103 protein-coding genes, 1 tRNA gene, 1 pseudogene and 1 riboswitch (2 of these 106 only partly in view) are annotated in these 112350 nt (G+C 64.5%); of the genes and pseudogenes, 39 read left to right on the plus strand and 66 right to left on the minus strand.

The genetic code is table 11. The features are described 5' to 3' along the window. The 3 genes in view from ELS24_RS00250 to ELS24_RS00260 are tightly spaced (at most 40 nt apart) and all read left to right on the plus strand, a layout consistent with a single transcriptional unit that may run on beyond the window. Positions 1 to 31 carry the final stretch of an NAD(P)-dependent oxidoreductase gene (locus ELS24_RS00250; protein WP_127183061.1) on the plus strand. 581 nt of this gene lie to the left of the window's left edge, so only the last 31 of its 612 coding nucleotides appear in the window; the start codon falls outside the window, past its left edge; it ends in the stop codon at positions 29 to 31. A 40-nt stretch (positions 32 to 71) separates the two neighbouring features. Continuing rightward, on the plus strand, positions 72 to 641 hold the full coding sequence (locus tag ELS24_RS00255) for a flavin reductase family protein (protein ID WP_127183062.1): 570 nt from the start codon (positions 72 to 74) through the stop codon (positions 639 to 641). A gap of 5 nt (positions 642 to 646) precedes the next feature. Beyond that, a complete protein-coding gene (locus ELS24_RS00260; protein WP_127183063.1) occupies positions 647 to 1156 on the plus strand; it encodes a nucleoside 2-deoxyribosyltransferase in 510 nt (169 codons plus the stop codon). A 48-nt stretch (positions 1157 to 1204) separates the two neighbouring features. Here ELS24_RS00260 and ELS24_RS00265 read toward each other — a convergent pair whose 3' ends face one another. Beyond that, on the minus strand, positions 1205 to 1870 hold the full coding sequence (locus tag ELS24_RS00265; RefSeq protein ID WP_127183064.1) for a TetR/AcrR family transcriptional regulator: 666 nt from the start codon (positions 1868 to 1870) through the stop codon (positions 1205 to 1207). A 150-nt stretch (positions 1871 to 2020) separates the two neighbouring features. On the opposite strand from ELS24_RS00265, the gene ELS24_RS00270 reads away from it, so the two are divergent. After that, positions 2021 to 3226 (plus strand): MFS transporter, encoded by a 1206-nt coding sequence (locus tag ELS24_RS00270; protein WP_127183065.1) that lies wholly within the window; start codon positions 2021 to 2023, stop codon positions 3224 to 3226. Between the two features lie 38 nt (positions 3227 to 3264). Here the strand turns inward: ELS24_RS00270 and ribB are convergent, their stop codons facing one another. Continuing rightward, positions 3265 to 3978: a 3,4-dihydroxy-2-butanone-4-phosphate synthase gene (ribB, locus tag ELS24_RS00275; RefSeq protein ID WP_127183066.1), complete on the minus strand. Its 714-nt coding sequence runs from the start codon at positions 3976 to 3978 to the stop codon at positions 3265 to 3267. A gap of 113 nt (positions 3979 to 4091) precedes the next feature. Beyond that, a riboswitch (FMN riboswitch) is annotated at positions 4092 to 4246 on the minus strand. A gap of 86 nt (positions 4247 to 4332) precedes the next feature. Next, the gene (locus tag ELS24_RS00280; protein ID WP_127183067.1) at positions 4333 to 4974 is read right to left on the minus strand and encodes an SET domain-containing protein; all 642 of its coding nucleotides are present in this window, start codon (positions 4972 to 4974) and stop codon (positions 4333 to 4335) included. Between the two features lie 115 nt (positions 4975 to 5089). Here ELS24_RS00280 and ELS24_RS00285 point away from each other — a divergent pair, with 115 nt between their 5' ends. Further along, complete coding sequence (locus tag ELS24_RS00285) at positions 5090 to 6010, plus strand: bestrophin family protein (protein ID WP_127186213.1); 921 nt, start codon at positions 5090 to 5092, stop codon at positions 6008 to 6010. 7 nt (positions 6011 to 6017) lie between these two features. Here ELS24_RS00285 and ELS24_RS00290 read toward each other — a convergent pair whose 3' ends face one another. Continuing rightward, positions 6018 to 6488, minus strand: coding sequence for an Lrp/AsnC family transcriptional regulator (locus ELS24_RS00290; RefSeq protein ID WP_050447422.1), 471 nt, complete (start codon positions 6486 to 6488; stop codon positions 6018 to 6020). 93 nt (positions 6489 to 6581) lie between these two features. On the opposite strand from ELS24_RS00290, the gene ilvB reads away from it, so the two are divergent. Next, positions 6582 to 8408: a biosynthetic-type acetolactate synthase large subunit gene (gene ilvB, locus ELS24_RS00295; protein ID WP_127183068.1), complete on the plus strand. Its 1827-nt coding sequence runs from the start codon at positions 6582 to 6584 to the stop codon at positions 8406 to 8408. A gap of 232 nt (positions 8409 to 8640) precedes the next feature. Here the strand turns inward: ilvB and ELS24_RS00300 are convergent, their stop codons facing one another. The 5 genes from ELS24_RS00300 to ELS24_RS00320 form a co-directional block, all read right to left on the minus strand. Further along, a complete protein-coding gene (locus ELS24_RS00300; protein ID WP_050447424.1) occupies positions 8641 to 9420 on the minus strand; it encodes an SDR family oxidoreductase in 780 nt (259 codons plus the stop codon). Between the two features lie 25 nt (positions 9421 to 9445). Continuing rightward, on the minus strand, positions 9446 to 10300 hold the full coding sequence (locus ELS24_RS00305; RefSeq protein ID WP_050447469.1) for an ABC transporter permease: 855 nt from the start codon (positions 10298 to 10300) through the stop codon (positions 9446 to 9448). Positions 10301 to 10313: 13 nt separating this feature from the next. After that, positions 10314 to 11084, minus strand: a complete 771-nt coding sequence (locus ELS24_RS00310) for an ABC transporter ATP-binding protein (RefSeq protein WP_050447425.1) — start codon at positions 11082 to 11084, stop codon at positions 10314 to 10316. After that, the gene (locus tag ELS24_RS00315; protein ID WP_127183070.1) at positions 11084 to 12142 is read right to left on the minus strand and encodes an ABC transporter substrate-binding protein; all 1059 of its coding nucleotides are present in this window, start codon (positions 12140 to 12142) and stop codon (positions 11084 to 11086) included. Before ELS24_RS00315 ends, ELS24_RS00310 begins: the two co-directional genes overlap by 1 nt. Before the next feature lie 175 nt (positions 12143 to 12317). After that, the gene (locus ELS24_RS00320) at positions 12318 to 14933 is read right to left on the minus strand and encodes a DNA topoisomerase III (protein ID WP_127183071.1); all 2616 of its coding nucleotides are present in this window, start codon (positions 14931 to 14933) and stop codon (positions 12318 to 12320) included. Between the two features lie 62 nt (positions 14934 to 14995). Here ELS24_RS00320 and ELS24_RS00325 point away from each other — a divergent pair, with 62 nt between their 5' ends. Next, positions 14996 to 17623: a GDYXXLXY domain-containing protein gene (locus tag ELS24_RS00325; RefSeq protein WP_127183072.1), complete on the plus strand. Its 2628-nt coding sequence runs from the start codon at positions 14996 to 14998 to the stop codon at positions 17621 to 17623. 54 nt (positions 17624 to 17677) lie between these two features. Here ELS24_RS00325 and gluQRS read toward each other — a convergent pair whose 3' ends face one another. The 4 genes from gluQRS to ELS24_RS00345 all read right to left on the minus strand — a co-directional run bounded on the left by gluQRS (position 17678) and on the right by ELS24_RS00345 (position 22422). Continuing rightward, a complete protein-coding gene (gluQRS, locus tag ELS24_RS00330) occupies positions 17678 to 18571 on the minus strand; it encodes a tRNA glutamyl-Q(34) synthetase GluQRS (protein ID WP_127183073.1) in 894 nt (297 codons plus the stop codon). 27 nt (positions 18572 to 18598) lie between these two features. Next, on the minus strand, positions 18599 to 19057 hold the full coding sequence (locus ELS24_RS00335) for a DUF494 family protein (RefSeq protein WP_050447430.1): 459 nt from the start codon (positions 19055 to 19057) through the stop codon (positions 18599 to 18601). Positions 19058 to 19317: 260 nt separating this feature from the next. Further along, positions 19318 to 21342 (minus strand): TRAP transporter permease, encoded by a 2025-nt coding sequence (locus tag ELS24_RS00340; protein ID WP_127183074.1) that lies wholly within the window; start codon positions 21340 to 21342, stop codon positions 19318 to 19320. 120 nt (positions 21343 to 21462) lie between these two features. Next, complete coding sequence (locus tag ELS24_RS00345; RefSeq protein WP_127183075.1) at positions 21463 to 22422, minus strand: TAXI family TRAP transporter solute-binding subunit; 960 nt, start codon at positions 22420 to 22422, stop codon at positions 21463 to 21465. 289 nt (positions 22423 to 22711) lie between these two features. Here ELS24_RS00345 and ELS24_RS00350 point away from each other — a divergent pair, with 289 nt between their 5' ends. Beyond that, positions 22712 to 23851 (plus strand): DSD1 family PLP-dependent enzyme, encoded by a 1140-nt coding sequence (locus ELS24_RS00350; RefSeq protein ID WP_127183076.1) that lies wholly within the window; start codon positions 22712 to 22714, stop codon positions 23849 to 23851. Positions 23852 to 23900: 49 nt separating this feature from the next. On the opposite strand, the gene ELS24_RS00355 is transcribed toward ELS24_RS00350, so the two are convergent. The 5 genes from ELS24_RS00355 to ELS24_RS00375 form a co-directional block, all read right to left on the minus strand. Continuing rightward, positions 23901 to 24632: an amino acid ABC transporter ATP-binding protein gene (locus ELS24_RS00355; protein WP_050447434.1), complete on the minus strand. Its 732-nt coding sequence runs from the start codon at positions 24630 to 24632 to the stop codon at positions 23901 to 23903. After that, positions 24613 to 25269, minus strand: a complete 657-nt coding sequence (locus tag ELS24_RS00360; RefSeq protein ID WP_050447435.1) for an amino acid ABC transporter permease — start codon at positions 25267 to 25269, stop codon at positions 24613 to 24615. The genes ELS24_RS00355 and ELS24_RS00360 overlap by 20 nt, the downstream gene beginning before the upstream one ends. Continuing rightward, positions 25266 to 25934, minus strand: a complete 669-nt coding sequence (locus ELS24_RS00365; RefSeq protein WP_127183077.1) for an amino acid ABC transporter permease — start codon at positions 25932 to 25934, stop codon at positions 25266 to 25268. Before ELS24_RS00365 ends, ELS24_RS00360 begins: the two co-directional genes overlap by 4 nt. Positions 25935 to 25952: 18 nt before the next feature. Then, complete coding sequence (locus ELS24_RS00370) at positions 25953 to 26735, minus strand: transporter substrate-binding domain-containing protein (protein WP_127183078.1); 783 nt, start codon at positions 26733 to 26735, stop codon at positions 25953 to 25955. A gap of 255 nt (positions 26736 to 26990) precedes the next feature. Further along, on the minus strand, positions 26991 to 27854 hold the full coding sequence (locus tag ELS24_RS00375; RefSeq protein ID WP_127183079.1) for a LysR family transcriptional regulator: 864 nt from the start codon (positions 27852 to 27854) through the stop codon (positions 26991 to 26993). Positions 27855 to 28007: 153 nt separating this feature from the next. Here ELS24_RS00375 and ELS24_RS00380 point away from each other — a divergent pair, with 153 nt between their 5' ends. Continuing rightward, positions 28008 to 29414: an MFS transporter gene (locus tag ELS24_RS00380; RefSeq protein ID WP_127183080.1), complete on the plus strand. Its 1407-nt coding sequence runs from the start codon at positions 28008 to 28010 to the stop codon at positions 29412 to 29414. An 86-nt stretch (positions 29415 to 29500) separates the two neighbouring features. Here the strand turns inward: ELS24_RS00380 and ELS24_RS00385 are convergent, their stop codons facing one another. After that, positions 29501 to 30466 carry a Bug family tripartite tricarboxylate transporter substrate binding protein gene (locus ELS24_RS00385; RefSeq protein ID WP_127183081.1) on the minus strand — a complete coding sequence of 322 codons (966 nt, stop codon included), beginning with the start codon at positions 30464 to 30466 and terminating at the stop codon, positions 29501 to 29503. 221 nt (positions 30467 to 30687) lie between these two features. Here ELS24_RS00385 and ELS24_RS00390 point away from each other — a divergent pair, with 221 nt between their 5' ends. Continuing rightward, positions 30688 to 31881, plus strand: a complete 1194-nt coding sequence (locus tag ELS24_RS00390; protein WP_050447441.1) for an acetylornithine transaminase — start codon at positions 30688 to 30690, stop codon at positions 31879 to 31881. Positions 31882 to 31964: 83 nt separating this feature from the next. On the opposite strand, the pseudogene ELS24_RS00395 reads toward ELS24_RS00390, so the two are convergent. Continuing rightward, positions 31965 to 32168, minus strand: a pseudogene (locus ELS24_RS00395) (HD domain-containing protein); the annotation flags it as partial. A 101-nt stretch (positions 32169 to 32269) separates the two neighbouring features. Here ELS24_RS00395 and ELS24_RS00400 point away from each other — a divergent pair. Then, positions 32270 to 32965 carry a hypothetical protein gene (locus ELS24_RS00400; RefSeq protein WP_127183082.1) on the plus strand — a complete coding sequence of 232 codons (696 nt, stop codon included), beginning with the start codon at positions 32270 to 32272 and terminating at the stop codon, positions 32963 to 32965. An 8-nt stretch (positions 32966 to 32973) separates the two neighbouring features. Here ELS24_RS00400 and ELS24_RS00405 read toward each other — a convergent pair whose 3' ends face one another. Next, positions 32974 to 33945: an AraC family transcriptional regulator gene (locus ELS24_RS00405; protein WP_127183083.1), complete on the minus strand. Its 972-nt coding sequence runs from the start codon at positions 33943 to 33945 to the stop codon at positions 32974 to 32976. 93 nt (positions 33946 to 34038) lie between these two features. On the opposite strand from ELS24_RS00405, the gene ELS24_RS00410 reads away from it, so the two are divergent. From ELS24_RS00410 to ELS24_RS00420, 3 genes are all read left to right on the plus strand, one after another. Next, on the plus strand, positions 34039 to 34869 hold the full coding sequence (locus ELS24_RS00410) for an oxidoreductase (RefSeq protein WP_127183084.1): 831 nt from the start codon (positions 34039 to 34041) through the stop codon (positions 34867 to 34869). Between the two features lie 93 nt (positions 34870 to 34962). Next, positions 34963 to 35445: a cupin domain-containing protein gene (locus ELS24_RS00415; protein WP_127183085.1), complete on the plus strand. Its 483-nt coding sequence runs from the start codon at positions 34963 to 34965 to the stop codon at positions 35443 to 35445. A gap of 474 nt (positions 35446 to 35919) precedes the next feature. Then, positions 35920 to 36531: a class I SAM-dependent DNA methyltransferase gene (locus ELS24_RS00420; RefSeq protein ID WP_127183086.1), complete on the plus strand. Its 612-nt coding sequence runs from the start codon at positions 35920 to 35922 to the stop codon at positions 36529 to 36531. A 112-nt stretch (positions 36532 to 36643) separates the two neighbouring features. Here the strand turns inward: ELS24_RS00420 and ELS24_RS00425 are convergent, their stop codons facing one another. After that, the gene (locus tag ELS24_RS00425; protein ID WP_127183087.1) at positions 36644 to 37057 is read right to left on the minus strand and encodes an ASCH domain-containing protein; all 414 of its coding nucleotides are present in this window, start codon (positions 37055 to 37057) and stop codon (positions 36644 to 36646) included. A gap of 570 nt (positions 37058 to 37627) precedes the next feature. Between ELS24_RS00425 and ELS24_RS00435 the strand changes: the two genes are divergently transcribed. The 3 genes from ELS24_RS00435 to ELS24_RS00445 are packed head-to-tail and all read left to right on the plus strand — an operon-like array spanning position 37628 to position 40999. Then, entirely contained in the window at positions 37628 to 40066 is a 2439-nt protein-coding gene (locus ELS24_RS00435) for a mechanosensitive ion channel domain-containing protein (protein ID WP_127186215.1), read from the plus strand. Continuing rightward, positions 40044 to 40598 carry a helix-turn-helix domain-containing protein gene (locus ELS24_RS00440; protein WP_050447449.1) on the plus strand — a complete coding sequence of 185 codons (555 nt, stop codon included), beginning with the start codon at positions 40044 to 40046 and terminating at the stop codon, positions 40596 to 40598. The genes ELS24_RS00435 and ELS24_RS00440 overlap by 23 nt, the downstream gene beginning before the upstream one ends. Beyond that, entirely contained in the window at positions 40595 to 40999 is a 405-nt protein-coding gene (locus tag ELS24_RS00445) for a VOC family protein (protein WP_127183089.1), read from the plus strand. The genes ELS24_RS00440 and ELS24_RS00445 overlap by 4 nt, the downstream gene beginning before the upstream one ends. Before the next feature lie 24 nt (positions 41000 to 41023). Here ELS24_RS00445 and ELS24_RS00450 read toward each other — a convergent pair whose 3' ends face one another. Beyond that, the gene (locus tag ELS24_RS00450) at positions 41024 to 41668 is read right to left on the minus strand and encodes a LysE family translocator (protein ID WP_240669412.1); all 645 of its coding nucleotides are present in this window, start codon (positions 41666 to 41668) and stop codon (positions 41024 to 41026) included. Between the two features lie 94 nt (positions 41669 to 41762). Between ELS24_RS00450 and ELS24_RS00455 the strand changes: the two genes are divergently transcribed. Next, positions 41763 to 42239 carry an Lrp/AsnC family transcriptional regulator gene (locus tag ELS24_RS00455; protein WP_050447452.1) on the plus strand — a complete coding sequence of 159 codons (477 nt, stop codon included), beginning with the start codon at positions 41763 to 41765 and terminating at the stop codon, positions 42237 to 42239. Here ELS24_RS00455 and ELS24_RS00460 read toward each other — a convergent pair. Beyond that, entirely contained in the window at positions 42171 to 43502 is a 1332-nt protein-coding gene (locus tag ELS24_RS00460; protein WP_127183090.1) for a sigma-54-dependent transcriptional regulator, read from the minus strand. The genes ELS24_RS00455 and ELS24_RS00460 overlap by 69 nt on opposite strands. Then, a complete protein-coding gene (locus tag ELS24_RS00465) occupies positions 43499 to 44887 on the minus strand; it encodes an ATP-binding protein (protein WP_127183091.1) in 1389 nt (462 codons plus the stop codon). The genes ELS24_RS00460 and ELS24_RS00465 overlap by 4 nt, the downstream gene beginning before the upstream one ends. Positions 44888 to 45254: 367 nt before the next feature. On the opposite strand from ELS24_RS00465, the gene ELS24_RS00470 reads away from it, so the two are divergent. From ELS24_RS00470 to ELS24_RS00485, 4 genes are all read left to right on the plus strand, one after another. Further along, positions 45255 to 45740: a tripartite tricarboxylate transporter TctB family protein gene (locus ELS24_RS00470; protein ID WP_230695777.1), complete on the plus strand. Its 486-nt coding sequence runs from the start codon at positions 45255 to 45257 to the stop codon at positions 45738 to 45740. Between the two features lie 3 nt (positions 45741 to 45743). After that, a complete protein-coding gene (locus ELS24_RS00475; RefSeq protein WP_050447456.1) occupies positions 45744 to 47264 on the plus strand; it encodes a tripartite tricarboxylate transporter permease in 1521 nt (506 codons plus the stop codon). A gap of 70 nt (positions 47265 to 47334) precedes the next feature. Next, positions 47335 to 47808 (plus strand): hypothetical protein, encoded by a 474-nt coding sequence (locus ELS24_RS00480; protein WP_127183092.1) that lies wholly within the window; start codon positions 47335 to 47337, stop codon positions 47806 to 47808. Positions 47809 to 47857: 49 nt separating this feature from the next. Beyond that, entirely contained in the window at positions 47858 to 48472 is a 615-nt protein-coding gene (locus ELS24_RS00485) for an ABC transporter ATP-binding protein (RefSeq protein ID WP_127183093.1), read from the plus strand. 76 nt (positions 48473 to 48548) lie between these two features. Here ELS24_RS00485 and ELS24_RS00490 read toward each other — a convergent pair whose 3' ends face one another. After that, a complete protein-coding gene (locus tag ELS24_RS00490; protein WP_127183094.1) occupies positions 48549 to 49100 on the minus strand; it encodes a type 1 glutamine amidotransferase domain-containing protein in 552 nt (183 codons plus the stop codon). Positions 49101 to 49236: 136 nt separating this feature from the next. Here ELS24_RS00490 and ELS24_RS00495 point away from each other — a divergent pair, with 136 nt between their 5' ends. Next, entirely contained in the window at positions 49237 to 50310 is a 1074-nt protein-coding gene (locus ELS24_RS00495) for a hypothetical protein (protein WP_127183095.1), read from the plus strand. A gap of 24 nt (positions 50311 to 50334) precedes the next feature. Here the strand turns inward: ELS24_RS00495 and ELS24_RS00500 are convergent, their stop codons facing one another. The 9 genes from ELS24_RS00500 to ELS24_RS00540 all read right to left on the minus strand — a co-directional run bounded on the left by ELS24_RS00500 (position 50335) and on the right by ELS24_RS00540 (position 61512). Then, positions 50335 to 50709 (minus strand): glutaredoxin family protein, encoded by a 375-nt coding sequence (locus ELS24_RS00500; RefSeq protein ID WP_127183096.1) that lies wholly within the window; start codon positions 50707 to 50709, stop codon positions 50335 to 50337. Between the two features lie 153 nt (positions 50710 to 50862). Beyond that, on the minus strand, positions 50863 to 52890 hold the full coding sequence (locus tag ELS24_RS00505) for an acetyl-CoA carboxylase biotin carboxylase subunit (RefSeq protein ID WP_127183097.1): 2028 nt from the start codon (positions 52888 to 52890) through the stop codon (positions 50863 to 50865). 57 nt (positions 52891 to 52947) lie between these two features. Beyond that, positions 52948 to 54555, minus strand: a complete 1608-nt coding sequence (locus ELS24_RS00510; RefSeq protein WP_127183098.1) for a carboxyl transferase domain-containing protein — start codon at positions 54553 to 54555, stop codon at positions 52948 to 52950. Between the two features lie 311 nt (positions 54556 to 54866). After that, on the minus strand, positions 54867 to 56048 hold the full coding sequence (locus tag ELS24_RS00515; RefSeq protein WP_127183099.1) for an acetyl-CoA C-acetyltransferase: 1182 nt from the start codon (positions 56046 to 56048) through the stop codon (positions 54867 to 54869). 2 nt (positions 56049 to 56050) lie between these two features. Beyond that, complete coding sequence (gene aceK, locus ELS24_RS00520) at positions 56051 to 57994, minus strand: bifunctional isocitrate dehydrogenase kinase/phosphatase (protein ID WP_127183100.1); 1944 nt, start codon at positions 57992 to 57994, stop codon at positions 56051 to 56053. Positions 57995 to 58016: 22 nt separating this feature from the next. After that, on the minus strand, positions 58017 to 59195 hold the full coding sequence (locus tag ELS24_RS00525) for an isovaleryl-CoA dehydrogenase (protein WP_127183101.1): 1179 nt from the start codon (positions 59193 to 59195) through the stop codon (positions 58017 to 58019). A 199-nt stretch (positions 59196 to 59394) separates the two neighbouring features. Then, positions 59395 to 60486, minus strand: coding sequence for a hypothetical protein (locus ELS24_RS00530; RefSeq protein ID WP_050448854.1), 1092 nt, complete (start codon positions 60484 to 60486; stop codon positions 59395 to 59397). Positions 60487 to 60788: 302 nt separating this feature from the next. Further along, positions 60789 to 61121 carry a YnfA family protein gene (locus ELS24_RS00535; protein ID WP_083447503.1) on the minus strand — a complete coding sequence of 111 codons (333 nt, stop codon included), beginning with the start codon at positions 61119 to 61121 and terminating at the stop codon, positions 60789 to 60791. A gap of 10 nt (positions 61122 to 61131) precedes the next feature. Continuing rightward, positions 61132 to 61512, minus strand: coding sequence for a MerR family transcriptional regulator (locus ELS24_RS00540; RefSeq protein WP_050448855.1), 381 nt, complete (start codon positions 61510 to 61512; stop codon positions 61132 to 61134). A gap of 73 nt (positions 61513 to 61585) precedes the next feature. On the opposite strand from ELS24_RS00540, the gene ELS24_RS00545 reads away from it, so the two are divergent. Continuing rightward, positions 61586 to 62653: an MBL fold metallo-hydrolase gene (locus tag ELS24_RS00545; RefSeq protein WP_127183102.1), complete on the plus strand. Its 1068-nt coding sequence runs from the start codon at positions 61586 to 61588 to the stop codon at positions 62651 to 62653. A gap of 81 nt (positions 62654 to 62734) precedes the next feature. On the opposite strand, the gene ELS24_RS00550 is transcribed toward ELS24_RS00545, so the two are convergent. Then, a complete protein-coding gene (locus ELS24_RS00550; protein ID WP_127183103.1) occupies positions 62735 to 63361 on the minus strand; it encodes a LysE family translocator in 627 nt (208 codons plus the stop codon). 111 nt (positions 63362 to 63472) lie between these two features. Between ELS24_RS00550 and ELS24_RS00555 the strand changes: the two genes are divergently transcribed. Then, a complete protein-coding gene (locus ELS24_RS00555) occupies positions 63473 to 64267 on the plus strand; it encodes a nitroreductase (protein ID WP_127183104.1) in 795 nt (264 codons plus the stop codon). A 130-nt stretch (positions 64268 to 64397) separates the two neighbouring features. After that, positions 64398 to 65591 (plus strand): cystathionine beta-lyase, encoded by a 1194-nt coding sequence (gene metC, locus ELS24_RS00560; RefSeq protein WP_127183105.1) that lies wholly within the window; start codon positions 64398 to 64400, stop codon positions 65589 to 65591. A 114-nt stretch (positions 65592 to 65705) separates the two neighbouring features. On the opposite strand, the gene ELS24_RS00565 is transcribed toward metC, so the two are convergent. The 3 genes from ELS24_RS00565 to argS form a co-directional block, all read right to left on the minus strand. Further along, positions 65706 to 66338 (minus strand): thiol:disulfide interchange protein DsbA/DsbL, encoded by a 633-nt coding sequence (locus tag ELS24_RS00565; protein ID WP_050448860.1) that lies wholly within the window; start codon positions 66336 to 66338, stop codon positions 65706 to 65708. A gap of 81 nt (positions 66339 to 66419) precedes the next feature. Next, positions 66420 to 67136, minus strand: coding sequence for an SPOR domain-containing protein (locus tag ELS24_RS00570; protein WP_127183106.1), 717 nt, complete (start codon positions 67134 to 67136; stop codon positions 66420 to 66422). Between the two features lie 9 nt (positions 67137 to 67145). Beyond that, positions 67146 to 68831: an arginine--tRNA ligase gene (argS, locus tag ELS24_RS00575; protein WP_127183107.1), complete on the minus strand. Its 1686-nt coding sequence runs from the start codon at positions 68829 to 68831 to the stop codon at positions 67146 to 67148. A gap of 304 nt (positions 68832 to 69135) precedes the next feature. On the opposite strand from argS, the gene ELS24_RS00580 reads away from it, so the two are divergent. Next, a complete protein-coding gene (locus tag ELS24_RS00580; RefSeq protein ID WP_050448863.1) occupies positions 69136 to 69477 on the plus strand; it encodes a DUF1840 domain-containing protein in 342 nt (113 codons plus the stop codon). Positions 69478 to 69556: 79 nt separating this feature from the next. Continuing rightward, entirely contained in the window at positions 69557 to 69874 is a 318-nt protein-coding gene (locus ELS24_RS00585; RefSeq protein ID WP_050448864.1) for a hypothetical protein, read from the plus strand. A gap of 93 nt (positions 69875 to 69967) precedes the next feature. On the opposite strand, the gene ELS24_RS00590 is transcribed toward ELS24_RS00585, so the two are convergent. The 6 genes from ELS24_RS00590 to ELS24_RS00615 form a co-directional block, all read right to left on the minus strand. Further along, positions 69968 to 70768 carry a carbohydrate ABC transporter permease gene (locus ELS24_RS00590; RefSeq protein ID WP_050448865.1) on the minus strand — a complete coding sequence of 267 codons (801 nt, stop codon included), beginning with the start codon at positions 70766 to 70768 and terminating at the stop codon, positions 69968 to 69970. After that, positions 70765 to 71640 (minus strand): carbohydrate ABC transporter permease, encoded by an 876-nt coding sequence (locus tag ELS24_RS00595; RefSeq protein ID WP_050448866.1) that lies wholly within the window; start codon positions 71638 to 71640, stop codon positions 70765 to 70767. The genes ELS24_RS00590 and ELS24_RS00595 overlap by 4 nt, the downstream gene beginning before the upstream one ends. Positions 71641 to 71653: 13 nt before the next feature. Then, positions 71654 to 72949: an ABC transporter substrate-binding protein gene (locus tag ELS24_RS00600; RefSeq protein WP_050448867.1), complete on the minus strand. Its 1296-nt coding sequence runs from the start codon at positions 72947 to 72949 to the stop codon at positions 71654 to 71656. Positions 72950 to 72982: 33 nt separating this feature from the next. Next, positions 72983 to 74038 carry an ABC transporter ATP-binding protein gene (locus tag ELS24_RS00605; protein ID WP_050448868.1) on the minus strand — a complete coding sequence of 352 codons (1056 nt, stop codon included), beginning with the start codon at positions 74036 to 74038 and terminating at the stop codon, positions 72983 to 72985. Positions 74039 to 74173: 135 nt separating this feature from the next. Next, entirely contained in the window at positions 74174 to 74971 is a 798-nt protein-coding gene (locus tag ELS24_RS00610) for a phosphodiesterase (RefSeq protein WP_050448869.1), read from the minus strand. Positions 74972 to 75030: 59 nt separating this feature from the next. Further along, positions 75031 to 76044, minus strand: a complete 1014-nt coding sequence (locus tag ELS24_RS00615) for a substrate-binding domain-containing protein (RefSeq protein ID WP_050448870.1) — start codon at positions 76042 to 76044, stop codon at positions 75031 to 75033. Between the two features lie 318 nt (positions 76045 to 76362). On the opposite strand from ELS24_RS00615, the gene ELS24_RS00620 reads away from it, so the two are divergent. Then, positions 76363 to 77691, plus strand: a complete 1329-nt coding sequence (locus tag ELS24_RS00620) for an amidase (RefSeq protein WP_127183108.1) — start codon at positions 76363 to 76365, stop codon at positions 77689 to 77691. 155 nt (positions 77692 to 77846) lie between these two features. On the opposite strand, the gene leuA is transcribed toward ELS24_RS00620, so the two are convergent. Next, positions 77847 to 79559 carry a 2-isopropylmalate synthase gene (leuA, locus tag ELS24_RS00625; protein WP_127183109.1) on the minus strand — a complete coding sequence of 571 codons (1713 nt, stop codon included), beginning with the start codon at positions 79557 to 79559 and terminating at the stop codon, positions 77847 to 77849. A gap of 359 nt (positions 79560 to 79918) precedes the next feature. Beyond that, on the minus strand, positions 79919 to 80551 hold the full coding sequence (locus ELS24_RS00630) for a hypothetical protein (protein WP_050448873.1): 633 nt from the start codon (positions 80549 to 80551) through the stop codon (positions 79919 to 79921). On the opposite strand from ELS24_RS00630, the gene rpoN reads away from it, so the two are divergent. The 3 genes from rpoN (at position 80550) to bfr (ending at position 83351) form a co-directional block, all read left to right on the plus strand. After that, on the plus strand, positions 80550 to 81995 hold the full coding sequence (rpoN, locus tag ELS24_RS00635; protein ID WP_050448874.1) for an RNA polymerase factor sigma-54: 1446 nt from the start codon (positions 80550 to 80552) through the stop codon (positions 81993 to 81995). The two genes, ELS24_RS00630 and rpoN, sit on opposite strands and share 2 nt — an antisense overlap. A gap of 121 nt (positions 81996 to 82116) precedes the next feature. Further along, on the plus strand, positions 82117 to 82398 hold the full coding sequence (locus ELS24_RS00640; RefSeq protein ID WP_050448875.1) for a (2Fe-2S)-binding protein: 282 nt from the start codon (positions 82117 to 82119) through the stop codon (positions 82396 to 82398). 476 nt (positions 82399 to 82874) lie between these two features. Further along, positions 82875 to 83351, plus strand: coding sequence for a bacterioferritin (bfr, locus tag ELS24_RS00645; RefSeq protein WP_050448876.1), 477 nt, complete (start codon positions 82875 to 82877; stop codon positions 83349 to 83351). A 90-nt stretch (positions 83352 to 83441) separates the two neighbouring features. Here bfr and ELS24_RS00650 read toward each other — a convergent pair whose 3' ends face one another. The 4 genes from ELS24_RS00650 to ELS24_RS00665 all read right to left on the minus strand — a co-directional run bounded on the left by ELS24_RS00650 (position 83442) and on the right by ELS24_RS00665 (position 88087). Continuing rightward, positions 83442 to 84128, minus strand: coding sequence for a hypothetical protein (locus ELS24_RS00650; protein ID WP_127183110.1), 687 nt, complete (start codon positions 84126 to 84128; stop codon positions 83442 to 83444). A gap of 24 nt (positions 84129 to 84152) precedes the next feature. Then, positions 84153 to 85760, minus strand: a complete 1608-nt coding sequence (locus ELS24_RS00655) for a peptide chain release factor 3 (RefSeq protein ID WP_050448878.1) — start codon at positions 85758 to 85760, stop codon at positions 84153 to 84155. 113 nt (positions 85761 to 85873) lie between these two features. After that, the gene (locus tag ELS24_RS00660; protein WP_127183111.1) at positions 85874 to 86503 is read right to left on the minus strand and encodes a LysE family translocator; all 630 of its coding nucleotides are present in this window, start codon (positions 86501 to 86503) and stop codon (positions 85874 to 85876) included. A 57-nt stretch (positions 86504 to 86560) separates the two neighbouring features. Continuing rightward, a complete protein-coding gene (locus ELS24_RS00665) occupies positions 86561 to 88087 on the minus strand; it encodes a DEAD/DEAH box helicase (protein WP_050448880.1) in 1527 nt (508 codons plus the stop codon). A 305-nt stretch (positions 88088 to 88392) separates the two neighbouring features. On the opposite strand from ELS24_RS00665, the gene ELS24_RS00670 reads away from it, so the two are divergent. The 3 genes from ELS24_RS00670 to ELS24_RS00680 all read left to right on the plus strand — a co-directional run bounded on the left by ELS24_RS00670 (position 88393) and on the right by ELS24_RS00680 (position 91553). Beyond that, a complete protein-coding gene (locus tag ELS24_RS00670) occupies positions 88393 to 89865 on the plus strand; it encodes a YdgA family protein (protein ID WP_127183112.1) in 1473 nt (490 codons plus the stop codon). 228 nt (positions 89866 to 90093) lie between these two features. Next, positions 90094 to 90414 (plus strand): DUF945 family protein, encoded by a 321-nt coding sequence (locus ELS24_RS31640; protein WP_127183113.1) that lies wholly within the window; start codon positions 90094 to 90096, stop codon positions 90412 to 90414. Further along, entirely contained in the window at positions 90381 to 91553 is a 1173-nt protein-coding gene (locus ELS24_RS00680; protein ID WP_275066584.1) for a DUF945 family protein, read from the plus strand. The genes ELS24_RS31640 and ELS24_RS00680 overlap by 34 nt, the downstream gene beginning before the upstream one ends. A gap of 104 nt (positions 91554 to 91657) precedes the next feature. Here ELS24_RS00680 and ELS24_RS00685 read toward each other — a convergent pair whose 3' ends face one another. From ELS24_RS00685 to ELS24_RS00720, 8 genes are all read right to left on the minus strand, one after another. Then, on the minus strand, positions 91658 to 92866 hold the full coding sequence (locus ELS24_RS00685) for a metal-dependent hydrolase family protein (protein WP_127183115.1): 1209 nt from the start codon (positions 92864 to 92866) through the stop codon (positions 91658 to 91660). Between the two features lie 25 nt (positions 92867 to 92891). Further along, positions 92892 to 94622, minus strand: coding sequence for an ABC transporter ATP-binding protein (locus ELS24_RS00690; RefSeq protein ID WP_050448884.1), 1731 nt, complete (start codon positions 94620 to 94622; stop codon positions 92892 to 92894). 7 nt (positions 94623 to 94629) lie between these two features. Next, positions 94630 to 95556, minus strand: coding sequence for an ABC transporter permease (locus tag ELS24_RS00695; protein WP_050448885.1), 927 nt, complete (start codon positions 95554 to 95556; stop codon positions 94630 to 94632). Positions 95557 to 95566: 10 nt separating this feature from the next. Then, positions 95567 to 96538: an ABC transporter permease gene (locus tag ELS24_RS00700; protein ID WP_050448886.1), complete on the minus strand. Its 972-nt coding sequence runs from the start codon at positions 96536 to 96538 to the stop codon at positions 95567 to 95569. Between the two features lie 135 nt (positions 96539 to 96673). After that, the gene (locus ELS24_RS00705; RefSeq protein ID WP_050448887.1) at positions 96674 to 98281 is read right to left on the minus strand and encodes an ABC transporter substrate-binding protein; all 1608 of its coding nucleotides are present in this window, start codon (positions 98279 to 98281) and stop codon (positions 96674 to 96676) included. 344 nt (positions 98282 to 98625) lie between these two features. After that, complete coding sequence (locus ELS24_RS00710; protein ID WP_127183116.1) at positions 98626 to 100014, minus strand: GTPase/DUF3482 domain-containing protein; 1389 nt, start codon at positions 100012 to 100014, stop codon at positions 98626 to 98628. Then, entirely contained in the window at positions 100007 to 101443 is a 1437-nt protein-coding gene (locus tag ELS24_RS00715; RefSeq protein ID WP_127183117.1) for a DUF2868 domain-containing protein, read from the minus strand. The genes ELS24_RS00710 and ELS24_RS00715 overlap by 8 nt, the downstream gene beginning before the upstream one ends. Before the next feature lie 165 nt (positions 101444 to 101608). Further along, positions 101609 to 102499, minus strand: coding sequence for a helix-turn-helix domain-containing protein (locus ELS24_RS00720; protein WP_127183118.1), 891 nt, complete (start codon positions 102497 to 102499; stop codon positions 101609 to 101611). A 158-nt stretch (positions 102500 to 102657) separates the two neighbouring features. Between ELS24_RS00720 and ELS24_RS00725 the strand changes: the two genes are divergently transcribed. Then, the gene (locus tag ELS24_RS00725) at positions 102658 to 103551 is read left to right on the plus strand and encodes a DMT family transporter (protein ID WP_127183119.1); all 894 of its coding nucleotides are present in this window, start codon (positions 102658 to 102660) and stop codon (positions 103549 to 103551) included. Positions 103552 to 103558: 7 nt separating this feature from the next. Here ELS24_RS00725 and ELS24_RS00730 read toward each other — a convergent pair whose 3' ends face one another. The 5 genes from ELS24_RS00730 to ELS24_RS00750 form a co-directional block, all read right to left on the minus strand. Continuing rightward, positions 103559 to 104767: an aminotransferase class V-fold PLP-dependent enzyme gene (locus ELS24_RS00730; RefSeq protein ID WP_127183120.1), complete on the minus strand. Its 1209-nt coding sequence runs from the start codon at positions 104765 to 104767 to the stop codon at positions 103559 to 103561. Between the two features lie 6 nt (positions 104768 to 104773). After that, a complete protein-coding gene (locus ELS24_RS00735; protein WP_050448893.1) occupies positions 104774 to 105247 on the minus strand; it encodes a RidA family protein in 474 nt (157 codons plus the stop codon). Between the two features lie 144 nt (positions 105248 to 105391). Further along, positions 105392 to 106318: a transcriptional regulator GcvA gene (gene gcvA / locus ELS24_RS00740; RefSeq protein WP_127183121.1), complete on the minus strand. Its 927-nt coding sequence runs from the start codon at positions 106316 to 106318 to the stop codon at positions 105392 to 105394. Positions 106319 to 106534: 216 nt separating this feature from the next. Next, positions 106535 to 106610: transfer RNA gene (locus tag ELS24_RS00745), tRNA-Asn, on the minus strand. A gap of 65 nt (positions 106611 to 106675) precedes the next feature. Beyond that, on the minus strand, positions 106676 to 107476 hold the full coding sequence (locus ELS24_RS00750; RefSeq protein WP_127183122.1) for an IclR family transcriptional regulator: 801 nt from the start codon (positions 107474 to 107476) through the stop codon (positions 106676 to 106678). Positions 107477 to 107690: 214 nt separating this feature from the next. Between ELS24_RS00750 and ELS24_RS00755 the strand changes: the two genes are divergently transcribed. The 3 genes from ELS24_RS00755 (at position 107691) to ELS24_RS00765 (ending at position 111634) form a co-directional block, all read left to right on the plus strand. After that, positions 107691 to 109112 (plus strand): amidase, encoded by a 1422-nt coding sequence (locus ELS24_RS00755; RefSeq protein ID WP_127183123.1) that lies wholly within the window; start codon positions 107691 to 107693, stop codon positions 109110 to 109112. Positions 109113 to 109140: 28 nt separating this feature from the next. After that, positions 109141 to 110106 carry a Bug family tripartite tricarboxylate transporter substrate binding protein gene (locus tag ELS24_RS00760; protein ID WP_127183124.1) on the plus strand — a complete coding sequence of 322 codons (966 nt, stop codon included), beginning with the start codon at positions 109141 to 109143 and terminating at the stop codon, positions 110104 to 110106. A gap of 139 nt (positions 110107 to 110245) precedes the next feature. Then, the gene (locus ELS24_RS00765) at positions 110246 to 111634 is read left to right on the plus strand and encodes a GntP family permease (protein WP_127183125.1); all 1389 of its coding nucleotides are present in this window, start codon (positions 110246 to 110248) and stop codon (positions 111632 to 111634) included. 73 nt (positions 111635 to 111707) lie between these two features. On the opposite strand, the gene ELS24_RS00770 is transcribed toward ELS24_RS00765, so the two are convergent. Then, on the minus strand, positions 111708 to 111914 hold the full coding sequence (locus ELS24_RS00770) for a sulfatase (protein WP_127183126.1): 207 nt from the start codon (positions 111912 to 111914) through the stop codon (positions 111708 to 111710). Between the two features lie 344 nt (positions 111915 to 112258). After that, positions 112259 to 112350, minus strand: a protein-coding gene (locus ELS24_RS00775) for an IS3 family transposase (RefSeq protein ID WP_428839675.1) (it continues 1257 nt past the right edge of the window). Within the gene, positions 112259 to 112350 belong to an annotated coding region that runs on past the window's edge; the region does not span the whole gene.

A 112350-nucleotide genomic window follows, 5' to 3' on the forward strand; every position in this document is an offset into this window, starting at 1 on the left:
CTCCCGACGCCGCTTCACGGTCGGGTATTGAAGTCGGCGCCCTGAAGCCAGCAACCCTACCCCGCGACCCCATGTCCCCTATCGAACCCGTCGAACTGCCTCGCTCTTATCTGCTTCTGAACCATGGGCCCTCGGTGCTTGTCACCAGTGCCCATGGCGCGGCGCGCAACGTCATGGCCGCGGCCTGGGCGATGCCCTTGGACTTCAACCCGGCCAAGATGCTGGTGGTGGTGGACAAGAACACCTACACGCGCGAATTGATCGAGGCGTCCGGCGAGTTCGCGCTGTGTATTCCTTCGCGCGCTCAGGCGGCCGCCACGCTGAAAGTGGGTTCGGAAACGGGCCGGGATGTGGACAAGTTCAAGGCTTGCGGCTTGAACACGTTTGCGGCCAGCAAGATCGGCGCGCCATTGGTCAGCGACTGCCTGGGCTGGTTGGAATGCAAGGTGGTGCCCGAGCCGCACAACCAACAGGCTTATGATTTGTTCATTGGCGAAGTCGTCGCCGCCTGGGCCGCGCCGGATGTGTTCTCTAAAAACCGCTGGCACTTTCCCAAAGACGAGCGGCGTTCGATCCACTACCTGGCGGGCGGTTCGTTTTTTGCCACCGGCGAAGCCTTCAACGTTTCAGAATCGGAGTAGCCCTTATGCGCAGCGTGTATCTCGCGGGGTTCGACGTCTTCCTGCCCGATGCCGTGGCGCATGGCCAGCGCCTGAAGGCGCTATGCGCCACCTACGGGTTCGACGGCCTGTTCCCGTTGGATAATGCGGCACCCAAGGACTTGTCGGGGCCCGCGTTGGCGCAATGGATCTATCGAGAAAACGTCGCGTTGATCCGCCGCGCCGACATGGTGATGGCCAACCTGAATACCTTTCGTGGCGCCGAACCGGATTCAGGCACGGCCTTCGAGGTGGGCTACGCCATTGCCTGCGGCAAGCCGGTCTGGGGCTACACCAGCCAGGCCGGACCCTTGATTGATCAGGTGGCGGTGGGGGCGGCGGCGGACGACGGCGCGTCGCGCATGGTGGATGCCGAGGGCTATACGGTGGAAGACTTCGGCCTGAACTTGAACCTGATGCTGGCGTGCAGCGCGCGCATCGTCGTGGGTAAAGCATCGGACTGCCTGGCCCTGATGGCCGCGGAGGCCAGCCGGTGAATCGCCTGCGCTAAGCAGGGATCCCCGGCGGCAAGCCTTTGCAGGCTGCTATTTCGCGGCCTTCTTGTGTGCCGCCTTCTTGTATGTCGCCTTCTTGGCCGTAGGCGTACCCAGATATCCCATCACCGCGTCCACCACGGCTTGCTCAAGCTGCTCGGTGGAAAAGCCCACGGGCGGCTCCAACGCCGCCGCATGCACCAACGATTCCATGATGCGCAGCACCACATAGGTGGCCAGATCGCGGTCTTGTTGCGCGATCTCGGCCCGATGCAGCTCCAGCAGATGCCGCATTCGGCGGTGGATGTCCTGGTCGGCCAGACTGTGCTCGCGCGGTGTGTCGAACAGCGGAAACTCGCGTTCAAGCACCCGGTGCAAGGCCGGTTCCAGCAGGTGCGCGTGCAGCATGGCCTGCACGATGGCGGCCACGCGTTCTTTCAAGGTGGCGGCGGGGTTGCTGTTCAGCACTTCATCAATGACATCCAGCATGTCGTTGTCGTGCCGCTGATGCAAGGCGGCGATCAGCGCATTCTTGTTCGGAAAATACTGGTACAGCGACCCGACGCTGACCCCAGCCGTTTCGGCGATCAGATTGGTGTTGGTGCCCGCGTAACCGTGCGTGGCCAGAATGTGAGCAGTGGCTTGCAGGATCGTGTCGACGGTGTGCTGGGATCTGAGCTGGCGCGGCGATTTTCGGGGCTGAGGGATAGCGGTCATGGATGCGTGGAAAGGCGAGTATCAAACCTGAGCAATGGCTCATAAAATTCAGGGCAGGCGATCTGATTGTTCACCCGCAAGCGCGGATTATGCCATCGACGAATTCTCCGCGATGGTTTCGGATTGCCACAACCCTATCAAGGATTTCTCATGTCGAACGTATCGACGGCTGGGGCCGCACCCGCAGCCGGTGTACCCGTGCGCGCTGTTTTTGTGCAGTTGTCGCCATTGGTGGCGGTGGTGTTCATTGCATTTTTCATGGTCGGCCTGCCGATGCCGGTCTTGCCGCTTTATGTGACTGGCACGCTGATGATGAGTGCGCTCGTGGTGGGCGTGGTGGCCGGCCTGCAGTTTGCCGCCGCCCTGCTGTCGCGCGCCTATGCTGGCGCGCTAGCCGACCGCCAAGGCGCCAAGCGGGCGGTGGTGATAGGTTGCCTGCTGGGCGCGGCGGCGGGTGTGCTGTATGTGCTGGCCGACGCCTTGTCCGCGCGGCCACAAGCGGCGCTGACGGCGCTGTTGGCGGGCCGTGCGCTGATGGGATGCGCCGAAAGCCTGATCGTCACCGGCGCGTTGAGCTGGGGCGTGGGCCGCGTGGGGCCGCAGAACGCGGGCCGCGTCATGGCTTGGGTGGGCGTCGCCATTTACGCCGCCTATGCCTTGGGCGCACCTGCTGGCATGCGGCTGTACGCCTATTCAGGTTTCGCGGGCCTGGCGTGGGCAACGGTGGTGATTCCGCTGGCGGCCCTGGCGCTGGTGCTGCCGCAACGCGCCGCGCCTGCCGTGGGTGGGGTGCGCACGCCCTTCTATCGGGTGCTGGGCATGGTGCTGCTGCCCGGTCTGGGCCTGGCCCTGACCAGTGTGGGCTTTGGCGTGATCACCGCGTTTGTCAGCCTGCTGTTTGCGCAACGTGGCTGGGATGGAGCGGGATGGATGTTCAGCGCGTTCGGCGTGGGGTTCATTCTTGCCCGCGTCTTCTTCGCGGGTCTGCCTGACAAGCTGGGCGGCGCGCGCGTGGCGCTGGTGTGCGTGCTGATCGAGGCCGTGGGCCAGTGGCTGATCTGGACAAGCGTCACGCCGATGTGGGCGTATGCCGGCGCATGTCTGACTGGTGCGGGCTATTCGCTGGCATTCCCGGCGTTTGGCGTCGAGGCCGTGCGGCGCGTGCCGGCGGCAAGCCGTGGCGCGGCCATGGGGGCGTATGTGGCGTTTCTGGACGTGGCGCTGGGTATCAGCGGCCCGGTGGCGGGCGGGCTGGCCGGCGCGCAAGGCGTTGGCGCCGTGTATGCGATGGGCGGCGCATGCGCGCTGGCCGCGGTGTTCGTAGCCCTGGCGCTGCGGCGTCCGGCGGGGCAATAACCCATCGGGGCCGCAGCCCCGACGGGATGCGGTTCCCCTTAGACGGTGGCGGCCATTTCCAGGACTTCGTCGTCCACGGCTTCGGCGTTGCCGTCTTTCAGCTTCTGCAGGTGATCGGCCAGTTCGGCAATGGTCAACGCAACCAGGCCGTGCTGCGCCGCGTAACGCTCCAGCGATGCGCCGCGCATCATGGTGCCGTCGGCGTTCATCAGTTCGCACAGCACGCCGGCGGGGCGCAGGCCGGCCAGCACGGCCAGATCCACCGAGCCTTCGGTGTGACCACGCCGCGTCAGCACGCCGCCGGGTTGCGCGCGCAGGGGGAACACGTGGCCGGGGCTGACGATGTCGTCGCTTTGGGCCGACGGCGAGATGGCGGCGCGGATGGTGGTGACGCGGTCAACCGCCGACACGCCGGTGCTGACGCCTTCGCGCGCTTCAATCGATACGGTGAAGGCGGTGGCGAAGCGGCTTTGGTTGCGCGTGACCATGGGCGGCAGTGCCAGCCGGTCCAGGGTTTCGCCGGGCAGGCACAGGCAGACGATGCCGCTGCCGTCGCGGATCAGCTGCGCCATGACGGGCACGGTGAGCTTGTCGGCGGCGACGATCAGGTCGGCTTCGTTTTCGCGGTCGAAGTCGTCCATGAGGATGACCGGACGGCCCAGGCGCAGATGATGCAGCGCGCGCTGCAAGCGGGCGGCAAAGGGTTGTGAAGCCAGGCTGGGAAGGGACTGCGGGGTATTGAGGTTGGACATTGAAACGCTCTCGCAAAATGAAGTGGGCGAAAAACGTTTCAGGGCTAATCGACAGCCGAACGCAATACGACGTTCCAGGCGCATGGGCGCCCGGATAACGGGGTGTTGTGCCGGCACATCTTCTCTCATCCGGACTATGACCGTCGGCTCTGGCGTCTCACCAGATCTGCTGACCCCGATGTCCGTGAAGGACGCCGGGCGCTCGCGGGCTCGCCACATTGCATGGCATACCGCCGGTGGGGAATTACACCCCGCCCTGAAGACGTACTGCATGTCGTGTTAACGACATCGGCGATTGTACGCCTGTCCGCGCGGATGGCGGAACAGGCCGGGCGGGATTGTGAACGCGGATTTTCAGGGGACGGATTTGTCGGCTTGGGCGGGCTTGGTCGTCGTCTTCCTGGTCGCCGTCTTCTTGGTGGGCGCCTTCGTCGCCGGCTGCGACACCTTATCGGTCACTGGCTCCGACGCCTTCTCAGCCGCTGCTTTCTTAGCTGCCTCCGGCGCTTTCTTCGCCGCCTTCTTTTTCGGCAGCGCCAGCATCGTGCCCCGGCACGGCGGCGTGCCGCACAGGCAGCGGTAGCCTTCCTTCAGCGCCTTGGTGATGCGGCCATCCAGGACCAGGCCGTAGTCATACGACAGCTCGGTGCCGCGGGCGATGTCCTGCAAGGCGACGATGTACACGCGCTTGCCGTGCTTGCCTTCCTGCGCCTCGCAGTTGGGCTCACAGGAGTGGTTGATCCAGCGGGCGTCATTGCCTTCGTCGCCGCCGTCGATCACGCGGCCAGAGCTGAGCGCGAAGAAGAAGGTGTGGAAGGGGTCGTCGGGGTTGGTCGGGTGGCGCCGGTCGGCTTCCTTGGCGCTGATGCGCGCGCCGCCGTACTCAATGATGCGTGTGCCGGCGGGGATCTTGCGGGCGGCGAAGACGCCGTTGCCATGCAGCTTCGAGCGGCGAACAACATGCCAGGGCTTGATCGGGGTGGCTTCGGTGGTCATGTAGGCGTGGGCGGAGACGGGTGGGCACGTGAGAGGAAACAGAATTATATCGACGCGCCCGTGACAGGATCACAGGCGTATAGTTGGCGCCGCCTTGTCCTTGGTTGATTTCATCATGATCGTCCGTCCGCGTCCCTCCGCGCTGGCTTTGTTCTTTGTGATGCGCGGTTCCATCATCCCGCGCATTGTCGGCAAGATCCTTGTCATCACGTTGTTGTCGTGCGTGGTGGTGTGGATGTACCACCGACTATGGTTTTCGCCCGCGCACCTGACGGCGGTGCCGTTTTCGCTGTTCGGCCTGGCGCTGTCGGTCTTCATGGGGTTTCGCAACAACGTCTGCTATGACCGCTGGTGGGAAGCCCGCAAGCAATGGGGCGACCTGATCGTGCAGGCGCGCAGCCTGGCGCGCGAAAGCGCGGTGCTGTTGGCCGCCAGCACGGGCAATCCGATTCAGGAACGGCTGGTGCGGCGCTGCATCGGCTTCGGCTACGGGCTGGCGGCGCGGCTGCGCGGTCAGGACATGGTGCAGGCCGTGCGCCCCTGGGTGCAACAAGACGAGCTGGACACGCTTGCCGGTTGCCGCAATGTGCCGGATGCGCTGCTCATGGCCATCAACCGCGACCTGGCCGGCTGTCTGCGGCGCGGCGAACTCAGCGACATTCTCTACCAGGCGCTGACCCAGCGGGTGGCGCAGTGCGCCGCCATCCAGGCTGCCTGCGAACGCATCAAGTTCACGCCCTGTCCGTTTGCCTATTCGCTGCTGCTGCATCGCACGGCATGGCTGTTCTGCCTGCTGCTGCCTTTCGGCCTGGTGGGCACGCTGGAATATCTGACGCCCGTGGCGGTCACCATCATCGCCTACACCTTCTTCGGACTGGATGCCTTGGGCGACGAGCTGGAAGACCCGTTCGGCCTGGAAGAGAACGACCTGCCGCTGTCGGCCCTGGCGCGCGTGATCGAGATCGACCTGCTGGAAGGCCTGGGCGTGCGCCCGTTGCCGGACGCCGCGGTGCCTGAAGACTTCATCCTGCGCTGATGGCTGCCTAGCCCACGGGCCCCGTCAGCGGCAGCATGGTTTCTTTCAGGCGGCGCAGCACAAAGCACGACTTGCTGTGGCGTATGCCGGGGATGCGGTAAAGCTGTTCGCGCAGCAGGCGTTCGTAGTCGCGGGTGTCGCGCACGGCGATGCGGATGTAATAGTCGTAGTCGCCCGACACCAGAAACGCTTCCAGCACCTCGGGTATGGCCGCCAGGGCGCGGCCGAACTCGTAGAGCGTTTCTTCGCTGTGGCTTTCCAGCGTGACGTGGACGATGACCGTGTCCATGAAGCCCAGGCTGGCCGGATCGATGTCCACGGTGTAGCCGCGGATGACCCCGGCGCCCTCCATGCGCTTGATGCGGTTCCAGCACGGGGTGGACGACAGCCCCACCGCCGCGCCGATTTCATTCAGGCTGGCGCGCGCGTTGTCCTGCAAGACCTTCAAAATGGCCAGATCAAACTTGTCCAGGTTCATTTTCTTTGATTCCTCAAAATCAAAGATGAATTTACTCTGGATGGCCCTGATTAGTAGAAAAGAAGATAAAAATTCTTCGCCGCTCCGAATAAGATAGATAGCATGAACGATCGCCTGCACCCCACCGCCACCGCCGCGCTTGCCGCCACTGAAACCCCCCCTGCAAACGGGGCCAAGATTCTGCTGGACACCTTGATTGCGAACGGGGTCGACACGGTCTTTGGTTACCCCGGCGGCGCGGTCCTGCCGCTGTACGACGCCCTGTATGCCGAGCCGCGCTTGCGCCACGTGCTGGTGCGCCACGAACAGGCCGCCGTGCATGCCGCCGAAGGCTACGCCCGCACCACGGGCCGCACGGGCGTGGTGTTCGTGACCTCGGGCCCCGGCATGGCCAACACCACGTCGGGCCTGTTGGATGCGATGTGCGATTCGATTCCGGTGCTGTGCGTCAGCGGTCAGGTGGCCACGGCCGCCATCGGCACCGACGCATTTCAAGAGTGCGACGCCATCGGCATTTCGCGTTCCGTCACAAAGTGGAATACCCAGATCCGCGCCGTGGACGACGTGGCCAATGTGGTGGCGCGTGCATTTGAATTGACCCGCCAGGGCCGCCCCGGCCCGGTGTTGGTGGACTTTCCGAAAGACGTGCAACTGGCGGTGCCGCGCGACGCGGATGACGATGTGCCGGGTTTGCCGTCGCAGCAAAAGCTGGCCGCGCTGCGCGCGCGCCGGCAGTCCGGCAAGCTGGCGGCCAAGCTGCCGCAGTCGGCCGTGCGCCGCGCCGCTGCGCTGATCGCCCAGGCCAAGCGGCCCATCTTCTACGGCGGGGGCGGCCTGATCAATGCCGGCCCGGAAGCCTGCGAGGCGTTCACCGACCTGGTCCGCCACACCGGCGCGCCCTGCACCCTGACGCTGATGGGGCTGGGCGCCTTCCCCGCGTCCGACCCGCAGTTTGTGGGCATGCTGGGCATGCACGGCACGGTCGAGGCCAACCTGGCCATGCATAACTCAGATCTGGTGGTATGCATTGGCGCCCGGTTCGATGACCGCATCACCGGCAAGCTGTCCGAGTTCTGCCCGCATGCGCGCAAGATCCATATCGACATCGACCCCGCTTCCATCAACAAGGTGGTGCGCGTGGACGTGGCGCTGGTGGGCGACTGCCTGCCGCTGGTGCGCGCGCTGCGCGCCGAAATGGGCGATGCGCCGTTGGACGCCGCGCGGCTGGCCCCCTGGTTCAAGCGTATTGATACGTGGCGCGCGCAGGACTGCCTGGGCTTCACGCCCGCCGCCGATGCGATCCTTCCGCAGCACCTGATGGCAAGCCTGAACGCCGCGCTGGCCGACCGCGATGCGATCGTCTCCACCGACGTGGGCCAGCATCAGATGTGGGCCGCGCAATACCTGCGTTTCGACAAGCCGAACCGTTGGCTGACGTCGGGTGGCGCGGGCACGATGGGCTACGGCGTGCCGGCCGCGATTGGCGCGCAGGTGGCGCATCCGGACAAGACGGTGGTGTGCGTCAGCGGCGATGCGTCGGTGTTGATGAACATTCAGGAACTGTCCACCGCCATGCAGCACGAAACGCCGGTGAAGGTCGTGTTGTGCAATAACGGCTACATGGGCATGGTGCGCCAGTGGCAAGAGCTGATCCATGGCGGGCGGTATAGCCACAGCTATAACGCGTCATTGCCCGATTTTGTAGCGCTGGCGCGCGCGTTCGGCTGGGGCGCGGCGCGCGTGGATGATCCGGCAAAGCTGGACGCGGCGCTGGCCGAATGTTTGGCGCACGATGGTCCTTACTTTTTGGACGTGGCGGTGACGGCGCAGGAAAATTGCTTTCCGATGATGCCTGCGGGGCACGGGCATCAGAAGATGATGCTGGCCGAAGGGGTTTGGTATCAGGACGAGACGACCTGAGTTTTTGGCGGGGGTGATGGGTTCGCGCGATGGGCGTGACCGTGCGCGGCGAGATGATTTCGCGCTGCACCCATCCTACGGAGGTGGCGCACGGCATTCGCCGTGCGATGACGCGGCGTTGTGAACGACCGTCGTTGTCTCTGTAGGATGGGTGAAGCGCGCACCGGTCTAACTGTTCCACGATGCCCGCGTTCGCGCGCAACCCATCATCGCCACAAAAACGCCCATCACCTCAAAACTGAATCGACAACCCCCCATCCACCACCAACACGTGCCCGTTCACATACGACGCCGCTGGTGACGCCAAAAACACCGCCGCCCCGGCGATTTCCTCGGGCTCACCCCACCGCCCCGTCGGATTGCGCGCCGCAATACGCGGACCGAAATTCGGGTCCGCCACCATGGCCGCGTTCGTCTCGGTGGCGAACGTACCCGGCGCGATCGCGTTGCTGGTGATGTGGTGGCCGCCGAACTCCGCCGCCAATGCCCGCACCATGCCTGTCAGGCCCTGCTTGGCGGCGGGATAGACGGCGTCGCCTGCGCGCGCCAGCTCGCCCACCACTGACGTGATGGCGATCAGGCGGCCGCCGCCCTGGCGCATCATGCGCTCGGCGGCGAACTTCGCCAACAGCATGCCGGCCACCAGATCCGTATCGATCAAGTCGCGGATTTCGGCGGGGCTGGTGTCACGCAGCGTCTTGCGGTTGCGGGCGCCCACGTTGTTCACCAGCACGTCCAGCCGGCCATGTTCGTCGTCAATGCGCCGGAACGCGCGTTCCATGTCGGCATCGTCGCTGACATCGAAGGGCAAGGCATGTGCGTCCAAACCCGCGCTGGTCAGCTCGGCCACGGCGGCGTCCACGGACGCGCCGTTGCGGCCGTTGATCAAGACACGCGCGCCGCAACCCGCCAACGCGCGCGCAATGCAAAAGCCCAGCCCGCGCGCGGACCCGGTCACCAGCGCGACCTGTCCGGTCAAGTCGAAGTTACGCAGATATGGAAGTGTGCTCATCAATGATGCCCCGATTTTTTCATCGTCATTCCCTGAACTCCGGCGCCCAATGCAAGAGCCGCCGTTCCAGCCAGGTCACACAATAAACCAACACAATGCCCACGATGGACAGCAGCGTCACGGCCGCGAACATGTCGGTGGCGTTCAGCGTGGCCAGCGCGGTGATCATCAAATACCCCATGCCCGTGGTGGACCCGACGAACTCGGCCAGCACCACGCCGATCAGCGCGAAGCTGATGGCATTGGGCAAGGCGGCAAACGTCCAGGCCGCTGCGGTCGGGATGCGCACACGCCACAGGATCTGGCGCGGCGAGCCGCCCAGCGTGCGGCAGAAGTCGACCAGTTCGCGTTCCACGCTGCGCCCGCCCTTGTAGGTGTTGAAGAACACCAGGAAGAACACCACGAACCACGACGTCACCACCTTGGACGCCAGCCCTAGGCCGAAGAACATGGTGATGAGCGGCACGAAGGCGATGCGCGGCATGGAATTGAACGCCACGATGAAGGGGTTGAACACGTCGGCCAGAAAGCGGCTGCGGCTGAGTGTCATGCCGACGATGAAGCCGCTGCCCACGCCCACCACCAGCCCCACCATCGTGGCTTGCAAGGTCAGCCAAAGATGCGGCCAGACCGAGCGCGGGCCGGGCTGCATCCATTCCCAAAGCCGCACCGCCACGCGCGACGGTTGGCTGATGAAGAAGGGGTCGAACAGGGTGTTTTGCGTGAACCAGGGAATGCGTGTCAGCGTTTCCCACGAGCCCAGAATGACGGCAAGAATCAGCACTTGCCACAAGGTGATGCGAACGCGGCGCTTGACGCCGGCGCGGCGGTCCAGCCGCAGCTGGTCCTGCAGCGAATCGGAAGTTTCAGTTGAAATCATGGTGCGAATCGGATCAGGCGGCGGCACGGAACTGCTGGCCCAGCACGCTCCAGAGGCTTTGCACGTGAGAGACGAACTGCGGCGTTTCGCGCAAGGTGAAGACGTCGCGTGGATGCGGGATGCGGATGCGCTCGTCCAGCAGCACGCGGCTGGGCGGGCCAGACAGCACCACCACGCGGTCAGACAGCAGGATGGCTTCGTCCAGATCATGCGTGACCATCACGATGGTCTGGCCCAGCTTGCGCCAGATCTCCATCAGTTCGCGATGCAGGTGCGTCTTGGTGTGCGTGTCCAGCGCGCCGAAGGGCTCGTCCAGCAGCAGGATGCGCGGCTCCACCGCCAGGCTCATCAAGAGCGCCACGCGCCGCCGCATGCCGCCCGATAGCTGATGCGGAAAGGCGTCGGCAAAGGCGCTCAGGTGGCCTAGTTCCAGCAGTTCGGCCACGCGGCGTTCGATCTTGTCGGCCGCCACGCCCTGGAACTTCAGCCCCAGCGCCACGTTCTTCTTCACGCTGAACCAAGGCAGCAGCGTGTCTTTCTGAAAGATGTAGCCCAGCGCGGGCGGCACCTGCCCGTCGACTACCCGGCCGTCTACTTGGATCGTGCCCGTAGTGGGGCGCAGAAAGCCCGCGATCATGTTCAAGAGCGTGCTCTTGCCGCATCCCGAGGGGCCGACGATGGAAACGAATTCGCCCGCCTCGATCGTCAGGCTGACCTCGCCCACCGCGTGCGTCGTGCCCTGGCGGGTTTGGTACGCCTTGCCAACCTTGTCCAGCGTAATCATCAAAGGCCCCGCGCTTTGCGCACGAAGCTCATGTTCACGCACTTGGCGTAAGGCACGGTCTTGATCTCGTCGTTCGAGAACTGGCGGCCGTCGCCCATAATGGCCGTCATGCGGTTGTAGGCGTCTTCGGTGATGAGGTTGTCTTTCAAGAACACCGTGTCTTTGTAGACGCCCAGTGTCTTTTCGATGGCGGCGCGCGGAAAGGCGCTGAGGTAGTCGTCATAGATGACATCGGTAACGCCCGCGGCGCTGTTGGCGGTGATGAAGTCTTGCGCCTTGACCATGGCGGTCACAAAGGCCTGCACCACTTCCGGCCGCTTCTGGATGGTGTCTTCAAGCGTCAGCGCGGCAATGCCCGGCACGTCGCCGCCCATGAATTCGTTCCATGAACTTTCGGTGGTGGCGTCGAATATTGGCACGCCCCAGCCTTCCTGGCGGGCCTGTTCCATCATGGACATGGTGGCCATGCTGGCGGAAACCGAACCCGTCTTCAGCGCGCCCAGCATCGTGGCCAGGTCGCCCAGCGGACGGATGTCGACCTTGTCGGCCACGCCGGCCTTTTGCATCAGGTACAGCGCCATCAGCCAGGTGCTGGACTGCGGTTGCGTGGCGCCCACGCGCTTGCCGGCCAGGTCCTTCAGCGACTTGATCTTGCCGCTGTCGAAGTCTTCGCGGCGCACGATGATGTTGGCGTAGGTCAGCTTGCGGTCAAAGCCGAACACCAGCGTGGCGGCCTTGCCGGCGATGGTCAGCGCGGGGGCGGCCGTGGCGGCGGTGGCGCCGAACACGATCTGGCCCGCCGCCAGCAACTGGTTGGTGCGCGGGCCGCTTTGCGAATTCAGGTATTCAACGTCCAGCCCGCCTTCGCCGAAGTAGCCCTTTTTCAAGGCCACGTAGCCCGCCGCGAAGAAGGGGTCGATGCTGCCTTGCCCGTAGGCCACGCGGCCCAGCTTGGGCTGGGCGAAGGCGATGCGGCCATCAAGCAGGCTAACGCCGGCCAAGGCCCCGGCGGCGGTCAGCATGCGGCGGCGGGTGGTGAAGCGGGGGCTATGGGTCATGTCGTCCTCGGTTGAGTTTGGGTGTTGCTGTTTTGGGGTAGACGATAACGCAGGGGGTCGGGGGGCAACAATGGAAAACGCCCGGTGGGGCCGGGCGTTTTTGGGGGTGTGTGTGATGGGTTACGCGCGTTCTGCGGTTGGGTTCTTCTTTCCGGGTTATCGCGCTTCACCCATCCTACGGGGTCTTTTTGGGGGCGGCTTTTTTGGCGGCGATTTTCTTTACGGCGGCTTTTTTTACTGCCGTTTTCTTTACCGCGGCTTTCTTGGCCGGGGCCTTTTTCGCGGCCGTCTTTGTTGCCGTTTTGGCGGCGGTCTTGGACGGGGCGCGGCCGGGCTTTTCAGGGCGCGGTTCGAATTCGAAGCCGATCTTTCCGTCGGGCTGACGCACCAGGAAGGCCTTGAACTTGCGGTTGGTGCGGCTGGACACGAAGCCTTCAAGCAGGTCGGTGCGGCCGTTACCCAGCAGCTTGCCCATCTGTTCGGCCGAGATCTCTTGCTGCAAGATGACCTTGCCCGAGCGGAAGTCGCAGGTCTTTTCGGGGCCGACCGACTTTTCGCACACGTAGCTCATGCCGTGCTCGAACACGCGCGACTGGCACTTGGGGCAGGCCCCCACCGGCGTATGGCCGGAAAAGTCCACCGCTTCGGTATCGTCTTCGTCGTTCTGGCCGAAGTCGAATTCCAGCTTGTATTCGTCGCTGATGCGCAGGATGGCGGCAAACGGACGGCCCATCTTGCTGATGAAGCCTTGCAGCGGACCGATCTCGCGCTTGGCCAGCAGCTCTTCCACTTCCGGCAGTTCGAACGTGCGGCCGCCCGGGTGCTTGCCGATTGAAAAGTCGCAGGCGGTGCAGGCGAAGCGGCGGTAGTTTTCCTTGACCACGGCGCCGCACTTGGGGCACGGCGTTTGCAAGGTGGCGTAGTCGCCCGGCACCGTGTCGCGCTCGTATTCCTTGGCGCGCTTGACGATCACTTGCGTCATCTGCGCGATTTCGCGCATGAAGGCCTCGCGGCCCAGGCCGCCCTGCTCGATCTGCTTGAGCTTGTGTTCCCACTCGCCCGTCAGTTCGGGCGAGGTCAGTTCGGTCACGTCCAGGCCCGACAGCAGCGTCATCAACTGGCGCGCCTTGGCGGTAGGCACCAGGTCGCGGCCTTCGCGGCGCAGGTAGACCTCGTTGAGCAGGCCTTCGATGATGGCGGCGCGCGTGGCCGGCGTACCCAGCCCGCGCTCGGACATGGCTTCGCGCAGTTCTTCGTCGTCCACCAGCTTGCCCGCGCCTTCCATGGCGGACAGCAAGGTGCCTTCGTTGAAGCGGGCGGGCGGCTTGGTCGACAGGCCCACGGCTTCCACGTCTTCCGTACGCACGGTTTCGCCGTCGGCAACCGGCACCAGGTTGGCGTCTTCGCCCTGGGCTTCCTTGCCGTACACGGCCAGCCAGCCCGGGGTGACCAGCACCTTGCCGTCGGTGCGGAAGCGATGCCCCTGCACTTCGGTCAGGCGCGTGGTGACGCGGTATTCGGCGGCGGGGAAGAACACGGCCAGAAAGCGCTTGAGCACCAGGTCGTACAGCTTGGCCTCGGCTTCGCTCAGGTCGTGCGGGATCTGCAGCGTGGGAATGATGGCAAAGTGATCCGACACCTTCTTGTTGTCGAAGATGCGGCGGTTGGGCTTCACCCACTGCTGGCTGACGACGGTGTCCGCGTGGCGTGACAGGCCGCCCACGGCGTTCGAGCCGCCCTTGGCCAGCGCGCGCATCGTTTCCTGCACCGTGGTGATGTAGTCCTCGGGCAGGTAGCGCGAATCGGTACGCGGGTAGGTCAGCGCCTTGTGGCGTTCGTACAGGGTCTGGGCCAGCGCCAGCGTGGTCTTGGCCGAAAAGCCGAAACGGCCGTTGGCCTCGCGCTGCAACGACGTCAGGTCGTACAGGGCCGGCGACATCTGGGTCGACGGCTTGGATTCCTCGGTGACGTTACCCGGTTGGTCGCGGCAGGCGGCCACCACGCTTTGCGCGGCGGCGGCCGACCACAGGCGCGATTCGCGCTTTTCCGGGTCACGGTCGTCTTTCTTGAACTGCGGGTCGATCCAGCGGCCTTCGTACAGGCCGGCGGCGGCGATGAAGGTGGCGCGCACTTCCCAGTAGTCGCGCGGCACGAAGCGGCGGATGCGCTCTTCGCGCTCGGCCACGATGGCCAGCGTGGGCGTCTGCACACGGCCGACCGGCGTCTTGAAGAAGCCGCCGTCCTTGCTGTTGAAGGCGGTCATGGCGCGCGTGCCGTTGATGCCGACCAGCCAGTCGGCTTCAGCGCGCGAGCGGGCGGCCGCTTCCAGCGGTTTCAGCTGGGCGTCGTCGCGCAGGTTGGCGAAGGCTTCGCGGATGGCGGCCTGCGTCATCGATTGCAGCCAGAGGCGCTGAATCGGCTTTTTCACGCCCGCGTACTGAATGATGTAGCGGAAGATCAGTTCGCCTTCGCGTCCCGCGTCACAGGCGTTGATGATGGCGTCCACGTCCTTGCGCTTGGCCAGGCGGACCAGCAGCTTCAGGCGTTCCGCGGATTTCTTGTCGGTGGGGCCCAATTCGAATTCCGGCGGAATCACGGGCAGGTGCGTAAAGCTCCACTTTCCCTTGACCGGATCATTGGGCGCGACCAAGCTCAGCAAGTGGCCGATGCTGGACGCGAGTACGTAACGTTCGCTTTCAAAATAGTCGCCCTCGCGCGCAAAGCCTCCCAAGGCGCGTGATATATCAAGGGCCACCGAGGGCTTCTCGGCAATAATCAGCGTTTTATTCATGTGTATCCAGTGGCGGTAGTCCCGCCTTAGTAGCGCGGATAATAAGATCGGAGATTCGCCAGATGCAAGTCGGCACTGAAAGGCAAGCGGGATCCGAACTGCACGCTTGGCGTCAATTCTTGGCGCGAAGCACCCTGTGGCTAGGCGTTTTGCTGCTGGGCAGCGCTGCAATTTGCTGGGTCGCCGCCAACTGGCAGGACATGACAAAAGTGCAACGCTTTGCCGGCACGCAAGGCTTGCTGGCCATTGCGGCACTGGCCGCGGCCTGGGCCGGTTTGCGCCTACGCGGCAAGCCTGGCGTGCGGCGCAGCGTCCCTGGCGCGCTTCTGGCTTTGGCCGGCATCTTGCTGGGCGCCTTGCTCGCGTTATTGGGTCAAACTTACCAGACTGGCGCCGATACCTGGGAATTGTTCGCCTGGTGGGCGGTTCTGCTGCTGCCCTGGGCGCTGGCCTCAGCCAGCCAGGCGGTGTGGCTGTTGTGGGCGCTGGTGCTGAATATGGCCGTTGCCCTGTGGCTGGGCGAGCGCGTCTTCACCTGGTACGCCATCTACGACGGCACGGGTTTGCCCAACCTGATCATGGCGGCCCTGAACCTGACTTTGCTGCTGGGCTGGGAACTGGCGGCACGCCGCTGGCGCGCCAGCACCTTGATCGGCCCGCGCGTGCTGGCCGCCATCGCCATCAGCGCCCTGGTGCTGTCGCTGATGTTCGGCGACTTCATCCTGCGCGGGGTGGGCTCGCTGCACGGCATCGCCTGGCTGGCTGCCACGGTGGGGCTCGGCCTTTACTATCAGCGCGGCCGGCTGGACCTGGTCATTCTGGCCATGCTGGCGGCGGGCGTCATCTGCGTGTCGCTGCGCGTGGTGGGCGAATGGCTGCTGCGGCTGGAGCCCGGCGTGTGGGCCGCTCTGCCCCTGGCTGCCTTGCTGATGGCCGAAGCGGTGCTGGCGGCGCGCTGGCTGCGCAGGCTGGCGGCTGAACCGCAGGCGCCCGTGGCCGCCGCGGACGCGGAACCGGCCGCGGCCTCGGCGGGCAATGCCGTCGAGCCGGGTGATTCCGGCGCCGCCGTGGTGCAACTGGCGCCCGTTGCCACGCCGCATGCCGAACCCCCGTGGTATGTGCAATGCCTGCTGGGCCTGAGCGCCTGGCTGGCGACCTTGCTGCTGCTGGTGTTCGTGGCGTTCTCGGGCATTGTGACGTCGGACGAGGCGGCGCTGGTGGCCGGGCTGGTGCTGTGCGGCGCGGGCGTGGCGGTGCTGCGCAGCGACGCCGGGCCATTTTGGCGGCAATGCGGCACGGCAATGGCCTTCACCGGCCAGATCCTCATCATCTACGGCTTGTCCAGTTCCACGTCGTTCACCAGCGCCTGCTTCTTCGTGCTGTTGCTGGCGGCGGTGATCTACGCGCTGGGGCCAGACGTGATCCTGCGCTTTCTATCGGGCCTGATGATCGCGGCGGCGGGCGCCGCCTTGATCTGGCGCGGCTTGTCGCCGGAGTTGATGCGTGACGATCTGCTGGACGCCTGGCTTTATTTCGACCCGGGTCGCGCTGGTTTTGTCTGGTTGCCCATTGCCGTGATCGGCGCCTGGGCCACCGCCGTCATCCTGACCTGGAGCCACCGCGTGGGCGGCAAGCGCGGCCACGCGCTCGAGCCATTGGCCTGGGCCTTTTTGCTGTCCGTGCAGGGCATGGTGTGGTTGGCGGGCGGCATTTCGGCCCTGCATCTGCCGGCCATGTGGAAACTGAACCCGCAAGGCGCTTTCCTGGTCGTGGCGGGCGCGTTGCTGCCGGCGGCGGCTGCCCTGGCGGTGCTATGGCCGCGCCGCCATGTGCTGACGGCCGGGGTGACCTGGGGCGTGCCGATCGCCCTGCTGGTGCTGGCGCTGTTCTGGTTGCCCAGCCCGGGCGTGGGCTTCGCGCTGGCCTGGCTGTTGCTGGGTTTTGGGCTGAATCAATTGCGCCTGGTCATTTTCGGGGTTTTGAGCCTGCTGGCTTACCTGGGCGTCTATTACTACCAGCTGGATGTGCCCTTGCTGCAAAAGGCCTTGTGGCTGGGCGGCGGGGCGCTGCTGCTGTTCGTGCTGCGTGGCCTGGTGTGGCTGGTGCCCAGGTTGATGCGCACGCAGGCGCCGCAACGGCGCGTGCCGCTGCCGCCGGTGTCGGCGCTGTTGCGTTGGCGCACGCTGGCCATCCTGGGCGGCCTGGCGCTGGTGCTGGTGGTGGCCAACGGCGGCATCTGGCAGCGCGAAAAGCTGCTGGCCACGGGCAAGGTGGTGATTCTGGAATTGGCGCCGGTCGACCCCCGGTCGTTGATGCAGGGCGACTACATGGCGCTGAACTTCGCGGCCAGCCGGGACATCACGCGTCTGCGGCTCAGCGCCGACCGCCCGGTGGACGATGACTCTGTTCTGGGTTTCGAGCCCGACGGCTATGTGATGTTGCAGGCCGATGCGCGTGGGGTCGCCACGCCGCTGCGCATCCAACCCGACGCGCAGCCGCATGCCGAAGACGAAGTGCCGCTGCGCTATCGCGTCCGCGATCGGGGCGTGCGTATCGTCACCAATGCGTATTTCTTTCCCGAAGGCCAGGCCAAGCGCTATGAGGTCGCGCGTTACGGCGAACTGCGCGTGGCTGAAAACGGTGAAGCGCTGCTGGTGCGGATGCTGGGCGAGGACTTGCAGCCGCTGTAGCGAATCACCGGTTTGGCGCGGCGTGCCGTGCGAGGGCATCAGCCAGGACAGCGGCTAGGGCAGCGACTGGGCCAGCGGAAAGTGCTGCGCCCACTGTGCGGTGGCCGTTCGAAGAAAGTCATCACGATCCGCTGCGGCGATGGGGCCGAACCCCAGGGCGCGCCAGGCGTCGGCCAAGGCGGCCATCGGCGTGCCGGTGTCGATGGCGGCGGCGCCATTCTGCTTGGACAGCTTCAAACCGCTGACGGTGTCCAGAATCAGGGGCACATGCAGATAGCGCAGCGGCGGCAAGCCCAGCAGGCGGCCCAGCACACGCTGGCGCGCCGTGGAACTGAGCAGGTCCGCGCCACGCACCACGTCCGTGACGCCCTGCTCGGCGTCGTCCACCACCACCGCCAGTTGATACGCCCACAAGCCGTCCGCGCGCCGCAGGGCGAAGTCGCCAACGGCTGTTGCCACGTCCTGTTCCTGCGGACCCAGCCAGCGGTCTTCAAAGCGTTCGATGCCGTCGGGCACGCGCAGCCGCCACGCGCGAGCTTGGCGGCCGGGCGGCAAGCCGTGGCGGCAGGTGCCTGGGTAGGGGCGTTCGCCGTCGGCGCCCGGCGCGGTCTGGCCGCGCAAGGCGGAATCAGCGATTTCGCGCCGCGTGCAGCCGCAGCCGTAGATCAGGCCACGTGCGGCAAGCGTGTCAAAAGCGGATTGGTAAGCGGCGTTGCGCTGCGACTGCCACATGACGTCGCCGTCCCAGTGCAGGCCCAGCGCGTTCAACTGCGCCATGATGGCGTCGGCGGCCCCCGGTACGGTGCGGGGCATGTCCACGTCTTCCATGCGCAGCAGCCAGCGACCGCCGTGGGCGCGCGCGTCCAGCCAACTGGCCAGCGCGGCCACAAGCGAGCCCGCGTGCAGCGGGCCGCTGGGGCTGGGGGCGAATCGGCCTACGTAGGTCACAGCAAAAGCAAGGGCCTGCGCGCCGGGTCAGTGCAACAGCCGCACGCCTTCTTCGTCCAGCAGCTCTTCCAGGACCAGGTTGTCGATCTCGGCTTCCTGGCTCCAGAGAACCATGAGGGCGATGATCTTGATCTTGGATAGCGGCACGGGCGTTTCGGGCGAAGCCAGGCCTCGGTCGATGACGATCTCACGCAGGGGCGCCGGCAGCACGCCGGCCGATTCCAGGAAGGCGATGAAGCCAATGGATTCGGTGCCGAGCTGGCTGTATTCGTTGTCGGTGTAGATCCGGGTTCCGGTGTTGGGCGCCTGAGCGAGGTCGACACATCGTTCGGTGGTTTCGGCCAGGCCATACAGCCAACCGAGAGCGTCGTCGATGTCTTCGTGCTCGAAACCGGCAGCGGCAAGCCGCTTAGCGAGCACATCGGCCGCAGGACAGGCTTGCGGCGTGTAGTAATTCTCGAACAGATAAACCAGGATATCGAACATATGGCGCAGTGTGTGCCTGTTTGCACAGTCGGCCCGCATATCGGCAGACCAGCAAACATGAATTTTACTTTACGCTGATTTATTTAGCCGGGCAACCGGCGAAAAGGCGGAATGTTGTATGGCGTCACCTGTCGTTTGACGGCCCCCATTCTGCCCGGTTTTGCTGACAAAATGCGTGATTGGCCGAAAGAAAAACAGGGGCGGACACGTAGGTCCGCCCCTGTTTTATCTTCTGCAAGATTAAGTGCCTGGCGTTCGCGTTACGCCATCTTGGCCCCGTTCTCCAGCTTGAGTCCGGCCAGTTGGCGGATGAACACCGGTATGCAGATGGCTATTCCGATCAAGCCGCTGGTGAGCCCCGGCAAGATGGTCAGCAAGGCGCCCAAGGTGCACAGCCAGCGTTCCCAGCTCTTCATCGTTACCAGCATGTAGCGTGAGAATGCCGCCGACAGCAGCACCAGGCCCACCATGCAGCCGAACAAGGTCACGAAGAACGCGTACCAGGTAAAGCCCTGCACCGAAATCAGCAGCGACGGCGAAAACACGAACACGAACGGCACAATCAGCTTGGTGATGCCCAGCCTGAATGCCGTGTTGCCGGTCTTGAACGGGTCGCTGCCCGCCATGCCCGCCGCCGCGTAGGCCGCCAGGGCCACTGGTGGCGTGATGTCGGCCAGGATGCCGAAATAGAACACGAAGAAGTGCGCCGCAATCGGCTGCACGCCCAACTGCACCAGCGTGGGCGCAGCCACCGCCACCATGATCAGGTAGTTGGCCGTGGTGGGAATGCCGCAGCCCATCAGGATGCAGACGATGCCCGTCATGATCAGCGCGGCCACCAGCGTCAGCGATTGCGTGTTGGCGATGGCTTCCGGGATCACCACCGAGGCGACGCCCGCGATGGACTGCGCCGCCGAGATCACGATGTACGACACCTTGAAGCCCACGCCCGTCAGCGTCACCACGCCGATGACGATGCCCACGGTGCCGGCCGCGGCGCCCACGGCCAGCGCGTACTTGGCGCCGGTCTCGAAGGCTTCGTAGAGGTCGCGCAGGCGCAGCCGCTGGAACGGATTCAGCAAGCCCACCACGATGCAGCCCGTAATGCCCGCGAACGCCGCCAGATAAGGCGTGCGGCCGCTGGCCAGCACGCCGATCAGCAGAAACAGGGGGATCAAGGTGGGCCAGCGCATCTTGAGCGACTGCTTCAGCTTCGGCATTTCTTCGGCCGTCAGCCCGCGCAGCCCTTCACGCTTGGCTTCGAAGTGCACCTGCATGAACAGGCCGAAGAAATACAGGAAGGCCGGGAAAACGCCGGCAATCGCAATCTGCTGGTACGGAATGCCCAGGAACTCGATCATCAGGAACGCGGCCGCGCCCATGATGGGGGGCGTGATCTGCCCGCCCGTGCTGCTGGCGGCTTCGACGCCCGCCGCGAAATGCCGGGGATAGCCGACGCGGATCATGGCGGGAATGGTCAGCGACCCGACCGTGACCGCGTTGGCCACCGACGAACCCGACAGCATGCCGAACATGGCCGATCCGAACACTGACACCTTGGCGGGTCCGCCCGCGTAGCGGCCGGCAATCGTCGAGGCCACGTCCAGGAACAACTGGCCCAGGCCGATACGGGTGGCCAATACGCCGAACAGCACGAAGTGGAACACGTAGGTGGCCACCACGCCGACCGCCACGCCGTACACGCCCTGACTGGTCAGGTACATGTGGTTGACGATCTGGGACCAGGTGTTGCCGGCGTGCTGCAGCAGGCCGGGGAAGTACTGGCCGAACATGGCGTAAGCCATGAACACGATGGCGATGATTGGCAAGGGCCAGCCCATGGCGCGGCGCGTGGCTTCCAGCAGGCCGATCAAGAGGATGGACCCCATGAACACGTCGATGGGCAGCGGGTTGCCCACGCGGAACGCCAGGTCTTCGAAAATGTACGGGATGTACATCACCGACAGCGCCAGCGCCACGGCGATGATCCAGTCATACAGCGGAATGCCGCCCGGCGCGTACCAGGTGGACTTCGGCTCGCGCTTGTAGTGCGACTTTGAAAAGCCGAACACCAGGAAAATCAGGCTCAGCACAAAGGCCAGATGCACGCCGCGATGGGTGGCTTCGCGCAAGAGGCCGAAGCCGGCGGTGTAGTAGTGAAAGATCGAGAGCGTGACCAGCAGGCCGGAAACGATCCAGGTGGCGGTCTTGTCCAGGGGCCGGAAGCGGATTTCGGAATCGTACTTTTCCGCTAGTTGCTGGGTCTTTTCTTGGTCTATTTCCATCGACGTATTTCTCAGGTGAATCCGCAAACAGGGCCGCACTAGGCGGCCCTGCGCAATGCCGGCGCGACGCCGGGGCTACCCAGCGCGCCGGCGTATCGCCGTCGGGAGAACGGCTCGTGCTTACTTCAGCAGGCCGATTTCCTTGTAGAACTTCGCGGCGCCCGGGTGGAACGGGATGCCGGCGCCCTTGATGGCGTTTTCGCGCGTGATGAGCTTGCCCTTGGCGTGGCCGTTGTCCAGCGTCTTGCGCGTGGCGTCGCTGTACAGCGCCTTGGTGACGTCGTACACCACCTGTTCGGACTGCTTGGCCGACGTGACCATTTGCGCGTTGACCGAGATGGTCTTCACTTCAGGCAGGTTCTGGTAGGTGTTGGCCGCAATGACATCGGGCGTGAAGAATTCTTGCTTGGCGCGCAGCGCGTCAATCTCGGGGCCAACCAGCGACACCAGCTCAATGTTGCCGCTGGAGGCCAGCTCGGCGATGGCGCCGGCCGGTGCCCCACCCACGAAGAAGAACGCATCCAGGCCGCCGTCCTTGAGCTTGTCGCCCGCTTGATTGGGCTTCAGGTATTCGGCCTTGATGTCCTTGTCGGTCATGCCGTAGGCGCCCAGGATCAGGCGCACGTCAACCAGCGTGCCCGAGCCCGGCTCGTCCATCGACACGCGCTTGCCCTTCAGGTCGGCCACGCTCTTGATGCCCGCGCCCTTGCGCGTCACCAGGTGGATGCTTTCCGGGTACAGCGTGGAAATCAGGCGCAGGTCTTGCGCCTTGGGCTTGCCTTCGAAGGTGCCCGTGCCGCTGTAGGCCCAGTAGGCCACGTCCGACTGCGTGAAACCGGCTTCAAACGAGCCGCCCAGGATGCCGTTGATGTTGGCCACCGAACCGTTGGACGCCACCGCCGTGGCGACCAGCTTGCCCGGCTGCGACACGGCGTTGGCGATGATGCCGCCAATGGGGTAGTACGTGCCGGCCGTGCCGCCCGTGCCGATGCGGAAGAATTGTTGGGCCTGTGCGGAACCCACGGTGCCGACGGCGGCAACCGCGACGGTCAGGGCGGTGATCCAGTGTTTGAGTTTCATGCGTGCTTCTCCGGGTGTTGTTAGGTAGGGTTCGTGTGACGAAAATCGTCTTGTCATTCCTGCGCTTGGCGGTTCAAAAAAAGCGCCGCCTTGGCGCAAAAATGGGCCTCCCCTTGGGGGCCGTTTTCATGTTGAAATTCTGGCATGAGGGGGGACGTAGCCAATGGTTACGGAGCTATCGTTTACCTGGGGGTCAATGAACCCTTTGGTTATGGATGCTCATGCTTTGGTTATGGCGTCCCGCCCCACGGTTACATTCCACGCGCAGTAGATAACGGAGTTTCCCCCGATGTCCCAGGAAGTCATACGCGGCATAGCGCTGCCCCCAGCCGCGCAGCCCGGCGATCCCTTGGCCCGCGTCGACACCCCCAGCCTGGTGCTGGACCTGGCGCCGTTTGAGGCCAACCTGCGCGCCATGCAGGCCTGGGCCGACCGCCACGATGTGGCCCTGCGCCCGCACGCCAAGGCGCACAAATGCCCAGAGATCGCCCTGCGCCAACTGGCCCTGGGCGCACGCGGCATCTGCTGCCAGAAAGTCAGTGAAGCCCTGCCCTTCGTGGCCGCCGGCATCCATGACATCCACATCAGCAACGAAGTGGTCGGGCCTGCCAAACTGGCCTTGCTGGGCCAATTGGCGCGCACGGCCAAGATGAGCGTCTGCGTGGACAACGCCAAGAATCTGGCGGACATTTCCCAAGCCATGGCGCAAGCCGGGGCCGAGATTGACGTGCTGGTGGAAGTTGACGTCGGGCAAGGCCGCTGCGGCGTGTCGGACGACGCCTTGGTGCTGGCCCTGGCGCAGCAGGCGCGCGACCTGCCCGGCGTGAATTTCGTGGGCTTGCAGGCCTACCACGGCTCGGTGCAGCATGCCCGTACGCGCGAAGAGCGCGCCCAGGTCTGCCGCCAGGCGGCGCGCATCGCCGCGTCCTACGCGCAACTGCTGCGTGAAAGCGGCATCGCCTGCGACGTCATCACGGGTGGCGGCACGGGCAGCGTGGAATTCGACGCGGCAAGCGGCGTCTATACGGAACTGCAGGCCGGGTCCTATGCCTTCATGGACGGCGACTACGGCGCCAATGAATGGGACGGCCCGCTCAGCTTCCAGAACAGCCTGTTCGTGCTGTCCACGGTGATGAGCGTGCCCGCGCCCGAGCGCGTGATCCTGGATGCGGGCCTGAAATCCACCACCGCCGAATGCGGTCCGCCCGCCGTCTTCGGCGTGGACGGCCTGACCTATGTCGCCATCAACGACGAACACGGCGTGGTGAGCGTGGCCCCCGGTACGCAGGCGCCCGCGCTGGGTGATGTGCTGCGGCTGGTGCCCTCGCATGTGGACCCGACGTTCAATTTGCATGACGGCTTGGTGGTGGTGCGCGACGGCGTGGTGCAAGACATCTGGGAAATCGCGGCGCGCGGCTTTTCGCGCTGATCGCCGCCGCACGAAGCTCAACGTTCAACGATCAACGCCGGGCGGCGGTTTACAGGTTCGTCATCCCCAGGAATTGCCGCAGTTCCGGGGTGGCGGGCGCCGTGAACAATTCCTCCGGCGGGCCAATCTCATGCACGCGGCCCTGGTGCATGAAGACGACGCGGTTGCACACTTCACGCGCAAAGCGCATTTCGTGCGTGACCATCAGCAGCGTCATGCCATCGGCCGCCAGTTCGCGCACCACCGCCAGCACTTCGTTGACCAGTTCCGGGTCCAGCGCCGACGTGATCTCATCGCACAACAAGGCTAGCGGCTGCATCGCCAGCGCGCGCGCAATCGCCACGCGCTGCTGCTGCCCGCCCGACAGTTCCTCGGGCCAGGCATCGAACTTGTGCGCCAGCCCCACGCGGGTCAGCATGGCGCGCGCCATGTCGGCCGCTTCCGCTTCCGGCATGCGCTTGGCCACCATGGGCGACAGCATCACGTTGCGCCCCACCGTCAGGTGCGGGAACAGGTTGAACTGCTGAAAGATCATGCCCACCTTGAGCCGCAGCGCGCGCAGCCGCAGTTCATCGTCGCCCAGTTGCGCGTCGGCCACCATGATGGCGCCGCCGTCTATCTGTTCCAGCCCGTTCACGCAGCGCAACAGCGTGCTCTTGCCCGAGCCGCTCTTGCCGATGATGGCGATGACCTCACCGGGTTCGACGCGCAGCGTCACCCCCTTCAGGACTTCGTTGTCGCCGAATTTCTTGCGGACGTCTTCAAGGGCGATGAGGGGCATGCAACTTCCTTTCCAGCCGGAGGCTAAGGCGCGACAGGGGCCAGCACAGCGCGAAGTAGATCAGCGCGGCGCAGGCATAGACGGTGAAGGGACTGAAGGTGGCGTTGGTGATCACCGTGCTGGCCTTGGACAGCTCGGTGAACCCGATGATGGAGGTCAGCGCGGTGCTCTTGACGATCTGCACCGCGAAGCCGACGGTGGGTGCAATGGCAATGCGCAGCGCCTGCGGCAGCACCACATAGCGCATCTGCTGTACATAGCCCAGCGCCAGGCTGGCGGACGCTTCCCACTGGCCTTTGGGTATGGCTTCCACGCAGCCGCGCCAGATCTCGGCCAGGAACGCGCCCGACCACAGCGTCAGCGCCGCGCCCGCGGCCAGCCACGGCGGCACTTCCAGGCCCAGCAGCGACAGCCCGAAGAACGCCAGGAACAGCTGCATCAGCAGCGGCGTGCCCTGGAACAGTTCGATATACGCCCAACTGGCTCGCCGCATCAGCGCCACGCGCGATGTGCGCATCATCAGCGCCAGCACGCCCATCAGCGCGCCGCCCGCGAACGCCACCAGCGACAGCACTATCGTCCAGCGCGCGGCCAGCAGCAGGTTGCGGACGATGTCCCACATTGAAAATTCAATCATCGCGCCGCCTTGCGAAACAGACGCCGGCCCGTCATGCGCAGCAATTGGCGCAAGATGATGGCCAGCGCCAGATAGATGCCGGTCGTAACCAGGTACACCTCGAACGCGCGGAAGTTGCGCGACTGAATGAAATTGGCGGCAAAGGTCAGGTCTTCAGCGGCAATCTGCGAACACACCGCCGAGCCCAGCATCACGATCACGATCTGGGACGACAGCGCGGGCCAGATGCGTTGCAAGGCGGGTTTCAGCACCACGTGCCGGAACACCTGAAAGCGCGTCATCGCCAGGCTGGCGCCTGCTTCGTACTGCCCTTTGGGCGTGGCGTCGATGCCGGCGCGGATGATCTCGGTGCTGTAGGCGCCCAGGTTCAAGGCCATCGCCAGGCAGGCGGCCTGCATTTCGCCCAGTTGCACGCCCAAGGACGGCAAGCCGAAGAACACGAAGAACAACTGGATCAGGAACGGCGTGTTGCGGATGACCTCGACATAGGCCGTGACGGGGGCGCGCAGCGCGCGCGGCCCCTGCGTGCGGACCCACGCGCAGGCGATGCCCAGCGCCACGCCCGCCACCGCGCCGAAGGCAATCAGCTCGACCGTGACGCCGATGCCCTTGATGAGCACCGGCGTGTAGTCGAACACCGACGTGAAGTCGTATTGATAAGCCATGATGGCCGCCTTCGGAACTTACAGGTCCTTGGGCAGCTCGGCCCCCAGCCACTTCTGCGAGATCGCCGACAGCGAGCCGTCGCGCTTGGCGGCGGCAAGGATGTCGTTGACCTTGGCGCGCAGCTTGGGCTCGTCCTTGTTCAAGCCGATGTAGCAAGGCGAGTTCTTGATCAGGAACTTCGTTTCGGGCTTCTTGGTCGGGTTGCGCGCCAGGATGGCGGCCGCGACCACGTTGCCGGTGGCAATCATCGGCACCTGGCCAGACAGGAAAGCGGTGATGGTGCCGTTGTTGTCTTCATAGCGCTTGAGCGTGGCGGATGCCGGCGCAATCTTCGACAGCTCGATGTCTTCCACCGCGCCGCGCGTGACACCGATGGTCTTGCCGGCCAGGTCCGCCGCCGACGACACCTTCAGGTCGGCCGGGCCGAACACGCCATTGAAGAACGGCGCGTAGGCATCGGAAAAGTCGATGGCTTTTTCTCGTTCCGCATTCTTGCCCAGGCTGGAAATCACCAGATCCACCTTGCGGGTCTGCAAGTACGGTATGCGGTTGGCGCTGGTGACCGGCACCAGCTCCAGCTTCACGCCCAGTTGTTTGGCGATCAGTGCTGCCGTATCGATGTCATAGCCCAGCGGCTTCATGTCGGCGCCCACCGACCCAAAGGGCGGAAAATCCTGCGGCACGGCGATCTTGATGGTGCCGGCTTTGACGATATCGTCCAGCGTGTCGGCATGCGTCAGCGGCGCGGCCAGCAGGGTGGCGGCGGTGCAAAGGGACAACAACAGGGTTCTACGGTTCATGAGGGGACTCTCCAGGGCGCGCATCGCCCCGGGGCGGGTCGATGCGTTGCACACCAATTCGGTATACAAAACTGGAAAAGCAAGTTCCGTGCCACTCGCGCACGCCCGGAGCGCGGGCGCCAAGCGCGTGAACCCTGCCCCGATGTGGTGCGTGTCATGCGCCGAATGTGGGCATGAACGGCACCGGTTGGGAGCGTTCGGCGACGGGTCTGCAGCGACGGACAGGTTTACCGACCTATGCAGCCCGGGCCGGCGTCACTGTGCGGGCGAATCCGACAGCATCATGTCCGCGATATCCAGCATGGCCCGCAAGCGATCCATATGCCGCAAGTCGTGGTGATAGCCCACCCAGACGTCTCGCATCGGCGGTTGATCCGGCGTGTCGATGCGCTGCAATCCGGCCAGTGCATCGCCCAGCGGCCGTGGCAGCACCGCCAAGCCCAGGCCCCGCAGGCACATCTGCGCCTGGACCGTGCGGTTCGTGCTGGTGAACACCCGCCGGGAGCGCGGGAACGTGTCCAGCACCCAGGCCACGTCGGGAAAATGGGATTGCGCCGTATTCATCAGAATGAGTCCGACGGAGGCCGGATCTGCCTGCAATGCCTGTGCGGTCTCCGTCGATGCATAAAGACCGTATGGGATCCGCATCAGGCGGCGCTGGACAATATCCGGTTCGCTGAAGGGAACGATGCGAAAGGCCACGTCGGCATCGCGCCGTGAAAGATCCAGCAAGCGATAACTGGCAATCATTTCCGGCACCACGGCTGGATGGCGGCGCGCCAACTCAACCAGCACGGGCGCCAGGACATAACCGGCAAACCAGTCCGCTGACGAAATCCGCAGAATGCCTTCAAGGCGCTGGTGGTTGCCGGCCAGACGCCTTTCCATCGACAAGGCGGAATCTTCCATCGATTCCGCCAGCGCCAGCACGTTATCACCCGCATCCGTCAACACCAGGCCGTCCTTCGTTCTACGAAACAGCGCCTGTTGGGCTTCGTCTTCAAGCACCTTGATTCGGCGGCCAATGGTTGGATGGCTTACGCCCAGGCTACGGGCGGCCTCGCCGAAAGATCCGCCACGGGCCACCGCCAGGAAGATGCGTACGTCACTCCATTCCATGCTCCCACCTACCCGTTCAAATATGTACGAAAAATATACAGAAATGGCAGTGAACAAACAACATTGTGGGTGGCATGATGGCCCCAATCGTTAACGCCCACCCCCGTCCGATCACCTGCGAACCCACTGATTCTCGAACCTCGCGAGCCCGCCATGACCTTGACTCAAACCCGCGCGGTAGCTGCCCCTGACTCGCGCCGCTGGCTTGCCTTGCTTGTCCTTCTGACCGGCACCCTCTTGCCGCCCCTGGACTTCTTCATTGTCAACGTGGCGCTGCCTGCCATCCGCGTTGGCCTGCAAGCCACGTCGGATGTTTCGCAACTGGTGATCTCGGTCTATGCCGCGGCCTATGCCGTCACGCTGATCCTGGGCGGGCGCTTGGGCGATCTTTACGGCCGAAAGCGCGTATTCGTGAGCGGCATGCTTGGCTTTGGCGTTGCTTCGGCATTGTGTGGCCTGGCGCCATCGCCAGACCTGCTTATCGTCGGCCGCTTGCTGCAAGGGATATCGGCGGCGATCATGGCGCCGCAATCGTTGGCGTCCATTCATGCTCTCTTTCCGGCCAGCGAAAAGAATCGCGCGCTAAGCCTGTATGGCGCGACATTCGGCCTGGCTTCCGTGGGCGGTCAGTTGCTGGGGGGCGTGCTGGTATCGACCAGCCCGTGGGGCTTGGGTTGGCGCAGCGTGTTTCTGATCAACCTTCCCATCATCGTGCTTGCCGTTCCCGCCGCGATGCTGTTGCTGCGTGAAAGCCGAGCCGAGCGTTCGGCGCGCCTGGACGTGCCGGGGGCCTTGCTGCTGGCCGCTGGCTTGCTGGCGCTTGTGGTGCCGCTGATCGAAGGGCGCGAGCGCCACTGGCCAGTATGGTGCGTGGCGCTGCTGATCTTGAGCATGCCCTTGCTGTGGTTCTTCTGGCGCTACGAAAAGGCCCAGGAACTTGCGGGCAGAACGCCCTTGATCCTGCCTTCGCTGTTGGCCGTGCGCGGGCTGCGGCGCAGCCTGGTGTCCACGTTCTTTTTCTATGCGCTTGCCGCGTTCTTCTTCGTGTTCGCGGTGTACGAACAGCACGGCCTGGGACACGACGCCCTGACAGCCGGCCTGGCGATCTTGCCGCTGGGCATTGGCTTCTTCCTTGGGCCGCTGTGCAGCCCGCATATCGTCCGGCGGATCGGGGCACGTACCGCCGCAGTGGGCATGATCCTGGAGGTGTTCGGCCTGATCATGGTTGCGGTCCTGGCCGTTGCCGGCGCGGCGTTCTGGCTGCCGTTGCCCTTGTTCCTGATCGGCGCCGGGCAAGGCATTGCGCTTCCCGCGTTGGTGCGCTTGAACGTGGACCAGGTCGAAACACGTTGGGCCGGGCTGGCGTCGGGCCTGGTGACCGCCACTTTCCAGATCAGCGCCGCCGTAAGCGTCGCCATGATCGGCGGATTGTTCATCACCATCGCGCCTGATGGCGCCAGTGCGCAAGACGTTCGGCTCGGTTTCGCCGCGGCCTCGGTGGCCATAGGTGCGGCGCTCGCACTGGCCGCCGGACTGATCTGGAAGCGTCCGGCAACGTGAAATCGTTCCTGGCCTAAATGCCAGCTTGAAATAAAAAAGCCGCCCCGGACAACGCCCGGAACGGCTTCTTGGCAGCGTCGAGACGCTTAGTCCACCTGCGCGCCCGACTGCTTGACCGCGCGGCCCCATTTGTCCACTTCGGCCGTGATGAACTTGGCCGTGGCTTCAGGTGTCAGCGGCATCGGTTCGGCGCCACGGTCACGCAGGAACTTCTGCATTTCCGGGGTGTTGAGCGCCGCGCCAATCTGCTTGCTCAGGTAGTTGGTCACCTCGGGCGGCGTGTCGCGCGGGGCCAGCACGGCGGCCCAGCCGATGGCCTCGAAACCCGGATAGCCGGATTCAGCCACCGTCGGCACGTCTGGCAATTGCGGCAGACGCGTGGCGGTGGTGACCGCCAGCGCCACGGCCTTCTTGCTTTGCACGTGCGGCAGGCCGGCCGTAACGGAATCCACCATCAGGGGCACTTGATGCCCCAGGAAGTCCGCCTGCGCCGGGCCGCTGCCCTTGTACGGAATGTGGCGAATATCAATATTGGCGGCCGCCTTGAACATCTCGGCCGACAGGTGCTGCGTGCCGCCGATGCCGGCGCTGGCATAGGCCAGTTCGCCCGGATTGGCGCGCGCCTGGGTCACCAGTTGCTTAAGCGAGGTAATGCCCGAGGCCGGCGTGGCCAGGAACATCAGCGGCACCGAGAACACGCCCGACACCGGCGCGAAATCCTGCGTCAGGCTGTACTTGATGTTCTTGTAGAGCGTCTGGTTGACCGCGGCGGCGCTGCCGGCGATGACCAGCGTGTAGCCGTCCGGCGTGGCGCGGGCGGCCTGCTCCATGCCGATGTTGCTGCCGGCGCCCGCGCGGTTTTCCACCACGATCGGTTGCTTGACGGCGGCGCCCAGCTTTTCAGCCAGGGCACGGGCAAAGATGTCGGTGGCCTGCCCCGGCGGGAAAGGCACAACCAGGCGGATGGGGCGGTCGGGGAATTCGGCGTGCGCCGTGGCGCTGGCCGCCGCCAGCGTCAGGCCAGCGGCAAGACTGGAAAGGATACGTTTCATGATTGGTCAGTAAAAAGCGACAACGGAGTGCGCGCGCGGGGCGCGCCACTGCTCATAAAATAGAGCGCCCGATCAGGCGGCCCTTGTGAGGCGGCCCGGGGCGATTCGGCGGGGGGTGCGTCACGATAGCATCCCTCTGTCGGTGCTACATTTGCCTTTTCGCGCTTTCCCTTCGCGAACTTCTTCCTTCACCGCTGTCCTTACCCCCCGCAGGAACCGCCATGGAATTCAGCCAGTTCAACGTCAACACCCTCATGGATATCACTTCCCGCCCGGACCTCGTGTTCGTCAGCGGCAAGGGTTCCTGGCTGGAGGATCACGCGGGCAAGCGATACCTGGACTTCGTGCAGGGCTGGGCCGTGAACACGCTGGGCCACTCGGCCCCGGAAATGCAGCGCGCGCTGGTTGAACAGTCGCAAAAGCTGATGAACCCGTCGCCGGCGTTCTACAACATCCCGTCCATCGAGCTGGCCCAACGCCTGACCGGCGCGTCCTGCTTTGACCGCGTCTTCTTCGCCAACAGCGGCGGCGAAGCCAACGAAGGCGCCATCAAGCTGGCGCGCAAGTGGGGCCAGGTCAAGAAAAACGGCGCCTACAAGATCATCACCATGAACCACGGCTTCCACGGCCGCACGCTGGCTACGATGTCCGCATCGGGCAAGCCGGGCTGGGACAAGATGTTCGCTCCGCAAGTGGAAGGCTTCCCCAAGGCCGAACTGAACGACCTGGAATCCGTGAAAAAGCTGATCGACGACAAGACCGTCGCCATCATGCTGGAACCGGTGCAGGGCGAAGGCGGCGTCATCCCCGCTACCAAAGAGTTCATGCAAGGCCTGCGCAAGCTGGCCGATGAAAACCAGCTGCTGCTGATCGTGGACGAAGTCCAGACCGGCATGGGCCGCACCGGCAAGATGTTTGCCTACCAGCATTCCGACGTTACGCCCGACATCATGACGCTGGCCAAGGGCATCGGTGGCGGCGTGCCGCTGGCCGCACTGCTGGCCCGCCAGGACGCCTGCGTGTTCTCGCACGGCGACCAGGGCGGCACGTACAACGGTAACCCGCTGACCACCGCCGTGGGCGTGGCCGTGTTCGACGCCCTGGCCGCCCCGGGCTTCATGGACGCCGTCAACGCGCGTTCCAAGCAGTTGTCCGAAGGCCTGCTGGCCCTGTCGGCCAAGTACGGCATGAAGGGCGAGCGCGGCCAAGGCCTGCTGCGCGCCTTGATCATGGACCGCGACGACGGCCCCGCCATCGTCGAAGCCGCCCGCAACCAAAACCCCCAAGGCCTGCTGCTGAACGCCCCGCGCCCGAACCTGCTGCGCTTCATGCCGGCGCTGAACGTTACGGCCGAAGAAATCGATTTGATGCTGTCGCAACTGGACGCGCTGATCGCACAGGTGCGCAAGGCTTGATTGATTCAGGTAGGTAGGAAATGAGCAAGGGCCGCAAATTTGCGGCCCTTGTTTTTTGGTGGGACGGGCGTGGGAGGCGTGGGGAGCATCCGCGTGACCCGATTCACATCCACGGCGCCGCCGGCGTACTCGGCCAGGATCAGGGCACACATCGCCAGGTGCCAGGAATGCTCGGCCGAGTTTTCCTTTCTGCTGCGGTCTAACAGCGGGGATTGCAGCACGACGGTCTTGAGCCTGTCGATTTCTCTTAGGAAGGCAAGCTGGCTTTCCAGGGGGTTTGGTGGCATGGGCGGCTACCCGTGAGGTGGAACGTAAAGTGTACGGAAATGCTTGCTGGACGAACACGCCGACCAAGCCCCCGCCAGATCGCCCCGCCGCCTGCGTCGGATTGAACCCCCAAATCAGTTGTATCCTTTTGGCCGTTGTCATCATTCGCGAGGAAGCGCGCGTGCATTGCGAAACTTGTGGGGCCGCGCATCGCGGCCGTGGCCGTCTATGCGACGAATGCACCAAGACCTTGTCCGGCTTTTCCGAGCCCAGCAGACTTCCGCCCCTTGGCGACTTCAATACCGATCAAACTTTCCCCGCGCCTCAGCCGCAACAGCCGCCACCGAAGGACGGCGGCTGGAACGAGCCGCAAAAGCCGCTATCCAAGGAAGGCGGCTGGGATCAACCCGAACTAGTTCGAACCGATGTCATTCCCCTGACGCTGGCCGGCCGCCCAATCAAGCGGGGTTGGCTCACGGCGCTTGGCGCGGCCGGCGTGCTGATGACAATCGGCGATATAGCCTTCAGATGGGGCGTCTGGTGGTTCTGGCTGTTCGTTCCAAGTGGCATCGCCTTCCTCGTCGGGCGTGGCTTGATGCGCAAGGGCTTCGTCCGCTTAGTGGGCGCCTTCAACTTAGAAGCCGACAAGGCGGGGCGCATCTCTCTCACCACGCTGGGGGGAGACTGCCCGGTGTGCAACGGGGAGATCAAGTTGAAGGACATCGGCCCCAGTCGACACCTCAAGACCGTCATCCAATGCACGTCGGACGACACCCATCAGTGGGCGTTCAACCCCAAGCGCCTGGATAGGCTCTAGCGCCAGCGTCAGTGCGACGACACATACGTGGCGTCGGCAAACGACGCTGGAATCGCAAAACTCTCGCGCATGCGTTTCGCCTCGACCGCTGGCGTCAAGCCAAAAAGCCGCTTGAACTCGCGGCTGAATTGCGATGTGCTCGTGTAGCCCACGGCATGGCCCGCCGCTTCAGCGGTCAGATCCTGGCGCACCATCAACAGCCTTGCCTGATGCAGCCGCGTTGACTTCACGTACTGCATTGGCGACACCTGAGTAATCGCCTTGAAATGGCTGTGGAAACTGGGCACGCTCATGCCCGCCTGCTTGGCAAGCTGCGTCACATCAAGCGGCTTGGCGTAGTCGGCATGAATCTGCCGTAGCGACATCCCTATCCTGCCAAACTGCCCTCGCATCGCCAGCGCCTCGCGCATCGCCCCACCCTGTGGCCCGGTCAGCACGCGGAAGTACAGTTCGCGCAGCAGGCCCGGTCCCAGCACGGCGGCTTCGATTGGCTGGTGCATGGCTTCAAGAAAGCGCAGAACGGAGGCATGCATCCTGTCGTCCATCCGCGTCGACATCATGCTCTGAGGCAGGTCTGCCCCATCGCCGATGCCCGCGTTGCCGATCTGCGCGGCCAGCTCGGCTGCCACCGTGAAATCAAGATGCAGATACAGCGCCAGCAACGGGCGTTCCGGCGTGGCATCGGTTTCCATGCTGAACGGAACCGGTACCGAGACGGCAAGATAATGATCCGCGTCGTACTGGTATAGCCGCCCGCCAAAGTACCCGCGCTTACGCCCTTGGCACACGATCACGATGCCTGGGTCATACAAAACCGGGGTGCGCGAAAGCGCACGGTCGGAACGCAGGATACGTACGCTGGGCAGCGCGGTCAGGTTATAGCCTTCCGTGGGCGCCAAGTCGCGCAGCAGCGCGACCGTGCGCTTTCGCGTATCGGGCAGCGTGGCCGAATCCTGATCCGGGGTGTAGTCATGGCTCATAGCTTTATGCAAGAAATTCAGCGAATTTCGGCTGATAAGTCGTCTACCGCAAGAATAGTATGCAGTCTCTCTTTCGTATTCTGGAGACGCATCATGGCGTTGAGCAAGATATTTCTGATCACCGGAGTCAGCAGCGGATTCGGCCGCGCGCTGGCGCAAGAAGCGCTGGCCGCTGGCCATACGGTGGTGGGCACGGTAAGAAGCGCAGAGGCAAAGCGCGATTTCGAATCGCTTTCCGAAGCGGCCCATGGACGCGTGCTGGACGTCACCCACTTCGACCGCATTGACGATGTCGTGTCCGAAATCGAAACCAGCGTCGGACCCATCGACGTCCTGGTCAACAACGCGGGCTATGGGCACGAGGGCGTGATGGAAGAATCGCCGCTATCGGAAATGCGCCGACAGTTCGACGTGAACGTATTCGGCGCCGTCGCCATGATGAAGGCCGTGCTGCCCTTCATGCGCGCGCGACGACGTGGCCACATCCTGAACATCACGTCCATGGGCGGACACCTCACCATGCCGGGCATCGCCTATTACTGCGGCAGCAAATTCGCGCTGGAAGGCATTTCGGAAACCCTCGGCAAAGAGGTCAAACCCTTGGGCATCGCCGTCACTGCCGTGGCGCCGGGTTCGTTCCGTACCGACTGGGCCGGCCGCTCAATGACACGCACCCCGCGTTCCATCCCGGACTACGACACCATCTTCGACCCTATCCGGCAGGCACGTGAAGAGAAAAGCGGCAAGCAGCTTGGCGACCCGGTGAAGGCCGCCCGTGCGATGCTTGCCGCGATCCAGGCTGAGAATCCTCCGGCACATCTATTGCTGGGCAGCGATGCGTTGATGCTGGTGCGGGCCAAGCTTGCCGGGTTGGAAGAGGAGTTTCAAGAATGGGAGGCGACTACGGTGTCGACGGATGGGTGAAGGCGGATTGGCGATGGAATTTGGCGGCGCGGCGTTCGAGTGTCAGACTGCAATCCACACATCCCTTCGTAGGAACAACCTGGAGAACAGCCGATGAGCCGACCGGAATTCATCAAGCACTGGACCGAACTCGAAACCCCCGATGCGCATTACTACCAGGGCGATACCGAACCCATGGCGCTGGACGCGCCGCTTTCCGCAGCGCTCGGCATCACGCGCATCGGCATTCATCACGTCAGGTTGTTGCCCGGTCGACGCACCTCATATCCGCACGCCGAAAGCACCGAGCAGGAATTCGTCTTCGTGCTTCAAGGCAAGCCCGATGTCTGGATCGACGGCGTGCTGCATCCCATCGCCGAAGGGGATTCCGTTGCGTTTCCCGCCGGCACCGGCATCTGCCATACCTTCATCAACAACACGCAGGACGAAGTCAGGTTGATGGTGGTCGGCGAACCGACACGCGAGGACAATCGTGTGCGCTTCCCGCTCAACGAAGCGTATGAGAGTACCCGCGTGAACCGCTGGGTAGACTGGCCCATCAGGCCGCTGGGCGACCATGACGGGAAGCCGGACTGAGTGCGTGGTGAACGGGACGAGGCCAAAGAGGCAGGCTGACACCTTCAGTTCGCAATCCCACACGATGGCCGCGTCTTTCAATTCGCATCCCTTGGCCGTGTATCCCCGCGATAGGGCAAAAGTCAACTTGCGGGCGTTCGCCAGCACATTCCCCTCTGGTCTCCACGTCTCTCAAACTTTTCCTTCGTTGCCCTATACTCCGCCCACTACCGCACCAACGTTAGTCCGGAGTGGAAGCCGGCAATGTCTTTGGCGGACAGCCGCCGCTTAGGCGGCGTTTTTTGCGTCTGCGCGCCTTTGCACATCCCTATGGGCGGGCCTTGGCGAGGGTGCGTTCGCGCACGCCGGTGCCAAAGACGGCCGGTCTTCCAACCTTGCCTTGCGCCCGCCCACCCCATTTGGAAGTGGGGAGCGGGTTGACCTGTCTTTGTGCTTCAGGTGTCAGACTGCAATTCGCCACCTCGGACAACGAAAATGCCCTCACCCGCCGACGACGTTATCGCCCTCTACCAAGACCACGCAGCGGCGTTTGAAGCGCTGCGCGGGACGGAGCTTGTCGAACTCGGCTGGTTGACGAAATTCCTGTCATTACTGCCCGGCCCGCACCCGCACGTGCTCGACATCGGCTGTGGCAACGGCGTCCCGATCGCGCGTCATCTGATCGAAAGCGGTTGCTCGATCACGGGGATCGATACGTCGTTGCCCTTGTTGTCGCGGGCGCAATCCACCTTTCCCAACCATCGATGGATCGCCGCCGATATGCGGCGCTTGCCGTTCACCGAGCCCTTTCACGGCTTGATCGCCTGGCATAGCTTCTTTCATCTAAGCCCCGAAGACCAACGGCCCATGTTCAGCACTTTTGGGCGTCTGGCGGCGCCCGGGGCGGTGCTGATGTTTACCAGCGGTACGTCGCTGGGGGAAGCCATTGGCCAGTTCGAAGGCAAACCGCTTTATCACGGCAGTTTGGATCGCGATGAGTATCAGCAACTGCTCAACGCCAATGGCTTTACCGTGAAGCAGCATGTGGAAAACGATCCGGCTTGCGGTGGAGCGACGGTGTGGCTGGCGCAGCGGGACGCTGACTAGCCCTGAGCTATAACCGTCGGACCGCTATCCAAGAGGTGCCTTCAACGCTGAAGGCAACTGGCAATGGGTTGACTCCTTCGCCGGGCGGCGTGCGCCAGCAGTCACATAGCGGCTAACGCGCAAAGACCTCTACGACGCGAAAGCGCTCGCACACCAGCATCATGTCCGGCGCATATCCGCCGTTGCGTTCAAAGTAGGCAATGTGCGCATCGCGCCAGACGGGGTACGGGCCCTCGCCTTCGGCCAGCGCGAAGGCTTCGTCGACCTGGTCAAAGCGCTGGATCAACACGCCGGTGGTTTCGATGACGCAGGCGGGGCGGCCCTGGCCATCCAGCACGACATCGCGCCGGCCCGCTTGGGGTACGGGTTCTTCGTCGTCGAAGTGATGCAGCGCGCCGCAGGTGGCCGTCTTCGTGCCCGCCAGAACCAGCGCGAGCAATTCGTCGGCGAGTTCGGGCGAATCGCCGAATCGAAACGTCACGGCGTCTTCGTATGGGGCGGGCGGCTTGATGTTTGGTTTGGTCATGGAAATGGGATGAGGGTTGAGGCGTCAGGCTGAGGACAGGCGTTTCAATACCGCCCCGCCGGAAGGACGTCTGCAAGATAAGCGCGCGCGTCGGGCTGGGCCGTCAGCATATGCCGAACCCAGGCGTTGCGTTCATGCGTGGTCACGACCAATTCCCATACGCAGGCCAAGGCCGTGGCTGCGTTCGTCGTTAAGAACTGGTCAGGAAATGCAGTCTGACACATTAATCACACATTAATCCGACGATGGCGGATGACGGTACAGATGGCAATTAATCGGGTGTCAGACTGCAATTTCTGATGTCCTGATGCAGTCTGAAACCTGGCGTTGCGGATCGGGGAACGTGGGCGACCGAGCATGGGGGCGGCGCCATGGGCGATATCATTTGTACATTGCCGGCGTCCCCACCGCGATCGCGCGCCGCGATTTTTGCCCTGATCGCAAGGAGATTTATTAGTGGTTCGATCCGCAACGACAGCATCCGTTTCTTTCCTGCTTCGCAACCATGCCGCCAGCCTTTGGCGGCGTCGACGTGAAAGACCGTGGCTGGCGGCCCTGCTGCTGGCGGTGATGCTGAGTTGCCTGTCGATGCTGTGGCAGGCCCCCGCCAAGGCGGCGATCCCCCTGCTGCAAACCAAGGAACCCGCCGCTTCCTCTTCGGCGCTGACCCCCGCCGCGCTGGCGGATCTGCTGGAAAATCCCGAGGCGCGCAAGGCGCTGGTGGACGAGTTGCGAGCGCAGGCGTCAGGCACCAAGGCGGACCCAGCTCGCCAGTCTGCGGCGGCAAAATCAGGCGAAGCCGCCAAAACCGCTGAAGCCAAAGAAGACGCCGGCATCCCCGGCTTGCAGGCTCGCATGGCCGCTGGCGTGCAGCGTTTCCTGACAGGCGTTGCCGCCGACCTGGGCCAGGGCGTGGACGATATGCGCGCGCTGGCCTCGGGGCGCAACCTGCGGATGGACAGCGGCACGGCGGGCCAAGCCTTGCTGCCCTTGGCGCTGGCCGCCGTGGCCACCATCATCGCCTTCCTTCTGTTGCGCATGATCGCCATGCGGATCTACACCCGCATCGATCGCTGGGTGGCGCACCAAGGCGCGGGGGCAGAGGTCAACGCGCCGCCGCAGCGCGGCGTGCCGGCCTCAATGCGTGTGCTCATCCGGCGCGGCGGCGCCATCATCGGCGCGGTGGCCATCGACGCGGGCGTGGTCCTGCTGGCGGCCATGGCGGGCGGCGCGGCGGCCCTGTGGGGCACGCCGGGACGCGGCACGCTGGACACGCTGGCGGCGGTATTTCTGCAGGCTTTCGTGGCGGTGGAAATCGTCAAGGTGCTGGTCCGCACCGTATTCGCCGTGCGGCATCCGCATCTGCGCCTGCTGCCCATGGAAGACGAATTGGCCAAGTACTGGAACGGCTGGCTGGTGCGCGTGGTTGCCGCGGCGGGTTACGGCACGCTGCTGATCGACCCGGTGATTTCGGCCACGCTGTCGCCCGCCCTGGGCCGGCTGGCCAATATGGTCATCATGCTGGCGGTGTATGTGTACGCGGTGCGCGTCATCTGGCAGAACCGCCAATCGGTGCGCGAACGGCTTAGCCGCCGTGCCGCCCATGCGACCACGTTCATGGGGTCGAGGCTGAATTTCCTGTCGCGCGTGTGGCACGTGCTGGGTATCGGGTACTTCACCATCCTGCTGGTGGTCAGCCAGATTGATCCGACCAACGCGCTGCCTTTCATGGCCCGCGCTACTGCGCAGACCTTGCTGGTCATTGGCGTGAGCAGTCTGCTGGTGCTGTTGCTGAACACCGTACTGGCCAAGCCCATTGCCTTGTCGGCCGACCTGCGGCGGCGACTGCCGATGCTTGAAGCGCGCGTCAACGCCTATGTGCCGGCCTTGTTGAAAGTGCTGGGATGGATCATCCGCATCGTCGCGGTGCTGCTAATTTTTGACGCCTGGCATGCGTTTGACCTCTCCAGCTGGCTGGCCTCGGATGCCGGGGGCGCTGCGATCAAGATGGTGCTTAATATCGTCATCGTGCTGCTGATTGCGGCGCTGGTCTGGACGGTGATTGCCAGCATCATCGAACACCGCCTTAGCCAGAGCGAGGGGCGCGGCATGCCCACCGCGCGCGAGCGCACGCTGCTGGCGCTGTTTCGCAACGCCGCCCTGATCGTCATTGTGACGATGACGCTGATGGTGCTGCTGTCGCAGATCGGTATCGATGTGGCGCCGTTGATTGCGGGCGCCGGCGTGGTGGGTCTGGCGATTGGCTTTGGCGCGCAGAAGCTGGTGCAGGACATCATCACCGGCATTTTCATTCAGCTGGAAAACGGCATGAACGAGAACGACGTGGTGCAGGTGGCCGGTGTGTTCGGCACCGTCGAGAAGATGACGATACGGTCTGTTGGCATACGCACGCTGGACGGCGGTTATCACCTGGTGCCGTTCTCGTCGGTGGATGTGGTGGCCAACCACATGCGTGATTTCTCGTATCACTTGGGCGAATACACCATCGCGCATCGCGAGAGCGTGGACGACGCCATCGAGCATCTGCGCGCGGCCTTCGCCGAGCTGATGACGGACTCGGTGCTGGGCCCGGAAATCCTGGAAGAGATCACCATTGCGGGCGTCACGGCGGTCAACGACAAGGGCGTGACCATTCGCATCCTGATCAAGACCACGCCCGGCATGCAGTGGGCCGTGCAGCGCGGCTATAACCGCTTGTTGAAGAAGCACTTCGACGCCGCCGGCATCGAGCTGCCCTATCCGCACACCGTGGTTTATTTCGGCCAGGACAAGCGGGGCTACGCACCGCCGGCAAATGTGGCGCTGCAAACCGATCGCCCGGACGAAGGCGAGCATGCCCGCGCCGCCGGGCACACCCGCCGCCGTCTGCAGCCAGAGGCCGGCGGCGACGATGCCGCCGAGGTGCTGGGCAACGAACTGGAGGCGCGCGCGGAGCCGGATTCAGAAGCGGAATCGCCGGATACCCATGCCAAGCCAGGCAAGCAATGATCCGCGGCCGCTTGCCGCTTCCTCGGCAAGCGCCGCGTCCCGGCCCCTGGAGGACGCGGCGCTGCTACGCCGCCTGCTGCGCGCCAAGGACCGTATGGACGCGGCCTCTAGCGAGGCTTGGCCGGTAAGCCGTCTGGCCGAGGTCAGCGGTGTGTCCCCCGCCTATTTCGCGCGCTCGTTCAAGCGCGCGTTCGGGCTGCCGCCGCACCGTTATCTCCTGACCCGCCGGATCGAGCGCGCCATCGCCCTGCTGCGGGATACCGACCTGAGCATTACGGAGATTGCGTTCGACACCGGTTGGCAGAGCCTGGGTACCTTCGGCCGCATCTTCCATGACGTAACCGGCCTTAGCCCGGGGGGGATGCGGGCGCAGTCTCAAGCCCAGCTTCAAGCTGAACCCACGGCGCTTGCCCGTGTTCCCGCCTGTGTGGTCAAGGCCGCGCAACGTCCCGACCTGGGCAGCGCAGTTTTGGAGAAGCGCCGTCGCGCCGCCGCCGCTACATTGCGTGAATCCACCAAGGAGGAGTCATGAGCGAAGGAATCAATGTTGTCGGCTTGTACGTGAACGATCAGGACGAAGCGCTGGCGTTCTACGTCGAAAAATTGGGCTTTCGGGTACACACGGATGTGGGCAATGGCGCCTACCGCTGGCTGACCATCCAGCACCCGGACCAGCCCTCGTTTCAGCTTGGCCTGTTCAAGCCCGGCCCGCCCGTCCACGACGAGGCCACCGCGCAAACCCTGCTTGCGATGGTCGCCAAAGGCGCGATGCCGCCGTTGGTGTTGTCGGTGACGGACTGCCGCGCCAGCTACGCCAGATTGCAGGTGCTTGGCGTTGAGTTCACGCAAGCGCCAACGGAACGTTACGGCAATGTGGACGCCGGGTTCCGCGACCCCGCCGGCAATGGGTGGAAGATGATCCAGGCCGGGTAGTTTTCGCCCCACCCGCCGTGGCGGCTAGGTGACGCTCGCGGCTAGTTGGATGCTCAGGCCCACCAGCGCCAGGCCGGCAAACCGTGTTGCGAGCCGCCTGGCGCCGGGAAACGTTACCAGGCGCAGCGCCACGGCGTTTCCAATAAGCACCAGCGCGCCTTGATAGAGCAGGCTTAGCAAGGTCACATGCAGCATCATGACTGCCAGCGTCAGCGTGGATGCCGCTGGTTTGAGAAACAAGGGAAAGAACGCGACGAAGAACAGGATCACCTTGGGGTTGGTCAGGCTCACCATGAACGCCCGCCGAAAATACACCCAGGGCGATCGATCGCGCCCGTGTTCCTGATCCTGCGCACTGGGACGTGTGCGGATCAGTTGCGCACCCAGCCATAGCAGATACGCCACCCCGGCCCATTGCAAGCCTTGAAAGACCAGCGGATGCGTCCGCATGATCGCGGCCAGGCCAGCGGCGGCGGCGACCATGAACAGGAAGTCGCCCGCGATCGTGCCCAGCACCGCGGCCATGCCGGCGCCCTTGCCATGGCGCGCCGTGGCGTCAAGGATGGCGATGGTGCCCGCGCCGGGGATGGCCTGGAATACCAGGATGGCCAGGATGAAACTGCCGTAGTGCTGGATGTCGAGCATGTCGCGTCGGGGTCGGGTTTGCACAGCACCGATTATCCCGTTCGTGGTGTCGCTCGATACAGCGCATTTTTTTGGTAGATGCTAAATTTATCCGTCAGTTTTCTGGTGAAAATGCGTCATGGCAAGAACGGATAAAAACGAACTGGACGATGTGGCCTGGCGTTTGCTGCGAGCGCTGCAGCTTGACGCGCGCGCGCCCTTGAAGACGCTTGCCGAGGCCGCCGGCCTGTCTGTCGCGGCGACGGCCGAGCGGCTCAAGCGGCTGCAGGATGCCGGCATCGCGCAACGTTTCACGCTTGAGGTGGATGCGTCAAAAGTCGGCTATCCGGTAAAGGCGATAGTCGGCATCACCGCCACCCAACCCGGCAAGAAAGCCCTGCTTGAGCGGCTGCGCCATGCACCTGAAGTGCTGGAATGCCACCATGTGGCTGGGGCGGATTCCTACCTGATGACGGTGGTGGCCACGGGCTTGATGGACCTTGAGCGTTTTATCGGAACCATCAACATGTATGGCGAAACGCGAACCTCAATCATCTTCTCCACCCCCATCGAGCGCCGTGGCCTGGTCCCGCCCGGCACGCAGCTTCTTCCATAAGGTGGTGCGCGAAATGCCCAGCCGTTTTGCCGCCAGCCCCATGTGGCCGCCGGATTCTGAAACGGCTTGCTGAATGGCGCGTTGCTCGGCGTCCAGGCGGGTCGTGGCCAGATCCTGCTTTTCCGTGAGCCGTCTTTCAGGAAACAGGTCGCTGGCATGTAGCGTGGCGCCGTCGATCATGACGAGGGCGCGCGCGATCCGGTTCTTCATTTCTCGGATATTGCCGGGCCAGGCATGGTCATGCATCGCCTGCATGGCATCCGGCGAAAACGTGACGCCCGTCGTGGGCTGTTCGTCCAACAAGGCGCTGGCCAGCACCTCGATCGCGCCCGGCCGGCTTCTGAGCGGCAAGGTCGCAATTCTTGCCACGGCAAGCCGATAGAAGAGATCGGCGCGAAACCTCCCCTGCGCCATTGCCGCTTCCAGATCCGCGCAAGTGCTGGCCAGCACGCGGCACTGCGTCTGGCGGCTGGTGGATTCACCCAGGGGCCGGTACTCGCCGTTTTCCAGCACGCGCAACAGGGCGGCTTGCGCTCTGGGCGTGAGCTCGGCCACTTCATCCAGATACAGGGTGCCGCCCGCGGCTTCGGAAAACAGGCCTGCCCGCGCTGCGCTGGCGCCGCTGAAGGCGCCCTTCGCATGTCCGAACAACAGGCTCTCGACCAAGTCGGCTGTCAGCGTGGCGCAATTGACCGCGACGAAGGGGCCGGCTGAAAACGCCGAGCGCGCGTGGACATAGCGTGCCGCGCGGTCTTTGCCGGTTCCGGTTTCGCCTTCAAAGAGCACCGGCAAGGCGCTGGCCGCGAGCCGTTCAAGTTCCTGCGCGGTGTCGTGGGCCGTGGCGTCAAGCGCAAACGGATTCTCCAGCACGGCAGGGCTGCCACTGGCGGGCTGGGCGGCGATAACCGTTCGTATGCGGGCAACCAGCGCATCGGCGTCATAGGGCTTGGTCAGATAATCATTCGCGCCGGCGGCAACCAGGCGCACGGCCTGCGCAATGTCTCCATAGGCCGTGGCAAAGACCACGGTGGTGCGCGCCAGATGCGGAATCAGGCGGCGGTACAGGTCTTCGCCCGATCCGTCCGGCAGCCGGATATCGGCAAGCAGGAACGCGGGCCGCATGCGCGTACGGCGGAACAGCTCGACCGCCTGCGCGCAGCTTTGCACCCATTGCGCCGAGATGCCCTCCAGCCGCAAGCGCTGCAAGAGCGCCGCGCCCAGCAAGGCGTCGTCTTCGATGAGCAGCACCTGTATATCGTTCACGGCAAGGGTTCCTCTGTGGCAAAGGGCAGGCGCACCGAAATGCGTGTACCGCTTCCAAAGCGCGTCACGCGCAGTCGGCCTTTCAGGCTTGTGATCAGGTCCGCAACGATGCGCAGGCCTATGCCGTCGCCCTCGGACGGGTGGCCGGCCAACGCGCGTTGCGCGGCGATCGGCAAGCCGGAGCCACCGTCGGCCACGTGCAGTGTCAATGCGCCGCGCCTGGCCCGCGCCAACACCCGCACCAGTTCGCCGGGCGGAGAGGCCTGGATCGCGTTCAACACCAGGTTAAGCAAGACCTGGCGGACAGCACCGGCGGGCAGCACCAAGGGCTGGTCGTCGTGCATGCCCAGGCAATGCAGTTGTACGCGAACCCCTGCCTTGCCGGCCTGCGCGTCCACCATCAATTGGATGTCGGCAATGTCTTCCTGGCGTAGCCATGTGTTGCCAGGCCGAAACGTACGCAGGCTGGCATCCACCACGGCTTGCAGCGCCTGCACACCGCGTTCAATGAAATCCAGTGACTCGGTTCTTACCTCGCGGCGTTCGCCGAATTGGCGCAAGGTCTGCACCGCCGTACGCAAGCCGCCCAGCGGGTTGCGCACTTCGTGGGCCAGCGCGGCCGACATGCGGCCCAGCACCGCTTCACGTTCGATGCGTGCGTTGCGTTCCGCCAGCGCCTCGCGTTCCAGCGCGCTGTCCACCATGCCGTTGTAGGCCGACAGCAGATCCGCGATCTCGGGGTCGGCCGTGTGGATTTGCCGGGTGGCCAGACGTTCCGGTGGTCGGGCGCGCATGGCTTCGGTCAATGAAATGATGGGACGTTGCAGCCGCTTGGCCATGCCAAAACAAAGCGCCGCGCCAAACAGGCTGATGGTCAGACCCAGCAAGCCCAGCTCAAGCGCCAGTTCCTTGCGCTGCCGATGAAAATCGCTGACGTCCAGGTTGGCCACCAAGGTGCCCAGCCTTGGCTGCTTGCTATCCAGCAGGCGCCACGTCCACACCCCGTCCGAGCGCGGGCTGATCAAGGTGCCGGACGGCGCGGCAAGTGCTTCCAGGGGAACGCTTTCCACATTGGGATAGCGCGCCACGTGCGCAAGCAGATGCTGGTCCGGCGTTACCACGGCAAGCGTCCGATCCACCACGCCCAGATGCGTGTCCAACGCCCGATTCAGCACGTCGACCATGTGCTGCGAGTCGGCTGCGCGCACGGCGGGCAGGATCGCGGCCGACAAGCCGTCCAGATACACCTGACCCAAGTTGGCGATCTGCCTGTCGAACTGCCGGGAAACGCCGTGCAGCGCCAAGGAGATAAGCGCGGCGGAGATCACAAGAAAAAGCAGTGAGACCGCGAGCGGAATGCGCGAGGTAAGAGACAGGCGGAGCATGACGGCGCTTCTGGACCACGAAAACGGAATTATGCCTGGGTACATGCGGCTATCGGATTTGCAAAAAATGGAAAGCGTGTGCGCCTTGGGAAAAATCCGTGCCAGCCATGAATGGCGCTTGGCACTGCCCTGCGGGCGAGGCCAGGCGATCGTGCCGCGATGTTCACTTTTGTGAACATCGCCTGAACACGATTGTTCATTCGTGTTCAGGCGGGCCGCCCGCCGACCACCGCGTTCATGGTTATCCCGTATGGCTGCGCACCTGGCGTGAAAGCCGTTTGGAAGGCGCCCTCCTTAAAGTGCCCGCTCCTTCGGCGTGCACGGTTGCATGGCCGAAGCAAGTCAACAACAAACCGGGGAGCAAGCCGTGGGCAGCACCATATTCTCTAGAAAGCGCGATCTGTGGGGAGGTGCGTTCATAGCACTCTGCGGCGCGCTCACCATTCTTGAAGCCACGTCGTACAACATCGGAGAGCTGGCCCGGATGGGGCCAGGCTACTTCCCCATGATGGTCGGCTGCTTTCTGGTGGCGCTGGGCATTCTGATTCCGCTTAGCCCCGACCCCGACGAGGTGCAGGAAGACCTGATCGAAGAACATCTGCCGCAACCGTCGCGCCGCGATCGCCTTCGTGGCATGGCCTGCATTGCGGCGGGTATTGCGCTGTTCATCATCCTGGGCAGCTTCGTGGGCTTCCTGCCCGCCACCTTTGCGCTGGTGTTCGTGTCGGCGCTGGGCGATACGTCGAATTCCATCAAGTCCGCGGCCATTCTGGCCATTGCGATGACGGTGTTCGGCGCGCTTGTGTTCTCGTGGGCGCTGCAACTGCAGTTCCCGATGCTGCGCTGGGGGTAAGCCATGGATTTGTTCGATAACGTATTGCACGGCTTTTCCGTGGCGCTGCAGTGGGAGAACCTGCTGTGGTCGCTGTTCGGCGTCTTCATGGGCAACATGATCGGCGTGCTGCCGGGCATGGGCGTGCTGGCCGCCATTTCCATCCTGCTTCCGCTCACCTATGCGATGACGCCGGTGGCGGCCTTGATGATGCTGGCCGGCATTTATTACGGCGCCCAGTACGGTGGCGGCATCACCTGCATTCTGCTCAACCTGCCGGGCACGCCTTCCCATGCGGTGACCTGCCTTGACGGCAATCCGCTGGCGCGGCAAGGCAAGTCCGGGTCGGCCTTGTTCATGCTGGTCATGTCGTCATTCGTGGGCGCCAGCGTGGGCATCGTCATCATGATTCTGTTCTCGCCCTTGCTGGTTGAAGTGGCGTTTCAGTTCGGGCCGGCCGAATACTTTTCCATGATGATGTTGGGCCTGTTCGCCGGGGCAACCCTGGCGAAGGGTTCGGCCATCAAGGGCATCGCCATGGTGTTCCTGGGCTTGCTGCTGGGCGTGGTGGGCACCGACGTCAACACTGGCACCATCCGCTATGCCTTCGGCGTGATTGAACTCAGCGATGGCGTGCAGTTGGTGGCGTTGGCGATGGGCCTGTTCGGCTTGGCGGATTTCTTTGCCAACGTCAATCGCATTGGCAAGGCCACGACCGTGGGCGCCGGCCCCAAGATGTCGGTACGGCCGGAACCGGGCGACATCAAGAAATCGGCCATGCCGATTGCGCGTGGCAGCGCCATTGGCGCGGTGTTGGGCATCCTGCCGGGCACGGGGGCAACCATCGCATCGTTCATGTCGTATGCGGTCGAGAAGCGCGTGTCGAAGACGCCGAAGCGCTTTGGCAATGGCGCCATCGAAGGGGTGGCGGGACCCGAAGCGGCAAACAATTCCGCCGCGCAGACGAGCTTCATTCCGACCATGAGCCTGGGCATTCCCGGCGACTCCGTGATGGCCTTGATGCTGGGTGCGCTGATCATCCACGGCATCCAGCCTGGCCCGCAGATGGTGACCGAGCACGCCGATTTGTTCTGGGGGCTGATCGCCAGCTTCTGGATTGGCAACATCATGCTGGTGGTGATGAACCTGCCCTTGATCGGCATGTGGGCAAGGCTCTTGAAGGTGCCCTACAAGTATCTGTTCCCGTCCGCGCTGTTCTTTGTCTGCGTCGGCGTGTACAGCACCAACAACAACCTGTTCGATGTGGGCATGGTGCTGATGCTTGGGCTGGTGGGCTACCTGTTCCTGAAGCTGCGCTTTTCTCCCGCGCCGCTGTTGCTGGGTTTCGTGCTGGGCCCCATGGTTGAAGAGAACTTCCGCCGCGCCTTGTTGCTGTCGCGCGGCAGCATGAGCGTGTTCGTTGACCGCCCGATCAGCGCGGGCTTCATCTACGCCATCGCGGCGCTTGCCATCTGGCTGGTGTTCTCCACGGTGCGCAACCGGAAGAAGGTGCGCGCATTGGAGCAGGCGCAGGCTCAGGCCTGATCACGCCACGCAGGCAGGGCTGAACGGGGGGCCATTCGTGAGCCCCCCTGTCAATTAACGGGAGGGCGTCGTGAAGCAATGGGCGCGCGGTCCACGCGGTGATGAGCCACGCGGGGCGTTGACGGTGGTGCGTGAGCTGGCCTTTGTTGAGCTGATTGAACTGCTTGAATTCAGCCATCTGCGCTTGGACGCGTCCCCTCAAGAGGCAGGTACGGCGTGGGTCGGCACGCAGGAATGGCAGCGCCGCATCGACGGCGAATCCAGCGCCCCTGGCGCGGTCTACGTCTGCACCACGCTGGATGCGTTGCACGACGCCGTCTTGGCGCCTGAACATGCCGAGCTGAAGATCGACATGCCTACGCAAAGCCGCGTCCGCCTGCGCACCCTGTCCACGCGGCAGGGTGCGTCGCAAGCGTGCCTGCGCGTCGACCTGCAAGCCCTGATCCGGCGTGTGCTGGTGCCGACGAGCGCGCCCACGCATCTGTTCGAGCTGGTCAAGCACGTTGTCATGACGCGGCTTTGGGTGGAAGTGGCGCGCGTTTGAGCCGGCGTTCCGTGTCCCGCAAGCCTGCGCATGGATTAAACTTTCCGCCATGCTACGCATCGACAATCTCAGCAAGCGCTACGGCGACTACCTTGTATTCCAGGGCCTGACCCACACTTTTCAGCCGGGATGCATGGCGCTGTGCGAAGAAGACAGCACCGGCAAATCCAGCTTGCTGGGCATTATCGCGGGCGTGATCGCGCCGGATGGCGGGGACGTCTACATCGATGGCCATTCGCTGGCCAACGCGCCGCAACAAGCCCGCGCCCGTCTGGCCTACGTGCCGGATAACTGCATGGCGTTTCCCACGCAGACCGGACGCGAATTCCTGCTGAACGCCGCCGCCGAAAAGAACGTGAGCCTGGACGATCGCGTGTTGGACCTGGCGTTTCGCCTGGGGTTGGAACCGCATCTGGACAAGCGCTTCGAGCAGATGTCGACCGGGTCCCGGCGCAAGGTGTACCTGGCGGCCGCCGCGCTGGGCGACCCGGCCGTCGTCGTCGCGGATGGGCCCAGCAGCGGCCTGGATGCGCAGGCGCGCGGAGTGTTGGCCGAAGTTTTCACGACCTGGGCGCGCGACCGCGTCGTGCTGTTCGCCAGCCATGACCCCGAGCTGGTGCAGGCGTGTAAGGCGCGCACACTGAACGTTGCCGACCTGCGGTAGCCGCGCCTCGGTTGAAGGGGCCGAGTCCCGATCCGCGCTTCGATCACGCTGGCCCTGCGCTGGTCTAACCCGCGCGTCAGCGCTTGGACGCCTGCAAGACCTCGATGAATGCGCGGCTGAACGCCGGGATGTCATCGGGCTTGCGGCTGGACACCAGCGTGCCATCAACCACGACTTCCTGATCCACCCAGTTGGCCCCCGCGTTGCGCAGGTCGTCCTGTAGCGACGGCCAACTGGTCATGGTGCGGCCTTGCACCACGCCGGACGACACCAGCAGCCATGCGCCGTGGCAGATGACGGCCACGGGTTTGCCGGCGTCGAACATGGCGCGCACGAACGCCTGCGCCTTGGGGTGCATGCGGATTTCATCGCTGTTGACGACGCCGCCGGGCAATAGCAGCCCGTCGAACACCGAAGGTTCGGCTTCGGCTTGCGCGAATATCAGATCCACCGGAAAGCGGTCGCCGGGTTTGTCGTGATGCATGCCCAGGATCGGATCATTGCGCGCCGATACCAGTACCGTGCGGGCTCCTTCGGCTTGAAGACGATCACGCGGACCGGTCAGTTCTACCTGTTCGAATCCATCGACGGCCAGAACGGCGATGTTTACCTCGTTGAGTGTTGCCATGATTGCTCCCTGTTTTGCTTGCTGCATCGATTGCGCAGCAAGCGCCATGCCAAGGGCGCGCGCCGCATCGGGATATCATGCGGATTCGATTGCGATGCCGCCTCCCTTTATCAATGTGAATAAGGAACGACGAACGATGCCGCTTTCCACCGTGCTTGCCCGCGTGTGCCTGTTGGGCTTGATGTTTCCGCCGTTAGCCCTTGCCCTGCCACCCGTCGGCCCTGAAGTGGCCGCCGCCGAAGCCAAGCGTGCCGAGCGGCAGCGCATGATCGGTGACAAGTTGGTGGGCGACGCACCGCAGGACATGGCGCTGCTGGTGATACCCACTGCCAACCTTGACGCTCAGGCGGGGCGCAATTTCGACGACCCAGCCGTACGCGATGCCTACGCGCGACAAAGCAGTGTGTTGATGCACTGGGAACACACGAAGGAAAAGGGCTTTTTTGGGATCACCGCGGGGCCGGGCAAGCACAAATTTTCCAAGGCCGACCTCGGGCCGATATTCCAGACGACGCGGGGCGAGCTCGCGTATCAGGTGATTCCGGTGTGGCCGGGGGAATATCGGCTGACGCGCATCACGTATCAACTACCGCGCACCGACATGCCCACATTGGACCCGTATCTGGAGGTCCTGGACATGAAAAGAGAAATGGCTTTTGTAACGGTGCGCGAGCGTGTCGACTTTGATTTCACAACGATCAGCCCCTGGCCACGTTACGACAAAGAGACCGACGACGGCCTGGGCCAGGGGTGCACGGTGGTGATGCGCCTGGGCGGCGGTTGCGACGAGGCGGCGCGGGCATTGCGCTGGCAGCGGGACGCCGCGCGTGCGGTCGATGCGGGCGCCGCGGAAGTGGTGGAGGTGCCCGGGATGGATGTCGACCTGTCCTTTGCGCCGATCGCCTCGATCACCCTGGAGAAAGGCGACGTGGTGCTCACCGACGGCTTTGTGTTGCCGGACGGGCAGCCGGTCATCGACAAGGATATGTGCGGCTATGCCGAGAAGCAAAGGACCTGCGGGCTGGAATCCTTGCTCGTGCGGCGCCTGCCCGCCAGCATCCAGGATTTCCGGCAAGCGCCTAGCGCCGCCAGCTTCGATATGCCGAAGCTTGAGGCGGCGTTGCAAAGCCTGGAGTATCGGGCGCCCACAATGCTTGTCAAACCCGCCAACAAGGCGACGCCGAATGTGATTCGGGCGGAACGGAGGTAGCGACGCTATCCGCGCCTGGCCAACTCAGGCCACGCCCGCGAAGCGCTTGTCCAGGTAGGCGATGATCTCGCTGGATTCATACATCCAGTGCGTGCCGCCGGCTTCTTCGATGCGCAGGCAAGGCACCTTGACCTTGCCGCCGCCGGCCAGCAGTTGTTCACGGGCCTGGGGGTCGTTCTTGGCGTCGTGCAGCGTTACCGGCACGTTCAAGCGATGCATGGCGCGTCGTGTTTTCACGCAGAACGGGCAGGCGTGGAACTGATAGAGCGACAGCGCGGCGGCTTCAGCGTTTACCGTGGCCTGGCCTTGTGCTGATCGTTGTTGCGGGCGCGGACGCGTCAGCGCGTCGCCAAGAACGATCAGTTGACCCAGGCCGACACGCAAGGCTTTGACAAACATGGATGTTCAACTCAAACAAAGGAAAGAGGCGGTCAGTCTACTCTTTTGCCGACTCCTGCCCCTGCAAGGTCCTCAGTGCGCTGACGGCATCCACAGCGCCCCAAGGGTCCATGTTCCACATCGACGATGCCCCGATCATCGATGCCCGGCGGGCTAGCCCCCGATCGACACCAGTTCCGCACCTTCGGTCACCTGGTCGCCCACGCCATAGAACACTTCTTCGACCTTGCCATCGGCGGGCGCGGAAATCGTGTGCTCCATCTTCATGGCTTCCATCACCAACAGCGGTTGGCCTTTCTCGACGGTGTCGCCGGCCTTGACCGAGATCGAGATGATCTTGCCCGGCATCGGCGCCGTCAGGCCGCCGCCATGCTCGCCCTGGGTGTCCTGGGCATGCGCCAAGGGGTCATACAGCTCCAGCACATGCACGCCGTTGTCGCCAAAGACGTGGGCGCGGTCGGCATGCAGCACGACGGTGCCGGCGTGCTCGTGGCCGGCCAGCGTGATGCGCAGGCCGTAGGCCAGGTTGGGGTTGGCGCTGGCATGCGAGCGCCACAGGAACGGTTGCGGACCCGCACCGGTATCCAGCGTCCACGCACCGTCTTGGCGGGCCACGGTGACGCGGCGCGCTTCGCCGTTGTCCACCCATTGCAGATGTCGGTGATACTGCCCGCCCAGCCGCCAGCCGTCGCGCGCGTCCCAGGGGTCGGCGGGGCCTTTGCCGGCGGCCTGCACGCCGGGCTGGGCCAGGCCCAGCCGCACCAGCACGGCGGCCGAGGCCAGCGCCAGCGTGGCGTCGTTGGCGGCCTGTGGTTCGGGCAGCAGCGTGGCGCGCTGGCGTTCGATCAAGCCAGTGTCCAGGTCGGCCGCCGCAAACGCGGTGTCTTTCATCAGCCGCGACAGAAAGGCCACGTTGGTCTGCACGCCCACGGCCTGCGTTTGCGCCAGCGCTTGCAGCATGCGGGCGCGGGCCTGGTCGCGGTCGGCGCCGTGCACGATCAGCTTGGCAATCATGGGGTCATAGAACGGCGTGATCGTGTCGCCCGTGCGTACGCCGCCATCCACGCGAATGTCGGCGTTGGTGAACGCGCTGTGCGGCGGCAGGCCCAGATAAGCCAGGGTGCCGATCGACGGCAGAAAGCCCTTTTCCGGGTTCTCGGCGTAGATGCGGGCTTCGATGGCATGGCCATTGATGCGCAGATCTTCCTGGCGCGCCGGCAGCGGCTGGCCGGCGGCCACGCGCAACTGCCATTCCACCAGATCGTGGCCGGTGATCATTTCGGTGACCGGGTGTTCCACTTGCAGGCGCGTGTTCATTTCCATGAAGTAGAAGCGGCCGTCCGGCTCGGCAATGAACTCCACCGTGCCCGCGCCCACGTAGCCCACGGCGCGCGCGGCGGCCACGGCGGCTTCGCCCATGGCGCGACGGCGCTCTTCGGTCATGCCGGGGGCGGGGGCTTCTTCGATCACTTTCTGGTGGCGGCGCTGTACCGAGCAGTCGCGTTCGAACAGGTAGACGCAATTGCCATGCGTGTCCGCGAATACCTGGATTTCAATGTGGCGCGGCTTTTGCAGATAGCGTTCGATCAGTACGCGGTCATCGCCAAAGCTGGATGCCGCTTCACGTTGGCACGAGGCCAGTGCGTCCAGGAAGGCGCCGGATGATTCCACCACGCGCATGCCCTTGCCACCGCCGCCCGCGCTGGCCTTGATCAGCACGGGGTAGCCGATGCCGTCGGCCTGGGTCTTCAGGAATTGCGGGTCCTGGTTGTCGCCGTGGTAGCCGGGCACCAGCGGCACGCCGGCTTTGTCCATCAATGACTTGGCGGCCGACTTGCTGCCCATGGCGGCAATGGCGGATGCGGGCGGGCCCACGAAGGCGATGCCGGCCTTTTCAGCGGCTTCGGCAAAGGCTTCGTTTTCCGACAGGAAGCCGTAGCCGGGGTGGATGGCGCCCGCGCCGGTATCCAGCGCGGCTTGCAGGATGGCGTCGGCGCGCAGGTAGCTGGCGCGCGGCTCCGATCCGCCGATGTACACGGCTTGATCGCAGGCGGCCACGTGGCGCGCGTTGGCGTCCGCGTCCGAGTACACAGCAACGGTGCGGATGCCCATGCGGCGGGCGGTGGCGGCGACGCGGCAGGCGATTTCGCCGCGATTGGCAATCAGCAAAGTGTCGAACATGAATGTCATCCTGGCTGTAATTCTTCTTGAACTGCGGGCACGAATAGCGCGATGGCGCTACATGCGGAAGACGCCGAACTTGGTGTCTTCGATGGGGGCGTTCAATGCGGCGGACAAGGCCAGACCCAGCACGCGGCGCGTGTCGGCGGGCGCAATGATGCCGTCGTCCCACAAGCGCGCGGTGGCGTAGTACGGGTGGCCTTCGTGTTCGTACTGATCGCGAATGGGCGCCTTGAACGCGGCTTCTTCTTCCGCCGTCCATTGGCCGCCGCGCGCTTCAATGCCATCGCGCTTGACGGTAGCCAGAACGCTTGCGGCCTGCTCGCCGCCCATCACCGAGATGCGAGCGTTGGGCCACATGAACAGCATGCGCGGCGAATAGGCGCGGCCGCACATGCCGTAGTTGCCGGCGCCGAACGAGCCGCCAATCAGCACGGTGAACTTGGGCACGGCGGCGGTGGCCACGGCCGTCACCATCTTGGCGCCGTGGCGCGCGATGCCTTCGTTTTCGTACTTGCGGCCGACCATGAAGCCGGTGATGTTCTGCAGGAAAACCAGCGGAATCTTGCGCTGCGCGCACAGCTCGATAAAGTGCGCGCCCTTTTGCGCCGATTCGGAAAACAGGATGCCGTTGTTGGCCACGATGCCCACGGGCATGCCCTGAATGTGCGCAAAGCCCGTGACCAGCGTGGGGCCGAAGCGGGCCTTGAATTCATCGAACTCAGACCCGTCCACGATGCGCGCAATGACTTCGCGCACGTCGTAGGGTTTGCGGGTGTCGGCGGGAATGATGCCGTTCAGTTCGCTCGGGTCGTAGCGCGGTTCGCGCGGGGCGATGGTGGCCAGTTGCGCGGGCTTCTTGCGGTTCAGGCGGGCAACGGCGTTGCGCGCCAGTTGCAGCGCGTGCATGTCGTTGGCGGCCAGGTGGTCCACCACGCCGGACAGGCGCGTGTGCACGTCGCCGCCGCCCAGGTCTTCGGCGCTGACTTCTTCGCCCGTGGCGGCCTTCACCAGCGGCGGGCCGCCCAGAAAGATGGTGCCCTGGTTCTTCACGATGATGGATTCATCGCTCATGGCGGGCACATACGCGCCGCCCGCGGTGCAGGAACCCATCACCACGGCGATCTGCGAAATGCCTTGCGCCGACATCTGCGCCTGGTTGTAGAAGATGCGGCCGAAGTGTTCGCGGTCGGGGAACACTTCGTCTTGCTGCGGCAGGTTGGCGCCGCCCGAATCCACCAGGTAGACGCAGGGCAGGTGGTTTTGCGCGGCGATCTCTTGCGCGCGCAGGTGCTTCTTGACCGTCATCGGGTAGTACGTGCCGCCCTTGACGGTGGCGTCGTTGCAGACGATGACGCATTCGGTGCCGGACACGCGGCCGATGCCGGTGATGACGCCCGCGCCGGGCGCGTCGCCGTCGTACATATCGTGTGCCGCCATGGGCGACAGTTCCAGGAACGGGGTGCCCGGATCGATCAGGTTTTCAACGCGGTCGCGAGGCAGCAGCTTGCCGCGCGCCACATGCTTGGCGCGCGCGGCTTCACTGCCGCCCAGCGCGGTCTGCGCCAGCTTCTGATTCAGATCATCCAGCTGCGCCTGCATGGCACGCGCATTGTCGGTGAAATCTTGCGACCGCGGATTGATGCGGGATTCGATGATGGGCATGGGGTACCACCCGTCCTGCGAAATGAGGATTTGAAGGCGTAGGATGGGTGTAGCGCGAGAGACCAGAGGCAAGAACGCCAAGGTCTCAACGCGCGCAACCCATCAAACAGACGTTAAGTTGTGGCAGAAGATGAAAAGAACTGCGGTGTAGCGATGATGGGGGGTGGGGGCCATCGTTTTCTGGCGTAGGTTGTCTAGGAATTTGGCGCTGCTTGATGGGTTGCGCGCGTTGAGGCTTTTGGGTTTTTGCCATCGGTCTCTCGCGCTTCACCCATCCTACGAATGGGGCGGGACGTTGTCCCGCCCAATCCTTACACCATCTCGATGGCCATGGCCACGGCTTCGCCGCCGCCGATGCACAGCGTGGCGACGCCGCGCTTGCCGCCGGTCTTGCGCAGCGCGCCGACCAGCGTGGCCATCAGGCGGGCGCCCGATGCGCCGATGGGGTGGCCCAGGGCGGTGGCGCCGCCGTGCACGTTGACCTTGTCGTGCGGCAGCTTGAAGTCGTTCATGGCGGCCATGGTGACCACCGCGAAGGCTTCGTTGATTTCGTACAGGTCCACGTCCTCGGCCTTCCAGCCGGTCTTGGCGAACAGGTTCTTCAGCGCGCCGACGGGGGCGGTGGTGAACCAGCCCGGCTCTTGCGAGTGCTGGCTGTGCGCCACGATGCGGGCCAGCGGCTTCACGCCAAGCTTCTCGGCGGTGGACGCGCGCATCAACACCATGGCGGCGGCGCCGTCGGAAATCGACGACGAGTTCGCGGCGGTGATGGTGCCGTCTTTCTTGAAGGCGGGCTTGAGCGTCGGGATCTTTTCCGGCATGGCCTTGGTGGGGGCTTCGTCGGTGTCGATCACGGTGTCGCCCTTGCGGCCGGCCACGGTGACGGGGGCGATTTCCCACTTGAAGCTGCCATCTTCCGTGGCGGCGCGGGCGCGACGCAGCGATTCCAGCGAGAACTCGTCCTGCTGTTCGCGCGTGAATTCATATTTGGCGGCGCAGTCTTCGGCGAACACGCCCATGGCCTTGCCCTTGTCGTAGGCGTCTTCCAGGCCGTCCAGCGCCATGTGGTCATACACGGTGTTGTGGCCAAAGCGGTAGCCCTGGCGCGCCTTCAACAGCAGGTACGGCGCGTTGCTCATGCTTTCCTGGCCACCGGCCACCACCACTTCGGCGCTGCCGGCCGCCAGCAGGTCGTGGCCGAACATGGCCGCCTTCAGGCCCGAACCGCAGACTTTGTGGATGGTGGTGCAAGCCACGCCCAGCGGCAGGCCGGCGCCAAGAGCAGCCTGGCGCGCGGGCGCTTGGCCCTGGCCGGCTTGAAGCACGTTGCCCATGATGACTTCGTCGACTTGTTCCGGCTTGATGCCGGCGCGTTCGATGGCGGCCTTGATGGCCACCGAGCCCAGCTCATGCGCGGCCAGGCCGGACAAGCTGCCCAGCATGCCGCCCATGGGCGTGCGGGCGATGGAAACGATAACGATGGGATCTGACATGACTAGCTCCTGTGAGGATCGGGACAGCGTCTGGGTGTCGGCACTGCGTGGTCGCCCGAAGGGCGTGCCGGACGCAGGCGTCTGTCTGTATCGTAAGGGAAAAATTCTTCAATCCGGCCCTGCGCCACCTGGGCGCGGCAGGCCTGCCACCAGTCCGGTTCCAGCAAGTCGGCATGGTGACGCATGAAGGCGCCGCGCACGCGCGGGTCGCCCAGCAGGAAGCGGCCGAATTCTTCGGGGAATACGTCGTTCGGTCCGATGGCGTACCAGGGTTCGGAGGCCATTTCCGCTTCTTCGTTCGGGGCCGGCGGGATGCGCCGGAAATTCATTTCGGTCATGCGCTGGATTTCGTCGTAGTCGTAAAAGACGACCCGGCCCAGACGCGTTACGCCGAAGTTTTTGTAAAGCATGTCGCCAGGGAAGATATTGGCGGCGGCAAGCTGGCGGATGGCGTCGCCGTATTCGCGCACGGCGGGGTCCAGCAAGGCGTCGGAGGCCTGGCGCAGATAGATGTTCAACGGCGTCATCCGCCGTTCGATGTAGACGTGGCGGATGACGACTGTGTCACTGGTTTCTTCGATCAGGCTGGGCACCAGGCGGCGTAGTTCGTCCAGCAAGGCGGGCGCGAAGCGGCTGCGCGGCAGCGCCACCTGTGAATATTCCCAGGTGTCGGCCATGCGGCCCACGCGGTCGTGCAGCTTCACCATCTGGTACTTGCGGCGCACGGTGGCGTGGTCCATGCCGTCTTTGTCGATGCGGTCCTTGATGAGCTTGAACACATAGGGGTAGGACGGCAGCGTGAACACGCACATCACCATGCCCTTGATGCCGGGCGCGATGTCGAAGGCGTCGCGCGAATGGGCCAGGTGATGCAGGAAGTCGCGGTAGAACAGCGTCTTGCCCTGCTTTTGCAGGCCGATCATGGTGTAGAGCTCGGCCTTGGGCTTGCGCGGCAGCAGCGTCGCCAGGAAGTTGACGACGGCGGCGGGCGTTTCCATGTCCACCAGGAAATACGCGCGCGTGAAGCTGAACAGCGTGCTCAGGTCGTCGGCGCCCAGCAGCAGCGCGTCCAGCGTGACCTGCCCGGCCGGGTTGCGCGTGAGCGCCACGGCAAAGGGGTAGACGGTGGTCTGGTTGATCAGGCGGCCGACGATGTAGGCGCCCTTGTTGCGAAAGAACAGCGAGCCCAGCGCGTGGACCTGGCAGTCGCTGGCGATGCGCCGGCCCACGTGGCGCGGCAGCAGCGCGCGCAATTGCGCAACCGCCGCGCGCGCCAGCATGCGGGTATCGCGCGGCAGGTCTTCAAAGGGCAGTGCCAGGCCGAAGTCGGCCACCATGCGGATCAGGCTTTTTTCCAGGCCGTCTGTGGCCGGGTAATACACCCGGTACGACGGCATGCTGCTGTCCAGATAGTCGGTGGCGACGGCGGGCCGCACGAAGAGGAAATCGTTGTGGAAATAGTCGCGGTGCAGCAGCCGGCATGTGACCGAATTGAAGAAGGTCTCGGCGCATTCGGGCTGCTTGTGTGCGCCCAGCAGGCCCACGAATTCCTGTTTGATCTGTTGCCAGTAGGCAGTCTGGGCGTCGGTCAGGGCGGGTACGGCCGCGCCGTTGCCATTGCCATTGCCATTGCCGCGGCCACTGCCGTTGCCGCTGTGGCTGGGAAGGTCGTCCAGCGCGCCTTCGGGCCGGCCACGCAGCACGCTTTCCAACTGCGTGGCGCATTCGCGCACGCGCATGTCGTAGTACTCGATACGTTCGCGCGACAGGTGCTGGATGCCGTGCCAGTCGCCGGATTCAAACAGCGCCTTGGCCCGCTGCGCGCTGTAGCGAAACAGGGCGTAGTGGCGGTCAAAGCCGGCCAGGATGATCCGCGCTACGTCCAGCGGCGAAGGCCCCGGTACGGGGGCCTGCTCGATGTGCTGGACGTCGGACATGCGGATCATGGTGGGACGCTCGGCCGAAAGATCAGGCGGTTTCCTGGAACAGTTCGCGGCCGATCAGCATGCGGCGGATTTCGCTGGTGCCGGCGCCGATTTCGTAGAGCTTGGCGTCGCGCCACAGGCGGCCCACCGGGTATTCGTTGATGTAGCCGTTGCCGCCCAGGATCTGCACGCCCTCGCCCGCCATCCAGGTGGCCTTTTCGGCCGTGTACAGGATCAGCGCGGCGCAGTCCTTGCGCACCTGGCGCACGTGTTCGGCGCCCAGTTTGTCAAGGTTCTTGCCCACCTGGTAGCAGAACGCGCGGCTGGCTTGCAAGGTGGTGTACAGGTCGGCGACCTTGCCCTGGATCAGCTGGAATTCGCCGATGGCCTGGCCGAACTGCTTGCGGTCGTGGATGTAGGGCACTACCACGTCCATCACTGCTTGCATGATGCCCAGCGGGCCGCCGGACAGCACGGCGCGTTCGTAGTCCAGGCCGCTCATCAGCACGCGCACGCCGCCGTTGACCTGGCCCAGCACATTTTCTTCGGGAATTTCGCAGTCCTGGAACACGAGTTCGCCCGTGTGGCTGCCGCGCATGCCCAGTTTGTCCAGCTTTTGCGCCACCGAAAAGCCCTTGAAGCCTTTTTCAACCAGGAAGGCGGTGATGCCGCGCTGGTGGGCCTCGGGGTCAGTCTTGGCGTAGACCACCAGCGTGTCGGCGTCGGGGCCGTTGGTGATCCACATCTTGGTGCCGTTCAGCACGTAGCGGTCGCCCTTCTTGTCGGCGCGCAGCTTCATGCTGACCACGTCCGAGCCGGCGCCCGGTTCGCTCATGGCCAGCGCGCCCACGTGTTCGCCGGAAATGAGCTTGGGCAGGTACTTGGCTTTTTGCGCCGCGGTGCCGTTGCGGTTGATCTGGTTCACGCACAGATTGGAGTGCGCACCATACGACAGGCCCACCGAGGCGCTGGCGCGCGAGATTTCTTCCATCACCACCATATGAGCCAGGTAGCCCATGTTGGCGCCGCCGTATTCCTCGTCGGCCGTCATGCCCAACACACCGAGTTCACCGAATTTGCGCCAGAGATCCATGGGGAACTGGTCGCTGCGGTCTACCTCGGCCGCGCGCGGCGCGATCTCGGCTTGTGCAAAATTGCGCACGGCGTCGCGCAGCATGTCCAGGTCTTCGCCCAGGTCGAAGTTCAGGCCGGGTAGGTTCATCGATGTCTCCGTGATAGTGGGTGCTTACATTCTTGTGGGCGCCTTGGGGCCGGCGCCGCGCCGCCATCGTGTGGCTCATCATGCGCCGATCACGCATCGCTACGCAATGATGCACCGCAAATATTACGTTTACGTAAACGTAAATTGGAGTCGGGTTATCCCTAGGGAATGGCGCGCGGGCGCGCGCCGTCCAGCCAGATCAGGGTTTGATCGCCGCTACCGTGGCGCGCCTGTGCGGCTTGTGGGGCACGCCGCGGTCGTCCACGGGCAGGTCCATGACGCGATACCGCATGACCGCCAGCGACTTCGGATTGGTGATGCGCGCCATGTGGGCGCATTGCGCGCACCAGTGGCCCGCGCGGATGGACGCGAACGGCGCGTGCCAATCGTGCCCGCGATGGCACAGCCAGTGCATTTTCTTGGTGGTGTTCTGGTAGACGGACGTCAGGCATTCGCCGCCCCGTTCTCGCGCCGCCTGATGCGCGGCTTCGATACCCAGGCGCTTGTGCAGGTTGGCGCACACGCCGCACCAACTGCCCAACATGATCTTGCCGCCGGTGGTAAGCCATTCATGACCATCGGCGCAACGGAAACGGTAGCGTACCCCGAGCCCGCTATAGGCGTCCGCCAGGCAGGCGCCGCCGCGCTCGGCCGCTTTGCGCTGCAAGCGCTCCAGGCCGTCGGGGTGCCGATAGCCTTCCACCTTGCGCAGCCGCGCGCATTCCGGGCACCAGGTGCGCCGCAATACATCCACGCCCGCCGCCTCCCATTCGTGGCCGGCGCCGCAGCGGAATTGGAAGGTTCGCTGGCCACGGGGGCTGGCGGTGTCCAGGCACTGACCGCCCCGCAAGGCCGCCGTTTGATGGATGCGCAGCAGAAGGTCGTCGCGCCTGCGCCGGTAGCCCGCGTTCCGGCCGCAGACGGCGCAGCCCACGCGTTGCAACGCCTTGTTGCCCTTGCGGTTCCAGGCGTGGCCCGCCTCGCAATGGAAGCGATGAGGTTTGTCCCAGCCCAGCCAGTGCGTTTCCAGGCAGGTCACCCCGTTTTGCTGGGATAGTTCGATCAGGCGCGCAAAGTTGGACGCGGCGGCGCATACGGGGCATCGGATCTCAAGCGCGCGGCCGAAGGTTTGCAGCGTCCGTTGGAACAGATGTCCTTCACGGCATTGAAAGCGATACGTTGCTGACAAGCCGCGCCAATCGGTGTCCAGGCATTGGAAACCCGCGGCGTCGGCGCCGGCGCGCAGCCGTGGCTGACGGTCAAGAATGGGGTGATGACGACTCTTGTGCATGAGGAATCCTGTTGCCAAAGACACCGCCATGACTGCCGTGCGCGAGAGATGCCGAACACCGCTTGGGAAATTTGACAGGTGCAGGCAAGGGGCACGACTTGCTCCGGACAATCGCAGCCGCGACGGCCTGGATGGCGATGGCCGATCTTGCCTTCCCGTTGGGCGCAAAGATATTGGATAAGTCTTATTTTTGGGCGGAACTATCCGATCCGCCGACCCCAATGATTGCGCTGCCGGCATGCCGGCATATTGCGCGCCGGGGGGAACACCGCGCCGTGGGGCGCCTTACCGAGCCGCCGTCCTCAGCCGCCACGCGGCCCGAACATGATCACCAGCATGCCGGCCAGGCACAGGCCCACGCCGAGCCAGTCGCTCAGGCTGGGACGCACGCCGTCAACGGCCCACAGCCACATCAGCGCCATGCCGATGTACACGCCGCCATACGCGGCATAGACCCGTCCCGACGCGGCGGGGTGCAGCGTCAACAGCCAGGCGAACAGGGCCAGGCTGGCCGCGGCGGGCGCCAGCAGCCAGATGGAATGGCCCTTGCGCAGCCATAGGTAAGGCAGATAGCAGCCGATGATTTCGGCCAACGCCGTCAGGACGAACAGCGCCAGGGTTTGCAGCATGGCCATGCGTTGGCCTTTACGGTTTTTTCGCGAGCAGCGCGCGGCACTCGCGTTCTTGCTGGGCGATTTCCTGCAGCGTGTCTTCGATGTCGCGGCGCTGTTGCTCCAGCGTGGCGCGATGCTGTTCCAGTACGCTCAGGTACTGGCGCAATTGCACCTCGGTGTCGCCCGGACTGTCGTACATATCGATCAGCGTCAGGATTTCAGACAGCTGCAACCCCAGGCGTTTGCCGCGCAGCGCCAGCTTCAAGCGCGTGCGATCGCGCGGGCCGAAGATGCGGTTGCGGCCCTCGCGCGCCGGGCTGACGATTCCCTGGTCTTCGTAGAAGCGGATCGTGCGGGGCGTAACGTCGAACTCGCGGGCGAGTTCAGAGATGGTCCAGGTTGACGAGGGCATGCGACGTGTGGCAGTTTACGTAAACGTAAATTATGATGACTTGACGTGAACGTCAAGCGTGGAGCGCGAGGCAATGAACCCCAACGAACAGAAACTGCAGTACCCCTGGGCAGACCTTCAGCCCGAAGCCGGCCGTGCCCAAGTGGTGGCCGACGGCGTCAAGTGGATCCGGATGCCGCTGCCGTTCGCGCTGGATCATATCAACCTCTGGCTGCTGCGCGACAACATCGACGGCCAGGACGGCTGGACCATCGTTGACTGTGGCATCTCGCGCGACGAAGTGAAGTCGCTGTGGGAAGACGTTTTCAAGAACGAGCTGGAAGGCCTGCCCGTGCTGCGTGTGCTGGTCACGCACATGCACCCCGACCACATCGGCCTGGCCCATTGGCTGTGCGAACGCTGGAACGCGCGGTTGTGGATGACGATGACGGACTTCATGGTGGCGTCGTTGTGGTCGTCGCGCCGCAACGATGCGGGCGCCGGTCCCGGTGGCCAGTCGGCGGTGGAGCACTTCGCCCGCCATGGCTTGACCGACCCCGACGCGCAAGAGCAGATCCGCCAGCGCGCCAACTACTTCCCGAACCTGGTGCCTGCCGTACCCGCGCGCTACACGCGCATCATGCACGGCGATCAGGTCCGCATTGGCGGCCATGACTGGCGCGTGATCGTGGGCTATGGCCATGCGCCCGAGCATGCGTCGCTGTTTTCGCCCGACCTGAACGTGCTGATCTCCGGCGACATGGTCTTGCCGCGCATCTCCACCAACGTCAGCGTGTTCGACTACGAACCCGACGCCAACCCCCTGCCCCTGTACCTGCGGTCGCTGGACGGCTACGCTGGCCTGCCGCGCGACACGCTGGTGCTGCCGTCGCACGGCCGTCCGTTCAAGGGCCTGCACGAGCGCATCGCGCAGCAGCACGAGCACCACCGGGACCGCCTGGCCGAAGTGCTGGAGGCGTGCGCGGCGCAGCCACAGTCAACGTCCGACATCGTGCCCGTGCTGTTCAAGCGCAAGCTCGACTTGCACCAACTGACCTTCGCCATGGGCGAGGCGCTGGCACACCTGCATGCGCTTTATTTCGAAGGCAAGCTCAAGCGCGCGACCGGCGCGGATGGCATCGTGCGGTTCACGGCGGCCTGAGCGGCAAGCAAGTCGCGGCAAGTAAGATGTGGCAGGCAATACGCGGCAAGCAAGACGGGTTCCGGGCGGAACCCGTCAGCGTCAGCGCGTGGCGGTAGCCAGCCTGACGGCCAGGCCCACGAACACCAGGGCGGCGATGCGGTTGAGCCAGCGCTTTGCCGTCACCGAGCGTTGCAGCAGTTCGCCAAAGGCGCCGGAAAAGAAGGCGATGGCGCCGAACACCAACAGCGTCGACACGATGAACACGGCGCCCAACTGCATGACCTGCAAGCCCACCGGACCCAGCGCCGGCGTGGTGAATTGCGGCAGAAAGGCAAAGAAGAACAGCAGCACCTTGGGGTTGGTCAGGTTCATGACGATGCCGCGCCGGTACAGCGCGCCGGGTTTCAACGGTTCGGGCGCTTTGCCGGCATCGGACTCCACCGGCGCTCGCAGGATCTGCCAGGCAAGGTAGGTCAGGTATGCCGCGCCCGCCAGCTTCAACGCCGTGAACGCCATGGGCGACGCGGCGAACACGGCGGCAAGCCCCAGCGCCACGGCGGCCGTGTGACCTAGCAGCCCGGTGCACAGCCCCAGCACCACCAGCATGCCCGCCTTGCGACCCCAGATGGCCGATTGCATCAGCACGAACACATTGTCCGGCCCCGGCGTCAGCGCGAGCAGGACGGCAATGCCGAAAAATGCGGTCAGGGTGTCGATGGGCAGCATGGGTGTGGCCTGGTTGGGGGTGGGCGCCGGTCAGCCGGAGAATGGCATCATAAGGGCAAAACCACATCGTTCAGCCCCCGGCACGGGACACAAAGGACACAGAGACACGCCATGACGACACACGCCGCGCAAAGCCAGCAAGCCCCTGAGGATGAAGCCGTGAGTCCCGACGCGCATCTTGATGCACATGCCGACGCGAACCCCGACACGAACCCCGACGCGCACCCCGACGTCGCGCTGCAAGCCCTGCTGCTTGCTCGCCATAGCTGCCGCGCTTTCCTGCCCGCGCCGGTGCCGCGCAATGTCATCGAACGCATCCTGACGCTGGCGCAGCGCACGGCGTCCTGGTGCAACTGCCAGCCCTGGCAGGTGGCCATTACCGAAGGCGCGGGCACCGAGCGCCTGCGCGCGGCGCTGCAAGCGCGGGCGCAAGCCGCCGATGCTGGCCTCGGCTTCACCCCTGACTTCCCTTTCCCCCGCGAATACCGCAACGAATATCTGGCGCGCCGCCGTGAATCGGGCTTCCAGTTGTACGGCGCGGTGGGCGTGGCGCGCGGTGACCGCGACGCTTACCGCCGGCAAGAGATGCGCAATTTCCAGTTGTTCGACGCGCCGCACGTGGCCATCATCACCACCGATGAGGCGCTGGGCGAATACGGCGCGATGGACTGCGGCGGCTACGTCGCCAACTTCCTGCTGGCGGCCCAGGCCAATGGCGTAGCCACGGTGGCGCAGGCTTCGCTCGCGATGTATCCGGAAGTGCTGCGCGAGGTGCTTGGCATCGGCCCCGACCGGCGCGTGGTCTGCGGCATTTCCTTCGGCTACGCCGATACGGCGCATCCGGCCAACAGCTACCGCACGCGGCGTGCCGAGTTGCCGGAAATCGTCAGCTGGATTTCTGGCTAGCAGCAAGGGCTGACGATCCACCCAGAGGACAGACGCCGCGACGCCTGATATGGTTCACCATGTTTGCCGTTTGGCTGGCTTCGTTTGGCCCCGTCCGGCCCTGTTCATTCCTCCAGCATCCCCCTTGAAGATGACCTCCAAACACATCGATACGGTATTGCAGCACGCGGGCACCGCCCCGTTCGACCCCGAAACCGGCACGGCGCCCGTGCCGCTGCCGCCCATGCGCGCCAGCACCGTGCGGTTCCAGAACCTGGCTGCGTTGGAGCAGGCACAGCGCAGCAAGGCCGCTGGCGACCGTGCCACCACTTACGGCCGCATGGGCATGGATACCCACGCCGCGCTGGAAGAGGTCTTCACACACCTGGAAGGCGGCACGCACTGCTATCTGGCATCGTCGGGCCTGTCGGCGATGACGATGGTGATGATGGCGCTGTGCTCGGCGGGTGACCACGCGCTGATTTCTGATTGCGTCTACGGCCCGATGCGCGAGCTGGACGACGCGGTGCTCAAGCGCATGAACATCAGCATCACCTACTTCGCGGCCGATGAAAACCTGGACGCCTTGGTGCAGCCCAACACCAAGCTGCTGTACGTGGAATCACCGGGTTCGCTGTTGTTTGAAATGCTGGACATGGGCGCGATGGCGGCCGTTGCCAACCGCCACGGCCTGGTGCTGGCCACCGACAACACCTGGGGCTCCGGCTATATCTACCGCCCGCTGACGCTGGGGGCGCAGGTGTCCGTCATTGCCGGCACGAAGTACGTGGGCGGCCACTCCGACCTGATGCTGGGTGCGGTGGTGACGAACGACGAGGCCATCGCCAAGAAGCTGAACCGCACGCAATACGCGATGGGGTATTCCATCAGCGCCGACGACGCCTGGCTGGCGCTGCGCGGCGTGCGCACGATGCCGATCCGCATGGCGCAGCACGCGCGCAATGCTATGCAGGTGTGCGAATTCTTCAAGAGCCGTCCCGAAACCGTGCGCCTGTTCCACCCGGCGTGGCCCGAAGATCCGGGCCATGCGCTGTGGCAGCGCGACTGCACCGGCTCCAACGGCATGCTGTCCGTCGAGCTGCGTCTATCGCCCGCCGGTGCGGGCGCTTTCGTGGATGCGCTGAGCTTGTTCGGCATCGGCTTTTCGTGGGGCGGCTACGAAAGCCTGGTGCAACTGGTGTCGCCCAAGGACCTGTCCAAGCATCGCTATTGGGGCGAAGGCGATAACGCGCTGGTGCGTTTGCACATCGGCCTGGAGTCGCCGGACGACATCATCGCCGACCTGACCCAGGCGCTGGAGAAGGCCGCCGCGGTCGGCGCATAACGCTGACGCCGCCGCCAGCGTTTGAGGGGGCGGCGCAATGTCTCAACGCATTCCCAAAAGCAAAGCGCCCCGGCCATGCGGCCGGGGCGCTCTGCAATCCCTGCGCAAACCGAATTACTGGTTGCGCGCCATCGGGATCAATTTGTTGACTTCCTTCAAGGCGCCTTCGTAGCTGTTGCCCGCCATGACCGGCGAGGTCATGAACTTGCCACCGACGGCAAACGACGGCGTGCCGTCGATGCGGTAGGCCTCGGTCAGTTGGGTGGCGCGTTGCACCTGCGCCTGCACGCTGAACGAATCGAAGACGGAATCGAACTTGGCGCGGTCCACGCCTTGCGTGGCAACCCAGTCGCCCATGGACTTCTTGTCGAACAGGCGCTTGTGTTCACCGTGGATGGCGGTGAAGAACTTGGCGTGCAGATCGGGGCGGTCCAGCGCTTGGAACGTGTAGTAGACCTGTTGCAGCGGCTTCATGCCGGCGTTGAACGCAATGGGAATCTGCTTGAGCACGACGTCCGACGGGGCCGTCTTGGCCCACTCTTCAACCATGGGTTCCATGGCGGCGCAATGCGGGCAGGTGTAGGCGAAGAATTCCAGCACTTCCACTTTGCCCGGGGTGTCCGACGGCAGCGGCGGATTGATTGCCACATAGGCTTGCGTGCCTTGCGCGTGGCTTACCGGGCTGAAGAACGCCGAGGCGGTCAGCGCGGCCGCGGCCATGATGCGAATGATCTTTGGGGACAACATGGATGAGAGGTTCCTGAGTAAAAAGTTACAGACAGGCCCGGGGCCGGATAAGTTCAATGCAAAAAATGGCGTCGGATAGGCTTACTGGCGCACCACGGCGGTTTCAATCTTGTTTTCGCCCAAGCGGCCGCGTGCGCGGTTCATGTCGTCCAGCCGTGCAAACGGGCCAACCCGCACCCGGTTTAGCGGTTTGCCGTTGACTTCCGCCTTTTGCACCGCCACCGGCAGGCCCAGCAGGATGATGCGCGCCCTTAACGATTCAGCATCGCTTTCGCCGCGAAACGCGCCTGCCTGCAAGTAATACGTGCCCGTTGCCGCCGGCGCGGCCTTGGCGGCTGGGGCTGGGGCGGGCTTGGACAGCGGTGTCGGGCTTGGATTTTGCGTTTGAGCCGGCGTTTGACCCGACGCGGCGGCCTGCGGCTTGTTGGTGGACGGCAAGGTGGCGATCAGCGCACCCAGGTCATCCAGCCGGGACGGCGTCTCATCGGGCTTGGACGTGGTGCCGGCGCCTGGCAGGGGCACCGGCGCGGTGGCGGTGGGACCGGTGGGCGGCGCGCCTGCCGGTCCGTCGCGTCCGTACAGGCCGGCGTTCGGATCCGGCGCCTGGCGCGGGTCGGGCAGCTTGCCCGTGTCGCCCTGGCGGCTGGCCCGGTCCACGAAGGGCACGGGAGCCTTGGTGACGTAAAAGGCCACGACGGCGGCCACGATCAAGCCTAGGAGCAGACCGGCGAGCGCCCCGTAAAGGGTGCTGCCGCTTTCGCCCGAGGAACGGCGGGTGGTTTTGCGCTTGGTTGCCATGAACCGATGTTACATCCGCTCGGGCGCGGACACGCCCATCAGCGTCAAGCCATTGGCCAGCACCTGACGCGTGGTGGCGGCCAGGCGCAGGCGGGCCAGCTTCAAGGCCACGTCGTCCACCAGCACACGTTCGGCGCTGTACCAGGCGTGGAAGTCAGACGCGCAATCGCGCAGCCAGAAAGCAATGTGGTGCGGCGACAGGTCTTGCGCGGCCAGCGCCACCACGTTGGGGAATTCGGCCAGGCGCTGCATCAGCGCGAATTCGGACGGCGCGGTCAGCAAGGACGTATCGGCGGCGGCCACGTCGGCGGCGGGCATGCCGGCGTTGTTGATCATCGTGCAGATGCGCGCGTGGGCGTACTGGATGTAATAGACCGGGTTCTCGTCGCTTTTCGACAAGGCCAGGTCCACGTCGAACACGAATTCGGTGTCGGCGCGGCGCTGGATCAGGAAGTAGCGCACGGCGTCGCGGCCCACCCAGTCGATCAGGTCGCGCATGGTGACGTAGCTGCCGGCGCGCTTGGAGATCTTGACCTCTTCGCCGCCGCGCATCACCTTGACCATCTTGTGCAGCACGTACGATGGGTAGTCTTTCGGAATGCCCTCACCCAGCGCCTGCAGGCCGGCGCGCACGCGGGCCACGGTTCCGTGGTGGTCGCTGCCCTGGATGTTCACGGCGCGGTGAAAGCCGCGTTCCCATTTGGCCTTGTGGTAGGCCACGTCCGGCACGAAGTAGGTGTAGCCGCCTTCGCTCTTGCGCATGACGCGGTCTTTGTCGTCGCCGGTGCCCAGTTCGGTGGTGCGCAGCCACAGCGCGCCGCCCTCTTCATAGGTATGGCCGCCGGCGACCAGCGCCTTGACGGTGGCTTCGACGCGGCCCGACGTGTACAGCGAGCTTTCCAGGTAGTAGTTGTCGAACGCCAGGCCGAAGGCCTGCAGGTCCAGGTCTTGTTCGCGGCGCAGGTAGGCCACGGCGAAGACGCGGATGTCGTCCAGGTTGTCGATGTTGCCGGTGGCGGTGACGGGCTCGCCGTCGGACGGCTGGATGGTCTTGCCGGCCTGGAAGTCGCGGGCGATGTCGGCGATGTAGTCGCCCTTGTAGCCGTCTTCCGGCCAGTCGGGGGATTCGGTCGTCAGGCCACGGGCGCGCGCCTGCACGCTGATGGCCAGGTTGTGGATCTGGTTGCCGGCGTCGTTGTAATAGAACTCGCGGGTGACGTCCCAGCCGATGGCGTCGTACAGGCGGCACAGCGCGTCGCCCAGCGCGGCCTGGCGGGCGTGGCCCACGTGCAGCGGGCCGGTGGGGTTGGCCGACACGAATTCAACCAGGATCTTCTCGCCGCTGCGCGGGGCGCGGCCAAAGCTTGCGCCCTGCTCGGCCACGGCGGCGATGACGGCCTGGCGCGCGGCGGCGGTGATGCGCAAGTTGATGAAGCCGGGGCCGGCCACTTCGGCGCTGTCGACCAGATCACGGGCCTCGGGGTTGGCCAGCAGCGTGTCCACGATGGCTTGGGCCAATTCGCGCGGGTTGCGGCGGGCCGGCTTGGCCAGTTGCATGGCCACGTTGGTGGCAACGTCGCCGTGGGCGGCAACCTTGGGGCGCTCGAGCAGCACGTTGGCCTGGGCGTCGGGAAGGCTCTGCGCAACGGCGGCCTGGATCAGGGAGATAAGCTGTTTTTGTTGCTCGGGGAGCATGGGCGTCTGAAGAAGTTCTGGGTGAGTGACCAAGGCGGGGATCAAGCGGACGGTGTCCGGGCCGGCGATGTCACGGGAATCATCCGGAATGATAGTTGATTTGGCGGTCCAACCGGCGGCCTCGGGGGCGCAAACTGTCCGGCAAGCGTTCGCGGGGACGGCGGAACTCTCAATAAAATCAATCGCCTAGGTTTGCGAGGGCGCGCCGACGGCAACCGCCCCTGCGCCCGCGCCATAGCGCCAGTTGGCATCGCTTTGGCGTTGGGGTAGTGTATGTAACGTATTCATTGAGGGAGACCGCAACATGCTGATTACCTTTCACTCCAAGGTCGTGGCCGAAGTTCTGATGGTGTCCGACCACGCCGTCCCCATCCTGCAGGCGGCGGGAAAGCCCATCGGCGACAAGATCCCCGAACGTGGTGTTTTCACCGTCGAGCAACTGGGCCCCGCCATCAGCGGCATCGAGCACGCCATTGAAAGCGCCGAGCGTCCCGACGAGGACGAAGACGACGAAGACAAGGCGCCCCGCTCGGCCATGGCGCGCATGGTCGGCTTGAAGGAACGCGCGTTTCCGCTGCTGGACATGATGCGGCAATCTCAAGCCGCGGGCGTCGAAGTTACCTGGGAAGCTTCGCGCGGTTGGTAAGCAATGTCGCCCGGCGGACAATCTGCCCGGCGTTTTTTGCCTACCCTTGCCGCCTGACGCCCTTTCAAGGAACCCCTTTATGCGCTGCGACATCACCATTGTTTTCGACACCCGCCGGTCGCTGGACCTGACCGCCACGGTGGAAACGTCCCCGCAACGCCAGAGCGACGCGCGCGACTGGTTCGACGGCGCCTGGGAAACCCTGGGCTGCGAACCGTTGCGCCCCAGCGGCAAAGTGCTGCTGTTGGACAAGGTGCTGGGCGTGGCCGACGCGCTGGGCTACGACACCCTGTCCTCCGACGCCAAGGAAGCCCGCGAGTTCGCGGAGCATCTGGCCATGGCGCTGGAGCGCCCGCGCATCACCGTCGACCTGCCGGGTTTGACCGTCGGCTACTGACGGCCCAGGCGCGGCATACGTGAAAATCCCCGCTCGCAAGGCGGGGATTTGCTTTGGGCGGCGTCTGCATGCCTTGCGGCAGCAGGCAAAATCCTAGCGGATCCCCGCCCGCATGAACGATTGCACGAACTGCCGCTGGAACAGCAGGAAGGCGATCAACAGCGGCGCGGCCGACATCAGGGTTGCGGCGGTGATGACCGACCAGTCGATGCCCTGGTCGGTGGACGAGAACACCTGCAAGCCCACCGTCAACGGCCGGGATTCGACCGAGTTGGTGATGATCAGCGGCCACAGGAAATTGTTCCAGTGGTGGCTGACCGACACCAGCCCATAGGCCACGTAGATCGGCTTGGCCAGCGGCACATATACCTTCCACAGAATCTGCATGGCGTTGGCGCCTTCCATGCGCGCCGCTTCCTCAAGCTCGCGCGGCACCGTCTTGAAGGTCTGGCGCAGCAGGAAGATGCCGAACGCCGAGGCGAAGTACGGCAGCCCGATGGCGAACACCGTGTCGCGGATGCCCAGTTGGCTCATCGACCGGTAGTTCTCCACCAGCAGCACGTCCGGCATGATCATCAGCTGCAGCAACACCAGCATGAAGACGAAATCGCGGCCCCGGAATTCAAAGCGCGCGAAGGCGTAGCCCGCCAGCGTGGACAGCACCAGTTGCGCCGCCAGCACCATCGTGACCAGCATGAAGGTGTTCAGGAAGTAGCGCGGAAACGGCGCGGCATTCCAGGCGCGCGCGAAGTTATCCAGCGTCAGCGGCGCGAACAGCTCGAAGCGGGTTGCGTAGGCCGGGGGGTGGAACGCCGCCCACATGGCATAGGCAAGCGGCAGAATCCACAACAGGCCCAGCGCCCAGGCGCCCAGGGTATCTAGCTTGTCTTTCATTGATAGTGCGTCCTGCGGTCCAGCCAGCGGAACTTGATCAGCGCGGTCAGCGCCAGTACCACCAGCAACACGACGGTCAGCGTGGCGGCGTAAGCCGTGTCCCAGAAACTGAAACCCACCTGGTAGATGTAGTACAGCAGCAAGGTGCTGGCGTTGTCCGGCCCGCCGCGCGTCATGACCACCACATGGTCCACCAGACGGAAGGCGTTGATCAGGGCATTGATCAGCACGAACAGCGTGGTGGGCATCAAGAGCGGCCACAGGATGCGGCGGAAATACTGCCAGCGCGAGGCGCCTTCCAGCATGGCGGCCTCGCGCAGCGACGGCGACACGGTCTGCAAGGCGGCCAGGTAGAAGATCATGAAAAAGCCGGCTTCCTTCCACACCGTTACCAGCATCAGCGCCGGCAAGGCGGTTGCGCTGCTACCCAGCCAGTTGGGGCCGGGCGCACCGAACCAACCCATTACCTGCGCAATCAAGCCGTATTGCGGCGTGTAGAAGAACAGCCAGATGTTGGCCACCGCCACCATCGGCAGCACCGTCGGCGTGAAGTACGCCATGCGCAGAAAGCCGCGGCCGCTCAGATTGCGGTTTACCCACAGCGCCATGATCAGCGCAATGCCGATGGACGTGGGGATCGTGCCCAGCGCAAACCACAGGTTGTTCCACAGCGACTGCCAGAACACCGGATCGTCACGCATCAGGGCGTAATTCTCCAGCCCCACGAACCGCGCCGGACGCGCGCCCTTGGGGGTGGAGAAAAAGCTGTGCCAAAGCGTCGCCACGGCCGGGTAGTGCGTGAACGCGGCGAGCAGCACGATGGCTGGCAGCAATAGCAGCCAGCCATAAAGCGCATGTAAAGAGCGGCTCATCGTGCTTGTCGGCTTACTTGTAGGAACGCAGCACGCGATCGGCCTCGCGCTGGGCGTCGGTCAGGGCTTGCTGCGGCGTCTTCGACCCGATCAGCGCCGCTTGCAGCGCATCGTTCAGGGTCTTGGTGACGCGCTGGTTTTCATGCGTGGAGAATTCCGCCACGCTGACTTCCAACTGGTCACGCGCGACGGTTGCGGCCGGCACTTCCTGTGCGTACTTCTTCATCTTCTCGGTCTGCCAGGCGGCCGGCGTCACGGCGACGTAGCCCGTGGCGATGCTCCAGTCAGCCGCGCGTTCCGGCGTGGTGGCCCATTGCGCGAACTTCAGCGCGGCTTGTTGCTGCGCCGGCGTGCCGCTCTTGAAGATGTAGAAGTTGCCGCCGCCCGTGGGGCTGCCGCCGCGCTTTTGCTTCGGCATCATCGCAACGCCGAACGGGAAGTCGGCATTCTTGCGGATGTTGGTGAGGTTGCCGGTGGTGGTCCAGACCATGGCCGCCTTCTTCTCCAGGAAGTCCTTCGGCGTGGTGCCCCAGTCGATCGTGCCGGTCGGCATGATCTTGTGCTTGGCCGACAGGTCGCGCCAGAACTGGGCGGCTTCCACCACCGCCGGCTTGTCCAGGTAGACCTCGTTGCCGGCCTCGTTCATCAGGATGGCGCCGTTGGGCGTGGTTAGCGCCTGGAACAGCCAGTACGCGAACGCGCCGCCTGACGGAATCTCGATGCCCCATTGCGTGGTGTTGCCCGAGGCGTCCTGCTTGGTCAGCTTCTTGCCGTATTCAACCAGTTCGGCCCAGGTGGCGGGCGCGCGTTCGGGGTCCAGGCCCGCGGCCTTGAACAGGTCCTTGTTGTAGTACATGACGATGGTCGAACGCTGGAACGGCACACCCCAGGTGTGGCCGCCCGTGCGGCTGTTCTGCATGAAGGCGTCATAGAAGCTGCCCAGCCACTTCTTGTCGGCATCGGACTTCGCCAGCGAATCGATCGGCACGATGGCGTCTTCGTCGATCAGGGTGAACATGTCGGTCGACAACAGCACAGCCAGTTGCGGCGGCGTGCCACCCTTGAGCGCCGTCAGCGCCTTGGCGATGGAATCCTGGTAGGAGCCTGCGTAGATGGGCTTGATCTTGATGTCGGGGTTTTCCTTCTGGAATTCCGCCACCATGTCGTCGACGATCTTGGTGATGGGGCCGCCCACGGCCACCGGGTAATAGAACTCGACTTCAACGGGTTTGTTCTGCGCCTGTGCCGGCAGGGACAGGCAGGCGGCGGCCAGGCTGGCGGCCAGGGTCTTCAGTACGATGCGTCGCATGGTGCGTTTCCTTTCCTGTGGATTGGGCGTCTTTCAGCGCCCGTCGGTGTTGATGACCGCCGAATCGGCGGCAAAGAAATGCTGTTGCTCGTTCGGCCAGGACAGGCCCAAGGCCTCGCCGGCGCGAGCGCGCAGGTGGCCGCCAACTCGCACGGCGACGCCACTGGTGTCTCCAACGCGGCACACCACAATGGAGTCCGCGCCGAAGTACTCGACGCTTTCGACGATGGCGGGCATGCCCGCGCCGTCGATGCGGATGTGTTCGGGGCGCACGCCCAGCTTGACCGCGCCGGCCGGTGCATTCGCAATGGCCGGGCCATGCGTGCCGGTGATGACCGTGGAACCATGCAGGCTGGTCAGTGCGATCAGGTTCATGGGCGGCGTGCCGATGAAGCGGGCGGCGAATTCGCTGGCCGGGCGCGCATACAGGCCGTCAGGCGTGTCGTGCTGTTCGATCTGGCCGCCGCGCAACAGCACCACCTGGTCGGCCATGCTCATGGCCTCGGTCTGGTCGTGCGTGACATACACCATGGTGATGCCCAGGTCCTGCTGCAACGCGCGGATCTCGCGGCGCATCTCGTGGCGCAGTTGCGCGTCCAGGTTCGACAGCGGCTCGTCCATCAGGCACACCGGCGCTTCGGAAATCACGGCGCGCCCCAACGCCACGCGCTGTTGCTGGCCGCCCGATAATTGCGACGGCTTGCGGTCCAGCAGATGGGCCAGGCCCAGCAGCGCGGCCACGCGCTGCAAGCGGCGGTCGAAATCGCGCGCGGGTTCCTTGCGCACCTTCAAGCCGAACAGGATGTTCTCGCGCACGGACAAGTGCGGGAACAGCGCGTACGACTGGAACACCATCGAAATGCGGCGCTTGGCGGGAGGCAGTTGCGTCACGTCGCGGTCGCCGATGCGGATGGTGCCCGACGTGGGCGTATCCAGCCCGGCAATCATGCGCAAGGTGGTCGACTTGCCGCAGCCCGACGGGCCCAGCAGTACCGTGAAGCTGCCTGCCGGCACCGTGAAGCTCACGCCATGGATGGCGGCGGCGTTGCCGTACTGTTTGGTGAGGTTATCCAGAACGATGGATGACATGCTGTCTCGAAGATCTAATTGTTAGATCCGCATTGTTGCCTGTTATGAAAACCTTTTCATTGTGCAGCGCAAACATGACGGATTCGTGGCAAGTTCCACGGCTTCAAACTGCGCGACGCCTATTCGGCGCAGCGCTCATGCAAAGGGATACGGGCCGGGGTAATCCCCGATAACGGCGTGGTGCGTGACAAGATTCTTGCCCTGCCACCAATGCAGCTGGTAGCCCGGCGGTTCCATGATGTATTGCAGCGTCGGACGGGGCCCGAGCTCCAGCGCCAACTGGTGCGCGGTGCCGGGGCAGGTTGAGGCGATGGTGCCGCCAAAGCGCTGGAAGATCGTGCGGTGCAAATGGCCGCACAACACGCGTTCGACGTTGGGAAAGCGCGACACGATGCGCTCCAGTTCCGGTGCGCCGGCCAACAGGCCGATGTCGTCCATGTGTTCAATGCCGGTCAGGAAAGGCGGATGGTGCATCACCACCAGCGTGGGGCGGTCGGGTTGTTCAGCCAGACGCGCCGCCAGCCAGTCCAGTCGGTCCTGGCAAAGCTCGCCATGGCTTTTCATTGGCACCACGGTGTCCAGCGCCAGCAAGCGCAGCGGATAGGTCTCGATCGCGTATTGGATGAACGGGCCGCCGCCTTGCAGGTAAGCATGATCGGGAAATGCCGCGCGTAGCTCCGCGCGATCGTCATGGTTGCCCGGCAGCAGAAAATACGGAATCTCCAGCGCGCTCAGGTGGTCGCGCAGTACCTGGTATTCATGCGGGCGGCCCAGGTCGGTCAAGTCGCCCGTGATCAGCACGCAGTCGGGGCGCGGTGTCAGCGCGTTCAACGCGTCTATGGCCGGCGCGAGGAACGCCGCGGGGTCAATGACGCCGTAGGCCTTGTCGCCCGGGGTGCGCATGTGCAGGTCGGTGATTTGTGCGATGAGCATGATGCGTGCGGTGTGTGGGGTTTGGATGAAAGCCGCGGAATGTCGTCAGTGAAATCCGGTCAACGACGCACGGAAGCCGCGGTGCCGCCGACCACGATGCAATGCGGCAGGCGGTTCGATTGCGGCGGCTGGCCGTGAATTTGCGCCAGCAGGTTCGAGCACGCTGTCTGCCCGATGCCGTCGCTGGGTTGCGCCACGGTGGTCAGCGGCGGGGTCAGCAAGGCGCCAAAGCGCATGCCGTCAAAGCCGCAGACCGAAATATCGCTGGGCACGCGCAGCCCCAACGCCACCAGGTCGGCGATGACGGCGGTTGCCAACAGGTCGTTCGAGCAGAACAGCGCGGTGGGCGCCTGCTTGCCTCGCAGCGCGGCCTTGAGCACGTCGGCGTCGCTGCCGGTATGCGAGCTCATGGCGATGTGCTGCACGGTGTCCAGGTTCAGCTTCTTGGCGCAGGCGCGCGCGCCCATCAGCCGGCGGCGCGCACGGTCGGACGCGGTCAAGGGGCCGGTCACCAGCGCAATGCGGCGGTGCCCCAGTGCGGCCAGGTGCGCAACCATGTCACTGGCCGCGGCGCGATTGTCGACAGAGGCAAACGGGTGAGTGGACGACTCGTTATAGACGAGCACGTAGGGCATGCCGGCGCTGTCCAGATCGTCCAGCGTGGCGCTTTTGTTCACGTCGGCAACGGTAAGAATCAAGCCATCCACCTGATGGTCCATCAAGCCTTGCACTGCCGCCGATTCAACGGCCGGGTCATAGCCGGTGGCGGTCAGCATGACGCTGTAGCCGGATTCTCGCGCCCGCCGTTCCGCGCCTTCGAAGCATTCGGCAAAGACGGGATTGGACAAGGTGGGCAGAATCAAACCTATGGTGCGGGTGCTGCCCGACCGCAGGCTGCGGCCCACGCGGTTGGGCCTGAAACCGGCGCGCTTGGCCACGTTGCGGATGTGCGCCAGCGTGTCGGGATGCACGATCTCGGGCTGGTTGAACGCGCGCGAAACCGTCGCCGGCGAAACACCTGCCTTGCGAGCCACTTCAATAATGGAAAAGCGGGGCGACGGGCGCGTAGCCATATCTGAATTACTGCCGATTTACTGAAAACGATTTCATCTTACAAGACAAATATGACCTTTGTGTTGCACGGGTTTGCGCTATGCTGACGTGAACGCAACAACACAAAGCCAGGGCGCGGCGTAGTCGGTTTACCCGGGAAAACACGGTGTTTTCGGTGTTTTTCCCAATTGACGCGACGCGCACAATGGTTGGGATCGGTCCGCAGAAATCGCGTGGCGACAATGCCTCGCGGCAAGCAGGACAGACCCTCGGTCAAGGGGACCGGGTGCGCAGTCAGTAGCCACGCCATGCGCGGCGCCGGGATAGAGGAACAGGAAATGTCTACAGCCTTGAACAGACTTGGCGCGCTTGAAGCCGCGCGCAAGCTGCAACGGCGCGAGTTGACCGCGGTGCAACTGGTGCGGGCCTGTTTTGCCCGCATCGAGCAGCGCGAGAACACCATCCATGCATGGACGGCGCTGCAGAAGCAAGCGGCGCTGGAGCACGCGCAGGCCTTGGATGAAGGCGCCTTGCGCGGCCCCTTGCACGGGCTGCCCATTGGCGTGAAAGACCTGTTCGACACCTTCGATCTGCCCACCCGTTATGGCTCTCCCATTTACGAACGCCACCGTCCCGGCCTGGATGCGGCTTCGGTGGCGCTTTGCCGTGGCGCGGGCGCCGTGGTGGTGGGCAAGACCGTCACGACCGAATTCGCCACCTACCAGGCGGGCCCTACGCGAAATCCGCGCAACGAAGCCTATACGCCGGGCGGCTCGTCCAGCGGTTCAGCGGCCGCTGTCGCTGACGACATGGTGCCCTTCGCGCTGGGGTCGCAAACGGCGGGCTCGATCATTCGTCCGGCGTCGTACTGCGGCATCGTGGGCTTCAAGCCTTCCTTTGGTGCGATTCCGCGCGCGGGGGTAAAGAGCCTGGCCGAATCGTTGGACACCGTTGGTGGATTCGCGCGCTCGGTGCCGGACGTGGCGTTGTTCGCCTCGGTCATGATGCGCGATGCGCGCATGCTGGACTTGTCCTACGACGCCAAGCCGCGCATCGGCATGTGCCGCACGCTGCAATGGCGGCATGCGCACGCGGAAACCAAGGAAGCTTTCGCGCAGGCCGCGGCCACGCTGTCGCGCGCCGGCGCCGTGGTGCAAGAGGTGCCGCTGCCCGCGCAGGATTGCATGCTGGTGCAGTTGCACGCCGACATCATGGCGTTCGAAGCCTCGCAGTCGCTGGCCTACGAACGCCTGCAACACGCCAGCCAGCTCAGTCCGAAGATTCAGGCGGTGCTGGAAGCGGGGTCACAGATCACGGCTGAACAACACATCAGAAATCTGGCGCGGGCCGAAGAATCGCGTGCCCGCGTGAACAGCTGGTTCGACGACTACGACGTGGTGCTGGCGCCCAGCGCCGCTGGCGAAGCCCCGTTCGCCGACTTGGGCACGGGCGACCCGCAGTTCTCGCGTCCCTGGACGCTATTTGGCCTGCCCTGCTTGAACCTGCCCTTTGCCACCGGCCCGCAAGGCCTGCCCGTTGGGCTGCAGTTGATCGGGCAACGCTACGAAGACTACCGCGCGCTGGCAATCGGCGCCTGGGTCCATGAGCGGTTGCTGGAGGCCAACGCACCCGATATCGGTGCGTCCGATATGTGGCCGCGCGGTTGAACGCTATTCGGACTGTGTTGAGCGGAAAGCAGAAAGCCCGCCGATAAGGCGGGCTCTGTTTTGCCGGGTGCGCCAAAGAGAGGTGTGTCTTTGGGTGGTGGCCAGCCCATGTTTCGGGCTGGCTGTGGGCGTTCAGTGCAGCTTGTGCAGCGGAATCACGCGGCTTCGGTTGCTTCCTGGTCAACGGAGGCCACGGCGCCCGCATTGATGTGACGGTTGACGGCGCTCAGCACGGCCTGGAACGACGCGGTCACGATGTCGCGGTCGATACCCACGCCAAAGCCCGTGCTGGACTCGCCGACGCGCAGTTCCACGTAGGAAGCGGCGCGCGTGCCGGTGCCGGTGCCAATGGCGTGCTCGTGGTAGTCCATGATGCGCACGGGCACGTCCAGCGCGGCAACGAAGGCCGAGATGGCGCCATCGCCCTTACCCGTTACGACCCGGCGTTCGCCGTTGTATTCGAGTTCGGCTTCGATGCTGAAGTGCTGGCCTTCACCCGCCGACGGGTTGCCGTCGATGCGGTGGCGGATCAGCTTCCACGGCGTGTTCTGTTCCAGGTATTCGCGGTTGAAAATCGTGTGCACGTCGTCCGCGGTGACTTCGCTGCCGGTCTCGTCCGTGACGCGCTGGATGGCGCGGCTGAATTCAATTTGCAGGCGGCGCGGCAAGACCAGGCCGTGTTCCTGTTCAAGCAGGTACGACACGCCGCCCTTGCCGGACTGGCTGTTCACGCGGATCACGGCGTCGTAGCTGCGGCCAAGGTCGGCGGGGTCGATGGGCAAGTACGGTACTTCCCAGACGGCGTCGGCCTGTTGCAGCGCAAAGCCCTTCTTGATGGCGTCCTGGTGCGAACCCGAGAACGCCGTGAAGACCAGGTCGCCCGCGTACGGATGGCGCGGGTGCACCGGCAATTGGTTGCAGTATTCGGCGCAACGGCGCACTTCGTCGATGTCCGAGAAGTCCAGGCCCGGATGCACGCCTTGCGTGTACAGGTTCAACGCGAGCGTGACGAGGTCGACGTTGCCGGTGCGTTCGCCGCTGCCGAACAGGCAGCCTTCGATCCGGTCGGCGCCGGCCATCACGGCAAATTCAGCGGCCGCAACTGCCGTGCCGCGATCATTGTGCGGGTGCACGCTAAGCACGATGCTGTCGCGGCGCGCCAGGTTCTTGTGCATCCATTCGATCTGGTCTGCGTACAGGTTGGGGCTGGTCGCCTCAATCGTGGCGGGCAGGTTCAACACCATCTTGTGGTCGGGCGTGGGCTGCCACACATCGGCCACGGCGTCGGAGACTTCCAGCGCGAATTCGGGTTCGGTGGTGCTGAACACTTCGGGCGAATACTCGTAGCTCCATTTGGTTTCGGGGCGCTGCGAGGTGTATTGCTTGATCAGGCGCGTGCCGGTGGTGGCGATGCCCTTGATCTCGTCCTTGGACATGTTGAACACGACCTTGCGGAAGGCCGGCGCGCAGGCGTTGTACATGTGGACGATGGCTTGCTTGGCGCCGGCGGCGGCTTCCACGGTGCGGCTGATCAGGTCTTCACGCGACTGCGTCAACACGATGATGGTGACGTCATCGGGGATGCGCTTTTCGTCGATGAGCTTGCGCACGAAATCGAAGTCGGTCTGCGACGCCGACGGGAAACCCACTTCAATTTCCTTGAAGCCGATTTTCACCAGTTGCTCGAAGAAGCGGAGCTTGCGCTCGACGCTCATCGGTTCGATCAATGCCTGGTTGCCGTCGCGCAAGTCGGTGCTCATCCAGATCGGCGCCTTGGTGATGCGGCGGCTGGGCCAGGTGCGTTCGGAGAAGTCGCGGGTAAAGGGCGCGAAGGGGACGTATTTGGTGGCGGGGTTGGCAAGCATCATTACTACACCTCGATCGGTATCTTTTGAATCCCGTGAGCACTGAGTCTCGGCGGCGCCTGTGACCGGATGACGGTTTTGCGCCAGGGGTTGCCGTGATTAACCGGCAGGATTCACAAATAAATGGGGGAAATCGCGTGTGGCAAACGTGGCTGCCGAGCTACCACGGGGACACTAGGCCCGGCAACCGATCGGTAGGTATAGCGATAGCGCGGCGGCAAAGGACGAGCGAGCGCGCAGGCCGGCGACCGGAGCGGCAAAGCGTCCGGTGGCAATCGCGGGGAGGGTGCGGTAAGCGGCCATAGGGTGCTAGTCAAACATACTTTTTCGACAAGCGCAAACAGAAACTGCCAGGTTGGGGGTCAGCGCGCCGGGCCGATACGCGGTTCGACGTAGCGTTCGGTGCGGGTTTCGCCACGCGGTTCGCGACGGCCCTCATCGCGCGGATCCCGGGCCGGCGGGCTGGCCGATCCGTCCAGAATCTGCGCCTGTTCCGCCACCATGGCGATCTTGCCACTGCGATTGTGGCGAATTTCAGACAATGCGCGGCGCAAGTCGCCTACAGTGAAGGGTTCCTGGCGGTCGCCCCAGGTCCAGCGCAGTACGCCCAGCGACTCTTCAGTCAGATTGGGCGCCAGATCGGCCAGCACGTCGGTGCTCACCGGCGTCGCGGCGCCCGAGGCCAGGCTGGCCGAAAACCAGGCGCGCACGGAGAAGAAGACAATCAGGGTCCAGATGCCGGTGACGACCCACCAGATGTAAGGATTGACCTTCTGCGCCATGTCTTGGGTGGGTTGGCCCAGGGTATGCAGGAAGTCGTAGTTCATGCGCTTGCCGAAATCCAGTATCCACGAGGCAATCAGATACCAAAGGACGACGGCGACGGCGATCACTATCGCGCGCACAACGATTCGGGGTAGCGCCAGTTTGAGCAGGGTCTGGCCGATAAGTCGGCTGTCCTGGCGAACGCTTGCGGGCGAAGTCAGATTCATCATGCAAAATATTGTACCTATGACCCGTCCAATTTTAGAACTGCGACCTGGCCAGCATTTGACGCTGACCCCTCAGCTACAGCAATCGATCCGATTGTTGCAGTTGTCCACGCTCGACCTCGAGGCCGAGATCTCGCAAGTGCTGGCGGACAACCCGCTGCTGGAGCGGGAAGACGACACCCCCGCCGCCGAGGCGCAAGCCGAATCCGAGCGCGAGTCCTCCGTGCAGGACGATGAACCCGCCGTCGAACGAGATTCCCCCGCCGAAGAAATGCCTGGGTCTGGCGGGGTGTATTCGGACGATGATTCCGGCCTGCCCGAGGCGGCGCGCCCCGACACCCTGCGCGAGCACCTGTTGGGCCAACTGATGTTGACGCGGGCCGCCCCGCGCGACGCCGCGCTGGCAGCCCTGCTGATCGACGAGCTGGACGAAAACGGGTATCTGGGATCGCCGCTTGAGGAAATCCTGACGTGGCTACCCGCCGACATGGAACCGGACCTGGACGAATTGCGCGCTGCGCTGTCCTTGTTGCAGTCGTTCGACCCCCCTGGCATCGGTGCGCGCGACATGGCCGACTGCCTGGTGTTGCAGTTGCGCCACCCTGACCTGAGCCGTCTGCCGGAAGCGGCGGACGCATCGGTCCTGGCGTGCGCGCGCGCGATCTGCGCACAGCATCTGCCCGTGCTGGCCACGGGTAACGCCGCCCGTCTGTGCGCCGCCGTGGGCTGTGACGAGGCGACTTTCCGCGCCGCCCATACTCTGATCCTGCGGCTTGAACCCCGCCCCGGTCGCGCCTGGACCGTGCCGGCCGCCGACTACGCCGTGCCCGACGTCATCGTGCGCAAGACCCGGCGCGGCTGGCAGGTCACGCTGAATAGCGCTGCGGTGCCCCGGCTACAGATCAACGGCCTGTATGCGCAGATGCTGGGCAATCAGAAGGAATCCGCGCACGCCGGCTTGCAGACCCAGTTGCAGCAGGCCAGATGGATGATCCGCAACGTGGAGCAGCGCTTTGACACGATCCTGCGGGTGGCCCAGGCGATCGTGGAACGCCAGACTGCGTTCTTCAGTCAAGGGCCATCGGCCATGCGTCCGCTGATCCTGAAAGACATTGCGGGCGAGCTTGGCTTGCACGAATCGACCATTTCACGGGCTACTACGCAGAAGTACATGCTTACTCCGTTTGGTACGCTGGAGCTCAAGCGCTTCTTCGGCACGGGCGTGTCCACGGACGGGGGGGATGCGACTTCCGCCACCGCGGTGCAGACGTTCATCCGCCAAATGGTGGCGGAAGAGAACCGCGCCAAGCCCTTGTCGGATAGCCAGATCATGCAGAAACTGGCCGATCAGGGGATAGTCATCGCCCGCCGGACGGTGGCAAAGTACCGCGAGGCGCTGCGGATTGCCCCCGCCACGCTGCGCAAGGCGCAGGCCAGCGCGCGTTGAAATAGGGGACGATTCCGCGCGGATTCGTCCTTTGTATCAAGGGCTTGCGTGACAATTCCGCTACAACTTTTTTTGGGTGCGGGGCTTGTCATTCGTCGAATAATTTTCGATAATCATTCGCATGTACATTTGCGTATGTAATGCCATCACCGAACGCCAAGTCCGCGCCAGCGTGGACGGTGGCGCGACGACGCTGTCCGACCTGCAATTCGAGCTGGGCGTAGCCACGTGCTGCGGCTGCTGCGCGGCAACCGCCGCCGAATACCTGCCGGGCGGCCGCTGCTCCAGCGTGTGCGACGTTCGCTCCATCGCCGTTCCGGTCAATGCTCCTGCCACGCTGGTTGAGTCGGGCGCGGCTGCCAACAACAGCAGCTTCCCCATTCCGCTGGTCGCCGCGGGCTGAGTATTGCCGTCCCCTTCCGGCTCGCTGAGGTTTCCCAGCGGGCCGCGCTGTTTTTCCTTCCAGATTTCCACTGCTGTTCCTGCAGTTTCTCCCGCTGTTTTCCTGTCGATCCCCTTTTGCCCGCGCCGGGTTGCAAATGCACAACCTGACGGCATCAGCGCGTATGTCGCCGAAAACACCCAGCCTTCCTCTCATTTACCGAGCCCTCGCGCGCAATATCCTGAACGATTGCGGCGTATCGGTGCGCGCAAGGCCGCATATCGCTTGCCTTGTGTGTGCAAGGCATCAAGTACGCATACTCATTCTCATTGGCTTGTCGCTTTCTTGTAGCGGTCCTAAAGCGGTTTACCAAATGCAGAGCAAGGCTAGGCGCGGCCCCGCGGCAGGTGGTAGTCTGCCGGGGTTGCGTACGCGCGGCATCGTGCGCTCCTTTGTCGCGATGCACTCGCGTCGCGCCTGACTGCAAGGAGTCCATTATGAAAGGCGACAAAACCGTCATCCAGTTCTTGAACAAGCAACTGACCAACGAACTGACGGCCATCAACCAATATTTCCTGCATGCTCGCATGCTGAATCACTGGGGCTTCGACAAGCTGGGCAAGCACGAGTACGAAGAGTCCATCGGTGAAATGAAGCATGCGGATCGCCTGATCGCGCGCATCTTCATGCTGGACGGCCTGCCCAACCTGCAAGATCTGCACAAGCTGCTGATCGGTGAAGACGTGCCCGAGCTGCTTGCCTGCGACCTGAAGCTGGAGCAAGCCGCCCACACGACCGTCGTGGAAGCCATTGCCTATTGCGAATCGGTGCGTGACTACGTCTCGCGCGATCTGTTCCAGGACATCCTGGACGACACCGAAGAACACATCGATTATCTGGAAACCCAGATTGAACTGATCGACAAGGTCGGTATCCAGAACTACCTGCAAAGCCAGATGTCCGTGCCCGAGTAATCGGTTCGACAGCAGGCAAGAAAATGGCGCCCCGTGGGGCGCCATTTTCATGGGCGGCGTAAAGAAAATACGGCGTTACTGTGCGCCGAGTTACTGCGGCCGGGCCGGGCATTCGGCCATCGTGCCCCAGGCGCGGTTGGGCGCACAGTACTTGTTGCGCGCATTCCAAGAGCACGAGGGGCGCTCGAAGAAGCCTTGCGTGGCGCAATGGGCCAATTCGCGTTTGAGCGCGTCCTGCCAGCCGGGTACGCCCGGCGCGGGCGATGTGTTGGGCGGGGGCGGAGGCGCCTGGATCATTTGCGACGTGCCGTAGCCGCTGGTTTGCATCTGACCGCCGTTGATGGCGGTAGACGTGCCAGGCACTTGCAGATCCATTGTGGTGACATCCGAAGAGCCTGACGGCAACGGCACTTCCGAGGCCGCCGCGATTTCTCGCGCCTGTTCGGGCGTGATGCGCTCGCGCGAGATCTGCACGGCGGGATCGCTGACGGTGTCGAACAGCGACACCGTGTTGACCTGCCATTCCCGGTCAGCGGGCTTGTCCGGCACGCCCAGCGTGCCGTCAATGCGGGGCTGCGGGGGTTGCGCCACATAAGGGCGTCCGTTGGCGTCCAGCACAGGTTGCTGCGAAGCCGCCGCGTCCTGTCCAGGAGCCGGTGCCGCGGGCGGCGCGTGTGCTACCAGCCAGTCACCCAGTTGAATACCGCCCCAGGCCGACGCGCCAAGCGCGACCAGGAGCGTTGCGAATAATAAGCGCCAAGACATTGCTACCCTCATCTGCCGTGCGGAGCCCGAACGGGCCTACGCCTTGTCCCCGAAAACCTTGCCTCCATGCTCGCGCATGGCATGGAATTTAACCTCGGGATACAGATCCTCGGCTACGCGCAACTGCGCGTGGGAACTGACCAAAAAGGCCGCCGCATCGACGACATCATAGGCGATATGGGCGGCATTGGCATCCATGAACTTGCGCAGCGCTTTCGGGTTTTCAGACGTAATCCAACGTGCCATTGTGTAGCGCGAAGGCAGCATCCGGGCGTCCGCGCCGTACTCGGTTTTGAGGCGGTGAGCGACCACTTCAAACTGCAATTGGCCGATGGCGCCCAGCAGCAACGAGCCGCCGGCGGCCTCGGGGCGGAACACCTGAATGGCGCCCTCTTCGCCCAGTTGGGTCAGGCCGGTGCGCAGTTGCTTGGTGCGCAGCGGGTCCTTCACTTCCACCGCCTGGAACAGTTCAGGCGCGAAGAACGGCAGGCCGGTGAACTGCAGCGTTTCGCCTTCGGTCAGCACGTCGCCCAGTTGCAGCACGCCGTGGTTCGGAATGCCGATCACGTCGCCGGCATAGGCCTCGTCCAGCAGCTCGCGCCGTTGCGACAGGAAAGACACCACATTGTTGGGCCGCATTTCCTTGTTGGTGCGGGCCACCTTCAAACGCATGCCGCGTTCAAAGCGGCCCGAGCTGACGCGCACGAATGCAACGCGGTCGCGGTGGGCCGGGTCCATGTTGGCTTGCACCTTGAACACCACGCCGGTGAACTTGGGTTCCTCCGGCAGCACTTCGCGTTGCAGCGCCATGCGCGGGCCGGGGGGCGGCGCGTGGTCGACCAGCGCATCCAGCACTTCCTGGACGCCGAAGTTATTGATGGCGGACCCGAAGAACACCGGGGTCTGCTTGCCGGCCAGGAACTGATCGCGGTCGAACGGGGGCGCGGCTTCGTTGATGAGCTCGATCTCGCCGCTGGCCTGGTCAAACGCCGAGCCGTAACGGCGGGCGATTTCGGGGTTGCTCAGGCCTTCGATGACGTCGTCATTGTCCGAGCGGCGTTCCTGCCCGGGGCGGAACACGCGCATGCGATCGCGGCGAATGTCGAACACGCCGCCAAAGGCCTTGCCCATGCCGACCGGCCACGAGAACGGCACGGCGTCCATGCCCAGGTGGCCTTCGATTTCAGACAGCAGTTCCAGCGGCTCGCGCACTTCGCGGTCCATCTTGTTGATGAACGTGATGATGGGCGTGTTGCGCGCGCGGCAGACCTGCAGCAGGCGGATCGTCTGCGGTTCGACGCCGTTGGCGGCGTCGATCACCATCAGCGCGGCGTCCACCGCCGTCAGCACCCGGTAGGTATCTTCCGAGAAGTCCTGGTGGCCCGGGGTGTCGAGCAGGTTGATGACGCAGTCGCGGTATTCCATCTGCATGACCGACGAGGCCACGGAAATGCCGCGTTGCTTTTCAATTTCCATCCAGTCGGACGAGGCATGGCGCGAGGCTTTGCGCGCCTTGACGCTACCGGCGATCTGAATCGCGCCTGCGAACAGCAAGAGCTTTTCGGTCAGCGTGGTCTTGCCCGCGTCGGGGTGGGAAATGATCGCGAACGTTCGGCGCCGCGCAACTTCGTGAGGGATATTCATGGTCGGGGAGATTGTACTTAACGCCGCTTTTGGAGCCGGCGCGGTACGGCATCGTGCATGAAAAAGCCTTGGGGCACGCGCTGTCGCCAGCGAGCGCGCCAAGGCCCGAAAATTCAGGAATGGCGGCGGAACGACGCCAGGAATACACCAGCCAGAATGAACAGCGACCCAAAAGTGCGGTTCATCCAGCGGATGTGCTTGGCGTCACGCAGCAGGCGCAGCACGCGCGCCGCCAACAACGTATAGACACCCATGGCGACCAGGTCGGTGAAGGCCAGCGTACCGGCCAGCGCCATGTACTGCGGCGTCAGCGCCAACGTGGGGTCCACGAACTGCGGCACCACGGCCAACAGGAACACCGTGCCCTTGGGGTTCATGGTGTTGATCAGGAAGCCGCGCATGACGAGCTCACGGATCGAGGCCTGCTTGGGGTCGCCCGCATCCACCGCGACGGGCGCGGCGTCGGTGCGGATCTGGCGCACGCCCAGGTAGATCAAATACGCCACGCCCAGATACTTGACCACATTGAAGGCCATTTCAGACGTAGCCAGCACCGCGCCCAAGCCCACGGCCACCACGACGAACTGGAACAGGATGCCCAGGATGAGGCCGGCCGTGTTCCAGTAGCCGCGTGCAAAACCGTATTTCAATCCAGATGACATCGCGGAAATCGCGCCCGCCCCGGGTGAGAACGAAATGGCCCAGGAGGCCAGGAAGAACGTCAACCAGGTGGATAAGGTCATGATGGCGCGGGTCCTTGGATCGCAGGATAGAGGTGCCGGGATATTACTCGCTTGGCTTTACTTGCCCAGCAAGGCCGCGCGCGGACGACCCGAGCCGCCATTGCCCGCCGGACGCGGGGCGCCTTCGGGACGGCGGGGGGCCTGCTGCGGACGGCTTTCGCCGCGACCAGCGTGAGCCGGACGGTCAGCGGGCTTGCCATCGCGTTGGCCACCGTTGCCACGGCCCTCGCCGCCGGCGCGAGCCGGTGCGGGGGCGCGGCCACCGGTGGCTGCGCGAGCCTGGCCCTGGGCCGGACGCGAACGGCCGGCGCCAGCGTTGCCGCCGCGGCCGGCGTTACCGCCATTGCCGCCACGACCGCCGTTGCGATTGCCGCCGCGCGGGCTGCGCGCGTCTTCATCGCGTTCCTGGCGTTCAAAGGCGGCGGCGCTGGTGGGCGACGGGGTCCAGCCTTCGACCGGCTTGCGCTCGATCGTCTTCTTGATCAGGCGTTCGATGTCTTTCAACAGCTTGATTTCGCTGTTGTCGACCAACGAGACGGCCGCGCCCGTGGCGCCGGCACGGCCGGTACGGCCGATACGGTGCACATAGTCTTCCGGCACGTTCGGCAGTTCAAAGTTCACCACCTGGGGAAGCTGGTCGATGTCCAGGCCACGGGCGGCGATGTCGGTCGCCACCAGCACCGTCACGGTGCTGTCCTTGAAGCCGGCCAGCGCGCGGGTGCGGGCCGATTGGCTCTTGTTGCCGTGGATGGCGGCGGCGGTCAGGCCGTCCTTGACCAGCTTTTCAGCCAGGCGGTTGGCGCCGTGCTTGGTGCGCGTGAACACCAGCACCTGATGCCAGCCGCTTTCACGGATGATGTGGCTGATCAGGTCGCGCTTGTGATGCTGTTCCACCATGTGCACCGTCTGGGTGACCAGTTCGGTGGCGGTGTTGCGCGGGGTGACGGACACTTCGCCCGGATTGTTCAGCACGCCGCGCGCCAGGGTACGGATTTCGTCCGAGAACGTGGCGGAGAACAGCAGGTTCTGGCGTTGCTTGGGCAGCAGGGCAAGAATCTTGCGGATGTCGCGGATGAAGCCCATGTCCAGCATGCGGTCGGCTTCGTCCAGCACCAGGATTTCGACGCCGGACAGGTCCACCGTCTTCTGGCCGCAATGGTCCAGCAAACGGCCCGGCGTGGCCACCAGGATGTCCAGCGGCTTGCGCAGCGCGGAGATCTGGGGGTTGATATTGACGCCGCCAAACATCACCATGGACGTCAGCGAGGTGTATTTGCCGTAGGTCTGCACCGATTCGGCCACCTGCGCGGTCAGTTCGCGCGTCGGGGTCAGGATCAGGCAACGGGGGCGGCCGGGCTTGCGCGCTTCCGGCTTTTGCTGCATCAGCAAATGCAGGATGGGCAGCGTGAAACCGGCGGTCTTGCCGGTGCCGGTCTGGGCGGCGGCGAGCAAATCGCCACCTTTCAAAACTTGGGGAATCGCCTGGGCTTGAATAGGCGTGGGTGCGGTGTAGCCGGTATCGGCAATGGCGCGCAACAGGGAATCAGCCAGCCCGAGGTCGGCGAAAGGGGAAGAGGTAGTCAAAACAACTCCAGCGGCAGCCCGTCGCTCAAGTTGAGAGACTCCAATCCAGGCGGACGAATAAGGAGAAAAGGGAAGCGCCCTGATGGGCGAAGCTTGGCAGCGAAGGGCCATAGCGGACGTGTGCAGATTGGCAAAGCACACTCGGCGATTGTAGCTGATGTGGCGGTGCAGCAGCGGATTGCTTTACCGGTGCTGTATTGCGAAGTAACAAATTGCAGCGTATCAGAACGAAATACGTGTTTTCCCTAGGGCGCACTCCCTATAATCGCTGCGCATCTATCCATTCAAAGAAATAAAGGGTCGCTATGAAGAAATCGGCATTAGTGGGCGTCGTGGTTGTTCTGGGCGCGGTGTGGACCGGCACGGCCTGGTACACGGGCCAAAAGGCCGAGGCGTTCGTCAACCAATCCATCGGCGACGCCAACGTTGAACTCAAGAAGTTCAGCGACCAATGGGGCATTGCTACCAGCGCGGAATTGATGTCGTTCGAGCGCGGTGTGTTCTCGTCCACCGCGCGCTACCGCGTCAAGTTCACCATGCCCGCCGCCGAGGGCAAGCCCGCCCAAGAGCGCGACGTGGTGTTCGTGGAGCATTTGTCCCATGGCCCCCTGCCGCTGTCGAACCTGAAGTCGGGTTCTTTCGCGCCGGCCATGGTCGCCAGCGACTTTGCGTTGGAAGAGACCCCCACCGTCAAGGAATGGTTTGCCGCCACCAAGGGCGCGGTGCCGCTGTCGGGCCACTACAGCGTCAGCTACGGCAAGGACATCACCGGCAAGTTCAACATGGCGCCCGCCGAAGTCACCAAGGACACCACCAGCCTGTCGTTTTCGGGCATGACGGGTAACTTCGACTACACGATCGACACCAAGCACGGCATCTTCGACCTGAAGACCGACAAGCTGGTGCTGGCCGGCCAGAGCGAAAACAGCGACGTCGTCAACATGACCCTGCAAGGCATTGCGCTGACCAGCGACATGACGCCGGCGGCCAACGACATGTACGTGGGCACCCAGAAGCTGACGTTGAAGGACTGGACGATCACCTCCAAGGAAAAGCCGCCCGTCCAGTTCAAGGACACGTCGATTGCCGTCGACATGACCGAAACCGGTTCGGCCATGGGCGCGAAGATGGACCTGGATTTCGGCATGATCAACGTGCAGGCAAAGGACGTGGCCGGCATGAAGCTGAGCCTTGACGTGCAGAAGCTGGACTCCAAGGCGTTCAAGGCGCTGAACGACGTCTACGAAGCCGCTTCGCGCCGCATGATGCAAAGCAACGGCGAAGAGCAGGTGCCGGAATTCACGCCTGAAGAGCAGCAGGTCATCAAGGCCAATGTGGAACAGATCCTGGCGGGCAACCCCACGCTGGCTGTGTCGCCGCTGGAAGTGCGCACCGCCAACGGCACGTCCACGTTCAACCTGAATCTGGATTTTGCCAAGCCCGCGTCCATGGACGGTGAAATCGCCGATACGTTGACGCAAGCCGTAAGCAAGCTGAACGCCAAGTTGGTGCTGTCCAAGGGCAACCTGGGTGACCTGATGGCCATCGAGCCGCAAATGCGCGGCGTGCCGGCCGAACAAGCCGTGCAAACCGCCAAGGGCCAAGCCGAAATGGTCGCCACCATGGCCACTGCCATGGGCATGGCCAAGGTCGAGGACAACAACATCGTTACCTACGTGAATTACGCTGACGGCCAAGTCGACTTCAACGGCAAGAAGATGCCGGTTGAACAGTTCCTGATGATGGTCATGAGCGGCGCGATGGGTGGCGCGCGTTAAGCGCGTGGTGACCCCGCGGCGCCGATAAGCATCGGCGCCGTCGCGTAAAGACTGCTGCGCCGTAAAGGCGTGGCAGTTTTTTTTTGGGCTTGGCGATTCCATCAAAACAAGAAAAATCTCGGAATCCGTATGAGCCGGACATGCGGAGTCACGTCCGCACATGCCCGGCGGGCATCCCGATAACGGTTGCTGTCCATACTGTGACCTCAGGTCATCGGGGATGGAATCATGAAGAAAACAGGGATTGCAGGCGTGCTGGGATTGGCTCTTGGCGCGACGGTCACCGGGGCGGCCTGGTACACAGGCAAACAGGCGCAAAGCGATCTGGACCAGACGCTGGGACAGATCAACGGCGCGTTGCAGGCATTGGGCGCATGGGGCGGCCAAGCCGTGCCCGTCATTGAGCTGATGGCATCCGAGCGTGGCGTTTTCTCGACTACGCGGCGATACCGGTTGACGTTGGCGCCCGCCGCGGGGGGACGGGTCAGGCTCAAGAGCTCGAGTTTGTCGAAACGCTGGACCACGGCCCGTTTCCGCTTCAACGCCTGAAGGCGGGAAGGTATGCGCCGGCGATGGTGGCGGGCCGCATTCGCTTGGAAGATTCCGCGTTCGTCAAAGATTGGTTTGCCGCCGCCAATGGCAAAGTGCCGGTGTCGGGCGAATACGACATTGATTACAGCAAGCAGTATTCGGCCCGCTTCGACGCAACGGTGATGGCGCTGCAACAAGGCACGGCCATCATCCAGGCCTGGAACCTGACGGGCAACGTTGCCTACTCCGCCGCCCGGCAACGCGGGGTTGCGCAGTGGCGCGCGGACAAGCTGCTGGTGTTGGGGCATCGGCATCCGTCTTCAAGCTTTGAGCTGATCGCGCCGAGCTGGCGCCAGGAACTGACCCGCATGCCGGCCGGCGCGTTTGCCACACAACAAAAGCTGTCGTTCACAACGGCTACATTGACCGAGCATGGCCAACCCCTATGGGTGGCGAAGGACACGGCTCTTGCCTTGGACGCCGCGCGAACCGGCCGTCTTTGGGCCATCGACGCAAATGTTGATATCGGCGCGTTGAAGGGCCGGGAAACGGGGAATGAAACCGTCGGCCTGCAATGGGCCGCAGCCGTCAAGAACTGGGATCAGCACGCTTTCAAGGCCCTGGTCGATACCTCTCTGACCTTGGCTGACCGCGCCGGTGAAACGGAATATGGGGCGGGTGCGCAGCAATTGATGGCGTCGATGGCGCTGTATCTTCAGCAGTTTCTTGCCCGCAGGCCCACCCTGTCCTCGTCGCTGACGGTGCGCTCGGCGTCGAACACATCCGCCCTGAAGCTGGACCTTGGCCTGGCCCCGGCCGACCCTACGCAGCCGCAGCTTCAGATTCCCTTGCTTGGCATGCTGAAGACGCTGGATTTCAGCATGGCGCTATCCAAGCCCATGCTGCGCGACGTGATCGCTCTGCGGCAGCGTCCGCCTGGCGTAGAGGTTCCGCTGCGCATCCGCAAGACGATGGCGGCAAAGCAGGTCGACACTATTGCGGATGCGCTGCGTGAAAAGGGGCTGGCCAGCATTGACGGCGACGCCATACTGGCCCGTGTGAGCCTGGCTGACGGCTTGGTGGAAGCCAACGGCGCCGTCATGCCATTGGATACGTTCCTGGGCCGGCTTGGCGGCATGCTCGATCTTGGGACTTGAGGCTTGGCCTTCCACCCTATCCATGTCCGTTCATGATGGGCATCGTTGCCGGCACCTGACTCCGACCGCTTCATCGTGCCTTCCTGGGCTCGGGGCGCACCGAATTACATCGGCAGTGCGCCCGCCGCCAATTCGCCATTGCGCAGCACCGCCACATGAAAACGCTTGTCGGCCGCCTTCAGGATGTCTTCTGTCGGGTCGCCCTGCACCAGCAGCAGATCAGCGACCTTGCCGTCGGCGATGGCGCCGTGTTCCGTCAGGCCCATCAGGTCGTGGCCGCGTGAGGTGCCGGCAATCAGCGCATCGATGGGCGTCATGCCAAATTCCACCATGTAGGCCAGCTCCATGGCGTTTTCGCCATGCAGGTTGAAGGGCGTGCCCGCGTCCGTGCCCAGCGCGATGCGGCCGCCAGCCTTGTAGTACATCTGGAACGACTCACGATGCCGCTGTTCAACGGCGCGCGCCTTTTCCACCGCGTAGGCGGGGATGCCGTTGTCGGCGTTGGCGATGATGTTGCGCACCGCCGCGATGGTGGGTACCAGATAGGTTTCGGCTTCCAGCATTTCGCGCAGGCAATCGTCGTCCATGAAGATGCCGTGTTCGATGGAATCAATGCCTGCGCGCACCGCGTTCAGAATGCCCTGCGTGCCTTGTGCATGGCTGGCCGTGCTTTTGCGAAAGCGCTTGGCTTCGTGCACGCCCGCCTTCAATTCGTCGAAGCTGTAGTGCGCGTCCATCGGGCTCACGCCCGGTGTCATGACGCCGCCCGTGGCCATGATCTTCACGAGATCGCAGCCGGCGTGCACTTGTTCACGCACGGCCTTGATGACGTCTTCACAGCCGTCGGCGACGCGGCCAATGCGGTTGCCGTGTCCGCCCGTCATGCAGATGATGCGGCCAGACGCCTTGATGGTGGGGCCGGGAAAAACGCCGCGCGCAATCGCGTCGCGCACGCCGAATTCCAGGTAGTCCTTGCCGCCACAGTCGCGCAATGCCGTGACGCCGCCGCGCAAGCTAGCTTGTGCGTTCTCCAGTGCGGTCAGCGTGATCTGCGCCGGCCCCTGCTTGCTTAATTGCGCATTGGGATCGGCGCCGCCCGTGTAGACCAGATGAACGTGGCAATCCGCCAGGCTGGGCATCAGCGTCATGCCGGTGGTGTTGACCTGCGGACCGGCATAGCCTTCGAACGCGCTCGCGGGCGCCACGCGCGCCACTCGCTTGCCTTCGACCAGCACGCCGTGATCGCGCAATATCTTGCCCTCGCCATCGAATACCTGGCCGCCGATGAACAGGGTCTGTCGTGTCGCCGTCATGTCTCGCTCCGGTTGCGCTCAGGCGTCAGCCTTCCACCACATCCAAGCCTTCACGAGACATGGATTGCAGGCGGGGCATCAGTCCAAGCAAGTGCTGGCTGTACGGATGTTGCGGATGCTCGAACAGGTTTTCAGTTTCCGCCACTTCCAGCAATTCCCCGTAGCGCATCACGCCGACGCGGTCGCACATCTGGCGTATCACTGGCAGGTCGTGGCTGATGAACAGCATGGTCAGGCCCAGTTCTTCCTGCAGGTCTTTCAGCAGGTTCAAAATCTGCGCCTGAATCGAGACGTCCAGCGCGGACGTGGGTTCGTCGCAGATCAGAAAGCGCGGGCGGGTGGCCAATGCGCGGGCGATGCAGATGCGTTGGCGTTGGCCGCCTGAAAATTCGTGCGGGAAGCGTTCGGCGGCGCGGTCGCCCAGACCCACGACGTCAAGCAGGTCGGCGACGATGCGGCGCGCTTCGGCCTCGGATGCCGCCAGCTTATGGAAGCGGATGGGTTCGGCGATGATGTCCAGCACGCGCATGCGCGGGTTCAGCGACGAGAACGGATCCTGGAAAATCATCTGGATCTGCCGCCGGAACGGATTCATCTGCTTTTCGCCTTTCAGCGCGGTCAGGTCCGTGCCGCCGAACGTCACCGAACCTTCCGACGGGGTGTATAAGCCGGATATCAACCGCGCCACCGTGGACTTGCCTGATCCGGACTCGCCCACCAGCCCAAACACCTCGCCTTCGCCAATGGAGAAGTTGACGCGCTTGACCGCGTCCAGCGTGCGCTGGTTGCGTTTGAACAGCGCGCTCTTGAGCACGAAGCGCATCGACAGATCACGCACCTGCACCAGCGGGCCATCCGTCTGCGCGCCGAAGTCGCGCCGCTGGCCCAACCAGTGCGTGGCCAGGTCCAGCGGTTGCGACGGCGTCTTGACGTCCTCGATGTAGGTGACCAGCGGAAAGCGCTTGAGCTTGATGTCCGGACGCGGCACGGCCGAGATCAGGCTGCGTGTGTAGGGGTGGTCGGGGTCGCCCAGGATCTTGGCCGTGGGGCCTTGTTCAACCAGCTTGCCGCGATACAGCACCGCCACGCGGTCGGTCACGTCCGCAATCACGCCCATGTCGTGCGTGATGATGATCATGCCCACCTGCTCTTCGCGGCACAGCTTCTTCAGCAGTTCCAGGATCTGCGCCTGGATGGACACGTCCAGCGCGGTCGTGGGTTCATCGGCAATGATGACTTCGGGTTCGCAGCACAGCGCCAAGGCAATCACCACGCGCTGCCGCATGCCACCCGAAAACTGGTGGGGATATTGCTTGACGCGCAGCTCCGGCTGGTCGATGCCCACTTGCACCAGCAGTTGCACCGCGCGCGTCTTGGCTTCGGCTTGCGTCAGGTTCAGGTGGACCTGCATGGTTTCCACCAACTGGCTTTCCACCGTTTGCAGCGGGTCCAGGGATGTCAGCGGATCCTGGAAAATCATGCCGATGCGGCGTCCGCGCACCTTGCGCTTTTGCGCGGGCGTCAGCGTGTCGATGCGTTCGCCGTTCAGCAGCACCGACCCGCCCGCCAGGCGCCCGGGCGCTTCCAGCAAGCCGATCACTGCGTTACCGATGGTGGATTTGCCAGCGCCGGATTCGCCCACCACCCCCAGGATCTCGCCCTTTTCCAGAGCCAGCGATACGCCGTCCACCGCCACCATCGTGCCGCGGCGGCTGGGGAATTCGATGCGGATGTCTTCTATGTTCAACAGGGCCATGACGTCCTCAGCGCAGCTTGGGGTTGAGCGCGTCGCGCAGCCAGTCGCCCAGCAGGTTGACCGACAGCACCAGCGCTACCAGCGCAATGCCGGGGAAAATGGAAATCCACCACATGCCCGAAAACAGATAGCTGTTGCCGATGCGGATCAGCGTGCCCAGCGATGGCGCGGTGGGCGGCACGCCCACGCCCAGGAACGACAGCGTGGCCTCGGTGATGATGGCGATGGCCAAATGGATGGTGGCGATGACCAGCACCGGCCCCATGACGTTGGGCAGGATGTGGCGGCGCAGGATGGTGATGGGGCCAATGCCGATCAGCTTGGCCGCCTGCACGTATTCCTTGTTGCGTTCGACCAGCGTGGAGCCGCGCACGGTGCGTGCGTACTGCACCCAGCCTGAAATGCCGATGGCGAAGATCAGCACGTACAGGGCAAGTTGGTCGTGCATGTCGCGCGGCAATACGCCGCGCGCAACGCCGTCGATCAGCAGCGCCACCAGGATGGCGGGAAACGACAGTTGCACGTCCGCGATACGCATGATGAAGCTGTCGATGCGGCCGCCGGCGTAGCCGCTGATGAGGCCGAGCGTGACGCCCAGCACCATCGAGAACAACACCGACGCAAAGCCCACCAGCAAGGACACGCGCGACCCGTACAGCACGGCGGAAAGTATGTCGCGGCCCTGGTCGTCGGTGCCCAGCAGGAAGTCGGGGCTGCCGCCCTCTTCCCAGGCGGGCGGCGTGTTGGCATCCATGATGCTCAAGGAAGCCAGGTCGAAGGGGTTGTGCGGCGCGACGATGGGCGCGAACAAGGCGCCCAGCAGAATGGCCAGCGTGACGATCGCGGCGATGATGGCGCCGGGCGAACGCTTGAAGCTGTGCCAGATGTCGCTGTCGGCCGCGCGGGCAAACATGGGAGCGATGCGAGCAATCATGTTGATTCCTTTACTTGCTCTGCACGCGCAGACGTGGGTCCACGGCGAAGTACAGCAGGTCGACGACCAGGTTGATGACCACGAACATGAAGGCGATCAGCACCAGGTACGCCGCCATGACGGGAATGTCGACCATGCTGATTGCCTGGATGAACAAGAGGCCCATGCCGGGCCACTGGAACACGGTTTCGGTGATGATGGCGAACGCGATGATGGAACCCAGTTGCAGGCCCGTGATGGTGATGACGGGCACCATCGTGTTCTTCAGCGCGTGGCGGAAATTGATCAGCCGTTCCGGCAGGCCGCGGGCGCGCGCGAACTTGATGAAGTCGGCGCGCAGCACTTCCAGCATTTCGGCGCGCACCAGCCGCATGATCAAGGTCATCTGGAACAGCGCCAGCGTGATGGCGGGCATGATCAGCGCCAGCCATCCGGATTTGGTCAGGAACCCCGTAGTCCACCACCCCAGGCTGACCACGTCGCCGCGTCCGAAGCTGGGTAGCCATCGAAGCTGCACGCCGAAAACCAGGATAAGCAGGATGCCGATCAGGAAAGTGGGCAGCGAGATACCCGCCAAGGACAGCGCCATGAAGGCCTTGGACAGGACGCCGTGGCGCCGCAGCGCGGTGTAGATGCCCATGGGAATGCCCAGCGCCAGGGCCATCACGGCAGACACGAACGACAGTTCCAGCGTGGCGGGCATGCGCTCTTCAAGCAGCTCGCTGACGGGCCGGCGCTGCCGGTACGAGATGCCGAAGTCGCCCTGCACCGCGTTGCCGACGAAGCGCGCGAACTGCACAACGAAGGGGTCGTCCAGGCCGAGGCGTTCGCGCAGTTCCGCGCGTTGTTCAGGCGTGGTGTCCTGGCCGACCATGCTGGCGATGGGGTCGCCTACGTAGCGGAACATGGAGAACGCGATCAGCGCCACCGTCAACATCACCAGCACCGACTGGATAAGCCGTTGCGCAATAAAGGAAAGCATTATCAGGTGCCCTCGTTTGCGGATAACGCCGGGCCGCGCTTGCTGGGTAAAGCCGCAAGCGGGGCTGGGCCGGGCGCGCCCGGATGGCTTGCGCCATCCGGGGCTGAGGTCGTCAAAGAATTACGACAAGAGGAGTTACGGCAACACCACGTCGCGCAGATCAAGCACGTCGTCGGCGCGCTGGATGACCTTGATGTTGTCCTTCACACCCCAGGACATCGGCTGCTGGTGCAAGGGCAGATAGCCGAAGTCCTTGCGCACGATCTCGAAGGCTTCCGTGATCATGGCGTTGCGCTTGGCCTGGTCGGTTTCGACGCCGACCTTGTTGGTCAGGTCGTCCACCTTCTTGTTGCAGTAGCCGCCCAGGTTGAACTGGCCGGCGGCCGTCTTCGCATCGCGGCAGGCCGCCAGGTTCAGCAGCACGTTGTGCGCATCGGTGGAGCTGGGCGTCCAGCCCAGCATGTACATGCTGGTCTGGTTGCCGGCTTGCAGCAGGATCTTGCCGAAGTACTTGGACTTGGTCTGCGCCAGCAGGTTGATCTTGATGCCCACGCGCGCCAGCATGCCGGCGACCGCCTGGCAGATCTTTTCGTCGTTGACGTAGCGGTCGTTCGGGCAGTCCATCGTGACGGTGAAGCCCTTCGGATAGCCGGCTTCGGCCAGGAGCTTCTTGGCGCGTTCGGGGTCGGGCTTGAACGGCGCGCCGTAGGAGTCCGAGTAGCCGTTGATGGCGGTGGCCACCAGCGAACCCAGCGGCTTGGCCGCGCCGCGCATGATTTTTTCGTTGATGGCCTTGGTGTCCACGGCCAGCACGACGGCTTCGCGCACCTTGGCGTCCTTGAACGGGTTCTTGCCCTTGACGTCCGAGAACAGCAGTTCGTCGCGGTGCTGATCCATGCCGATGAAGATGGCGCGCGCTTCGGGCGCGGTCAGCGGCTTCACGCCCTTGGCGTCTTCCAGGCGCTTCCAGTCTTGCACCGGCACCGGTTGCACCAGGTCCATTTCACCGGAGATCAGCGCGGCCACGCGCGTGGCTTCCTGCGTGATCGGCTGGAAGATGACCTCGTCGACGTTGGTCTTGATGTTCTTGTTCCAGTAGCCGTCATAGCGCTTGAGCACCGTCTTCACATCCGGCTGGCGCGAGACCAGCATGAAGGGGCCGGTGCCGTTGGCGTTCAGGTTGGCGTAATTGCCCTGGTTGTCACCCTTGACGTTGGTGGCTTCGGTGGTGTTGTTCTTCTCTGCCCACGTCTTGCTCATGATGTACAGGAACACCCATTCGCGCGGCAGGATGGGGTTGGGCGTGGGGGTCGTGACTTCAATGGTGAAGTCGTCGATCTTCTTGATGTCGGAAGCCTTGGCGCCGTAGCCCTTCATGTCGGACCCGGGGGTCAGGCTGCGCTTCCACGAGAAGATGACGTCGTCGGCGGTGAACGGCGAGCCGTCATGGAACTTGACGCCTTTGCGCAGCTTGAACACCCACTTGGTGGGCTCCGGGTTTTCCCAGCTTTCGGCCAGCAGGGGCGTCAATTTCAAGTCGCCGTCATAGCCGGCCAGGGTTTCGTAGATGTTGCCCTGGAATCCCAGCGTGAACGTTTCGTTCAAGGCCATCGGGTCCATCGACGTGGCGTCGCCTTGATACGCCCAGTGGAAAGTCTTGGCGGCTGCGCCGGCGCTGAACGCCAGCGATGCCGCAATGGTGGCCGCCAGCGCAGCTTGCTTCAGGTGGGGAAAAGTACGCATAGCCCTCATGCTCCGTGTGGTGCGCGGATAGCGCGACAGAAGTGACAGAGCCCCGGCCCCAACGGGGTCCAGGGCATGGCGTTGCTGCTTACTGCGAAAGATGGTGCGGGGTTGAGCGGCGCGCGGCGCGAACTGCGCACAGGCCGTGGAGGGCGATGCCGGGCATCACTGCAGAGGACTTCGACTTCACGATAGATCCAACCCCTTTTGATTGTCATGGCCGGGACGAGCCCGCGCCAATGCAGATCGAATCTTATAGACCCATTCGTTTAAGCGTCAATCGGTTTGGATTGGGGTTAGCCCGCGCTTGCCGTCTGCCTTGAATGGTGCAGGTTGGCGGCGGTTCAGGCGGTGGCGGCGGGGCCGCTGGCAAGGGTTCGCGCCAAGTCCTGGACGATGCGTTTGCGGCGGTCGCTGTCTTCATGGTGCTTGCCCAATGCCGACCATTCCGGACGGCTGCGTGCTTCTTTCAGCGCGTCGGGCAAGGGGCCTTTCTGCCAGGTTTCGTCATCTGGCAAGGCAAGCTTCAAGGGTTCACGCGCCGCGTGGCCGCGGCGTTCCAGCGCGTCGATCAATTGGCGTTGGCGCAAGGCCAGCAAGCGCAGCACGGCATCATCGACACTGATCTCGCGCCAACCGCGCAGCTTGCCCGCGACACGCTTGCCCAGTTTTTCCACGCCCTGCCACAAGCCGCCCGCCGCGGCGCCGATCAGCATTCCGGTGCCCAGGCTCAGGCCCGCGCTAAGCAAGTCCACCGCCGCGCCGGCCATGGCGCCGGCGGCAGCGCCCATGCCCACTTGCACGCCCATGTCCTTGAGTGCTTGCGGATGAAAGAGGTCCATGCCCCAGCGTTCGCCTTGCAGCGGCAGCGCGTCGTCGCTGAAGTCGGACGCGCGGAAGTTGTACAGCGCCAGCAAGGCGTTCACGCAGGCTTGCTCGCGTTGGCGCACATGATCGCGCAACTGTTGGGACGCAGCGGTCAGCGCCTTGTCATCGTTGGGGCTGGTGAGATGCAGCGCCGCGACGTCGATAAGCAGATCGGCCAGTAGTTCGTAGGCGGCGGCGTGGCGTTCGCGGCGTTGTGCGGACAGGCTGTCGGCCAGGCGTGCCAGTGCGTCGGCGTGGCGGTCCAGCAGTACGCCCAGCTTGGCATAGAGCTGCTGTTCGCCATCCAGCGGTGGCGCCACGGTGTCGAATTCCACCACCGCATGCAGGCCCAGCCGCGCCATGGCGCCGCGCCATTCGTCGGCGCGGTGCGCGGGCGCGTTCACGAAATTCAACACGGGCAGCAGGGGGCGGCCGCAGGCGGCAAGAATGGCGAGTTCGTCGCGATGCTTGCCCAGCACGGGGTCGCGCGCGTCGATCACGTACAGCGCCGCGTCGCACTCCAGCATTTTTGCCAGCACGCGGGCTTCTTGTTCGAAACGGCCATGCGCTTCGGGCGTGTCCAGAAAGCGGCGGATGCGCGCGGGGCCGTCCAGCCGTTCGTCAGTGCTGCCCAGCCGGTCCAGGTATTCCAGCAGCGCAATGCTGTCTTCCATACCCGGCGTGTCGAACCATTCCAGCACCGCGCGCCCGTCCAGGCGCAGGCGCGCGCCTTCCACGTGGCGCGTGGTGCCGGGGCTGTCGGCAACTTCGCCAAAGCCGGTGTCGCGCGTCAAGGTGCGCAACAGCGAGGTCTTGCCGGTATTGGTGTGGCCGACCAGGGCGATCTTGATGATGTCCTCAGCCATGGGCGGGCTCCAGCCACGTGAGTGGCAGCGTGGGCGTCTGCAGGATGGCGTCGGCGGGCAAACCCAGCGCCAGCAAGCGTTCGCGCCACAGCGCGGCGCGCGTCGCCATGCCGTCTTCGGCAGAGGCGATCAGCCAGACGCCGGTGTGGCCCGCATGGGCGGAGAGTTCGGCGATCAGCGACAAGCTGCCGCGGTCTGGCGTTTGGCGCGCGTCGCAGGCGATCAGCAAGCGCGACGCCGCGGCCTGGGCCAAGGCGTCCAGCACGCGGTTGCGCTCTTCGCGCGTGTCCAGGTTGCCGGCCATCTGCACGCTGGCGGGCAGGCCGGCGGGTGGCCAGGCCAGGTCGGCGGGCAGTTCCAGCCCCAGCAGCACGGGCTGCCCCGCCAGATCGGAAAGGGATGCGGCCGGCATGCGCGGCTGGTGCAGCGCGTCGACCGGGCGGTCGATGCCGGTGGATTGCGCGGGCGGCTCCAGGCGGTCGCGCAGCGGCGAGAAGCCGGCTAGCGTGGGGTCGATGCGCAAGCGGCGCAACGCCCGCAACGTGGCGCTGATGCACAAGGCCCCGGCCAGCAGGCGCGGCAAGATGCCGTAGACCACCAGCACGCCGATCAGCCACCACGACCATTGCACCTGTGCTTCGGCGGCCAGCGTTTGCGCGCCGTCGCTGGCCCGGATGACGGCGGCATCCGGCATCGGAAAGCCCAGGTGCGCCGGCAGCCAGCCTATGGCCTGGGTCAGCCAGACAAAGGTATCGGGCGCGAGCAGCGTGGTGGCCCAGACGAAGCGGTAGCTGGCGGTGGACAAGGCCACCAGCAAGGCCGCCAGCGCGGCGCACAGCGCGGTGAGCCACAGCAGGTGGCTGACCGCGCCAAAGAGCCAGCGCAAGGCGCCCGCGCGGGCCAGCAGGTTCAGAAAGGCTTGCGGCACCAGCGCGCTGTCGGGGCCGCGCGCCAGCTTGCGGGTGGCCCATAGCCACAGCCGCCCCAGTCCGGTCGCGGCCGAGGGTTTGAGCAGAAAACTGCCCAGCCACAGCAGGAAGGTCAGTGCGTGCAGACCCAGCAAGGCGCCCAGCGCCCACAGCACGTTCACGGGTCGGGAGCCATCGCCCAGCGCGCCCAGGGCCACGGCAATGCCGGACATCAGGGCCAGCACGAACAGGGCCGCCAGCATGGCCCGGGCGCTGCGCCGCCAGCCGTCCACAAGCGGGGCAAGGTTTTCGCGTTGCGCCAGCAAGTCGGCGCGGGCCAGGATGCGCGAGGGCAGATCGGTGTCGAGTTGGCGCACGCGCCGGACCGCGTCCGCATCGTCCATCGGACCCCAATGCGTTTCACGCAGACGGATCAGTTCGGCCAGCCAATGCGCGCGCAAGGGGCGCGGGGTGGCGGGGCCAGGCGGGGAGGAAAAAGCGCGAGAGGTCGAGGACGGCATCGCGTCGGTAGGCAGCGCGGTCGAACCGCAACGTAAGGCCGCAAAGGGCGATGCGCCATTGTAGACCCGGCGGATTCGCGGACGGAGGCGGACAGCGGAGCCGGAAGGCGGGCCACGCGTCTGGCCACAGGTCGGCCACACCGCGAAAGCGGACACTGGCCGCGATCAGTGCTGGCGGTGCGCGTTGCGGTATTGGCCCGGGGTAAGGCCGACGGCCTCGCGGAACACGCGCGACAGGTGGCTGGCGTTGCCAAAGCCGCTGGCCTGCGCAATGCCGGCCAGGTCCCCCTTGCCCGCCGCCAGCAGCCCGCGCGCATGCGCCAGGCGCCGTGCGCGCACCCAGGCATGCGGCGGTTCGCCGAACGAGGTGTGGAACATGCGGGCGAAATGGTAGGTGGACAAGGCCGCCACGCCCGCCAGTTGGTCCAGCGTCAAGGACTCGTGCAGGTGTGCGTCCACATAGTCCATGACGCGGCGGCGCACGGCGGGCGCCAGCCCCCCGCGCGCGGGTTGCGGCGTCTTGCGCGCCACGCCCTGTTGCAGCAAATGGTGCAGCACCGTTTCCGCCGCACTGCTGGCGGCCAGGCGGTCGGCGGGTTGCGCCCAATCGGTGCCCAGCAGTTGCCGGCAAACGTCGATCAGCGAGGGGTCTTGAATGTAGGTGCGGTCGCGCAGTTCCAGCGCGCGGGGCTCGCAGTCCAGGCGCATGACGGCTTCGCGGGCCAGCCGTTCGGGGGCGATGTACAGGTGCAGGAAATGAACCGTGTCGTTCATGCACCAGCGCGAATAATGTTCGGCCGGCAGCACGCAGAATTTTCCGGCGCCGCCATGCAGCGTGTCGCGGCCCACGCGGAACGACTTGTCGCCGCCGTGCAGGTAGAGCGACAGCGTGTGATGGCCGGGCGTGTCGTAGCCCAGCGTTTCGTGCGCGCTGCGCCGCCATTGCGATATCGCCATTCCTTCGCTCAGGGGCGACGCGCGTTCCAGCGTGGCGGTGGAACGCGACAGGGTGCGGAAGACGGAGAAGTCGGCCGGGGCCGAAGCAGCGGTGCCCATAGTGGCGAAATGCTAAGCGATCTTTCGCGCGCCGGGCTGGCGGTGCATGCAAAAACCGCAAGATCCGGCAATCGCCCTGAAGGGCGGCGGCGCACACTGGGGGTCAGGCGGGCGGCCTGCCATGGCGGCCTCGTGACCCTTTTTTTGCGCATCGTATCGTGAACCTCTTTCTGTATTTCCTGACTGTCGTCATCTGGGGCACCACCTGGATCGCCATCAAGCTGCAACTGGGTGTCGTGGCCATTCCCATATCGATCTTTTATCGCTTCGCGCTGGCGGGCTTGGTGTTGTTCGCCGTGCTGCGCTTGACCCGCAAGCTGCAAAAACTGGACCGGCGCGGGCACTGGCTCTGTGTGGGCCAGGGGCTGTGTCTCTTTTGCTTGAATTTCCTGTGCTTCTACACGGCCACGCAATGGATACCCAGCGGCCTGGTGTCGGTGGTGTTTTCGGCCGCGACGCTGTGGAACGCGCTGAATGCCCGCCTGTGGTTCGGCACCCGGATCGCGCCGCGCGTGATGGTGGCCGGGGCCATCGGCTTTTCGGGCTTGGTGCTGTTGTTCTGGCCCGAGCTTGCCAGCCAGCAGGCCAGCCATGAAACCTTGCTGGGACTGGGCTTTGCCCTGCTGGGCACGTTCTGCTTTTCCACCGGCAACATGCTGTCGTCCTTGCAGCAGCGCGCGGGCGTGCGGCCCCTGACCGGCAATGCCTACAGCATGCTTTACGGTGCGGCGATCTTGCTGGCGGGTTGTCTCGTGGCCGGCTTGCCGTTTCAGTTCGACACGTCCACCCCGTATGTCGGCGCCCTGCTGTATCTGGCGATCCCGGGGTCGGTGATTGCGTTTACGGCGTACTTGACGCTGGTCGGGCGCATGGGGCCGGCGCGTGCCGCCTACTGCACGGTGCTGTTTCCGGTGGTGGCGCTGGGTGTGTCGACGGTGGCCGAAGGCTACCAGTGGACGCCGCCCGCGCTGGCGGGCCTGGTGCTGGTGATGAGCGGCAACCTGTTGGTGTTTTCCAAGTGGTCGCCGTTTGTACGGCGGGTGGCGGGGTAGGCCGCGATCACGCGGGAGTCGATCGCGCCAGGCGGCCCAGCGCATCCAGCAGGCGGTCGATCTCGTCGTCGTGGGTCAGGGGGCTGACCGACACCCGCGCAATCTGCGACAGGCCGCGCGCCTGCATGTCCAGCGGCGTGTAGGGCACGCCATTGCTGCCGATCGTGATGCCGCCCGCCGCCAGCGCGCGTTGTACGTCGGGGGCGTTCCAGCCTTCCAGATTGAACGCGATCAGGCCGGATTTTTCACGACCCTGATCCAGCACGGTAATGCCGGAGATGGCCGCGAGTTCGGCTCGCAACTTCTGCGCGGTGGCGTCCACGGTAGCGCGGATGGAATCCATCCCAAGTTCCAGCGCCTCTTGCAAGGCATGGGCCAGGCCGCAGCGCAGGGCCATCGAGGCTTCGGCGCACTCCAGCCTGGCGGCGTCCGCCCGCAGCATGGGGCGGCCGTCCGCGCCCAGGGGAGCGGAGTGGGTGTCGACGAAGGCAGGCGTCAACTGGTCCAGGAAGCCGCGCCGCACATACAGCAGGCCGGTGCCGCGCGGGCCGCGCAGCGCCTTTCGGCCCACGCTGCTGAGCACGTCGCAGCCGATGTCGGCAACATCAACCGGTAACTGGCCGACTGCCTGCGCCGCATCCACAAAATAGGGAATGCCAGCCTTGCGCGCGACGCGGCCGATGGCGGCCGCTGGGTTGATCAGGCCACCGTTGGCCGGTAGCCACGTCAGCGTGATCAGACGCACGCGTTCGTCCAGCATGGCGGCTAGCGCGTCGGCATCCACGCAGCCGCTGGCATCCGACGGAATGGTTTCCAGCACGGCGCCCGCGCGCTCGGCGCTATAGCGCATGGTGGCCAGGTTGCCGCCCCATTCATGGCGCCCGACCAGGATGCGGTCGCCCGGCCGCCACGGCGCAAGCGCCGCGAAGGCCGCGCCCCAGCCGGCAGAGTTGCCACTGGTCAGGGCAATTTCATCCGGTTGCGCGTTCAGCAGTTGGGCGGCCAGCGTGCGGGCGCTTTCCGTCAACGCGCGCGAGGCCACGCCGGCTTCCATCGGCCCTTGGGTGGCCTCGCGATGCAGATGTGCCTGGATGGCTTGCACGGTGCCGGACGAAGGCAACGAGGAACCGGCGTGATTGAAGTGGACGCTGGTTTGCGTGCCCGGTGTCTGCGCGCGCAAGGCCTGGAGGGTGGCGGGACTGAGGGGGGCGGACATGGTGGCTCAGGCTGAGGTCAGAGCGATGACAGCTTCGATTTCCACCGCCACGCCCTGCGGCAAGGATGCCACGCCGACGGCGCTGCGCGCATGGCGGCCGGCGTCACCGAACACTTCAACCATCAGGTCGGAGGCGCCGTTGGCGATGGCGCTCTGGCGGTTGAAGTCGGGCGTGCTGGCCACGAAGACGCCCAGGCGCACCACGCGCGCCACGCGGTCCAGGCGGTCGCCGGTGGCGGCGGCGATCTGCGCCAGCAATCCCAGCGCGGACAGGCGGGCTGCTTCCACGCCGTCGGCATCCGAGATCTGGTTGCCCAACTGGCCCAGGTACTGCGGCTTGCCGCCCTTGCGTGAGATCTGCCCCGAGATGGTGAGCAGGTTGCCTTCCAGCACAAAGGGCACATAGTTGGCGGCGGGCGCGGCGGCGGCTTCCAGGGTGTAGCCCAGTTCACTGACGCGGCCGGAAATCGTTTGAGTCATGGTGGATCACCTGTGAATAAGTAGTGGGTGCATTTGGTGCATTTGGTGCGCGGGGCGCACGCGGGTGCACGCAGGCAAGTGTTGATGCTATCGGCCGCGCCGCTGCCTGACCAATCAATTCTTGCCTTGAACGCATGAGTGAAACTAATGCGTAGCGGCGTTGTCCGGGCCGTCTGCCCGCGCTGCCTCGGCCAGCCAGTCGCGCAAGGCCAGTGCGGCGGGCGGCAGCGCGCCGCGTGGCGACACGAACCACCAGCCGATGCGAGGGTCTTGCAGGACGGCGTTGGGCAATGCCTGCACCAGCGCGCCACTGGCCAGATGCGGGGCAATCAGCCGGTGCCGGCCCATGGCAAGCCCCTGCCCGGCCAAGGCGGCTTCGACCACGATGTTGTAGTCATGCAGCCGCACCGTCTGGGCGCGGCCCAAGTCCATGCCGAAGCGTCGCGCCCAGGCATCCCATTCAAACGGTTGCCTGGCGTGCGAGGTCAACAGGGGATGGCGCAGCAGATCGTCCGGGGTGCGGGCACGCTTGCGTCCGGATACAAGGGCCGGCGCGCACACCACCGACAGCGATTCCGTCATCAGCAGCCGTGAGCTCACGCCAGGCCATGCGCCGCGACCATAGCGTATGGCCACGTCCACCTCGCCGCCCGCCACGTCGGCCAGCCCGATGTCGGGCTGCAATTGCAGGGCGATGCCGGGGTGCGCGGCGGCAAACGCGGGCAGTCGCGGCGCCAGCCAACGCGTGGCGAACGAGGCCAGCAAGCCGATCTTCAGCGTGACGCCCGCGGCGGCGGGCGCGCGGATCTGCTCGGTGCCCTGGCGCAGCAGTTCGAATGCCGCGTGCACCTGTTCGAAATAGGCCTGCCCGGCGGGCGTCAGCGCTACCGCGCGCGTGCGGCGTTCAAAGAGCGCAACGCCCAGTTCGCCTTCCAGCCGCTGGATGTGGTGGCTGATGGCGCTTTGCGTAACGAAGAGCTCCTGCGCGGCCAGCGAAAAGCTAAGGCGCCGCGCGGCCGCTTCAAAAGCGCGCAGGGATACCAGGGCGGGCAGGGATCGCGTGGAACGCATGGGGAAGGCGGTGGTGTCGCTCGGTGTGTTGCTCGGTGACTTCGCGCGGTGACGTGGATACGGATGTGCGTCATGCTACGCGTTTCGAAACCCGGGAAGCAAAGCGCGGGTGAAAAACGCTTGTGCAAGCACCAATGCAAAAAGCCCGCAAACAAGTTGCGGGCTTTTTTAGGGGTACTGCTAGCGGTGCGGCTTTTACATGCACTGCTGAATTCTTGGCTCCCCGAGCTGGGCTCGAACCAGCGACCTGCGGATTAACAGTCCGTCGCTCTACCGACTGAGCTATCGGGGAACAGGTAGAGGGGCCGAATTATGCACAAAAAATAAGAAGAATGCAAAGCGGCCCGGAAATTCTGTTCAAGCGTGCTGGATCGCGTGGGCCGTGCGGAAGAGTTGCGGCACGATATCGCGCAGCAAGCGGTCGCTGGGGTAATCATGGCGTGGCGCGCTGACGCTGATGGCCGCCAGCGGCACATCGCGCGCATCGCGCAACAGCACGGCGGCGCCCACCTGGTTCTGCAATACCTGGTCTTCGGTCAGCGCATAACCGTCGTCGCGCGCCTGGCGGATCAGCGCCAGCAAGGCGTCGGGCTCAACCACCGTGCGCGGCGTGAAGGCGCGTGCAGGCGCGTTCAACAGCGCCTGGCGGATGACGTCGTCGTCATGCTGTGTCAGCAGCATGCGGCCGCCGCTGTTGCACCACGCGGGCATGCGCCGGCCCGGCAGCATTTCGGCCAGGGTCAGTTGGCGACTGGGCAGGCGCAGCAGATAGATCATGTCACTGCCCGCCAGCACGCTCATGTGTACGGCCAGGCCGCAGCGGTCACGCAGCGCAACCAGATGCGGCGCGGCCATGGACACCAGGCGGTCGTTGCGTAAAAAGAAATAGCCCAGCTCCACCACGCGCGGACCCAGCCGGTAGCGACGCGTGGCCGTGTCCTTGACCAGGTAGCCCAGGCGTTCCCACGTATGGACAAAGCGCTGCGCCGCGCTTTTCCCCAGCCCGGTCAGGGTGGCAATGTCAGTCAGGCCGAGTGAATCCGAGGCGTCGCGAAAGGCGTCCAGCACCCGCATGCCTTTTTCCAACGAAGCAACGAACAGGGCATCCTCCGCGTCGGGCGTGTCGGTGTTGGCAAGCGGCAGTTTGCGAGTCGTCATGATTGGGAAGCCGAGGGGGCGCAAGGCGCTGTTGGCAAGGGGAGGATGAGGCGCGACGCCGTGGTCGGCGCTAGTTTCCCCGAATTGTCCGGGCGCCGGATACGCACTATAAAGTTGATTATTCAATACTTTGTATCGCATAGCAATACATTGGGGCCGTTGGATCGGCCTCCCCAATCTGCCCCAGAATCAACCCCCGGATGAACCCCGTTTTATGAGCACCCCTAGTTCCGTTTGCCACCTGAGCGCCGTGGCGATGCGCGCCGAGATCGCCGCCGGCCACCTCAGCGCCCGCGAGGTCACGGCCGCGCACCTGGCGCGGATCGACGCCTGCAACCCGCACATCAACGCCGTGGTGACCCTGGACGCCGAAGGCGCGATGGCCCACGCCGCCCTGGCCGATGAGCGCCAAGCGAATGGCCATCCGCTGGGTTTGCTGCATGGCCTGCCGATCGTGCACAAGGATTCGTTCCTGACTGCCGGCATGCGCACGACTTACGGCTCGCCGCTCTACCGCGACTTTGTGCCCGAACGCGACAGCCTGATCGTTACCCGCGAGCGCGCCGCTGGCGCCATCACGCTGGGCAAGAGCAACCTGCCGGAATTCGGCGCGGGCTCGCAAACCTTCAACACGGTCTTCGGCGCCACCCGCAACCCCTACGACCTGCGCATGACGGCGGGCGGCAGCAGCGGCGGCGCGGCGGCGGCATTGGCCGCGCGCATGGTGCCCCTGGCGGATGGCACCGACATGGGCGGCTCGCTGCGCAACCCGGCGTCGTTCTGCAACGTGGTGGGGCTGCGCCCCTCGCCCGGCCGCGTGCCGCAATGGCCAACGGCCAGCCCCTACAACGCGTTGACGGTTGCCGGCCCCATGGCGCGCACCGTGGCCGACGTAGCGCTGTTATTGGCCGCCACGGCGGGCCCCGACGCGCGTGACCCCCTGGCCATCGAACAAGACCCCGCACGCTTCCTGGACAGCCTGTCGCGCGATTTCAAGGGCGTGCGCATCGCCTACGCGCCCGACTGGGGCGGCTTGCCGGTGCAGCGCGCGGTAACGCAGGTGCTGGAGCGACAGTTGCCGGTCTTCAGGGACCTGGGCGCGCGGGTGGAGCCGGCCTGCCCGGATTTCACCGGCGCCAACGACGCCTTCCAAGCGCTGCGCGGCCAAGTCTTCGCGGTGGGCTACGAGGCCGCGCTGCGCGAGCATCGCCATCAACTGAAAGACACGGTCATCTGGAATATTGAACTGGGGCTGACGCAGTCCCCCGCCGCCGTCTTGCAGGCCGAGCGCGACCGCGCGGCGTTGTTCGCGCGCATGCACACGTTCATGCAGACCCACGAATTCCTGATCGGGCCGGTCAGCCAGGTGCTGCCCTTTCCGGTTGAAGACGAAACCGTCAGCCGTATCGAAGATACATCGATGCAGAACTACATCGACTGGATGCGTTCGGGCTATTACCTGTCCTTGACCGGCCATCCGGCCATTTCCGTGCCCTGTGGCTTCACCGATGAGGGCTTGCCGGTCGGCATCCAGATCGTTGGCCGCTATCGGCAGGAACACGCGCTGCTGCAATTGGCGCATGCGTTCGAGCTTGCCACGCAGCACTGGCGCCGCGCGCCTGTGCTGCCCGACTGATCATTCCAAACAACACAAGGGGAAATCCATGAAGAAAGCCGTTTCAAGCGCACTCGCCGTATGCGCCCTGGCCGCCACGCCGCTGCTGGCGTCGGCCGACACGTATCCGTCCAAGCCGATCACGATGGTGGTGCCGTTCCCGCCTGGCGGCTCCACCGACGTCATCGGCCGGCTGTTTGCCGCCAAGCTGGGCGAGCGCCTGGGCCAGACCGTTGTGATCGAGAACAAGCCGGGCGCCAACACCAGTATCGGCGCGGTGGCCGTGGCGCGCGCGGCGCCTGACGGCTACACCTTGCTGATCACGGGCGCGCCCACCTTCACGTCGAACCCGCTGCTCTATCCGAACCTGAACTACGACCCGGTCAAGAGCTACGAGTACGTCGCCGTGGCGGGCAGCACGCCGTTCGTGATCCTGACCAATCCGCAAACCGGTATCGGCACGGTGGCTGACATCACCAGCAAGTCACCCACGCAGGCGCTTAGCTTCGGGTCGTTCGGCAACGGCTCCACGCCCCATATCGCCGGCGAATCGCTGGCCCAACGCACCGGCGCCAAGCTGCTGCATGTGCCTTATCGCGGCAGCGCGCCCGCCATGACGGACCTGATCGGCAACCAGATCCCGCTGTCGATCGACACGCTGGTGGCGGGCCTGCCGCAGATCAAGGCGGGCAAGGTGCGCGCGGTGGCGTTGACCGGCGGCGAGCGCTCGCCCCTGGTGCCCGACGTGCCCACCGTGGCGGAAAGCGGCGTGGCGGGCTACGACTTTCAGACCTGGTTCGGCGTGGTCATGCCCAAAGGTACGCCCGAGCCCGTGGTGACCAAGATGTCCAAGGAAATCCAGGCCGTGATGGCCGAGCCCGACACGCGCGCCCGGTTGCAGGAACTGGGCTTTGACGCCACCTACCAAGACCCCGCCGCGTTCCGCGCCAAGGTGCAGCGCGAACTGGAGCGCAACGTGGCCATCATCAAGGCGGCGGGCATCAAGCCGGATTGATCGGCTGAATCGCCTGGCGCACACGCCGGAATTTGCCCATTCGTCCGGCAGTTCCGGCGTGACCGATGCGCGTCAGGCTGATCCCTTATCATGGCAACCAGAAGGCTCGCGACCTCTCTCGATTTTTCTGGATTCATCCATGTCTTCGTTCGACATTCAGTTGCTGCTCACCGCCCTGGTGAGCGTCTTGGTGCTGGTCGCCCTAATCGTTTCCCGCATACGCATGCATCCTCTGCTGGCGCTATTGATCGTGTCGATCGGCGTTGGCTTCGCCACGGGCATGGCGCCCACGGCCATCGTGAAAAACCTCACCGACGGCGCCGGCAAAACGCTGGGCGCGGTCGGCGTGGTCATCGCGCTTGGCGCCATGCTGGGCAAGATCCTGGCCGATTCGGGCACCACCGAGCGTCTGGCCAACGCCATCTTGCGGCGCACGTCCGTGCGCATGATTCCGTGGGCCATGACGCTGGTGGCGTTCGTCATCGGCATCCCCATGTTCTTCGAAGTGGGCCTGGTGGTGATGCTGCCGCTGATCTTCAGCGTGGCGCGCAAACTGGAAAGCCAGCAACGCTTCAAGGGGTCGGCCTACATCTACGTGGGCGTGCCGGTCATTGCCGCGCTGGCCGCCATGCACGGCATGGTGCCGCCGCATCCCGGCCCGCTCACCGCCATCGCCACCTTGAAGACCACGGTGGGCCCCACGATGATCTACGGCTTTCTTGCCGCCCTGCCCGCCATGGTGCTGGGTGGCCCGCTGTACGGCGCGTTTCTCACGCCGCGCATGACGACCCGCCCCGATGAAGCGCTGCTGGAACAATTCACCGCTACCCAGGAAAGCGATTCCGGTGCATCCCCACCCAGCGTCGGCCTGGGTGTCCTGGCGGCCTTGCTGCCCGCCCTGCTGATGTTGGTACACGCGCTGGCCGAGATGCTGCTGCCCAAGGATTCCAGCCTGATGCACGTGGCGGCTTTCCTGGGCAACCCGCTGGTCGCCATGCTGCTGGGCGTGTTGTTCGCCGCCGTGACGCTGGTGTTCATGCGCGGCGGCGACGCGGAAAAACTGCGCGACGGCCTGGGCAAAAGCCTGAAACCCATCGCCGGCATCATGTTGATCATCGCGGGCGGCGGCGCGTTCCAGCAGGTGCTGACCAGCGCCAAGGTGGGCGACGCCATCGTGCACCTGACGCATCAGTTCGCGTTTCCGCCGTTGATTCTGGGCTGGCTGATCGCCATGCTGCTATCGGTATCCACCGGTTCAGCCACCGTCGGCATCGTGGGAGCGGCGGGCCTGTTGGCGCCGTTGGCAGGATCAGACCCCACCTTGAACCTGCCGCTGCTGGCGCTGTCGATCGGCTGCGGCTCGCTGTTCTTCAACTACGCCAATCACGCCGGCTTCTGGATGGTGAAAGAGTCGTTCGGCATGACGATGGGCGAAGCCACCAAGACGATTTCGGTCGTGCAATCGATCGTGGCGGTAGCAGGCTTGATCATGGTGCTGCTGTTCAACATGCTGCCGGCGTTGGGTTGAGGGCGGCGGGGTGTGGCGGCGTTAGATTTGCCCAGTAAAAAAAGGAAGCCCACAGGGGATTCCTTTTCTGGCTTTACGCGGAAGCCGACGTCCGCAACGGCGAGGGCGGCCCGGCATCTTCCCGCGCACCCTGCCGAATGCCCGCGCTTCCGCTCGTGATCGCGCGCACCCCAAAGTCGGTAAGCGTCAGCTCATGAACTTTCATGACCGCACCCGGCTTCGAAATAAGCTTGGACTCTTTGACGAAAGTCTCGGCTTGTCGTTCGGTGATGGGCTTCATATCAATACCTTTTCGTGACAAAGTCGCTAATGGCCTTGGTACCAACGCCAACGATCTCCACAACGGTAATGCGAGGGCCGTTAAACAGAATTCCTCTTGGTTTTTTTTGCCAGAAGCGTTTTTGTTTGGCCCCCGGAAGGTGATTGGTATTCACGCCGCCGAGCCTTTTCAAACCAGGGAATAGGCATGAGTGTAGTCCGGGGCATGGCCGATGAGCAGCTCCCCTGCCTGGGCAACCTGGAAATCAGACGATTTCAGGGTCGCTGTAGGTTCGTTGAATGCCTACAATTTCTGCAAGAAAAAACCCGAGTCCTTGAACTGACCCCCAGAAGTTGGACGGTCAACTAAAGCCCGAAGGCCTGAGCTCGGTATTGCACCGGGCTCAGGCCTTTTAGCTTGAGCTTGATGCGGTTGTGATTGTAGTAATGGATGTACT

The sequence above is a fragment of the Achromobacter spanius genome (assembly GCF_003994415.1).
GTDB lineage: Bacteria > Pseudomonadota > Gammaproteobacteria > Burkholderiales > Burkholderiaceae_B > Achromobacter > Achromobacter spanius_C.

What these genes read in the sequence shown, in the direction of transcription:
- ELS24_RS00490 (WP_127183094.1), bottom strand. Translation starts at nt 49,100, where the DNA reads ATGGCAACACTCAACGAGGTAAACATCGCCGTTCTGGCCGTCGATGGA.
- ELS24_RS00310 (WP_050447425.1), bottom strand. Translation starts at nt 11,084, where the DNA reads ATGATTACGCTGGACAAGGTTGGCAAGGCGTACCAAACCCGCCAGGGC.
- ELS24_RS00510 (WP_127183098.1), bottom strand. Translation starts at nt 54,555, where the DNA reads ATGCCCATCATCGAATCCCGCATCAATCCGCGGTCGCAAGATTTCACC.
- ELS24_RS00515 (WP_127183099.1), bottom strand. Translation starts at nt 56,048, where the DNA reads ATGTCAGATCCCATCGTTATCGTTTCCATCGCCCGCACGCCCATGGGC.
- ELS24_RS00440 (WP_050447449.1), top strand. Translation starts at nt 40,044, where the DNA reads ATGCCAAGCCAGGCAAGCAATGATCCGCGGCCGCTTGCCGCTTCCTCG.
- ELS24_RS00285 (WP_127186213.1), top strand. Translation starts at nt 5,090, where the DNA reads ATGATCGTCCGTCCGCGTCCCTCCGCGCTGGCTTTGTTCTTTGTGATG.
- ELS24_RS00550 (WP_127183103.1), bottom strand. Translation starts at nt 63,361, where the DNA reads ATGCTGCCCATCGACACCCTGACCGCATTTTTCGGCATTGCCGTCCTG.
- ELS24_RS00500 (WP_127183096.1), bottom strand. Translation starts at nt 50,709, where the DNA reads ATGTTTGTCAAAGCCTTGCGTGTCGGCCTGGGTCAACTGATCGTTCTT.
- ELS24_RS00580 (WP_050448863.1), top strand. Translation starts at nt 69,136, where the DNA reads ATGCTGATTACCTTTCACTCCAAGGTCGTGGCCGAAGTTCTGATGGTG.
- ELS24_RS00350 (WP_127183076.1), top strand. Translation starts at nt 22,712, where the DNA reads ATGTCCCAGGAAGTCATACGCGGCATAGCGCTGCCCCCAGCCGCGCAG.
- ELS24_RS00540 (WP_050448855.1), bottom strand. Translation starts at nt 61,512, where the DNA reads ATGCCCTCGTCAACCTGGACCATCTCTGAACTCGCCCGCGAGTTCGAC.
- ELS24_RS00605 (WP_050448868.1), bottom strand. Translation starts at nt 74,038, where the DNA reads ATGTCATCCATCGTTCTGGATAACCTCACCAAACAGTACGGCAACGCC.
- ELS24_RS00325 (WP_127183072.1), top strand. Translation starts at nt 14,996, where the DNA reads ATGCAAGTCGGCACTGAAAGGCAAGCGGGATCCGAACTGCACGCTTGG.
- bfr (WP_050448876.1), top strand. Translation starts at nt 82,875, where the DNA reads ATGAAAGGCGACAAAACCGTCATCCAGTTCTTGAACAAGCAACTGACC.
- ELS24_RS00345 (WP_127183075.1), bottom strand. Translation starts at nt 22,422, where the DNA reads ATGAAACTCAAACACTGGATCACCGCCCTGACCGTCGCGGTTGCCGCC.
- ELS24_RS00750 (WP_127183122.1), bottom strand. Translation starts at nt 107,476, where the DNA reads ATGACGACTCGCAAACTGCCGCTTGCCAACACCGACACGCCCGACGCG.
- ELS24_RS00355 (WP_050447434.1), bottom strand. Translation starts at nt 24,632, where the DNA reads ATGCCCCTCATCGCCCTTGAAGACGTCCGCAAGAAATTCGGCGACAAC.
- ELS24_RS00505 (WP_127183097.1), bottom strand. Translation starts at nt 52,890, where the DNA reads ATGTTCGACACTTTGCTGATTGCCAATCGCGGCGAAATCGCCTGCCGC.
- ELS24_RS00615 (WP_050448870.1), bottom strand. Translation starts at nt 76,044, where the DNA reads ATGGCTACGCGCCCGTCGCCCCGCTTTTCCATTATTGAAGTGGCTCGC.
- ELS24_RS00385 (WP_127183081.1), bottom strand. Translation starts at nt 30,466, where the DNA reads ATGAAACGTATCCTTTCCAGTCTTGCCGCTGGCCTGACGCTGGCGGCG.
- ELS24_RS00660 (WP_127183111.1), bottom strand. Translation starts at nt 86,503, where the DNA reads ATGACCTTATCCACCTGGTTGACGTTCTTCCTGGCCTCCTGGGCCATT.
- ELS24_RS00475 (WP_050447456.1), top strand. Translation starts at nt 45,744, where the DNA reads ATGGATTTGTTCGATAACGTATTGCACGGCTTTTCCGTGGCGCTGCAG.
- gcvA (WP_127183121.1), bottom strand. Translation starts at nt 106,318, where the DNA reads ATGCGTTCCACGCGATCCCTGCCCGCCCTGGTATCCCTGCGCGCTTTT.
- ELS24_RS00710 (WP_127183116.1), bottom strand. Translation starts at nt 100,014, where the DNA reads ATGGCTGAGGACATCATCAAGATCGCCCTGGTCGGCCACACCAATACC.
- ELS24_RS00415 (WP_127183085.1), top strand. Translation starts at nt 34,963, where the DNA reads ATGAGCCGACCGGAATTCATCAAGCACTGGACCGAACTCGAAACCCCC.
- ELS24_RS00290 (WP_050447422.1), bottom strand. Translation starts at nt 6,488, where the DNA reads ATGAACCTGGACAAGTTTGATCTGGCCATTTTGAAGGTCTTGCAGGAC.
- ELS24_RS00545 (WP_127183102.1), top strand. Translation starts at nt 61,586, where the DNA reads ATGAACCCCAACGAACAGAAACTGCAGTACCCCTGGGCAGACCTTCAG.
- ELS24_RS00465 (WP_127183091.1), bottom strand. Translation starts at nt 44,887, where the DNA reads ATGCTCCGCCTGTCTCTTACCTCGCGCATTCCGCTCGCGGTCTCACTG.
- ELS24_RS00380 (WP_127183080.1), top strand. Translation starts at nt 28,008, where the DNA reads ATGACCTTGACTCAAACCCGCGCGGTAGCTGCCCCTGACTCGCGCCGC.
- ELS24_RS00525 (WP_127183101.1), bottom strand. Translation starts at nt 59,195, where the DNA reads ATGAACCTACCCGGCCTGAACTTCGACCTGGGCGAAGACCTGGACATG.
- ELS24_RS00640 (WP_050448875.1), top strand. Translation starts at nt 82,117, where the DNA reads ATGTACATTTGCGTATGTAATGCCATCACCGAACGCCAAGTCCGCGCC.
- ribB (WP_127183066.1), bottom strand. Translation starts at nt 3,978, where the DNA reads ATGTCCAACCTCAATACCCCGCAGTCCCTTCCCAGCCTGGCTTCACAA.
- ELS24_RS00405 (WP_127183083.1), bottom strand. Translation starts at nt 33,945, where the DNA reads ATGAGCCATGACTACACCCCGGATCAGGATTCGGCCACGCTGCCCGAT.
- ELS24_RS00585 (WP_050448864.1), top strand. Translation starts at nt 69,557, where the DNA reads ATGCGCTGCGACATCACCATTGTTTTCGACACCCGCCGGTCGCTGGAC.
- ELS24_RS00410 (WP_127183084.1), top strand. Translation starts at nt 34,039, where the DNA reads ATGGCGTTGAGCAAGATATTTCTGATCACCGGAGTCAGCAGCGGATTC.
- ELS24_RS00305 (WP_050447469.1), bottom strand. Translation starts at nt 10,300, where the DNA reads ATGATTTCAACTGAAACTTCCGATTCGCTGCAGGACCAGCTGCGGCTG.
- ELS24_RS00320 (WP_127183071.1), bottom strand. Translation starts at nt 14,933, where the DNA reads ATGAATAAAACGCTGATTATTGCCGAGAAGCCCTCGGTGGCCCTTGAT.
- ELS24_RS00425 (WP_127183087.1), bottom strand. Translation starts at nt 37,057, where the DNA reads ATGACCAAACCAAACATCAAGCCGCCCGCCCCATACGAAGACGCCGTG.
- ELS24_RS00720 (WP_127183118.1), bottom strand. Translation starts at nt 102,499, where the DNA reads ATGGGCACCGCTGCTTCGGCCCCGGCCGACTTCTCCGTCTTCCGCACC.
- ELS24_RS00670 (WP_127183112.1), top strand. Translation starts at nt 88,393, where the DNA reads ATGAAGAAATCGGCATTAGTGGGCGTCGTGGTTGTTCTGGGCGCGGTG.
- ELS24_RS00765 (WP_127183125.1), top strand. Translation starts at nt 110,246, where the DNA reads ATGTCTTCGTTCGACATTCAGTTGCTGCTCACCGCCCTGGTGAGCGTC.
- ELS24_RS00690 (WP_050448884.1), bottom strand. Translation starts at nt 94,622, where the DNA reads ATGGCCCTGTTGAACATAGAAGACATCCGCATCGAATTCCCCAGCCGC.
- argS (WP_127183107.1), bottom strand. Translation starts at nt 68,831, where the DNA reads ATGCTCCCCGAGCAACAAAAACAGCTTATCTCCCTGATCCAGGCCGCC.
- ELS24_RS00610 (WP_050448869.1), bottom strand. Translation starts at nt 74,971, where the DNA reads ATGCTCATCGCACAAATCACCGACCTGCACATGCGCACCCCGGGCGAC.
- ELS24_RS00280 (WP_127183067.1), bottom strand. Translation starts at nt 4,974, where the DNA reads ATGACCACCGAAGCCACCCCGATCAAGCCCTGGCATGTTGTTCGCCGC.
- ELS24_RS00695 (WP_050448885.1), bottom strand. Translation starts at nt 95,556, where the DNA reads ATGATTGCTCGCATCGCTCCCATGTTTGCCCGCGCGGCCGACAGCGAC.
- ELS24_RS00530 (WP_050448854.1), bottom strand. Translation starts at nt 60,486, where the DNA reads ATGCACAAGAGTCGTCATCACCCCATTCTTGACCGTCAGCCACGGCTG.
- ELS24_RS00590 (WP_050448865.1), bottom strand. Translation starts at nt 70,768, where the DNA reads ATGAAAGACAAGCTAGATACCCTGGGCGCCTGGGCGCTGGGCCTGTTG.
- ELS24_RS00370 (WP_127183078.1), bottom strand. Translation starts at nt 26,735, where the DNA reads ATGAACCGTAGAACCCTGTTGTTGTCCCTTTGCACCGCCGCCACCCTG.
- ELS24_RS00735 (WP_050448893.1), bottom strand. Translation starts at nt 105,247, where the DNA reads ATGACTCAAACGATTTCCGGCCGCGTCAGTGAACTGGGCTACACCCTG.
- ELS24_RS00620 (WP_127183108.1), top strand. Translation starts at nt 76,363, where the DNA reads ATGTCTACAGCCTTGAACAGACTTGGCGCGCTTGAAGCCGCGCGCAAG.
- ELS24_RS00270 (WP_127183065.1), top strand. Translation starts at nt 2,021, where the DNA reads ATGTCGAACGTATCGACGGCTGGGGCCGCACCCGCAGCCGGTGTACCC.
- ELS24_RS00715 (WP_127183117.1), bottom strand. Translation starts at nt 101,443, where the DNA reads ATGCCGTCCTCGACCTCTCGCGCTTTTTCCTCCCCGCCTGGCCCCGCC.
- ELS24_RS00755 (WP_127183123.1), top strand. Translation starts at nt 107,691, where the DNA reads ATGAGCACCCCTAGTTCCGTTTGCCACCTGAGCGCCGTGGCGATGCGC.
- ELS24_RS00265 (WP_127183064.1), bottom strand. Translation starts at nt 1,870, where the DNA reads ATGACCGCTATCCCTCAGCCCCGAAAATCGCCGCGCCAGCTCAGATCC.
- ELS24_RS00655 (WP_050448878.1), bottom strand. Translation starts at nt 85,760, where the DNA reads ATGAATATCCCTCACGAAGTTGCGCGGCGCCGAACGTTCGCGATCATT.
- rpoN (WP_050448874.1), top strand. Translation starts at nt 80,550, where the DNA reads ATGCAAAATATTGTACCTATGACCCGTCCAATTTTAGAACTGCGACCT.
- ELS24_RS00390 (WP_050447441.1), top strand. Translation starts at nt 30,688, where the DNA reads ATGGAATTCAGCCAGTTCAACGTCAACACCCTCATGGATATCACTTCC.
- ELS24_RS00595 (WP_050448866.1), bottom strand. Translation starts at nt 71,640, where the DNA reads ATGAGCCGCTCTTTACATGCGCTTTATGGCTGGCTGCTATTGCTGCCA.
- ELS24_RS00700 (WP_050448886.1), bottom strand. Translation starts at nt 96,538, where the DNA reads ATGCTTTCCTTTATTGCGCAACGGCTTATCCAGTCGGTGCTGGTGATG.
- ELS24_RS00260 (WP_127183063.1), top strand. Translation starts at nt 647, where the DNA reads ATGCGCAGCGTGTATCTCGCGGGGTTCGACGTCTTCCTGCCCGATGCC.
- ELS24_RS31640 (WP_127183113.1), top strand. Translation starts at nt 90,094, where the DNA reads ATGAAGAAAACAGGGATTGCAGGCGTGCTGGGATTGGCTCTTGGCGCG.
- ELS24_RS00340 (WP_127183074.1), bottom strand. Translation starts at nt 21,342, where the DNA reads ATGGAAATAGACCAAGAAAAGACCCAGCAACTAGCGGAAAAGTACGAT.
- ELS24_RS00335 (WP_050447430.1), bottom strand. Translation starts at nt 19,057, where the DNA reads ATGTTCGATATCCTGGTTTATCTGTTCGAGAATTACTACACGCCGCAA.
- ELS24_RS00565 (WP_050448860.1), bottom strand. Translation starts at nt 66,338, where the DNA reads ATGTTGTCCCCAAAGATCATTCGCATCATGGCCGCGGCCGCGCTGACC.
- ELS24_RS00685 (WP_127183115.1), bottom strand. Translation starts at nt 92,866, where the DNA reads ATGACGGCGACACGACAGACCCTGTTCATCGGCGGCCAGGTATTCGAT.
- ELS24_RS00600 (WP_050448867.1), bottom strand. Translation starts at nt 72,949, where the DNA reads ATGCGACGCATCGTACTGAAGACCCTGGCCGCCAGCCTGGCCGCCGCC.
- ELS24_RS00435 (WP_127186215.1), top strand. Translation starts at nt 37,628, where the DNA reads ATGCTGAGTTGCCTGTCGATGCTGTGGCAGGCCCCCGCCAAGGCGGCG.
- ELS24_RS00650 (WP_127183110.1), bottom strand. Translation starts at nt 84,128, where the DNA reads ATGAGGGTAGCAATGTCTTGGCGCTTATTATTCGCAACGCTCCTGGTC.
- ELS24_RS00455 (WP_050447452.1), top strand. Translation starts at nt 41,763, where the DNA reads ATGGCAAGAACGGATAAAAACGAACTGGACGATGTGGCCTGGCGTTTG.
- ELS24_RS00770 (WP_127183126.1), bottom strand. Translation starts at nt 111,914, where the DNA reads ATGAAGCCCATCACCGAACGACAAGCCGAGACTTTCGTCAAAGAGTCC.
- ELS24_RS00300 (WP_050447424.1), bottom strand. Translation starts at nt 9,420, where the DNA reads ATGAGCACACTTCCATATCTGCGTAACTTCGACTTGACCGGACAGGTC.
- leuA (WP_127183109.1), bottom strand. Translation starts at nt 79,559, where the DNA reads ATGATGCTTGCCAACCCCGCCACCAAATACGTCCCCTTCGCGCCCTTT.
- ELS24_RS00495 (WP_127183095.1), top strand. Translation starts at nt 49,237, where the DNA reads ATGCCGCTTTCCACCGTGCTTGCCCGCGTGTGCCTGTTGGGCTTGATG.
- aceK (WP_127183100.1), bottom strand. Translation starts at nt 57,994, where the DNA reads ATGATCCGCATGTCCGACGTCCAGCACATCGAGCAGGCCCCCGTACCG.
- ELS24_RS00255 (WP_127183062.1), top strand. Translation starts at nt 72, where the DNA reads ATGTCCCCTATCGAACCCGTCGAACTGCCTCGCTCTTATCTGCTTCTG.
- ELS24_RS00485 (WP_127183093.1), top strand. Translation starts at nt 47,858, where the DNA reads ATGCTACGCATCGACAATCTCAGCAAGCGCTACGGCGACTACCTTGTA.
- ELS24_RS00365 (WP_127183077.1), bottom strand. Translation starts at nt 25,934, where the DNA reads ATGGCTTATCAATACGACTTCACGTCGGTGTTCGACTACACGCCGGTG.
- ELS24_RS00420 (WP_127183086.1), top strand. Translation starts at nt 35,920, where the DNA reads ATGCCCTCACCCGCCGACGACGTTATCGCCCTCTACCAAGACCACGCA.
- ELS24_RS00445 (WP_127183089.1), top strand. Translation starts at nt 40,595, where the DNA reads ATGAGCGAAGGAATCAATGTTGTCGGCTTGTACGTGAACGATCAGGAC.
- ELS24_RS00315 (WP_127183070.1), bottom strand. Translation starts at nt 12,142, where the DNA reads ATGACCCATAGCCCCCGCTTCACCACCCGCCGCCGCATGCTGACCGCC.
- ELS24_RS00535 (WP_083447503.1), bottom strand. Translation starts at nt 61,121, where the DNA reads ATGGCCATGCTGCAAACCCTGGCGCTGTTCGTCCTGACGGCGTTGGCC.
- ELS24_RS00375 (WP_127183079.1), bottom strand. Translation starts at nt 27,854, where the DNA reads ATGGAATGGAGTGACGTACGCATCTTCCTGGCGGTGGCCCGTGGCGGA.
- ELS24_RS00570 (WP_127183106.1), bottom strand. Translation starts at nt 67,136, where the DNA reads ATGGCAACCAAGCGCAAAACCACCCGCCGTTCCTCGGGCGAAAGCGGC.
- ELS24_RS00730 (WP_127183120.1), bottom strand. Translation starts at nt 104,767, where the DNA reads ATGTCCGCCCCCCTCAGTCCCGCCACCCTCCAGGCCTTGCGCGCGCAG.
- ELS24_RS00630 (WP_050448873.1), bottom strand. Translation starts at nt 80,551, where the DNA reads ATGATGAATCTGACTTCGCCCGCAAGCGTTCGCCAGGACAGCCGACTT.
- ELS24_RS00705 (WP_050448887.1), bottom strand. Translation starts at nt 98,281, where the DNA reads ATGCGTACTTTTCCCCACCTGAAGCAAGCTGCGCTGGCGGCCACCATT.
- metC (WP_127183105.1), top strand. Translation starts at nt 64,398, where the DNA reads ATGACCTCCAAACACATCGATACGGTATTGCAGCACGCGGGCACCGCC.
- ELS24_RS00555 (WP_127183104.1), top strand. Translation starts at nt 63,473, where the DNA reads ATGACGACACACGCCGCGCAAAGCCAGCAAGCCCCTGAGGATGAAGCC.
- ELS24_RS00360 (WP_050447435.1), bottom strand. Translation starts at nt 25,269, where the DNA reads ATGATTGAATTTTCAATGTGGGACATCGTCCGCAACCTGCTGCTGGCC.
- ELS24_RS00760 (WP_127183124.1), top strand. Translation starts at nt 109,141, where the DNA reads ATGAAGAAAGCCGTTTCAAGCGCACTCGCCGTATGCGCCCTGGCCGCC.